Source organism: Mucilaginibacter straminoryzae, from assembly GCF_022953055.1.
Taxonomy (GTDB): Bacteria; Bacteroidota; Bacteroidia; order Sphingobacteriales; family Sphingobacteriaceae; genus Mucilaginibacter; species Mucilaginibacter straminoryzae.
Genome location: NZ_JALJEJ010000004.1, coordinates 443925 through 525854, shown reverse-complemented (window position 1 = coordinate 525854; position 81930 = coordinate 443925). Strand labels below are relative to the sequence as shown.

Here is an 81930-nt window from a genome sequence, read left to right as displayed (position 1 = left end):
CAAAAACACCCAAACCAACAAAAAAACTTAAAGTAAGCTGACACCATACAGCTTTCCTAATAAACCCGTCAAAATCTCTTTAAATAAAAAAACCGCCTCATAATTGACTTATGAGACGGCTTCGCAAGTATCACCAACATCTTTATGAACTTACAAAAACCATGTGGCGACAATACAAACAAGGCGCAAGGTAATAAAGGTTTGCTTTCCTGATTCTTGGCTCTTGACTCTTGATTCTCGGTTCTTAGTTCTACAGCGCCTCTACTTCTGCAATGTTATAGGAAGGATTTGCGCCGCGTTGTCCGGCTACGTAAGCGCCTACCCTGCAAGCCCGGTTCAGAATAGTATCCGGCGATTCGTTATTCAGTAAACCTGCAACCAGCGTGGCCAGGAAAGAGTCGCCCGCACCTACGGTATCCACCACATGCGCCGGGTAGCCATCGTGTTCGTAAAACTTACCGTCGTGCCATAATATGGCACCTTTATCGCCGCGGGTAACGCATATGGTTTGGCTATGATAAGTGCCATGAAATTCTTCAATCTTTTGCTTCAGGTCACCACCCTTACCAATTAGCAGTTCCGCCTCGTCTTCATTCATTTTCACCACATGCGCACGCGCCGCCAGGGTATGGATCGTATCACGGTCGTAATGGGGTGCCCGAAGGTTGACATCAAATACAGTCAGCGTATTGCTTTCAGACAGCAGTTCATGCAGCGTATCGCGGGTTTGGGTGCCACGGCAAGCCAGGCTGCCGAAAATAATAGCCGAAGCATTTCTGGCGGCATTGAGCAAAGTGTCTGTCACACGGATATTATCCCATGAAACCGGTTGTGGGATTATGTAGGTAGCATGGCCGTGCTCATCTAACTGAACGGTAACTTCGCAGGTAGGCAAAGTATCGTCCTGTTGTACCAGGTCTGAATATAATCCGCTTTGTTCTAAAAAATCTGCCAGCTCATCACCAGAGGCATCGCGGCCGACACTGCTGGCGAAGCTAACTGCTGCACCCTGTTGTTTCAGGTGCCAGGCAACGTTCATCGGGGCGCCGCCCGCTTTTTTTGTTTCCCCGAACGCATCCCATAAAACTTCGCCAAAGCATAAAACTGGTTTCATATTGTATCGATAAAAGCTGAAAGTTAAAGTTAGAAGCTTTTTGGATGTGAAAATGTTTATTTTAGGTCTTATGAAGAAATTTATTTTACCATTTCTGCTGCTGATCAGTTCAATTGCCTTTGGGCAGGACCGTGAACAGATCTTGAAAGTATTGCACACCCAGCAACAGGCATGGAATAAGGGCAATATCGATGAGTTTATGAAGGGTTACTGGAAATCAGATTCGCTGATGTTTATCGGCTCTGGCGGACCGAAGTACGGCTGGCAAACTACTGCTGATAATTATAAAAAGCATTATCCGGATAAATCGGCCATGGGCGAGCTGAGCTTCAATATTCTTCAGGTAAAGCTGCTGGATAAAACCAATGCTTTTGTTTTGGGTGGATGGAAGCTTAAACGCGAAAAGGATCAGCCGGGCGGTTATTTTACCCTATTGTTCCGCAAAATAAACGGGGAGTGGAAGATCGTGGTGGATCACACCTCCTAATTCGGAGTTCGGATTTTCGAATTCGGATTTTAGAATTTACCCTGGTAGAATTTTAAAAAGAAAAAGACGCGAAGTTTCGCGTCTCTACAAATAATTAAAGTCCTCCCTTCTGGGGAGGATATAGGAGGGGCCGTTACTTCGGTTCTCCCTGGGCTAACGCTTTATTAGCGCGTTTAATGGCCAGTTCTTCTTTCCAGTCCATGTACCGCTTTTTAAATTTCTTTTTCATATAGCTGTCCAGCTTACGCTGAATGGTCAGGTTGTAAAGGCTCTTTGCTTTTACTGCCCATGATTTATCCCAGGCGCGCAGCGAGATAGAGAAAGACCCATCGAGGTATTTCATCCAGTGCCAGTAGCCGGTAGGCATAAATAAGGTGTCGCCATGTTCAAGGATGGTTTCCTGGCCTTCAATGCCGTCTAAGGCAGGGAACTTGCTGAAGTCGGGATTTTCAATGTCGTAATCCTCAAGGGCGTAAGTAGCAAAAGGAATGCAATACAAGCGGTCGCGCCATTTATAATCGAACAGGATGATATGTTTGCGGCCGTTAAAATGTGTATGGAAAATATGGGCAAGGTCTATATCGTAATGCAGAAAGGTTACAGAACCCGCACCGCCGAAGAACATGCTTGGATATTTATCCAGAAAACCGCCCATCAGGTCTTTTGGCGCGCGGTAATCATCCAGTAGCTGCGAAGCGTGCTTTATAGGATCAAAAAAGAAAATGCGGAGATCGGTCGGCTCTTTTTGAATCAGGTCGATGTAGTCGCCAAATTTCATTTCAGCAGCAGAAGCGTTAATCGGTTTGGAAGGGTCGGCCTTTGAGCTGTCGTACAACGGCACCACCTGGTTGCCAACTACCTCCTTCAAATACTCGAAGGTCCATTTCTGTAAAGCCGGCCAGGTTTCAGTTGCTTTTCTGATCACCAATGGCTTACGCGGGATTAGGTAATTGTTAATAAAATCTTCCTTGCTGATGTGATCAACCCGATCTATCGGTGATAAAATCAAACCCATGTTCACAAAAAATTAACACGCAAATGTAGCTAAAATCGAAACAAGGGCGGTATACATATTTTTTATTACGCACAAATAACAAAAAGCCCGGCGCTGATGCAACCGGGCTTTCACTAGATATGTACTTGATCGCTATTTGCTTATTTAGGCATCAAAACGGTGTTCACCACATGTATCACGCCGTTCTTCTGGAACACGTCTGCGATGGTCACCCATGATTTACCGCCTTTTTCATCAACCAGGTACAACTTTTTACCTTGTTGCATCACCCAAAGTTTACCGCCCGATACGGTAGTCAGTTCGGTTTTACCTTTACCTTCTTTTACTTTTGCCATCAGGTCGGCAGCGCTTAAACGGCCTGCTACCACGTGGTAAGTCAACACTTTGGTTAGGGTAGCTTTGTTCTCTGGTTTTAAAAGGGTGGCTACAGTACCTTCGGGTAGTTTGTTAAAGGCTTCGTTGGTAGGTGCAAATACTGTGAAGGGGCCGTCGCCTTTTAAAGTTTCAACCAAGCCCGCTGCTTTAACCGCGGCAACCAGGGTGGTGTGGTCTTTAGAGTTAACGGCATTATCTACAATGTCTTTTGTAGGATACATCGGCGCACCGCCTACCATCTTTGTTTTTTGTGCAAATGCGTTTGGCGCAAGGGCAGTAGCTACTACTGCAAAGGCCATGATAAATAGTTTTTTCATTGTTTGTGATCGACTTATTTATCCCCATTTACGGCGCGGATTTATGGCTGGATTTCAAAAAAAATTAAATTTTTATTTAAAATCCGATGCGGAAAAAGGCTCGTATATCTAGGGTTTTGACCTTCTGAAAAAGAAGTCGGGCCTAGAAAAATAATTCAGAAGCAATATGGTCTGCATATAACTTGCCTTCTCGTGTCAGGCGGAAAATCCCTTCTTCGCGTATCAGCCAGCCTTTTTCTAAAAAGGGTTCCGATGTCTTGATCAGGTCGGTGGATGCCCCTGCTGCGATACCTTCAAGCGTAGATAAATCCAGTCCCCACATGGTACGGAGCGAGGTCATGACATATTCATTCAGGCGGTCCGTTTCCGTTAATATTTCAGTTTCGGCAGGGATACGGTTTTGTAAAATAGCCTCGATATATTTCGCATTATTAGCTACGTTCCATTGGCGGGCTTCACCGTTAAAGGAGTGTGCAGAAGGGCCTAATCCTAAATATTTTACGCCCTTCCAATAGTTGGTGTTATGGCGCGAGTAATGGTCTGGCTGGGCGTAATTAGATATTTCATAATGCTCGTAACCGGCTGCCTGCAAGGTGTCTGAAAGGTATAAAAACTGTTCGGCGCTTTGGTGGTCGTTCAATGGTGGTGATTTCTTTTTCCGGATAAATGCCGCAAGCGCTGTTCTGGGTTCTACAGTCATGCCATAAGCAGAGATATGCGGAACATCCAGATCTAATGCTGTTTGGATATTTTGTTTCCATTTGGCATCGCTAAGCAGGGGATAACCGAAAATCAGGTCGATGGTAATATTCTCAAAACCGGCATCCTGCGCGCGTTTTACTGACGATTCTGCTTCACCGGCATTATGCGCACGGTTCATCCATTTCAGGTCTTCGTCGAAAAAAGACTGGATGCCAATGCTAAAACGGTTCACGGCGGTAGATCGCAGGTCTTTTACCTTATCGGCGGTCAGGTCGTCAGGATTGGTTTCCAGTGTAAATTCTACATCTGCAGCTATGTGGAAGTGTTGCGCTATTTGTTCCGTCATGGTGTTGATCTCTTGTGCGGTTAGCAGGGAAGGCGTTCCGCCGCCAAAATAAATCGTGTTGATGTTTTCCTGGCCCAGGTAATCTTTTTGCAGCGCAATCTCCTGGCGGATAGCTTCCAGCATTTCCTGCTTATATTTTAAAGAGGTGCTGAAATGGAAATCGCAGTAATAGCAAGCCTGCTTGCAAAACGGAACATGTATATAAATACCGGCCATGGGTGGCAAAGGTAGGGAAATGTTTCTTGCGTCGTGTCGTTGCAGCGTGTGTAGTAAACATTATTGAAGATAAATCCTGTGGTAACGCGATGGATATAAAAGCCCAAAATTTCTGTAGGTTTATTGCTTAGAATAGGGTAGTAGGTGTTTGGGCGAAATTGTGGCCGATGTAGTTGCTATACCTTTTGCTCCCTGTTGTAAACTTTATTTATCCTGAACTTAATTGAGCAAAAACCAATGAGGTTAAAAAGTATAGATGCGTCATCACTAACATCTGCCGAAATGCAAAGTTATTTGCACTACGCTATTGCTCCCCGGCCAATCTGTTTTGCATCCACTGTTGATAAAAACGGCCAGGTTAATTTAAGCCCGTTTAGCTTCTTTAACATGTTTAGTGTAAACCCGCCGATATGCGTTTTTTCGCCAACAAGCAGGGCGCGTGATAATACCACCAAGCACACGCTCGAGAACGTGTTGGAAATACCTGAATGTGTGATCAATATTGTGAACTATGATATGGTTCAACAAACCTATTTAACCAGTATGGATTACCCAAAAGGGGTAAATGAGTTTTCGAAAGCAGGGTTTACCCAATTGGCTTCGGAGACCGTCAAACCTCCAAGGGTAGCGGAATCTACCGTTCAATTGGAGTGCGTAGTGAATGATGTAATATCATTAGGGAAAAGCGGTGGAGCGGGTAATTTGGTTATCGCAGAGGTAAAAAAGTTGCATATTAATGAAGATATCTTAGATGCCAACGGTAAAATAGATCCTTTAAAAATAGATCTGGTTGCCCGCTTAGGTGGTGACTGGTATTGCAGGATAACCGGGGATAACTTATTTAAAATTACCAAGCCGGCAGATTATGCGGGGATGGGTATCGGCATAGATGCCTTTCCTGAAGAGGTGAAAAACTCTAACGTATTAACCGGGAATAATTTAGGGGTATTGGGGCTGGTAAAGACGCTTCCTTCCAGTGAAGAGGTAGTGGCCTTTAGCCAAACCGATGAAATGAAGGAACTGCTCGGTGCTGCTAAAAACGGTCAGACCCGCATGCTACGCTTACATTTAAAAGCCAGGGATTTGTTAGATAACGGCCGCGTAATGGATGCGTGGAAAGTGTTGTTAATGTAGCTTTAAAACTTATACCTGCTACCGGAAAGATCAACAACTTAGATCACGTTAAATTTTACGCTTTTTGTATTACCGGCGTTAGTACCGGCTATGAAACCGATAAATCATTTTAACTTTGCGGCGTAAATTACTATGCGCGTATTTTGTTGGACGTTCCTGTTGATTGTTTTAGGCCTGAAGGGCTTTGCACAGGATTCTGCCCTAACCCCGCCTCCGGATACGGTTTACCACAGGCCGGTAATCCGCAGCGCCGCGCAGCTATTGCTGGATTCTGTTGCCCGCGCAGAGCAGCTGCGTATGAAGCGCCTGGGCGACTCGGTAGCCATGCAGTACTTCAATAAGCCAGATAGCCTGCGGCCCGATAAATTCTACGAACTGATGCTGCAAACGCAGACATACAAAGATTACGGCTTCCTGAGCATGCCCGAATCCAAGCGGAGCAAAAAAAGCGCAGGCCATTACCGCCCCACGCGCGACCCCTGGATCATCATCATCATATTCGGATTAGTGATCTATTCTGCATTGCTAAACCGTGCCGCAAGTAAAGATATCCTGAATGTTATGATGTCTTTTTACAGTAAACGGATTCTATCGCAGGTAAGTAAAGAGGATAGCTTGCTCGCATCCTGGTCTTTTGTGGGGCTGTTTCTGCTTTTCGGCTTAACCTTCGGATTGTTTTTGTACCAGGTTACATCCTATTATGAAATTTTCTATAGCATCAGCGGCGCCCAGTTATTTATATCGCTATCGGTACTTATTATTATCGTATTTGCAGTAAAATTACTGTTATTAAGATTTATTGGTTTTATTTTCGATGTAGGTAAGATTGTGAGCGAATACATTACCGTGTTGTATCTTACCTATTTCAACATTGCTTTTGTATTTCTTCCGGTGACGGTCTGTTTTAGTCTTTTAGCAGCGCAATACATTCCATATCTGCTATTTACGGCGCTCGGGCTGGTGGTAGTTATTTTCATCTGGCAATACCTCAGGAGCAGCTTAAATATTATTTCGAACTTTCGGTTTCCGAAATTTTATTTAATTATCTATCTTTGTGCCCTCGAAATTTGCCCCATTTTAATATTGATTAAGGCACTTAATATTAGGACTTAAGGTAGTAAGACGACATTGGAAGACAGAAAGAAACGGGTAAAAAGTATATTGGTTACTTTGCCCAAACCTGAGAACGATAAGAATCCCTATACCGAGCTTGCTAAAAAGTACGGTTTGAAAATCGATTTCAGATCCTTTATCCATGTGGAGGGGGTACCTGCGAAGGATTTTAGAAAAGAGAAGATCAATCTGGCAGATTTTACTGCCGTGATCTTTACCAGCAGGAACTCTGCTGATCATTTTTTCCGCATTTGCGAAGAGATGCGGTTTGAAGTGCCTGTTGATATGAAATATTTCTGTTTGTCTGAAACTATTGCCCTGTATCTTCAGAAATATATCCAATACCGTAAGCGTAAGATCTTTTTCGGGAAACAGACAGCAGCAGACCTGGCCGAGGTTTTGAAAAAGCACTCCGGCGAGAAATTTCTTTATCCTTGCTCTGATGTTGCTGCCGAAGAGACCCAGAAATTCCTGTTAGACAACGGTTACAACTTCACTCCTGCGGTTCTTTTCCGTACGGTATGCAGTGATCTGTCTGATCTGGCAGAGGTATTTTACGATATTATTGCTTTTTTCAGCCCTTCCAGTATTCAATCGCTTTATAAGAACTTCCCCGATTTTAAGCAGAATAACACCCGAATCGCCGCATTTGGCGCCACCACCCACAAGGCCGTTCTTGATGCCGGGCTGATCATAGATATCCCCGCACCTACTCCCAGCGCACCTTCCATGACAATGGCCATTGAGCAGTATGTAAAGCAGGTTAATAAGTAATTTTTTACTTTTTAAGTAACTTTTAGCGGTGATAAGCGTAAAAGTTGAAAGTTTTTGAACTAAAGTAAATCAATTATTCATTTTTAGTTGTTATGGCGGGTGAGTTGCTCGTCAAAACACCCCTGTATTTGGGGTCTAAATGCCGAATGATTAAACTCAAAAACTTTTTGTATTTTGGTTACCGAAATTATCATATAGAAAATAAGGTCAGAAGTAATTTATACACCGATAATTGACGATGAAAAAAGTATACTATTTATTTTCCTTACTGGGCATTGGAATTCTTAGCAGTTGTGGCCGTGGAGGAGACAGGGGAGAAGTTGTGGGCGTCCCGCAGCGGTCTTTCAGAGCGGAAGTGCCCTATGGTATGGTTTACATACCTGCAGGTTCTTTCCTGATGGGCCAGACTGACCAGGATGTTACTTTTTCTCAGATCGCTCAAAACAAACAGGTAACAATCCCTCCGTTTTTTATGGATCAAACCGAGCTGAGCAATAGCCAGTACAAGCAATTTGTAAACTGGGTTCGCGATTCAATTGCCATTACCAATTACCTGGGTGATGATAAATATTACGTAAAAACTAAGGGTGCCGCTACTACCAATTCTAACGGTAAAAAAACTATTGATTGGAATTATGTTCGCACCCACCCGGTATGGGCCAGGGGTAAAGGTAAATCTAACCCGAACCAGCAAAAGCTGAGCGGTATGTATTACCAGGGAGATGATCGTATTTTCGATCGTAATGAGATCGATGTACGCCTGTTGAAATACAATTATGCATTAGTTCAGATGCGCGAAGCGGCTGATCACCATAATGAAAAGAACAGAAAACGTTCTGATTTTATCCTGCGCGATACGGTAAACGTTTATCCGGACACCCTGGTATGGTTAACAGACTTTTCTTACGCGGCCAATGAGCCGATGGTAAACGGTTATTTCTCTCACCCCGCTTATAAAAACTATCCGGTAGTGGGTGTTAACTGGCGCCAGGCACGTGCATTTACCGTATGGCGTACCCGTTACAACGATTCTTACAAAGACGCACATAATCTGCCTCACCGCTTACCTTATATGCTACCAACCGAAGCTGAATTTGAATATGCAGCACGTGGCGGGCGGATCGGTACGGATTACCCATGGGGTGGCCCTTACATTAAAAACTCGAAAGGTTGCTTACTCGCTAACTTTAAACCAGGCCGTGGTAACTATACCGACGACGGTGGTGCCTATACTGTAAACGTGCGTTCTTACTTCCCTAACGATTACGGCTTATATAACATGGCTGGTAACGTAGCAGAATGGACAGAATCTGCTTATGACGAATCTGCGACTACCTTTGTGCATGATATGGCACCTACTTATACTTACGATGCGAAGGCTTCAGATCCTGAATCTGCCAAGCGTAAAGTAGTAAAAGGTGGTTCATGGAAAGACATTGGTTATTTCCTTCAAAACTCAACCCGTACTTACGAGTATCAGGATACTGCTAAATCCTACATCGGCTTCCGTTGTGTAAGCCATTTTATGGGCCGTGATATCCGCGACAAACGCTAATTATTGAACATTCAAATCATTTAATAAATCCTCAACTAAATTACCCCAAACCTATGGCGGGCAAGAAAACCAAATTTGGCATCGGCAATGTTATATCAATCGGTGCGACAGTCGTAATTATTGGTCTGTTATTTAAAATTCAACACTGGCCTTATGCAACCGTTTTTATTACAGTTGGTCTTGGTACAGAAGCTTTACTATTTTTCCTTTTAGGCTTACAGCCTGAAGTAAAGGAAGTAGATTGGACACGCGCTTATCCGGAACTTGCAGATGATTATGCAGGTGAACCTGTAAAACGTGTTGCTCCGGCTCCTGCTGCAACAGGCAACACTGCAGCATTAGATAAAATGTTATCAGATGCTAAGATCGGTCCGGAACTGATCAGTAGCCTTGGCGAAGGTTTAAGAACCTTTGGTGATAAAGTAGCTAACATTTCAAAAGTTTCTGACGCTGGCGCTGCTACCAATGAATTTACGGCTAAATTAAAAACAGCCTCTGCAAGTTATGATGCTTTAGGTCAGGCTTTTTCTAAAGCAACAGCTAACATTAACGAAATGGCTAACAGCAGCGTAGATTCTAAAGCTTACCATGAGCAGGTAAATAACCTGGCTAAAAATTTATCAGCGTTGAACGCCGTGTATGAGTTAGAACTTCAGGATTCAAGTGCGCATCTGAAAGCGATGAATAAATTCTACACCAGCCTTTCAGCTACGATGCAGAACTTTAATGAGTCGTTAGACGATAGTAAGCAGTTTAAAGAAGAAGTGGGCCGTTTGTCTAAAAACCTGGCTTCATTAAATGCGATCTATGGTAACATGCTTTCAGCAATGAACCAGCCACGCGCTTAATTAACTTAATTAAAAACATCTTACTTTAAATAGATAGATACGACACATGGCTGGAGGTAAAGAAACCCCAAGGCAGCGGATGATCGGCATACTCTATCTGGTACTGTTAGGCCTTGTTGCGCTTAACGTTCCTGATAGTTTGTTAAATGCCTTTAAAAACATCAGCGATAGCCTTACCGCGTCGAAGAATAACGTACAAACGGGTATTAACAATACTTTCGACGCATTTGAGAAAACAAAACTGAAGGAGCAGCCCGAAAGAGCAAAGCCTTTATATGATAAAGCAAAGCAAGCTGCAACAGCGACTGATGAGCTGAACGCTTACGTTGAAGAACTGAAGAAGCAGTTAATTGACGCTGCAGGCGGTTTCGACGAAAACATTAACGACTATAAAGGTCGCGATAACCTGGACATCTCTGCAGACCTGATGATCAACAAGAAGAAAGGTGAAGAGTTGCGTAAAAAGATTGACGAAACGCGCGAGAAGTTATTAAGCCTTTTAGACGAGAAAGACCGTGCAACCACTAAGCTTGCTTTGGAAGCTGTTGCCCCTGAAGCTAAAAAGGGTAACGCAAAACTGAACTGGGAAGAAGCTTATTTCGGCGATGGTATCCCGATGGGTGCTGCGATGACTTCTTTGAACAAGGTAGAGGCTGACGCTAAGAACTCTGAATCGGAAGTTATTAAAAAGATATTAGGTAAAGTAGATCAGGCGGTAGTTAACCTGGACAAATTCAATGCTGTAGCCGTGGCGCCAAGCAGCTACGTAATAGCAGGGCAGCCATATACTGCGCAAGTCTATTTGACTGCTTATGATTCTAGGTCTAACCCTAATATTACTGTTAACGGTTCAACTATCCCTGTTAAAGAAGGTATAGGTACATATACTACCAATACAAGTAGGGAAGGTGTTTATACTTGGGTCGGAAATATTACCGTGAAACAAAACGACGGTGCAACTAAAACTTATTCTGTTAGGCAAACTTACCAGGTGGCCAAGCCATCAGCAGTGGTATCGCCTGATAAGATGAACGTTCTTTATATCGGTGTAGAAAACCCTGTTTCAGTATCCGCACCCGGTATTCCAATGGAAAAGCTAAAAGTTAACATTAGTTCTGGTTCGTTAAGTGGTTCTAATGGACATTACACTGCAAAAGTAAGTTCTATTGGTACTGCTAAAGTAACCGTATCCGGCGAAGTTGCTCCTGGCAAAACACAAGTGTTAGGCACTACTGAGTTCCGTGTAAAACGTATCCCTGATCCTAAGGCACAATTCGCCGGGAAAAGTAGCGGTGCAGTTGGTACAGCTAACCTTAAAGCACAGGACCGTGTTTTTGCACGTCTGGAGAATTTCGACTTTGATGCGAAGTTTAACGTTACGCGCTTTACCCTTTGGGTAGCAAAACCACGTCAGGATCCTATTCAGTTGGTTGCATCCGGCCCAGACCTGACCAGTGCCATGAGAAGCGCCATGGCCACTATTACACCAGGTACACGTGTTTATTTTACCAATATTGTTGCTGTAGGCCCTGATGGTACGCAACGCGGCCTTGATGATATTGTATTACTTGCAAATTAAAAGCATATGAGAAAGATTATTGTAGTTGTTTTATGCCTTTTATCAATAGGTGGTCTGGCGCAAAAACGCAGTACTAAGAAACGCGCCCCGGCTCGTAAGTCTACTTCTATCGCCAGGAAAAAGGCTGCGCCGGCTGCAGTTCAGCAAAGCACTACTATGGGAACCGTTCCGGCTGCCGATACCACTAAAAAGGTTGCTGCCAAACCATTTGAACGTCCGCTGGATGGTTATTTCAAAAAGAATAACATTATCAACGCCAGGGTTACGCCTTATGCAAACCTTCGCGAAGCTGACGTTATGTTTGCGAAACGCGTTTGGCGCGAGATTGATACCAGGGAGAAAATGAACAATTACATATCTTCTCCAAAATCTGCACTGATCAATATTCTGGTAGATGCGATCAACAACGGCGAGCTGACTGCCTATGACCCAACTCCTGGCAGTGTGGAAGATCCGCAAGGCGATTCATTTGCACATCCGCTTACTCCTGCCCAGGCAAAAGGCCGTTTGGCAGATAGCACCATGGTTGATGATATCGACAAAAATACCGGTGAGAAAATAGGTTCGCATTTAGTTGCAGGTACCTTTAACCCCGACAGCGTGATTAAGTTCCGCATTAAGGAAGACTGGGTTTTTGATAAACAACGTTCTGTATTTGAACCACGCATTATTGGTATTGCACCGATGATGAAACCAAAGATAGCAGGTGCCACCGGCGGCGCTGAACTGGATTATATCCCAGTATTCTGGGTATACTTCCCCGAAGCGCGTCAAATTCTGGCGACTAAAGAGGTGATCAGCCGTAAGAATGATGCAACCGGTTTAAGCTATGATGATATCTTTATGAAGCGTTTATTCAGCAGTTACATTGTAAAAGTATCTAACGAGAAGGACGAACGTATTAAGGATTACGCGCAGGGTATTGATAAACTGTACGAATCTGAAAAAGTAAAGAAATCACTGCTTGACTGGGAACTGAACCTGTGGCAGTACTAAGAAAAGATATTCTGAATAAGAGGATACCCCGTAAGCTTTAGCTTACCGGGGTATTTTTTTGCTGAAAATAATCAAAAATGGCCTGTGCTTGCTTCAGGTTCACTACCTCTTGCAGCTCAATCGCACTGGCTTCCCTGATCTTCTTAACCGATTTAAAGTATTTTAATAGTTTCTCTGCAGAGGTTTTACCCACACCGGGGATCAGTTCTAGCTCTGTTGCTAAAGTACTTTTATCGCGTTTCTTTCTGTGTGCGGTAATACCAAAGCGGTGCGCCTCATCCCGCAACTGCTGTATGATCTTTAAAGTTTCCGATTTTTTGTCAAGGTATAAGGGGTATTGGTCGCCGGGGTAGTAGAGTTCTTCCAGGCGCTTGGCAATACCGATTACCGTTACCTGTTTTTCGATACCTAACAGCTTCAGACTTTTAAGTGCAGAAGATAATTGCCCTTTACCACCATCTATGATGATTAACTGCGGTAGTTCCTGCCCTTCATCCAGCATGCGGCGGTAGCGGCGGTGAACAGCTTCTTCCATGGTGGCAAAGTCATTAGGGCCTTCCACCGTTTTTACGTTAAAGAAACGATAATCCTTTTTAGATGGTTTGGCATCCCTGAAAACCACAATGGCCGACACCGGATATTTACCCTGGAAGTTGGAGTTATCAAAACACTCGATGTGTTTAGGCAGCTGGTTCATCCGCAGATCTTTCATCATCTGCGTGAGCAGTCGCTCCGTCTTCACATCCGGGTTTAATTTCTCGTACTGTTCGATCTTTTCCCTTTTAAAGAACGACACATTCTTGGCAGAAAGGTCTAACAGCTTCTTCTTTTCGCCCAATTTTGGCACGGTAAACTTTATAGCGGCGTCTTCCAGTTCAATGTCAAACGGAACAATGATTTCTTTGGACTGGCTGTTATACCGTTCCCTAAATTCGGTGATGGCCAGCGTCAACAACTCTTCGTCGCTTTCATCCAGCCGTTTTTTTAGCTCAATGGTCTGCGTCTGGATGATCGTCCCGTTCATTACCTTCAGATAGTTCACAAAGGCGTATTTCTCTTCAGAGGCGATGGTAAATACATCCACATCGGTGATAGAGGAGTTCACTACGGTCGATTTGCTCTGATATTTATTCAGCAGGTCAAATTTCCGTTTCAGTTTGTGTGCCAGCTCGAAATCGAGGTTCATGGCGGCCTGTTCCATCTCTGTCTTCAGGTTACGGATTACCTGCCCGGTCTTGCCGTTCAGGATGTCCATAATCTCTTCCAGGTTATGGTTATAATCTTCCTCGGTCTGGTAGTTTTGGCAAGGGCCCTTACAGTTGCCTAACTGGTATTCCAGGCAAACCTTAAACTTACCAGCATCTATATTTTGACGCGTAAGGGCAAGGTTACAGGTGCGCAGGGGATAGGTCTCGCGGATCAGGTCCAGAATGGTGTGCATCATACTGATAGAGCCATAAGGACCAAGATACTTGGAACCATCTTTTATAATGCGGCGTGTCCAGAAAATGCGGGGAAAGTTCTCATTTTTGATGATGATCCACGGGTAAGTCTTATCATCCTTCAGCATTACATTATACCGCGGCTGATGCTTCTTGATCATGCTGTTTTCCAGGAGCCAGGCATCCACCTCGGAATCAACAATAGTGAACGTGATCTTACGGATCTTGGAAACCAGGACCCTCGTCTTGGCATTTACATTATAATCTTTAACAAAGTAAGAACCCACACGATTGCGCAGGTCTTTAGCTTTGCCAATGTATATCAGCTCGTTATCGGCGTCGTAATACTGGTATACGCCGGGTTTGTGCGGTATCTTTTTTAACTCTTCGCGGTAATCAAACATTACACCCCCTAACCCCCTAAAGGGGGAATTTCCTTTGTTAGTTTACGCTTTTTGCGTACGTACTTAAAAGCCTAACTTTTTATCAACCTCGTCTGTACCTTGCTGCTGCTGGTCGTACGAATTACAATCTAAGGTAATGGTCAGCCCGTTTTTAGGCGGTGCGAAATCTACGTTTCGTTTGTAACCTAAAGACGAATTTCCATAAACCCTTTTCATATACAACGCAAAAATAGGTAGCGCGGTGTTAGAACCTTCGCCTAAATGCAACGTGCGGAAGTGGATATCGCGGTCTTCACAACCGGTCCATACGCCGGTAACCAATTGCGGTGTAATACCTATGAACCAACCGTCTGAATTATCATTGGTGGTACCTGTTTTACCGCCGATCGGGTTGTTCAATCCATATTTATAACGTAGGCGAACGCCCGTTCCTTGTTCTACCACACCTTTTAGCATGTAGGTCATTACGTAAGCAGTCTGTTCGTTCATCGCTTGAACTACGCGCGCTTTATTCTCATATAAAACGTTGCCGTTCTTATCTTCTACCCGTAACAGGTAGGTAGGCTCTGTCCATAAACCGCGGTTGGCGAACGCAGAGTAAGCGCCGGTCATGTCATATATAGACGCATCGAAGGTACCCAAGCAGATAGAAGGATATTCCGGCACCGGGCTGGTTATCCCCATTTTTTTAATCAGGGTGACAACCGGCGTAGGGGTCACTTCTTTCATCACGTGCGCCGTGATCCAGTTTTGCGAATAAGCCAAGGCTTCACGCAGTGTGAGCATACCTGGTTTGGTATCAGAAGAGCGCGGGCACCAATCAGCGCCATAACCTTTGATGGTATCCGGAACGTTATTGACACGCATACAAGGCGAATAACCGTTATCAACAGCAACAGCATAGGTAAAAGGCTTGGCGGTTGAACCCACCTGCCGCGTACCCATACGCACCTGGTCGTATTTATAACGCTTAAAATCTATCCCGCCAACCCAGGCTTTAATATAACCTGTGGTTGGGTCCATACTCATCATGGCGTTACGCAGGGTAAATTTGCTGTAGAGAATGGAATCGATGGGCTTCATGGTGGTATCAATATCACCATGCCAGGTAAATATTTCCATCTGTGCGGGTGTATTGAAATCCTCTTTTATTTCTTCGTCCGTTTTGCCGTGCTGTTTTAATGCACGGTAACGATCTGAACGGCGCATCCCCTGATCGATCAGCAGATCATAATTCTTGATGGCTTTACGCAAGTTGAAGCCCTTCCAGTGATCTTTAAATTGTGCCTGCAACTGCTTCATGTATTCGCGTTGTGCCTCTTCGGCATATTGCTGCATGTCGTAATTGATGGTAGTGTAGATCCGTAGACCGTCGCGGTCCAGATCCCAAGGTGTACCATCAGGCTTGGTGATTGATTTCTCCTGGAAGATGCGCTGAACATCCTTCTTTAACACCGCACGGAAATAGGTAGCCAAACCTTCGGTATGGTCGGTAGGGTGGAAGTTGATACCAAGCGGTTTTGCCTTAAATTCTTCGTACTGGCCTTCAGTCAGGTATTTCTCTTCCTTCATACGGTAAAGTACAAAGTTACGGCCGGTGGTTGCATTGTCCGGATGGCGGATAGGGTTGTAAAGCGAAGGCGCGTTAACCATTCTCACCAATAGCGCAGCCTGATCTGGCGTTAGTTTATCCGGCGTGGTATGAAAATAGGTAGCTGCGGCAGAACTGATCCCAAAGGTATTATAAGCGCCAAAGTCGACGGTATTTAAGTACATCGTCAGGATTTCTTCTTTGGTATAGTTACGTTCTATGCGAACGGCAATGATCCATTCCTGCAATTTCTGGATAATACGCTTTATTGGATTGTGTGAACGCTCCTGACCCGAGAAAAGGTTCAATGCCAGCTGTTGGGTAATGGTACTGCCACCTTGTTTATGCCCGAAAATGTTATAAAAGACAATGGTAATGGTGCGGCCGAAGTCGATACCAGAATGCTGAAAGAAGCGGTTATCTTCTGTGGCCACAAGGGCGTTGATCACGTTTGGCGAGATTTGCTTGTAGGTTACGTTTGAGCGGTTCTGCACAAAATATTTACCCAACACTTGCTTATCCTCGGTAAGGACTTCAGAAGCAAGATTGCTTTTAGGGTTTTCCAAATCGCGAAACGAAGGCAATGCGCCGAATAAACCAAAGTTTACGCAAAGCAACACCAGTACAAAAAAGCTGAAACAGCCTATAACAATACCCCATAGATTACGGTTGTAGCGTTTTATTTCCTGGGGTGTAAGTTTTACGAACATATCAATAGTTTTTTTGATAAAAGTCGATATAAAGATCGAGCATTTTTTTGTCGGCTAATTTATCCAGATTTTCCTGAGTGATGATAAAAAAGCTGTATTTGTCTGCCGGTACCTTCATTATCTGCGGCATAAGCGGGATAATGGCACGCGCATAGTCTTTTACCATAGACAGGCTATGAAACATACCTACGTAGATCAGTTGATTATCCGGCCCGGCATTGGTCAGTTGATGCTTGATGCCCGCTTCGGGTGCAAAGTTAGCGCGGTTGAATTGACCGATACCAAAACGCGAAGACGACAGATTTGTTGTTCCTGTTGCTACATTCACCACAAAGTAATAACGTGAACTGTCACGCATGGAGAAAAGAGCGGACGCAGTTTTAACAGGCGCTGTAGCAGCAGGCGCAGTTTGGTTAGGCTTAGCTACTTGTGGTTTTTGTTGTACCACCACTGCTTGTTGTGTTACCGGAGTTGGTAAGAACGGCGACAGGAAATTATCATTCTCCACCAGGGCGGTGGGTCGGGCTGCAAGTTCTGCCTGGTTGGCGTTGATAAAATCGATATGTTGCGAAACCAGCGGTGCGATTAACTGATCATTTGGATATTTAATCAGGATAGCTTGCAGATCGGCCAGGAAAGGTTGCAATTTTTCCTGGTGGCCTGCCGCTAATGCCTTCAGGTAAGCAATTTGCGCTGCAAACTTGTGATCTGCGTACTGAAGCAGCAATTGATCTGCCCGGGTCACCACATCTTTATATTGTTTCTTCACATACAGCTCATATAACTGGTTGTAAAACGCATTAAACTCTGCATCCAAATCGTTCAGGTGGCGTCCATATTCGGGATCTCTGATTACCCTGGCGAAAACACTTTCTGGGTATTTCTTCAATAGCAGGTCGCGGTACTCGTCGGACTTAGCCTGACTTTTCTCGCTATACAAACGGTACAGGTTGTAGTATACAGCCGGTGTTTCCGTGTTGTCAGGGAATTTGCTGAGCAATAATTCGTAAGTCCGTATAGCCTCAGGCGAGTCTTGCAGTACATCGCGATAAAAATTCGCAATCGTGTAATAAGCATTGAATACGCGTATGTTCGATTCGGCAAGCGCTTGTGGCGTTATCGGTACAGCGCTGGTGATCTCCTGCCGGTAATTATTAGCCAACACTTCGTCGGTAGATTTCTGCTGGGTCTGCGGCAGCACACCAGGCCCGGTTTGCTGACTGGTGTTTTGGGTATTAGTAGTGATATTACTGTTTGCACGGTTGCTTCTACGCCAGTTGTCTTCCAAAAGCCGGTTACCCCAGCGGCGCTTAAAATCTGCAAAACCCTGGCTAACGGCATTGGTATTATAAAAGTAAAAGGTAGCAGAACCTGCAATGGCGGCTGTAGTCAATGAGGTAGTAGGGGTGTTAGCGTTGGTGAAAGCCGTTGGTGCAGTTGTGGCAGGATTATATTGCTGCGCAGTTACCAGTTGGTCTACCATTTCATTGATCCTTACTTTGCGGTCGGCCTCGTTCATCTTGGCCAGTTGCTGCAGGGTATCCTCGTGGCTGATAATCTTTAGTTGCTGTGCTAAGGTTTGCAGATTATTTGCCTTTAGCTGTATGGTTCGGTAACCGGGGTAATTAGGCAGTAAAACAGTTAGCGTACTATCGTACCATTTCTTCGCTTCGATATAATCACCCTTATTTTTAAAGCTGATATCTGCCAGGCGAAGGTAGGAAAGACCTTTCTGATTTTGGTTTTTGGTGCTGTACTTAGTTGACAGGCGATAGTTTTTAATGGCTTCGTTAATTTTATTTTCAGCCATGTACAATTCACCGATCTGGTAATAGATCTGGTCGGTAAAGTCCAGGTTGTTCTGGTTGCGCAGTAAACTCTTCAGTCGGTCTATCCGGCTCAGATGCTTTCCGCTCTGGTCTTCCTCGATGCGGATACGGTTCAGCTGTGCGTTAAACGCCATCTCGAACGCGGCATTACTGCCCGCTATTTTATTATAATTGGTAATTGCTTCCCTTGGCTTATGATTTTGTTCCTGAACCTGGGCTAAAATAAAGGTTACCCTGCGGCGCAGCTGGGCGTTATCCGCGGTGCGGATCACCTCTTTTGCCATCTGTTCGGCTTCGTCATAATTGGCTACATCCAGATCATATTGTAACCGCGCGGCATACACCTCCACTTCGTTCTTTTTCTTTTTGGTCTGTTGCAGGATGATCAGGGCGGTGTCTGAAACAACTTTTGCTTCATCGCGCTTGTTCAGGTTTAACAATGTGCGTACCTGAAGCGCTCTTGCGTGCTGAACCAGTTGCGCGTTTTTCGGGAAACTATGCACCACATAATTGCAATATTCATTAGCGTTGAAATAGCTGCCGTATAAATAACTCGCGCGCGCAAGCAGAAGATAAGCGTCGCCGATATAATGGCTTTGTTCTTTGATGTTGATAATGGTATTAGCACGGCTGATGATGCCGTCTAACTCTTTATCGATGGTCTGTGCGCCCCTGGCTGTGGTATCCTGGTATACGCGTAGCATACTGTTATAGTTATCTATAAAGCCGGCTGCGTAGATCTCTTCCTTCTGTCTTAACAGATCATTCGCATTGAAGATGATGTTGTAATGGGCGGTAAGGTTCTGTAACTGCCTGTTCACAAAGCTTTTGTTCTCGAGCGAGCAGGCTGTTAACAAGCCGATCATGAGCAGTAATACTTGTATCTGATTTTGTAAAGTGGTGGAAGTACGCCTCAAAGCCAATGCGATGTTTATAAAAGACTTGCTAATTTACTAAATACTAAACAACAGGATGAATATTTTTGTGCATGGCCGAACCCAAAAAAGATAACGGAACCGATAACAAACCCGTCAACAATTATATTAAATATAGTGGCATCGCTTTCCAGATGTTTGCCATTATAGGGGTAATGACGTTTATTGGTTATAAGATAGACCAGTACCAGAAGCATGACACGGCCTGGGTAACAGCGATGCTTTCGCTTACCGGTGTTTTTATATCTTTGTACCTTGTCATCAAATCATTAAAAGATTGACCCGGTTTTTACTAACACTTTTCATCGCCAGCCTCCTTATCGCCGCTTTGCCTGCCATTGCTGCCTTTTACCGCCCCGACTTATTGATCGCCGGGTTCTGGCCGATATTTCTATTCTTCTTCGGGATCACTTTTATTGTTTGCATAAGCGTAATCATCGGTCAACAAAAAGACGCTAAATTAGGCGTGCAGGTGTTTATGGGTGCTACTACCATTAAGCTTTTAGCATGCATGACTTTTGCCCTTGTTTATATTAAAAAAATGCCCCTGAACGGCCCGCTTTTCATACTCAATTTTTTTTATCTGTATTTATGCTTTACAGCCTTTGAAATATATACACTATTGAGTAACTTGCGCGTCCAAAATAAAAAGTAAAAATCTTTTAATAGATGGATTTTAGCCACATTTTGAACTCAAAAAAACTTGCTTTCAGCGTTATTTTAAGCGTTTTTCTATCAGTATTTGCTTGTAAAAGTTTCGCTATACAAAGCGAGAAAGCGGGTGTAGAAGAAAAAAATGCCAAAGAAGAGGCTTTTAATCCAACCACTGCCATTCTGGAGCACATTGCTGACTCTCATTACTGGCATGTAGGCGGCGAAGTGTCTTTCCCGCTACCGGTAATCCTTTACACCGATAAGGGTATCGAGAACTTCTCGGGTGCCGCATTCGAGCACGGTGCGAAACCGTACCAGGGTAAGTATTATACTTACAAACTGGTGGATGACAAGATCCGCGTGGTGGGTGCCAATGGAGAAGTAGATAAAGAGACTTCGAAAAAGATCTACGACTTCTCTATTACCAAAAACGTAATCGCAATGTGGATTGCTGGGTTGCTGCTGCTGATCATCTTCCTCAGTGTAGCTTCTACCTACAAGAAACGTACAGGTAAAGCGCCTAAAGGTTTCCAATCTTTAATAGAACCGGTGATCCTTTTCGTTCGTGACGAAATTGCCCGCCCGAATATTGGTTACAAGTACAGCAAGTATATGCCCGTGCTGTTAACCATCTTCTTCTTTATCTGGATCAACAACCTGTTGGGCCTGATCCCGATCTTCCCGGGAGGTGCTAACGTAACCGGTAACATCCTGTTCACTTTTGTGCTGGCAACTATCGTTTTGTTGGTGGTAAACTTCAGCGCGAACAAATACTACTGGAAACACATCTTTTTACCAGACGTGCCGCTGTGGTTATACCCTATCATGATCCCTGTGGAGTTGATTGGTATTATCTCTCGTCCGTTCGCGTTGATGATTCGTTTGTATGCGAACATCTCTGCAGGCCACATCATCGTATTAAGCTTAATATCTTTAATATTCATATTTAAATCACTGCTGATTGCGCCGGTATCTGTTGCCTTCGTATTATTTATGGATGTGTTGGAGTTGCTGGTGGCGTTTCTGCAGGCGTTTATCTTTACTATGCTTACCGCTTTGTTTATCGGTACAGCGGTAGAAGAACACCATCATTAATTTGCAAATAATTATACACTATATTTAACTTTTAAAAATTACAAACATGACTGGAAGTATTGCTGCATTAGGTGCAGGTTTAGCGGTTATCGGTGCAGGTATCGGTATCGGTCAGGTAGGTGGCAAAGCCATGGAAGGTATTGCTCGTCAGCCTGAAGCTTCTTCAAAAATTCAAACTGCCATGATCATCGCTGCAGCGCTTGTAGAAGGTGTTGCTCTTTTCGGTGTGGTAGTAGCATTGTTAGGCAAGTAATTGCCGCTAAAAGCAGAGCTTGCAGCGGTTGGCGGCAGGCTTTGCTTTATTAAAAGTTATTTAAAGATTTTATAAGATAATGGGAGAGTTATTCGAAAACTTATTAAATGATCATTTAGGCTTTGTGGTTTGGGCGCTGGTTGCCTTTGTCATTTTGCTGGTTCTGCTTGGTAAATTTGCCTGGAAACCAATTATGGCTGCCATTACCGAGCGCGAGCGTTCTATCGAAGATGCTTTGCTGAAAGCAGAAGCAGCTAAAGAAGAAATGGCTCGTTTAACTAATGAGAATGAGCAGTTGCTGAAACAGGCACGTGCAGAGCGCGACCTGATCTTGAAAGAGGCACGCCAGATGAAAGACCAGATCATTAACGAGGCTAAAGAAGCTGCACAAGCAGAAGGCGCCCGTATGATCGAGAAAGCAAGCATCGAGATCAACAACCAGAAAGCAATTGCACTGGCAAGCGTAAAAGAGCAGGTTGCTAGCCTTTCAATCGAGATTGCAGAGAAAGTGCTGCAAAAGCAATTAGAAAATAAAACACAACAGGACGCACTTGTTGCCGACCTGCTGAAAGAAGTTAAAATAGGATAATACCGATTTCGAATGTCGGATTTGGGATTTCGAAATCAAGTCCCGCTTGAAATATTCGAAATTGAACATTCGAAATTCGAATTTTAAAAGAAGATATGTCTGAAACAACAGTTGCTGTCAGGTACGCTAAATCACTGATCGACCTTGCCCAGGAGCAAAATAACCTGGAAGGTGTGAAGGCTGATATGGCTTTTTTCGTACAAACACTTAGAGCAAATCCAGAGCTGCAGGCCGTATTACGTAACCCGATTATCGCTCATGATAAGAAGGTGAAAATACTGGAAGCTATCTTTGGTGGTAAGGTAACCCAGGCAACTATTGCGTTCTTTAAGATCATGGTGAACAAAAGCCGTGCTGAGATTTTGTATCCTACAGCATTGGAGTTTGTGAACCAGTACGATGTTAAAAAGAACATTACCAATGCCACTGTAGTATCTGCGTCGCCGCTTTCTGAAGCAAACCGCGCAGCTGTTATGGCAGAGGTGAAAAGAGTAAGCGGGGGCGAAGTTATCCTGAACGAAAAGGTAGATCCGGCGCTGATCGGCGGGTTTATTTTAACCGTTGGCGATAAACAGGTCGATACCAGTGTTTCCGGCAGCTTAAAGAAGTTGAAAAAAGATTTTGCCGCATAGGCAGTTTAATAATTAAAGTATAAGCAAACGCTAAAAAATAAATCAAATGGCAGAAGTTAGACCAGACGAAGTATCAGCGATTCTGCGCCAGCAGTTAGCCGGCTTCAAGTCTGAAACTGAATTAGAAGAAGTGGGTACCGTGCTGCAGGTAGGCGACGGTATTGCACGCGTTTACGGATTAACTCAGGTACAATCAGGCGAGCTGGTTGAGTTTGAAAACGGTCTGCAAGGTATCGTACTGAACCTTGAAGAAGACAACGTTGGTGTGGTATTGTTAGGCCCTTACGATGAAGTTAAGGAAGGTGATACGATTAAACGTACCAAGAAAATTGCCTCTATTAAAGTAGGTGATGGTATGCTTGGCCGTGTGGTAAACACTTTGGGCGAGCCTATTGATGGTAAAGGCCCTATTGCCGGTACTACTTACGAAATGCCAATCGAGCGTAAAGCTCCGGGTGTAATCTACCGTCAGCCGGTAAATGAGCCATTACAAACCGGTATCAAAGCGATCGACGCGATGATCCCAATCGGCCGTGGCCAGCGCGAGCTGGTGATCGGCGACCGTCAGGTTGGTAAAACTGCGGTTTGTATCGATACTATTATCAATCAAAAAGAATTCCACGAAGCCGGTAAATCGGTTATCTGTATATATGTTGCCTGCGGTCAGAAAGCTTCTACCGTAGCTAACATCGTTCGCACACTGGAAGAAAAAGGTGCTATGCCTTATTCTATCGTTGTTGCGGCAAACGCATCAGACCCTGCTCCAATGCAGTTCTTCGCACCATTTGCAGGTGCTGCTATTGGTGAGTACTTCCGCGATACCGGTCGCCCTGCACTGATTGTTTATGATGATTTATCTAAACAAGCTGTTGCTTACCGCGAAGTGTCATTGTTACTTCGTCGTCCACCGGGCCGCGAAGCTTACCCTGGTGACGTATTCTATCTGCACAGCCGTTTGTTAGAGCGTGCTGCTAAGGTTAACGCGAATGACGATATCGCAAGACAAATGAACGATCTTCCTGAATCAATCCGTCCGATTGTAAAAGGTGGTGGTTCATTAACTGCACTTCCGATCATCGAAACTCAGGCTGGTGACGTTTCTGCTTATATCCCTACCAACGTAATCTCGATTACAGACGGTCAGATCTTCCTGGAATCGAACCTGTTTAACGCGGGTATCCGTCCGGCGATCAACGTTGGTATCTCTGTATCACGTGTAGGTGGTAGCGCGCAGATCAAATCAATGAAGAAAGTTGCCGGTACCTTAAAGCTGGATCAGGCGCAATACCGCGAGTTAGAGGCTTTCTCTAAATTCGGTGGCGACCTTGACCCTGCTACCCGCAGCGTAATTGATAAAGGTGCACGTAACGTTGAGATCCTGAAACAAGGTCAGTATTCACCGGTAACTGTAGAGAAGCAAGTAGCGATCATCTACGCAGGTACTAAGAACCTGATGCGTAACGTACCTGTAAATAAAATTAAAGAGTTCGAAGCAGAGTACACCAGCCAACTGGAACTTCGTCATCCTGAAGTTTTAGCTGCCCTAAAAGCAGGTAAATTTGATGACGATATTACCAAAGTACTGGAAACTGTAGCTAAGGAACTGGCAGGAAAATATTAATCAGTTGCGTGTTTTGAGTTGCGAGTTGCGGGTAAATAAACTCGATACTCGTAACTCATCACTGGAAACTAAAAGATAAATGGCGAATTTAAAGGAAGTAAGAAATCGTATTGCATCTGTAAACTCTACACAGCAGATCACAAAAGCCATGAAAATGGTTTCTGCTGCTAAGTTGAAGCGTGCAACCAATGCTATTGTACAGCTGCGCCCGTATGCTACCAAGCTGAAGGAAATGCTGGCTAACCTTTCTGCAAGCCTTGAGGAGGGTTCATCTCCGTACTTGCAGGAACGCGAGCCCGTACGTGTACTAATCGTGGTGGTTACCTCTAACCGGGGCTTAGCGGGTGCATTTAATGCCAATGCTATAAAAGCTACTAACCTGTTAATTTCAGAAAAGTATGCTGCGCAGCACCGTGCCGGTAATGTTTCTATTGTAGCTATTGGTAAAAAAGCGCAGGAGTATTACGAGAAACGCCGCTTTAACGTAATCGGGAATAATAACGAGGTTTATAGCGATCTGAACTTTACGACTGTTTCTAAGGTTACCGAAAGCATTATGCAAGGTTTCGTGAATGGTGATTATGACCGCGTAGAGTTAGTATATAACCACTTCCGTAATGCCGCTGTTCAGATCCTGACCACCGAACAATTGCTTCCGGTTCCTAAAACTGAAACTAAAGAGCAGGTAAAAGCTGCTTCGCAGGTGGATTATATTCTGGAGCCTTCGCAGGAAGCCATTGTAGAGCAGCTGATTCCTAAGAATATCAAAATTCAGCTATACCGTGCCGTTCTGGATTCACATGCTTCTGAACATGGTGCACGTATGACGGCTATGGATAAAGCAACAGATAACGCAGGCGAGTTATTACGTAACCTGAAACTGTCTTACAACCAGGCACGCCAGGCTGCAATTACCACCGAGCTTACCGAGATTGTGAGCGGTGCTGCTGCCCTGTCCAACGGATAAATAAATCCCACCCCGTTGGGAGGATTCGAAAATATTGAAAGCCGCTTTAGTAATAAAGCGGCTTTTTCTGTAAATATGCCAACGACTTTGTTGTCATTCAGAGCGTAGCGAAGAATCTGTTAACTTTAATTTTAAATACTAAATGATTACTTCAAAAAGCAGTGATACCCCGAATTGATAATTGACGTGCAGATGCTTCGCTGCGCTCTGCATGACAAAATAGATTATTTATTATTTAGTCGAGTATCCCGTTGTCTATCTGGACGCGGCAATGCCAACTCTCTTTCCAAAGCCGTCACCCACTTGTAGCGGGTGCCCAACGTAAGTAACATTCTCATCACAATAGGTTACTTCTTTCCTTTCAGGCGGATTAATACTAAAACCATTAATCCTGATCATTATGAAAACCAGACAATTATTAGCCATTGCAGCAAGCCTATTGCTGCTGGGCGCTTGTAAAGGAAAGTACGAACCAATCAATAATGACAACGATCATCTCGCCAGTTCTGCGGACAGCGCAGCATCGTCCGCTACCGAACCTAAACTGGTCAAGACCGCGTCAATTAACTTTAAGGTGAGAAATGTGGAGCAAACCAGTATGCAGTTAACCGCGCTTACCACCTTGTACCAGGGGATGGTGATGCATCATCATGTAAGTTCAAGTATAGAGAACACCAGAGATACGCGTGTAAGCAACGATTCGGTGATGCGTGTCTCTGCTATCCGGACGGTCGCGGAATTGGAGGTTAAAGTTCCTTCAGTAAAACTAAACCAGTTTATGGATGAAGTGAGTAAGATGGGGTTATACGTCGCCGAACGAAAAATGGATATTGATGATAAATCGTTGGATTACTTGGCTGCCCAGATGAAGTTGAATAGCCGTAATCAGATCATTAGCCAGCAAAAGAAAGGGCGAATCGTGATTAGAGACCCTGGTGCAGTAGTGAATTTGAAAGATGATATGATCGATCAGCAGATCACCAATATGAAAATCGACGAAGCTGTAAAGTATAGTATTGTAGATTTAAGCTTTTACCAAAGCAATCATATTAATAAGGAAATCATCGCGAATGACGATCCTGCTAACTATACATCGCCATTTTTTACACGCCTTAAAGTTGCGTTTAGTAACGGTTTTATGATCTTTCAATCCGTTGTGCTAGCTATTGCTAATTTATGGCTGCTGATCGTCTGCGCTTTTGCGCTATACTTCGGTATCGCTTACTACCGGAAAAGAAAACGAACAGCTACACTTAACACGGCGAATATTTAAAATGAAATTGTGCTATTAGTTTCGGTAAACATTTTTATTTTTGTCACGAAATTTAATTTTTAAAAGAAATGAGTTCAATACAAGAGGCAAATTCAGAAAAGCATTACATTTTTTTAGCTGTAGCTATATTCTTAGGCTTGGTTGGTGTATATCTGCGTTTTGCCGGTGATGAGCCTTATTGGTCTTGGGCCGCAAACGTGATCCTGGTGATTGCCATTATCATTGCCCTGTACAAGTCAGTATTTAAGATGCTGCAATAATTTGCCTTCAACTTTTTATATAACAAGGCCATAGCGTAAGCTGTGGCTTTTGTGTTTAATGGGTTTAGCGTTTAGGGCCAAGCGCTTAGCGTGAGGTGGAAGAAAATATTTTGTACGCTTTTCGTTGGGTTATCTCACTAACCACAAGCTTTAAATATTCGAAATTGTAAATTCGAAATCCGAAATTCGATCACTCTTCCCCCTGCTTCGGGTGGTATTTAGAATCGTTCAGTATCTTCTGCGCATCCGTCATGCCCAATAACTGTGGCAGGGTTACATCCGGGTGTTTCTCCATGTATTGACGGACGATCTGCCATCCGGTCCAAACCCCCAATTTTGGTGCAGATTCGTTTTTCTCGCCCAGTCCAGGCGTAAAAGGTGCGTCGGTTAAGTACTGCTGTATTTTCTGATAGTCGGTTTCGTACAGTAAGTTTTCTTCAAGAAAGTAACCCCAAATCTGCGATTTAAAGGTTTTGCACCACTTCATCTGCGGCTCTGTGTAGCGGATCTTTACACTGTCCGGAACATCAGGCAATAGCAGGTCCATGGCGTACATAATCTTACCATTATAGATCATTTTTTGCAGCAGGCTTTTATCGGCATCGCGTTCGGGATACATGTCTTCGCGGAGCATGGCCTCTACCACGCGCGGGGTGATATTCTGCGGGGTAAAGTGGTGCGATATATAGCGCGGAAAGCTTTCGATCAGCGCCGGATAAAACTTTGATTTTGCTCCGAGGAACAGATCGAGCCCAATACCTACGTAACCATTCCCTATAGCCGTCTGGGTTTGAAACCCTGAAAAGTAGGCGTAAACCTTTGGTAGTTGCTTTTTGTGGAAGTAATATTCGATACGCCGGAAAGCATCTGTCAATTCCTCGTTTTGCTTATCCAGGTTAGGGTAAACCGAGTCTACCTCGTGTTTTAGATCAAGGTAGGCTTTATTGCCGAATACCTTACGTAGCGTAGCAAAGTAAGCGGTATCTCGCGTGCTGCCTGCCGGTAATATCCTTTCGATGAAATCCTGGTAAAACACGCCGTATTTCTTTTGTAATTCAATAGCAAGCACCGGCATGTTACCTGTCCGCATACGGTCGAAATCATGGTCGAAACGCTCGACTGTTACGGTTACCGGAATGTTGCTTACATCTACTTTTCCTTTACGATTACAGGCCGTTAAGATTATTAAACCTATGAAAATTAGGTAAATTTGCGTTGATTTGCTCAGGGTAGGTGTCATCATTATCCTTTGAACAAAATTAATGCTTTTGAGTTGCATTTATAAGGCAACGTTTTACATCAAACCACTTCTATGAAGATCGCACTGGCGCAGCTTAATTATCATATCGGCAACTTCGATGCTAATACAGAAAAGATCATCAAGGCTATTACCGAAGCAAAAGGTAAGGGAACTGATCTGATCGTATTCAGCGAGTTGTGTATTCCCGGCTATCCTTCCAGGGATTTCCTGGAGTTTAAAGAGTTTATAGACCTTTGCGAGCAATCAGCACAAAAAATAGCAGCAGTTTGCATAGATATTGCTTGTGTAGTTGGTATACCCACCTATAACCACAAACCAGAGGGCAAAGACCTGAACAACTCCGCCTATTTTATTGCAGACGGTAAGGTGCAGTCGGTAGTTAACAAAGCGCTTTTGCCGAACTATGATGTATTTGATGAGTATCGCTATTTCGAACCTGAGACCGAGTTTCATTGTATCGATTATAAAGGGCATCGCATTGCTTTAACCATTTGTGAAGATCTTTGGAATGATATTGAAAATCCGTTATATGTGACACGCCCGATGGATAAGCTGATAGAGCAAAATCCGGATGTGATGATCAACATTGCAGCTTCGCCATTTGCGTATAACCACGATGAAGAACGTATTGCGATATTAAAAGATAATGCAACCCGGTATCAGCTTCCATTATTTTATGTGAACACCATCGGCGCACATACTGAACTGATCTTCGATGGCGGTTCGCTGGTGTTTGACAAGAAGGGAGAACTGATAGACGAGCTACCTTATTTTGAAGAGACGATCGCTTACTATGAGCTGAAGGAAGATGATACCATCGTCGCCCAACAGCCAATCACGCTGAAGGCCGAACGCCAAAGCGATATTGAGCAGATCCACCTGGGGCTGCTTTTGGGTATCCGTGATTACTTCAGCAAATCTGGTTTCAGCAAAGCGATATTAGGTTTATCAGGCGGTATAGATTCGGCAGTGGTATGTGCGTTAGCTGCAGAAGCGTTAGGGCCGCAAAATGTAATGGCGGTGCTGCTGCCTTCGAAATTCTCGACTGATCATTCGCTGAAAGATGCCGAAGACCTCGTAGCTAACCTCGGCTGCCTTTCGCAAACCATTCCAATTAAAGATATCACGGATGCCTTTGAAAAAGCGCTGGAACCGCAGTTCAAAGGATTGCCATTTAACATTGCTGAAGAGAATATCCAGGCGCGTACACGTGCCGTGTTGTTAATGGCTATGAGCAACAAGTTTGGATACATCCTGCTTAATACCTCTAACAAAAGCGAAGCCGCTGTAGGTTATGGTACGCTTTATGGCGACATGTGCGGTGGTATTTCTGTACTGGGCGACGTGTTTAAAACGCAGGTTTTCCAACTGGCAAAATACCTGAACCGCGAGCGCGAGATCATTCCGATCAATACTATCGTGAAGCCGCCTTCTGCCGAGTTAAGGCCGGATCAGAAAGACAGCGATTCGCTGCCGGATTACGATATTCTGGATAAGATCCTGGCAGAGTATATCGAACATCGCTGCTCTTCCAAAGAAATTATCCAGATGGGTTATGATGAGCAACTGGTTCGCCGGGTGCTGCGCCTGGTAAATACTTCTGAACACAAACGTTACCAGACGCCGCCTATTTTAAGGGTATCACCGAAGGCATTTGGCATGGGCAGACGTATGCCGCTGGTTGGTAAATATTTATCTTAAAAAAACTCACTAAATTTTCATTTACATGTTAAACCTTTGTGATGTATTCAGTCTAAAAGTACATACAAATAAACTTATGAAAAGGGTGTTTTATTCGCTGATCGTAGTGGGCGTTATGCTCCTGTCAGCATGTTCAAGCTATAATTATTACAAAGCCGGTGCAAGCACCATCAGTACAACCAAGTACCGCACGTTTGCCTGGGTGAAGGACGAAAAGCAAAGTAACCCCAAGCCTGACTATAGAGGCAAGCAGTACGCGGGTAACATGTACTACAACAACTCTTTAGCCGCAGAGCGTATAAAAGAGGCTACTATTTTAACCCTGCAAAGTAAAGGACTGAAACTGGACAATGAGGAACCAGACCTGCTGGTACATTATTCTTCGGCAGTAGGCCGCGGCACCCGAATGGAATACTACAGCCCTTACTCTTATTACTGGGGTGGTGGTTTCTATCGCCCTTATTGGGGCGGCCGATGGGGTTGGGGCTGGGGTTGGCCTTATGGCGGCTATGCATGGGGACCAACTTATGCGGTGCCTGAAAACTACAAGGAAGGAACCATCATTATTGACCTGATTGACCGTAAGAGCAACAAGATTGTATGGCGTGGTTTCGGCGTGGGCGAGCTTAAAAATCCGGAAAAGGCACTGAATGATCTGCCGAAGGTGATCGACGGCATATTTAAACAGTTGCCTATTACCATGTAATTAGCCTGATTGAAAATTTTGATGGCCTGGGCATTTGTCCGGGCCATTTGTTTTTAAAATCTAATAAACCGCATTTACCCTTATGGTAAAGTTTTGATGCGTAGTACTTCCCGCGTTAATTTTTAAGGGGTTGAGTATTCCCTCGCCATCAGTTTCACCGGCAAAGTACCTATCCTGATAACCTAAAAAAGCGGAATACTGCCCGGTAGGCAGTGCAACTTTAAAATGTCCGCTGCTATCGGTTTTAACAGTTGCCACCAGTTTGGTATGCACCTGCTTAAAAACGGGCATATTTCCCGTTGTTGTTGCTGCCGTAGCCGGTTGATAGATGTATATGGTGGTAGGGTAGGCTTTTCCTTTGCTTGCGGGCTTATTTTTTGCCGGCATTTGGTTGCCGCGCTGTATATAGATAAAACCTTCTACCCCTTGTTGCTGCTGCGACGTTCTTGTTGCGGAGCAAGCCACTATAACTAAACCTGTAGCAGCGAAAAAATATAGCAGGCGAAGTATTTTCATCAACTTAATTTTAATACAATTTATACCTTTAACAATATATTCCTGAATATCGTATAATCTTTCATTTTAACTAACAGACGGCAGTATTGAAGCATATTTATATGAGCACAAAAAGTTGTGTAAAAAGTTTTGCGGGTATTTTAACCTTGATTTTTTTATTTAATACTGCATCTGCTCAAAAGCCTTTGGTTAGTGAAGCAAGAAAAGCTGAACTGCAAAGTCTTTCAAAACAATACGATAAATTATACCAGGCCGATAAATCTCAATTCAGTTCACTCGCTAAACGGCACAACTGGCAGTTAAAGCGTAAACGAAAGGACGGTGGCGTTGTAGCCCTTCACCGGATTAACAGTCTGGGTTTCCCGATGTTTATCCGTACGGATAACAATACCACTGCTGCTGCCACCACGCGCACCAATCTAGTGCAGCCCGGCGGAAGCCTGAACCTTAATCTTTCAGGTTCATCAACTACCTTAAATAATAAGCTGGCTATATGGGATGGCGGCGCTGTTTTGGCTAATCACCAGGAATTTGCAGGCAAAACCGTTACGCTGAAAAACAATGTGGCGGCCGATCCGCATAGTACGCACGTGGCCGGTACCATGATTGCAAAAGGCGTTTATGCCCCGGCTAAAGGCATGGCGCCCGGCGCGAATACCCTGCTTTCTTACGATTTCAATAATGATGTAACGGAGATGACCACTGCCGCATCCGGATTATTGCTTTCGAACCACTCTTACGGCGAAATTGCCGGATGGGACTATGACGATACCAATAGCCGCTGGCAGTGGTATGGCCTGCCGGGTGATACCGTAGATTATAACTTCGGGTTTTATGACCAGCAGGCGCAGGCGTGGGATAAGATCGCTTACACCGCGCCGTATTACCTCATCGTGGAGTCGTCTGGCAATAGCCGGGCTTACAGCGGACCAGAGGTAGGGCAGGACTATTGGGGATACAAAAGCCGCACCGACCAAACCTTTGTAGACAAAGGCGCGCGCCCGGCAAATATTAGCAGCAATAATGGATATGATATTATCAGCGATTACGCCAATGCAAAGAACATTCTAACGGTTGGTGCGGTAAATCCGCTGCCATTCGGCCCGTCCCGGCGAAGCGATATTTCTATTGCTTTTTTTAGCAGTTGGGGGCCGACGGATGACGGGCGTATCAAACCGGATATTTGCGGCATGGGTGTGAATGTACTCTCAACAGGCAGCACCAGTACCACCAGTTACATCACCCTTTCGGGAACTTCAATGGCTGCGCCGAATGTTACCGGTTCTTTGTACCTGCTACAAGAGTATTACAGCAAACTGAATAGCGGCGCCTTCATGAAGTCGGCCACGTTAAAAGGGCTGGCTTGTGCAACAGCGTTTGACGCAGGTAACATTGGGCCGGATTATATTTACGGATGGGGATTACTTGATATGCAGAAAGCCACCCAGGCGATAACTGATAACGGAACTAAAAGTCTGATTAAGGAAAATACGCTGGCGCAGGGCCAGACACAAACATTTAAAGTGGTTGCTTCGGGTAATGGGCCGTTAATTTCAACCATCTGCTGGACAGACCCGCAGGGTACACCCTCTGCAGATGGTGTTATTAACGATCGTAACCCTAAGCTGGTGAACGACCTGGACATCCGCGTGAGCGATGGTACAAACACGCTGATGCCATGGGTACTTAACCCGGATAAACCCGGTTTAGCCGCGACCAATGGCGACAATATTCGTGATAATATCGAGCAGGTATACATTGAAGGGGCAGTTCCGGGTAAAACTTACACCATTACCGTTACCCATAAGAAAACGCTGTCTGCCAGTCAGGATTATTCATTGATTGTTACGGGGGCGGGGGGAAATGCCTATTGCGCATCGGCACCGTTGTCTTCGGCTGATTCGCGCATTAATAATTTTACCCTTTCTAATATCAATAACACCCCCGGGCCTGGCTGCACTACCTATTCAGATTATACATCGCAGACCATCCAGTTAGAGCCAGGGAAAAGCTACCCGCTAAGCCTGACACTGGGCACATGCGGCAATAACTTTGACAAAATAGCTAAGGTATTTGCAGATTGGAATGGCGACGGCGATTTTGATGACGCCGGGGAGTTGATAGCCACCAGTGGAGCGATTGCGGCTACAGGTAGTTACAATGCCAACATTACCGTACCGGCAGGGGTTACTATCGGTAATTATACGTTACTAAGAGTCGTACTTAGCGAGACGAATGATGCTACTACAATTTTACCCTGCGGAACTTATGCTAAAGGCGAAACGCAGGATTACCGGGTGTTGTTTGTGCAACCTGCCATAGACGCTGGCATTACAGCGGTGAACGGTAGTACTGCTGCGGGCGCCTGCGCCGGGAAAACCAGCCTGACAGTTTCCATCCGTAACTATGGTACTTCGGCGCTGACCAGTGTGCCTTTGACCTTAACAGTGACAGATGCCGCCAACAATGTGACTACCTTTAATGAAACCTTTACAGGTAATATTGCCGCAGGTGCGCAGGCTGATTATACGCTTACAAATACCGTTATCACTGCTCCGGGTGGTAGTTATACCATTACGGCAATAGCAAATGTTGCCGGGGATTTAGTTACCACGAATAACCAGGCCAGTTCTACGCTCGTTGTAGGTGCATTGCCTGCCGCCACTAACCTGACGGCCTATTATTGCAGCGATACCCAAAGTTACCAGTTATCCGGCAATGGCAACGGCGGCCAGTTGTTGTGGTACCAGAACCAGGGTGATAAATTGCCGGTAGCTGTTGGTTCGCCTGCATCTACAACCACTGCGCCGGTTAATAATACCTATTATGCGGGTATAAATGATTTTTCGGGGAAGGTAGGGCCAAGTGCAAAGACGGCTTTTACCGGCGGGGGCTATAACCAGTTTACGCCTTCTGTGAAGGTTTATACCGCTATCCCCGTGGTATTGCAAAGCGCTAAATTATATATTGGTAATGCGGGTAAGATCACTTTCAGCGCGTCGGATTCTACCGGGCAGATTGTTTCGGCTGTTACCATCAATGCCACACTAACACGATCTACCGCTGTAGCGGGCGCTGCGGCGGATGATGCAGCCGACCAGGGAAAAGTGTTCGACCTGAACCTGGTATTGCCGCATGCGGGTAATTACACCATTGATATTAGCTTTGATGATAATGCAACCATTTACCGCAGTAATGCTGGGGTAACGGGCTATCCATTCAGCATCGGGAATATTTTTAAAATTACCGATAATACGGCCTCGCCCAATTCAACCAGTTACTATTATTACTTTTATGATCTGCAGGTAGTAAGCTATGGCTGCGCTTCAGCTACAAGGCAGGCGGTTACTATCAGTAAGCCTACCATCACCAGAAATGGTAATGTATTAACCTCGAGCGCTACCAGCGGCAACCAGTGGTATTATAACGGCGCGCCTATTACCGGCGAAACCGGGCAGACGCTTTCGCCAAAACAAAGCGGTAACTACCAGGTTGGGGTGGCGCAGAGTACTTCCTGTTTGGTGCTTTCTGATAATTTTTCATTTGCACTTACGGCCCTTCACCCGGATAACAGCACCGATATCGGGTTGACGATCTTCCCCGTGCCTGCCAAGAATGATCTAACCGTGATATTTACAGCTAAAGAGCAGGCTACAGTTACCATGGCATTTATTAACCCTGCCGGGCAGACCTTATATAAAGAAACCGGCACTGCAAGTGCCGGTCCATATAGTAAGGTGGTTAATACCAGTGCACTTCCTCCGGGCAGCTATGTGCTGAAATTAACCCTTGGAGATAAAGTGTATGCCAAACGGATGATTATCGTCCGGTAAGGTTAAAAGGTGTAGCGTAAATTCAATGCAGGGGCAATGCTGAAAACAGAGCCTGTTGCCACTTCAATCCGCGGATCCAGGTCGACACCGATCACAATCGGGCTTTGGGGAATAAGATATTCTGCACCGATGACACCGTCTAAACCTAATTTAAGGCGACGGTCGTAATAAATTTTATTGTCGTAGGTACCGGCCTCTATTCCGCCGATGTGGGCGCCTGCACCATAGTAGAACTTCAGTTTATCCACATCAAAAAGTGGTACGTGAAAAGTATACAACCCTGTTACTACAGCGCCACCTTTGCGAAAGCCGACAATACCTTCAATAGCCTGGTCCGGCATCAGAAAATATTTGATAGAAGGGCCGATCTCAAACGGACCGAATTTAAGGCCTGCTGCCAGTTTGTAATCCTGCGCTTTTGCCTTTGAAGCATTAATAAATGTGAAAGCTGCGATAGTAAAAAGGACGTAGATTGCTTTTTTCATAAAGGGATAAATTTTAACAGTTAACGCACGTTGCCGTTGTTTATGTTTCCGCAAATGCAAATAAAATACCATTAACGGTTGTTAAGACAACGGTTTTAGGCAAAGGTTTAGCCTTTTTGCGGCAATAAAAAATTAATGAAAGATCTTTTTGAAGAAAGATTTCAGATAGTCGATGCCTTCGAACAGTACAGCCAGAAGGCCGATAATGACGGTGAATTCCTCGAAAGCGTTCATTTTGTTGAGGTTTATAGACGGTACGTCCGCCTGATTATAAAGTTAGACAACTTTAATTTAAAAAGGTTACTTCTGCCCCCGAAGTTTTTATGCCGAATGCTGAATATCTGAAAGCCAGTTTTCGATATAGGCCGAATGGATGGCCTGATCGTAGTTCAGTTTAGACAGGTCGAAGTAGCGGTTCTCTTTAGGGTCGCTGCCTACACCGGCCACAAAGGCCCAGTTGCCCCAGTTGCTGGATGGTGAATAATCCAGCAGTTTTTCTTCAAAGTAAGCGGCGCCACGCGTCCAGTCTACCTTTAATTCTCTAATCAGGTAAGCAGCCAGCGATTGCCTGCTGTAGTTACTGATAAAGCCGGTTGTATTCAACTCGGTCATGCTGGCATCAATAAAAGGGACGCCGGTATGTGCATTCTTCCAATTTTCAAAAGCAACGTCTTGATCAGCGGCAACTTCCGGGGCCTCTTTTTTAAAGCCTTCTGGTTTATAGAATTTTCCGCCGTGTTTCTTAAACATAAAGCGGAAATAATCGCGCCAAAGCAACTCTAATACCAGCGGATGGTTGTTTTGGTTGGTGTTCGAAACGTGGTTGAAAACCTCCCAGTACACTTGCCTGGGTGAAAGGCAGCCTACTGCCAGCCAGGGCGATATCTTAGAGGCATAACCTGTGGTGCTGCGGCCGTTTTTACCTGTAATATCTTTCTGTTCGAAATAGTGATGTAATTGTGCTAACCCTGCTGTTTCGCCGCCGATAAAGGTATAGGAAGCGCGCTCGTCCGTTAGTGGTTCAGGCAAGCCCAGTTCTTCCAGCGAAGGGATTTCACCTGCAATGATATTTTCCGGTAGAGAGATTTGTTCAGGTGTCGGGAAGCAGGGACGAACTTCGCTGTCGCGTTCTACCTTCTTTTTAAAAACTGCAAAGCTGTCCGGGATATCTCTGATGGGGAACGGTAAGTCTTCTTTATTGTAAAGCGTGTGGCCGATGAAGTGCTTCAGGTTAAGTTTGATCTTCCATAAAGCCGTTTCCACCTGTTCGGAAATATTAGTTTCTTCTGAAGCTACTTCGCGATGATGGTAAACCTCGTTAACATTATGTTCGGTTGCCAGTTGAGGGATCAGCTCGGCAGGGTCGCCGGTTCTAACCAGTAGCTCGCCGCCGATAGCGCGAAGATCTGCACGGAGATTGGCAACAGATTCGATCAAGAATTTAGCCCTTGTATTGCCAGTTTTCTGTGTGCCGTTTGGGGTTAATTTGAAGTAATACGGATCGAAGATATAGACGGGCAATACCTTGTCGGCCTTGCGTGTAGCTTCCAATAATATTTCATTATCGTGTACACGTAAGTCATTTCTAAACCAAACAAGTATAGTTCTACCGCTCATTCTAAAACCCGGCCAGTTTCCCGATTGGTAAAATTTGCAAATTTTTATGGATTTTTCATATACCTGCAACAGATTTTACACCCGGTTAACAGATAACGACTATATCATCCGTCGCGTTAAAGCTCTTCCAGCCTGCCCAGGTAATCTTCGGCCTGTTCCAAAATCCGCTGTAATTCTTCTGGGTTCATGTTGTTTAAATTTTTGTAAACCATGCCCATGCGTGGGTTCTTGCCAAACTTATCGCGGTGTGCATCCAGAAAATTCCAGTACAAACTATTGAACGGACAGGCGCCTTCGCCGTATTTTTTCTTGTAGTCGTAGTGGCAGTGCTTGCAGTAATCGCTCATGCGGTTAATGTATGCAGCAGACGAAGCATACGGCTTCGAGCCAACGATCCCCCCGTCGGCAAATTGGCTCATGCCGCGGGTATTGGTAATTTCCACCCACTGAATGGCATCAATGTAAACACCCAGGTACCAGGCATCCACTTCGTCGGGGTGGGCACCCATTAGCATAGAAAAGTTGCCGATTACCATCAGTCGTTGGATGTGGTGCGCCCAGGCCAGGTCGAGCGATTGGTTAATGCACTTATTGAGGCAGTTCATTTTGGTTTCGCCTGTCCAGTACCACCCGGGGAGCTTGGTTTTATGGTTGAAATAATTCAGCTCTGCGTAGCCGGGCATCTGTGCCCAGTACACGCCGCGCATAAATTCGCGCCAGCCGATCACCTGCCTTACGTAGCCTTCAACCTGGGCAATACTGATGTGCTCGCGGTCTTGATCCCAGGCGGCCAGTACGGCGCTTACCACTTCGCGCGGCGAGATCATTTTGGTGTTCAGCGCAAAGGAAAGGCGCGAATGAAAAAGGCTGGCATGGTTTTGCAGCATGGCATCTTCATAGGTGCCAAAATGCGGTAGCAGGTTTTTACAGAAATACCGGAGCGATTCCAGCGCCTCTTTGCGCGATAGCGGCCATTCGAAATGTTTTTCACCTACCCTGCCAAAGTAACTAACGCCCATCTGATCAATCATTTGTTTCAGTTCGCTTAGGTTATGTTTGTGAACCAAAGGTCGCGGCAGCGGAACTTTACCATCGTATTTCTTGCGGTTCTCCGCATCGAAATTCCAGCGGTCGCCTATCGGGTCCTTATCATTCATCATGATGCCGTACTTTACCCGCATGTTGCGGTAGAAGCTTTCCATCAGGTAACTTTTACGGTCGCCGAAAAAGTTTTTCAGATCATCGCGCGAAGTATAAAAGTGCTCGGTATCTGCAGCGGCGGCTTCAATTTTTAAATCCAGGCAAAGGTTGCGCAACTGTTCATCCAGGCGGTATTCGTCTGGTAACTGGTATTCGAAACGTTCGAAGTGATATTCTTTAATCAGCCGTTTGATGTTCTTTTCGAAATCGTGCGTATTATGGTCGTCGTCCAGTTTAATGTAGATCACCTGGTGCCCGGCCTTTTCCAGTTGATGGGCAAAGTTGCGCATGGCAGCAAAAAAGGCCATTATCTTCTGAACGTGTTGATGCACGTATTCCTGCTCTTGCTTTACTTCAAGCAGGGTATAATAAACGTCTTTGTCTGCCCTGGCAAACCACCTATGCTGCAGGTTTAGCTGATCGCCAAGAATTAAGCGTAAAGTTTTAGCCATCATTTTTGAACAGGTACCTGCAAATATAGTTTACGGGCGATCAGAGCGGCGGGTTGTAGGTATAGGAGATTTGTATTTTATAATGATGTTTTGATATTGTTAATTTAAAAAGAAGTTGAATATTTGAATACTATGCATAAAATCAGCCGCTTATTCATTGCCAGTAGCCTTTTCATATCATTTTTACAATCGGGAACGCTGTGTGCCCAGCAAACCGAACCCAAAACGTTTAAAAACGGAATGGTAGTTTGTGCCTATCCGGATGCTGCACAGGTTGGGCTGGATATTCTGAAAAAGGGCGGTAACGCTGTAGACGCGGCTGTAGCAGTACAATTTGCTTTAGCAGTAACATTGCCCGAAGCGGGTAACATCGGTGGGGGAGGCTTTATGGTTTATCGCCCTGCGAAAGGTTTGCCCGCAACGCTTGATTACCGTGAAAAGGCACCGGCAACTGCTAACCGAGATATGTTTTTAGATGCGCAAGGCAATGTAGTGCCGGATATGAGCCTTATCACGCATTTTGCTTCGGGGGTACCGGGCTCGGTAGATGGCATGGTGCTGGCGCATCAGAAATATGGCAAGTTAAAATGGGCAGAATTGGTACAACCGGCTGTCGACCTGGCGCGGAACGGATTTAAGATTACCGCCCGGCTGGCGCGTGACCTGAACAGCGAGGCCGGAGATTTTAAAAGACTGAATCCCGGCAAGAACTATTTCCTGAAAGATACGCCATGGCAAGCCGGTGACCTGCTGGTACAGGAAGATCTGGCCCAAACGCTGGAGCGCATCCGTGATAAAGGAAGGGCCGGTTTCTACGAAGGCAAAACTGTACAATTACTGGTAGAGGAGATGAAGACTGGTAAGGGGCTGATCTCTGAAACTGATTTGAAGAATTATCGTGCCGCGTGGCGTAACCCTATTATTGGAAAGTACAAAAGCTACAGCGTAATTACCATGCCGCCACCATCCAGCGGGGGCATTGCCTTATTGCAATTGCTTCATGCCGTAGAAAAATATCCGCTGAGCCGTTGGGGGTATAACCAGGATTCGACGGTGCAGTTAATAACCGAGGCAGAACGCCGTGTTTATGCCGACCGCTCTAAGTACTTGGGCGACCCCGACTTTTTTAAGGTACCGGTAGATAGCCTGCTGCGCCCCGCTTACATAGATAGTCGCATGGCTGATTTTGACTGGAACAGGGCCACGCCAAGCAGCCAGATCAGCCCCGGTAAGATCGCAGGTTATGAAAGCGACCAGACTACGCATTTTTCAATTGTAGATAAAGAGGGCAACGCCGTTGCCATCACCACCACGCTTAACGGCAGCTTCGGGTCGAAAATAGTGGTTAAGGGGGCAGGTTTTTTACTGAATAACGAAATGGACGATTTTAGCGCAAAGCCGGGTGTACCGAATATGTTCGGTGTTACCGGGGGCACGGCAAACAGTATCCAGCCGGGTAAACGCATGCTATCTTCCATGACGCCGACCATACTTGAAAAAGATGGCAAGCTGTTTATGGTGGTGGGTACTCCTGGCGGTTCCACCATTATCACCTCTGTTTTTCAAACCATCATCAATGTGCTGGAATTCGGTGACGATATGCAAAGTGCCGTGAGTGCAAAAAGGTTCCACCACCAGTGGCTGCCAGACCAGATCGATATCGAAGAAGGCGCTTTCAGCGAGCCTGTTATCAATACCTTGAAAGCTAAAGGGTATACCATCCATTCACGGGGGCGGAGCGGCAGGGTAGATGCTATCCTGGTACTGAAAAACGGCAAGCTGCAAGGTGGAGCAGACCCGCGCGGGGACGATACTGCAATGGGTTGGTAAATTAAAACTTGCTTGGTACTGATTATCGTAGTATTTTTGGTATGCATGCATAGTAAAATAAAGAACCACCACGAAACCATCGATTATCTTTTTAAGATTGTTTGGCAATCCATGGCCAACCGTTATAACCAAATCGTAGCCGAATTTGGCATTACACAGTCTAACGGTTACGTGCTGATTAATATTGATGAACAGGAAGGTACCACGGTTTCGCAGGTAGCCGCCCTGATTGGTGCACGGTCTACCAGCCTTTCGCGCATGCTCAGCCAGTTAGAAAAACAGGGACTGATCTATCGCGAGTTGAATAAAGGCGACAAGCGATCTGTAAAAATATACCTCACAGAAGAAGGTAAAGAGAAGCGCCGCATGGCACGCCAGGTGGTAAAGCAGTTTAATAATTACCTGAATGCCCATTTAAGTGATAAAGAAAAAGACTTTCTGGCCGATACCTTAAAAAAGGTGAACAAGCTTACCCTGAATTACAAACCTGAAGTATAAATCCATCCTGATAATTTACGCCGCCTGTTTGCGTTATCGTAAGTGTTAAAATATGTTAACCTGCTGTTTTTGAATTTTAAAACGATAAATTTGCGGTTCGTAAAAAGCGTTATGTATAAGTGGCTTATTGTTATTGCAGTTTTTTTTGCCCTTGCCGGTTGCAAAAAGACAGATGACATTGCTACTACTATACAGAAACAGGCCGCCATTGACGATAAGATCATTGCAGATTATATCACGGCCAATAAACTTAATGCTGTTCACGTAGGCGCACCAAAAACAGATACTATTGGCGTATGGTATATTATTGAAGATGCGGGTACTAACCCGGCGCTTTATACCACCTCTACTTCTGTAACCGTAGGTTTCAAGGGAAGGTATCTGAAGAACGGCCAGCTTACCGAATTTACGAACACAGGTAATGCGCATCCCGCCTTTATCATCGGCAGCGTAATAAAAGGCTGGCAGTTGGGCTTGCTAAACGCTAAAATAAATACGGGCGGAACATTACGTATAATTATGGCTTCACGGTATGGGTACGGCCCTTACCCTCAAACACAGTACGGGTTGCCCGCTAATTCCATACTCGACTTTGAGTTGCAAATATTTGATGTAACAAATTAATAAATGAAAAAAACACTTACTTCGTTTCTGATTTTAGGTACTGCCGGGCTGATGTCTGCCGGGTTGATCTCTTGTAGAAAGGATAAAACAACGCAGACGATTACACAATACGATCAGGAACAGATACAGAATTATATCAAATCGCAAGGTTTAACGGGCTTTCAGCGCGACCTTTCCGGAGGTGATACCACCGGTATTTATTATAAAATTACCCGCCAGGGAACAGGCGCTGTAATAGATTATCCTTCAGATGTAGCCTATGTTTATACCATAAGAACTTTGGATGGCAGTTATACCGCTACAGATACTATTGCAAACCATGCTTACAGTTATGTAGGGCATATCGGGCCCAAAGGCTTGATGCTGTCTTTCATAAATATTTTGAAAAATGTCGGCACCCAGGCCCGGCTGTTGATCCCATCACGACTGGCCTATGGAACCAACGGATCAACGGCAACCAGTCCGCATATACCCGGTAACGCCAGTATGGATTTTTACATCAATACCATTGATATCACCAAAAACAGTGTGCTGGATACTTATGACGACCAAGTGATCCAGTCATATATGAAAACCAATGGTCTTACCGGCTACACCACTGTAACTGTTGATGGTGCTAAATTATATTACAAGGTTGCCCAGGTAGGTACAGGAACAGATCACGTAACCGACCATTCTGAAGTAGGTATCCAATATACCAGCACCATGCTGAACGGCACCCAGTTCAGTCAGGTGAATTATTCAGATACAACGGCGTATGCGCAAGATATACAGGCTGCACCACGTGGATGGCAGGAAGGTTTCAAATACGTAACCAAAGGCGCCAAGCTGTCTTTGATTATGCCTTCAAGATTAGCTTATGGTTTAAGCTCGCCTTTCACTACTTTACCTCAGTTCAGCTGCGTGCGTACCGAGTTTAACATCATGTACATTAAAAACTAAATTACCCTACGGCCTGCTTAAATACTTTTAAGCAGCGGTCTCGGGCTTCTTTATGTTCTACAATGGGTTTTGGATATTGGCTGCTGCCATACTCCGGAACCCATTTTTTTACGTACTCCAGCTTAGGGTCAAACTTTTCCATCTGGGTTTCGGGGTTGAAGATACGGAAGTAAGGCATGGTATCCGTACCAGAGCCTGCTACCCATTGCCACCCGCCTACGTTGCTGGCTGCTTCATAATCTAAAAGGTAACGGGCAAAATAATGCTCGCCCCATCGCCAGTCGATCAGTAAGTGTTTGATCAGGAAACTGGCTACCACCATCCGTACGCGGTTGTGCATAAAACCGGTAGCAATTAATTGCCTCATGCCGGCATCTACTAAGCCGTAACCTGTTTTTCCTTCGCACCAGGCTTTAAATTCTTGTTGATTATTGCGCCATTCAATTTGATCGAAGGCCGGGCGGTAAGCTTTATTAATGGTATGCGGGAAAAAGTCCAGCATCATCATATAAAATTCCCGCCAGATCAGTTCGCTTAACCACGTCTGTTCGTGTTTGGTAGCTTCGCTAACAAGTTCCCTGATGCTGACAGTGCCGAAACGTAGGTGTAAACCTATTCTCGACGTGCCTTTTTTTGCAGGGAAATCACGGTCACGGGCATAATCATCAATAATATCCTTATAAGTTTTGTCCGGGAAATCCTGCTCACTTTTGGTGAACCCCATTTCTTTTAACGTGATATTTCCCAGGTGCTTTGTCTGGTAGAAGTTTTTAAAATACTTACGGGTAGGATATGGTTTTATAAAGAAGGCGTTCAGCTTTTTAAGCCATGAATTTTTATACGGGGTAAAAACGGTGTAGGGTTCTTTGTTCTCTTTTACCACCTCTTCGCGTTCGAAGATCACCTGGTCTTTATACAGGCTGAACGGAATATCGTGCTTGCCGAGCAACTTGCTGATCGCCTCGTCCCGCTCTTTGGCATAAGGTTCGTAATCGCGGTTGGTGTAAGCAGCTTTTACATCATATTCCTCCAGTAGTTCTTCCCAGATTTTTAACGGTTTTCCGTATCTGATCAGTAAGCTGCTACCCAGTTCTTCCAGTTCTTGTTTTAGTTTTTCTATTTGCTGATAAATAAAGGTAACCCGGGCATCGTCGCGGTCTTCCAGTTTATCTAAAATATCCTTATCGAAAATGAATAGGGGAAGTACGGGGGAATCTCCTTTTAAAGCGTGGTATAAACCTGCATTATCCTTCAGGCGCAGGTCCCGTCTGAACCAGAAAATACTAACCGTTTTTTTACTCATATAAATCTTTTAGCGCATCTTCAATATTTACGTATTTGAACCGGAAGCCGGTTTGTTCAATCTTGGCAGCAGAAACACGGGTGCTTCCTAAAACTACCAGGCTCATTTCGCCGAGCAATAATTTTAACACAGCCGCCGGTACATTGGGTAACCATAGCGGGCGATGTAGCTGTTTGGCTATAGCTTTGGTTAGTTGCTTGTTGTTCACAGGGTTCGGGGCCACCATGTTGTAAACGCCCTGCAAATCGGTGTTCTCAATGGCATAGAAATACAAGTCAACCACGTCTTGCTCGTGTATCCAGGGCACCCATTGTTTCCCATTGCCCAACGGTGCGCCAAAGCCCAGTTTTACCGGCCGGGCCATTACAGGCAAAGCGCCGCCTTCTGTACTTAGCACAACCCCGGTGCGAAATTTTGTAATACTAAGCCCAAGTTCATGGCCTTTATCTACGGCCTGTTCCCAAAGGTGGCAGCAGCGCCCCAGGAAGTTGCGGGCCGGGGCCATCTCTTCCGTCAGCATCATGTCGCCGTGGCTGCTATAGTATCCGGTAGCCGAGGCAGAAATAATGCGCTTCACCTGGTGCGGCCTTTTGTGCATTAAATCGTAAATCAGCTCGATAGATTTCACCCGGCTATCGATTATTTCCTTTTTGCGCTTTTTCGTCCAACGCTTTTCGGCAACGCCTGCGCCTGCCAGGTGGACGATCAGATCAACGCCGTCCAGGCAACGTTCATCAATGGTGCCTTTATCCACATCCCATAAAAAAGTGGAAGCATCATTCCGGCTATTGCTCCGGCTCAGATAACTTACCTTATAGTTTTTCGATAACAGCAGGGCAGACAGTTTCCGGCCGATAAGGCCGCTGGCGCCGGTGATCAGAACGTGGGGCATAAATAGTTTATTAATTAGTTAGCCTGGTGAAGTGCTTCCTTAAAAGTAAGTCTTTTAAACGGCACAATATCTACGATGGCATCATCGCGGGAAATTAAATCGTACTTCAGGTTTTCAACCAAAGTTTTTGCATGCGAATAGCTGATTGGCGTCAGGAAGTTAAGCCAGTAGGAAGAGAGCGCGGAGGATACCTGCGGAACGGTCATGATCTTCACTTTTGCCCCCTTGCATTCTGCTCCATAAATGGTCAGCATCTGGCGGAAGGTCAGGATCTCCGGACCGCTGATGTGGAACTCGCTGTTATAGGCAGCGGCATTCAACAGGCATCCTTCCAGGTAATTTACCACATCGCATACGGCAATGGGTTGTTCCTGCGCTTTAGCCCACATGGATGCAATAATTACCGGCATTTTACGCGTCAGGCCATCCATTAGCTCGTTGGCAACGCTACCCGGACCGATCATCATGGTGGTCTTTAATATGGTGATAGCCGCATCTGCCTTGCTCAGAATTTCTTCTACGTGCTGGCGCGAACGTGAGTTTTCGAGATGGTCGTCAATTTCGCTGAGGGAAATAATCTGCCGGCAGTTGGTTTGGTCAATGGCATCCACAAAGTTTTGGGCAGCAAGGGCCTCGAGCCCGGCAAAGCCGGATGTTTGCACCATGGCATTTACCAGGTAATAGGCAGCATCAATATCAGCAGGCAGGGGTTCCATACTCCGGGTACGGAGCAGGTCGCCGTTGACCACAGTCACCTGGTCGGCATAAACACTTTGCTTACGGAATAAGTTCTTATCACGGACAAGGCAGATCACTTCATGACCCTTTGCCAGAAGCACCGGGATCAGCCGTGTACCAACATAACCGTTAGCACCTGTAAGCAGCACTTTCATATAGTTTAGTGCAACAATAAAAAAGCCGCGGGGTTTTTTTTAATCCCTTTAACTTTTAAACATGTTGATTTAACAGGCGAAAATAATGGTCTTTACGGAAGTTTAAAATAGCCTTTTATATCACATCTGCGGCAAAATGCGGCTTGTAAGTATCTGTTTTTACCTCGGCTTTAAGTTCATGCAAAATATTATATAAACCAAAGTTGGTACGGTTTACATAAATGAAATGCTTAACCCCGCGGGCCTGTTTAAATTCAGGCATTTTTGAAATGCGTTCGCCAAAACCATACAGTTCTTCGAAGTAAGAAGTCTGCCCAAAATCGAACGTACTGCTTAGGTAAGGTTTGGCAAATAACGTAATCATCTGGTGATACATGCGATAGAAAAAATCTATCTGCTGTTCATTGTCACCCGGCAAGATCATCTCCAGCTCGCGGAAGGCCTTGATGGTTTCTTCGCGGTCGTTCAGAATATCTGTAGAGGTAAGACCGAAGAAGGGTTCGTAAAAATCTTCCGGCATTTCTTTGATACACCCAAAGTCTATAATCCCCAGCTTGCCTTCCGGGGTAATGAGGAAGTTGCCCGGATGTGGGTCGGCATGCACAGCGCGCAGTTCGTGCTGTTGGAAGTTATAAAAATCCCACAACGCCTGGCCGATCTGGTTACGTAGTTCCTGCGAAGGATTGGTTTCTAAGAATTCGCGCAGGTGTTTGCCTTCAATCCAGCTCATGGTAATAATACGTTTGCTGGAAAGCTCGGGGTAGTATTCAGGGAATACAATGTTATTCAAAACTGAACAAGCGTTGGAAAATTCAACCGAGCGGCGCACCTCCAGTTCGTAATCTGTTTCCTCCAGTAAGCGCTCTTCTACCTCTTTCATGTATACATCCAGTTCCTTTTCGCTCATGCCCAGTAAGCGGAAGGCGAAAGGTTTTACCAGCTTCAGGTCGGACGAGATCGAGTCACCCACACCAGGGTATTGAATTTTAACTGCCAGCCTCTTGCCGTTCAGTTCTGCCTGGTGTACCTGGCCGATAGAGGCCGCATTGTTAGATTTCAGATTGAATTTATCGTAGATCTGCTCTGGCGATTTGCCGAAGTATTTTCTGAAAGTTTGCACAATAAGCGGGCCGGATAGCGGAGGGGCGTTGTACTGCGATTGCGCAAATTTATCCGTGTAAGCTTTTGGCAGCAGATTTTTATCCATGCTAAGCATCTGCGCCACTTTTAACGCACTGCCTTTTAATTCGCTCAATGAATCGTAGATATCGGTTGCGTTATCTTCGTTCAACTCCGTTTTATCTAAATCCGGGTTGAAAAGCTTCTTCGAATAATGCTTAATATAATTACCACCTATTTTGAAGCCCGTTTTTACAAATTTAGCCGAGCGTTCTACTTTAGAGGTAGGTATGCTGTTCTGTTCCTTGCGAATCTCACTCATATGTAATAAAATACTTTTAAAGTTCCCTCCCGCCGGGAGGGTTAGGGAGGGGTTAATATTATATCGTCAAGTATTCTGGGCTTAAATATATAAGCGTAGTTATTCTTACCCCATTCCGCCTCCTTCACCAAGGGAAGGGATCACACATTCCCTGAGCCCTTTTTATTAAAAAGTTTTAGAGAATAATAGGGAGGGGGCTATACTCCCATCTTTTGTTTGAAGTTGCCGTTCTTCGCCAAAAACTTACCGTATTCGAATAAGTTATCCAACGGCGAGCGTTCAAACAGATCAAACGTTACATTAACGCCCTTTTCAATCGCTTCGTCAGTTTTCTCAAAGCCGGTAGAATTATCGTCAATCCAGAAGTTTAGTATAAAACCAAATTGTGCCCAGAAGGCGTCTTTATACCTTTTTGCAAAAAACTTACGGTCTGCCAGTTCGCCAGACTCTAAACCCTGATTAATAATGTCATCGGCGAAGTTTTCGACAATCACTTTCAGGCTATCCAGCACCCTTGGATGCGATAGCATACGATGATGTTTGCGCAGGCTGTAAACGGCAAAGCTGCGGCTGCTCTTCAGCAGTTCAAAAAAGCTGTAAAAAAAGGAAAGGGCTTTTTCGCGCGAGGAGTATTGCGGCCAAACCTCCTGGGTTTTAATTTCAGTAACCGTTTTTTGAGCGACATCTGCCCAAATGTTTTGCTCTACAGCTTCAAAAGAACCGAAGAAGCGGTAAAATTCTTCTTCCGTCATTTCGTTCTCTTTAGCAAACAAATAAACAGACTTAGGCTCTTCGCCCTTAGTTAATACGTAATCGATATAAGCGGATTGAATACTTTCTATAGTAGCCATGTTTTTACGTTTATAAGATAAATGTACGTAGAATAAGCGGACACGATTGTCATGCTTATCTCTAATTTCATTCTAAAACTTTAACACAAAACGTGCCGTATGTTACTTTAGCATCAGCAATGGCTAAACGCATTTTAAAAGAAAACCTTCCGCAGAAAAATTGCCCGGTATGCAACCGCCCGTTCACCTGGCGCAAGAAATGGGAAAAGTGCTGGGACGAGGTAAAATACTGTAGCGATCGTTGCCGTAACGCAAAAACTTCATCCGCCGACAGATGAACGTTCTGACTGTTAGCGGGCTTTCCGCTTGTCGTTTGCGTGGAATATTAACTGAATATGAATTAATTTAAACGGAAATTCGATTGAATTGTCTTAGTTTTGTACCGTTTTACAGATTGGTTTCAAGATGGATCGTTTTACATACCTAAATAACGACAACAGCGCTTATATCGACTCTTTATATGACGCCTACCGGCAAGACCCCGCATCGGTAGATTATGGCTGGCAGAAATTTTTTGAAGGATTTGACTTTGGTCAGTCTTCAGGATCAGCTGCCGCAGCAACAGGGGGACAAACACCAGAGCACGTTTTAAAAGAGATCAACGTACTTAATTTTATTAACGGCTACCGCCAGCGCGGCCACTTGTTTGCAAAAACAAACCCTGTGCGCGAACGCCGCCACCACTCCCCAACTTTAGATCTGGAAAACTTTGGCTTAAGCCAGGCAGATCTGGATACCGTATTTAACGCGGGTGTAGAAGTTGGCCTTGGTCCCGCCAAACTGAGCGAGATCCGCCAGTTGCTGGAGGAAACCTACTGCCGTAGTATTGGTGTGGAATATAAATACGTACGCGAACCTAATAAGCTGAAATGGTTTGAAAGCCGCATGGAAAAAGTGCGTAATCAACCATCTTTTTCTATCGAGGAAAAACGCCGCATTCTGAATAAACTGAACCAGGCGGTTGTTTTCGAAAGCTTTCTGGGAACAAAATTCCTTGGTCAGAAACGTTTCTCGCTGGAAGGTGCAGAAGCATTGATCCCCGCGCTGGATTCTGTTATTGAAAAAGGTGCAGAACTGGGTATCCAGGAGTTTACCATTGGCATGGCACACCGCGGCCGTTTAAATGTACTGGCCAACATTATGGGTAAAACCTACAAAGAGATCTTCTCTGAGTTTGAAGGTAAAAACTATGATGCCAATACTGTTTTCGGCGGCGACGTTAAATATCACTTGGGATATTCAACAGACGTGCAAACTACCAATGGCAAAGCAGTTCACCTGAGTCTTTGCCCTAACCCTTCGCACCTGGAAGCGGTTGACCCGGTAGTTGAAGGCCAGACCCGTTCTAAAATTGATTTTAAATACGAAGGCGACTATAATAAAATTGCACCGATACTGATCCATGGTGATGCTTCTGTTGCAGGCCAGGGTATTGTGTATGAGGTTTTGCAGATGGAAACGCTGGATGGTTATAAAACAGGCGGTACCATTCACCTGGTAATTAATAACCAGATTGGTTTTACCACAAATTATAAAGACGCCCGTTCAAGTACTTATTGTACTGATATTGCTAAAACGGTTCTTTCTCCGGTGTTCCACGTTAATGGCGATGATGCTGAAGCTTTGGCTTACACCATCAACATGGCAATGGAATTCCGCCAGGAGTTTAAAGAAGACGTTTTCATCGATATCCTTTGTTACCGCCGTTACGGCCATAACGAGTCTGACGAGCCTAAGTTCACGCAGCCGGTATTGTACAAGGCGATTGAAGGCCACCAGAACCCGCGCGAAATCTATTTACAACAATTGCTTTCTCAGGGTAGCGTAGATGCCAACATGGCTAAGGAAATGGAAAAAAGTTTCCGCGACCTGCTACAGGAGAAATTGAACGAAAGTAAATCTGAAGACCGCTTCACCGAAAGCAAACCGATGTTTGCCGGTGCATGGGAAGGTCTGCATATCGCAACTGAAAAAGAAGTTGTTGGCCCCGCCGATACTTCTGTACCTGCTGAAACGCTGTTAGAGATCGGCCAGAAATTAACTACCCTTCCTTCAGATAAACAGTTCTTCAAGAAAATCGAGAAACTGTTTGAAGACCGTCGTAAGATGGTGAACGAAACCAAAACTTTCGACTGGGCAATGGGCGAGCTGATGGCTTATGGTTCATTGCTGAAAGAAGGACACCCGGTACGTTTAAGCGGTGAAGACGTTAAACGCGGTACTTTCTCGCACCGTCATGCTGTGGTTACGCTTTCAGATTCAGAAGAAGAATATACCCCGCTGGATACCTTAGGTGCCGAAGCGCCATTCTATATCTATAACTCTTTGTTGTCAGAATATGGTGTGCTTGGTTTCGAATACGGTTACGCACTGGCTAATCCGCATGCATTAACCATCTGGGAAGCGCAGTTCGGCGACTTCTTTAATGGTGCGCAAATCATTGTAGACCAGTACGTAGTTAGTTCTGAAACGAAGTGGCAGCGTGGCAACGGCCTGGTAATGTTACTGCCACACGGTTTTGAAGGCCAGGGCCCTGAACACTCTTCTGCACGGATAGAGCGTTTTATGGAGCTTTGTGCTGATAACAATATCCAGGTAGCAAACTGTACTACACCAGCAAACTTCTTCCACGTGCTGCGCCGCCAGTTACACCGCGATTTCCGTAAGCCGCTGATCGTGTTCACACCGAAAAGCTTACTGCGCCATCCGGCATGTGTATCGCCGATTGAAGACTTTACCAACGCCAGCTTCCAGGAACTGATTGACGATAACTACGCAGACGCTAAAAAAGTGAAACGCGTGTTATTTGTATCCGGTAAGCTGTACTACGAGTTGTTGGAAAAACAACAGGCAGACAAACGTAAAGATGTAGCGATAGTACGTGTAGAGCAACTATACCCAACACCTGCCGAGCAGATGGTGAAGCTGAAAGCTAAATATGCCAAAGCTGACGAATTCTTCTGGGTGCAGGAAGAGCCGGAAAACATGGGGGCATGGCCTTACATGCTGCGCAAGTTCCACAAGAGCGAACTGCCACTGGACGTAATCTCGCGTAAAGAGGCGGCTTCTACTGCAACAGGTTACGCTAAGCAACACGCATCGCAGCAGGCTTACATTATCTCCAAAGCGTTTGAAGCGCCGGTAAGCAAAAAACAAAAAGAGGAAATAAAAGGCACCTCTGAAAAAATGGCCGAAACCACTTCAAGCTGATAAAAAAGTTGGCGGTTGAGGTATGGTGATTATATTTGCCATACCTCAACTGCTTTTAGTATAATACAACCACAACTTAAGAACAACATAGTCCGTATGAGTTTAGAGATCAAAGTTCCGCCGGTGGGCGAGTCCATCACAGAAGTAACCCTGTCACGCTGGATCAAAAAAGACGGCGAGCAGGTAGCCATGGATGAAGTGATTGCCGAGTTAGAATCAGATAAAGCAACCTTTGAACTTACTGCCGAACAAGCAGGAACTTTAAAAACCATCGCTAACGAAGGCGATGTTTTACCTATCGGCGCTGTAGTAGCCGGCATTGATGCAGCCGGTGGCGCCGCAGCCCCTGCCGCAGATGCAAATAGTGCGCAGGCACAACCTGTAGCCGAAGCCAAACCGGTTGCGCAGCAACAAAGCACACCAGAACCAGCCCAGGGTAAAAGCACTTTAGAAATTGTGGTTCCGCCGGTAGGCGAGTCTATCACCGAGGTTACCCTTTCTCGCTGGTTAAAGAAAGACGGCGAGCAGGTAGCAATGGATGAGGCGATTGCCGAACTGGAATCAGACAAAGCAACATTTGAATTAACTGCCGAAAAACCAGGCTTATTAAAAACTATCGCTAACGAAGGCGATGTGTTAGCCATTGGTGCGGTAGTAGCAAGCATAGAAACAGGTGATACAGGCGCGCCGGTAGCTGCCGCTAAACCAGAAGCCGCTGCACAACCTGCTGCCGCAAGTGCACCTGCTGCACAAGGCGGATCAAGCTATGCTGAGGGAACGCCTTCACCGGCTGCTGGTAAAATACTGGCAGAAAAAGGGATCGACCCGGCAAGTGTAAACGGGAATGGCGTTGGTGGCCGCATCACTAAAGAAGATGCCCTTAATGCACAGAAGCCAGCACCGGCTCCGGCTGCCAAACCAGCTGCAGCGCCTTCAGCACCGGCTGCACCTGCGGGTGACAGGGCAGAGCGTCGCGAAAAAATGACTTCGTTACGTAAAACTATCGCTAAGCGTTTAGTGGCGGTTAAAAACGAAACGGCTATGCTGACTACCTTTAACGAGGTGGACATGTCGCCGATTATGGAGCTGCGTGGTAAATACAAAGATAAATTCAAAGAAAAGCATGGCGTAGGCTTAGGCTTCATGTCGTTCTTTACCAAAGCAGTTTGCGAGGCCCTGAAAGAATGGCCTGCTGTAGGTGCACGTATCGAGAACGATGAGGTAGTTTACAGTAACTTTGCTGATATCTCTATCGCAGTTTCTGCACCTAAAGGTCTGGTAGTTCCGGTAATCCGTAGTGCAGACCAGATGAGCCTGGCACAGATTGAAAAAGCTGTTGCCGGTTTAGCTGCTAAGGCTCGCGATAACAAATTGACGATAGAGGAAATGACCGGCGGTACCTTTACCATCACCAACGGAGGTGTGTTTGGTTCCATGATGTCAACCCCGATCATTAACTCGCCGCAGTCAGCAATTTTGGGTATGCACAACATTATTGAGCGCCCGGTAGCGGTTAACGGTCAGGTGGTGATCCGCCCGATGATGTACGTGGCGTTGTCTTATGATCACCGTATCATCGACGGCCGCGAATCGGTAAGCTTCCTGGTAAGGGTAAAACAATTACTGGAAGATCCGGCAAGATTGCTGTTAGGCGTGTAAGCGCTAAAGAAATACCGAGCCCTTCCTGCAAAGGAGGGGCTTTTTTAGTTAAAAATAAATAATTTGTCATCTCGATGAGTCAATAGAGGAAGAGAGATCTTCTGATTAATGTTGGCTAAGAAGATTTTTCTTCACGCATTTACGCGTTCATCGAAATGACAGTAAAGAATAGTTTATGAAAAAATCAAAACCAACCATATTAATCGTAAATGACGACGGCGTAACCGCACCTGGTATAAAGGCCTTGATGGAAACCATGGCCGAGATCGGGAAGGTGATTGTTGTCGCGCCTGATAGTCCGCAATCAGGTATGGGGCACGCCATCACTATTGGTAAACCGCTGCGGTTAGATAAAATAGAATTGTATGAAGGTTTTGAAACCTGGAGCTGTTCTGGTACACCGGTGGATTGTGTAAAGCTGGCGAAATACCATGTGCTGAAAGGCATTAAGCCGGATCTGTTAGTGTCTGGCATCAATCACGGGTTGAACAATTCAATCAATATCCTTTATTCGGGTACCATGTCTGCTGCGGTAGAAGGTGCTATAGAGGATATACCGTCCATCGGGTTTTCGCTGGATGATTTTACGCTTCAGGCAGATTTCAGCCATTGCTTAAAATATGTAAAAGAGCTTGCGTTATCGGTGCTTGAAAAAGGGCTGCCGCCCGCTACCTTGCTTAACGTAAATTTCCCGAATACACAGGATATAAAAGGTGTTAAAGTTTGCAGGCAAGCTATTGCAAAGTGGGCCGAAGAGTTTGACGAGCGGATGGATCCGCACCGCAGACCATACTACTGGATGACGGGTAAATTCCAGATGAACGACCATGGCGAAGATACCGACGTATGGGCGTTAGAACATCACTATGTATCGGTGGTACCCGTTCAGTTTGATATGACGGCACATCATGCCATACCTGCATTAACTAATTGGACATTTTAATCTTTTTATGATGATGTTCCGGTCGCTGCTACTATTTATCTTATTAATTACCGGGTTAAATGCCTTTGCTGATCCGCCTGTAGTGAAAACTAAAAAAGGCTTCATCAGGGGATTACAGGAGCAACGTTCGCTGGTATTTAAAGGAATCCCGTATGCAAAGCCACCGGTAGGGAAGTTACGTTTCAAAGCGCCTGAACCGGCAGAAAACTGGAAAGACACCCTCGCCTGCGATCATTTCGGGAACGTAGCATTGCAGGGTGCAGACGATGCTAAGGGTTACCGGGGAAGCGAGGATTGCCTTACCTTGAATGTGTATACCCCTGTTGCTGATAAAAAAGCCAAATTACCTGTTGTGGTATGGGTACATGGTGGCGCCATGACCAGTGGCAGCGGTATCGGAATGAACGGGCATGCCTTTGCAGATCGCGATAGTATCGTCACCGTTACCATCAATTACCGTTTAGGCGTGTTCGGTTTTATGTACCTGGGCGATGTGGACAAGCAATACGCAAAATCTGGAAACAATGGATTGCTGGATCTGATCATGGCCCTGAAATGGATTAAGCAAAATATAAAAGCATTCGGTGGCGACCCTTCTATGGTGACGGTAATGGGTGAATCGGCCGGGGCAAAATTAACCAGCACGTTGTTACTCGCACCACAGGCCAAAGACTTATTCCATCAGTTGGTATTGGAAAGCGGGGCCGTGCAATGCGTTCGCGACAGCACAACGGCGAAGGTGATCAGGCAAAGGTTGATGGATCAATTGCATATTACCAAAGCAGCCGACTTGCTAACGCTGCCCGAAGAACAACTGATCGCCGCGCAAAAAGTGATTTTGAAGGGTGCCGCTGGTACAAATTATTTCGGCCCGGTACAGGATGGCGAGGTAATTACCGGCGATCCTTACGCCGATGTCCGTAAGCAGAATTTTAAGAACAAGCGATTTCTGATTGGTTCTAATAAAAGCGAAAGTCGTTCGTTTATTAATGCAGATCCGCGTTTGAAAAGTCCGACGGATAAAGCGCTACAGGATTGGTACGGTTTGAATGATAAATATGTGAAAGTTGCCTATGAAAAGGAACGGCAAATGTCGGCAACCGATTCATTAGCGGCGGGCAAAGTGCTGACGCAATATATGTATCAAATGCATTCGTACCGGTTGGCTGCAGCTTTGTCTGAATCCGGCGATAAGGTTTGGATGTACCGGTTTGATTACAGCAAAAATAGTGATGGCGCAGCCCATGCAGAAGAATTGGCTTACGTATGGTACGTTCCGGGCGAGAAAAGAGCCGGGTTTAACGATAGCCTCGCCGTGAATATGCATCAGGCCTGGGTTAATTTTATTAAGGGTAGAAAACTGAGCTGGCCAATGTATCATCTTGCTGATAAGACGGTAATGGTTTATGATAACGTCAGCCGGCCTGTATCGCTTAAAGAGGTTTATGACGACAAGAATTATCCATCCGCAGGTTTTCTTTTAAAATAATCCATGTTCAAACAAAATCATATACTCGTTGGAATTTTAATCGGATCGATTCTGCCGACACTTGCCATAGTTATTTTTCATTACGCGCTGAAGGAATCAATAACGATGGTAAAACCTGCCGTGCCTTATTTTATCGCGATAGCGCTTAACCTGCTGTTGATCCGCTGGAGCCACCGCAGCAATGCCGATAAAATCAGCCGGGGTATTATGGTGAGTACTTTCCTGTTTATGATACTCCTTTTTTTAATCAAGGTGAAAATATGAAGTATTACCTGGTAGCAGGCGAGGCCTCCGGCGATTTGCATGGCGCCAACCTGATGAAGGCGTTAAAGAACCTGGACGCAAATGCTCAGTTCCGTTACTTTGGCGGCGACCTTATGAAGGCGGAAGGCGGGGAACTGGTAAAGCACTATGCAGATATGGCTTTTATGGGCTTTGTTGAAGTGGTGGCTAACCTGCGCACCATTTTCAAAAATATGGCAGCCTGTAAGAAGGACATCAGCGCGTGGAATCCGGATGTGTTGATCCTGATCGACTTTCCGGGCTTTAACCTGAAAATAGCTGAATATGCCAAAGCGCAGGGTTTTAAAACCTGCTATTACATTTCGCCAAAAGTGTGGGCCTGGAACCAGAAACGGGTGCTCAAGATCAAAAAGGTAGTCGATTACCTGTTCTGCATTCTGCCATTCGAAGTCGACTTTTACAAGAGCTGGGGGATGGATGTAGACTACGTAGGCAACCCTTTGCTGGATGCCGTTGCTGCTTTTAAACCTGACCCTGAATTTGTTTCAAAACATCAGCTGAAGCAGAAACCCATTGTCGCGTTATTGCCGGGAAGCCGTAAGCAGGAGATCAGCCGGTTATTGCCCGAGATGCTGGAAGCAGCAAAGCAATTTCCAGATCATCAATTCGTGATTGCCGGTGCGCCATCTTTCGAGCTAAATTATTACCAGCAGTTCTTAAACGGACAGGATGCCCCGGTTATCTTCAACGCTACCTACGATATCCTGAATGTTGCTAAAGCCGCTGTAGTAGCTTCGGGTACAGCCACGCTGGAAACTGCACTGCTCAACGTGCCGCAGGTTGTAGTTTACAAGGGTAATGCGCTTACCATTGGCATTGCACGTATGTTGGTTAAGATCCGGTTCATATCGCTGGTTAACCTGATTATGGATCGCCTGGTGGTTAAGGAACTCATCCAGGAGGATTGCAACCCAGTTAAGATCGGCGACGAACTGAATGCTATATTACATAACGGCAGCTACAGGCAAAAAATGCTAAGCGACTATGATGAACTGGATATAAAGATGGGAGAGGCGGGCGCTTCTGCAAAAACTGCCGGACTAATTGTAAAGTACACACAAAAAAATAGCGCTCTGTAATTTACAAAGCGCTATGGTTTCATAGGTGTAGATGATATATGTTGACTGCTATGCAGCAGATAATTGAGTGTTTGCTACGCTATTCGCGATTTTCTCCATCAGTTGATTTTTAGCAGATTTCACTGCTTTCAGATCTTCCATCAACAGGTTCATTAATTCGTTGTCGAAACGATTGATCAATTTGGTTACTGAGGTTTTGCTTGGAGTTTTCATAACTGTAATTCTTTTAGGTCAAAAACTTATTTACTTTCCTTTTTTGGGTGATCCAGGTGGTCTGTTTCTGTCAGATTCTCTTTACGGCGTTTTGCCTCCTGGTATTGTCTTTCAACTTGTTCTTTATCTCTGCTGTCTGCGGGCGCTTCGGGGTCAAGCGGGTTTTCCCACTCTTGCTCCTCGTTGTTTCCGTTTCCTTTTTCAGTTATCATAACAGCGTATTTGATTAGAGTTGTCCCAATACAATGCCAAACTTCAGTACAGTGTAAAAAAAGTCGATAATAGAAGACCTCAAAAAATAAAAAACCCGCTTCTTGGTGTTAAAAAGCGAGTTTTTAAGAGATGAAATATTTTTAAAAAATTCGATAATTGTCTGGATAAGGTAACTATTGCTGTACAGTTTTATTACTTACGGTCATGTTTTTATGATTAAGCAATTGTACAATCAGTACGATAACAGACAGAATTGTACCAATAGCGCACACCCCGTTCCAGCCGTAGCTGCCCCATAGCTGGGTGGCCACCAGTGTGCCCAGCGAGCCGCCGACAAAATAGGACACCATGTATACGGTATTGATCCGATTGCGGGCTGCCGGGTTTAATGAGAAGATAATCGTCTGGTTAGAGATGTGCGTAGCCTGTACGCCCATATCCATCAGGATAACCCCGATGACCAACCCAATGAAACTGCTTCCCGAGAAAAAGAAGACGATAAAAGAGATCACTAATAGTAAAATAGTAAAGGTAGAAAGTTTATAGGCGTCCATTTTATCGCTCAACCGGCCCATAAACCCTACAGCGATAGCGCCAAATGCGCCAACAAGGCCGAACAGCCCCGCTACATCGCTCCCCTCGTTAAATTGGGGCAGCCGTAGCAGAAAGATCAATGTAGACCAGAAGGCGCTGAAGGCCGCAAAGCATAGCGCCCCTCTAAAAGCCGCAAGCCTTAGCTTTGGTTCTTCTTTAAATATGTCTATCAATGATTTCATCAGGCTGCCGTATTTACCGTGGTACGATGGCTCTATCTCTGGCAGTAGCCTGTAGACTAAGAACCAGAGTACCACCATCAGGCCTGCGGCTATATAAAAGATAGAGCGCCAGCCAAAATGTGCACCGGCGAAGCCGCTAATCGTCCTTGACAGCAGTATGCCAATGAGCAGACCACTTTGTACAAATCCAATCTTTTTGCCCCGTTCGGACGGTTTAGCCAGATGTGCAACCATCGGGATCAATAATTGAGGGATTACCGAAGATAGCCCTACCAGAAAACTGGCGGCATAAAGTAAAATGATGTTTTTGGAAAAGCCGATGGCCAGCAGCGAGGCGATGATCAACGCAAAATCGATCAGCATCAGTTTTTTACGTTGCAGCATATCCGCCAAAGGGACAATAAATAATAATCCCGCGGCATAACCCATCTGCGTGTACATAGATACCTGGCCGGCTTTGGCCGTACTTACCTTAAAATCCTGCGCGATATCATTCAGCAAAGGCTGGTTGTAATAGATGTTTGCAACTACCAGGCAGGTGGTGATCGTCATTACCCAGAGGGTGAGCGGCGTAAGCTGCTGCTCATAGTTTCCCTGGTGATTGTTTTTCATGCTGCAATAATAAATGATAACCGTTGTATATGATTGGCAGAATGTTAAAGAATTGTTTTGTAACAGTTATTTTTACATGTAGTTGATACAATTATTGATAAACTAATAATATATTTGTCGTAGGTTTTCAATATTGATAAGGGAAATCGAGATTCTTTGATAAAAAAATTAAAAAAATTTGTTGGTGTAAAAAGTAAGTGTTAATTTTACACCATAATAATTGATAAAAAAGTCTTCTCATAATTTAGGTTTATAATTGGTTAGTAAAGGCCTCCTGCCCATCAGGAGGCTTTACTGTTTTTAGGGGTTTTCGTCCGATTGCAAAAAAAGCTGAATTTGAGGACTTAGCCAGAATATTTCCAGGAGATGAAAAGGGTGTTGTTCAGCGTTAAACCGCGCACTGCGAAATTGTACGATATCGCTTAAAGCCTGATGTTTATTCAATGCAAACCTTCGCGGGAAATAGAAGCGAGCTTAAAGATATCTTTTGAAAAACCTATTTCAGCAGTAGAGTATGGTTAAAGCGAGGACGGAGATTTAACGCAAATTTTAAAAACAGGCGAATACAGAATAAACCATTACCCTGTTTCCTTCAGAGAATAACAAGATAATGGTACTATTAGCTTAACTGCGGTACTAACCGTTATTTAGCTTTATCAACGATCAGCCCTTGTTCTGGTACCCACTTGTCATATTCCATGTAAGTGGTAACGTTTTTTGCAGCGGACATGCCTTTTATTTTGGCAACAAGATGGAGCGCACCGTCTATCCCGGCTGAGATACCCGCGGTGGTCATTATTTTGCCGTTGTCTACAAAACGTACGTCGGAGAGTACTTTGGTGTTAGGGCAGGCTTTGCGCAATGAACCAATGCTCATGTGAAAGGTAGTTGCAGTCAGGCCATCGAGAAGGCCGGCTTTGCCGAGGGCAAAGGCACCGGTACAAACAGAAAAATAATATTGCGGACGTTTATAGCCTTTTATCCACTGCATCACTTCGTTATCATCGGTAATGTTGTTAGAGCCACCCCCGAAAAAAGCCAGGATATCTGCTTCGGGGGCGTCCTTAATGTCATAGTCGGGGATAATTTTAAGCACTCCCTGCGACAATACCGGGTCTTTTGTTTTAGAAACCGTGAATACTTCAAAGCCAGCGGCAGTAAACACTTCCATCGGGCCGGCAAAATCAAGCACTTCTACCCCTTGCTGCAGGTAAAAGGCAACTTTAATCTGTTTTTGCTGATTGCGTTTTAGGTTTTCTATCTCCGGCTGCGTGTATAACTTCATGCCACAATGTGGGCAGGTGCCGGGCCCACTGTAGGCTATGGTGTCGCAGTCGTTACCGCAGGGCATGCAATAGTAGCCGGTTTTCTTCATCATCGCGTTAACCGATGTAGTCAGCAACAGCGCGAGAATGGTAGTAAAAAAAATAAAATTTTTCATATTGGATTAAATAATTAATCCAAAAATATCAAGGCTTTATCACCTGATCAGGACAATTACCTGCACTATCCGGACATTGCTGCGGTACTGCTTTTAGCGATCATCCTGCGTAGATGGGCCGTGCTTTTCAGTCCGCAACTATCAGCAGCGGCCTGCAGGGTGTAACCCTCATTCAGTAATTTTACGGCGTGGCTGATCCGTAATTGCGCGATATAACTGCCGATAGTAATTTGAGTGGTTTTCTTAAAAAGTCGCGTCAGATTTCTTGGGCTCATGCAAACCTTTTCTGCCAGCACCTCTATAGCCGTTTGGTCCGACAGGTTTTGTGCCAACATATCCTGTACCGCGTGTATGCGATGGTCAAGATGGTTACGGTAAAGCATAAATGCGTCTAACTGCGGATCTTTTTCAGAGCGGCGATGATAAACCACTACTTCCTTAGCTATTTTGGCAGCAAAGTAGGAGCCGAGTTTCTTTTCGAGGATATGCAGCGCAAGGTCGATACCCGAAGTAACACCTGCACTGGTATAGATATCGCTATCGGATACAAAAAGTCTGTTATCCAATACTTTCAGTTTCGGGTATCGTTTATGTATCTCGTCAAGGTATTTCCAGTGGCTGGTACATTGTTTGCCGTCTAACAGCCCGGCATCTGCCAGCAAAAAGGCGCCTGTACAAACCGAGCATAATACGGCGCCACGTTGATATTGTTCCCTTAGCCATTGCTGAAAGGGTTTGCAGGCATCCAAAAACTCCCGGCTTAATAGTAACGAAGATTCAATGCCGGGGATAAACACCAGGTCGCCTTTTCCAAGGTTGATCCCAGAGAAATCGACAAGCTTATAGAATGCCAGCATACTGCTGCTTTCGGCCTCATGCTGTCCTTTTATGATGTTACTAAAGATCAGTTCCAGCGGCGCGCCTTCGTCTTTTGCCTCATAGAATACGTGAGCCGGACCGGTAATATCCAGCAGATGCACTTTAGGGGGCACTATAAAGGCTACTTTTAAGGGCGCTTTATCCATTGCTCAAATTTACACCGATCTTTTAACACCATCAATTCACAGCTATTTATCATGACACCTTTCTAATGCTAAAACAAACAAAAGCTATCACAGACAATAATACTTGGATATAGCTGTTTTAACTTCTAAATTACTTCGTCATTTTTAAAACAACCTTCCTATCATGAAAACATTGTTTGCATTGCTTGCATATTGTTTTTTCGCCCTCAACACTTATTGCCAAATTATTAATCCAGGGTTTGAGCTAGGCAGAGACACACTTAAATTGATGCCGCAGGCGTGGAATAGTAAAGAAACAGAAGGCTATACTACCAGTTTAACTGCCGAACAAAAGCACTCGGGCGGTAAGTCATTTTACATTCGGGGAGCATCTACTTTACCGGCATCAGCGTATTTTTCTTTCTCTGAGATAACTAATATTCAGGCAGATCATCTTAAAGAAATAGCTGTTACCTGCTACGTGAAAACCAGTGACTTAAATGGGAATGTACAGTTGTGGTGCCAGGTATGGGATAAGAACAACAAAATCATCAGCTTCCAGAACTCGCAGATGCAAAATGCGGAACTAACGGGAAATAACGACTGGAAAAAGCTTACCCTTAAGTTAACAATAGCTGCTGATGCCAAACGCTTGTTATTAGGTGGTTTTTTAATGGGTAGCGGTTTTGCATGGTTTGACGATTTTGCCATAGAGGAGTTTTCGCCAGTAGCGAATGCCAGATCAAATGACCAGCTTTTAAAGTTTGGTAAAGAGGTTATCAACATTGTAAAGCAGAATGCTTTATACGCGGATTCCGTTGATTGGAGCAGTGTGGATAAGGAAATGGCGGAACTGTCTAAAAATGTATCATCACTTGATGATGCACCAATCATTGCTGACTATGTGATAGGTAAACTAAGAAAAGCAGGAGACAAGCATTCTTTCTTTCAAAGTAAGATAAATGCGCAAAAGTATGCCTCTGGTAATTCAGTTCAGCAACAGCCATACTCCAAATTGCTGGAGGGAGGAATAGCTTATCTGTCGGTGCCGGGCTTTGAATCAACCAGTAATAACGCCAGCGTTAGGTTTGCTGAACAAATCCAAGCACTTATCCGGGAACTTGATACAAAGCAGGATGTAAAAGGCTGGATCGTCGACTTGCGTAAAGATTCAGGCGGTAACATGTACCCGATGATAGCCGGTTTAGGGCCGCTCATTGGTGAGGGGACCTTGGGATATTTTATTGATCCTAAAACAAAGTCAGACGTGGGTTATCCATGGTTTTATAACAATGGCAGTTCTGGTGCTAACGGTATAAAAGGGGTAACAGTAAAAGAGCCATACCAGGTTAAAACGCCCGGGAACAAAATTGCAGTGCTGGCAGGAGCGGGAACAGCGAGCAGCGGCGAGATGACCACGGTATGTTTTATAGGTAAGCATAATGTAAGGCTTTTTGGGCAGCCTACTGCCGGATTCATTACAGCTAATCAGGGGTTTAAACTATCTACAGGTGCGTATTTGTACCTTGCAACCAGCTATGTAGCTGACCGTAACCACAAGAAATACTTAGTTAACATTCACCCGGATGTAGAGGTTTCTGACCATAAAGATCAAGTTGCTGATGCAACGTTAAATGCCGCAATAAATTGGTTGAAAAATTAACTTACCTAAATAGATTTGATCGTATCTCTGCCTCAATTTTATCTCCCTACATTTTCCTAACCAAGGCTTTATCAGGATTTAGTATTGATTGGTACAGATGAAGCTACTGTCACAATAATGGCGCTAATCCTGACATAAAAGTTATAAAACCTATGGCTGACCGGGTAAATGTGGCGAACGCGGCAGACGTGGCGAAGTGGTTTTCGCCAGCCACTTCATTTTCCAAACACTGTTCGTCGAAAGGACATTAAAATACGATCTGTACACATTAAGCGAAATAAAAAAGGTCCGCCTTTTTCAAAGCAGACCTTAAACTAAATTTATTAAAGTAAAAATGGAAAACGATTATTTGTAGTACACGTCGCTCCAGCGCAGTTCGTTACGTAACTGGTCGATGCGGGTATCTTTACCAATGCGAACGTATTCTATATTTGCCATTGAAGCGAAATCTTCCATGTGCGCAGAAGTTAAGTTTTGGCTATAAGCGGTGTGGTGCGCCCCACCTGCATAGATCCATGCAGCGCAGGCGGTTTTCATATCTGGCAGCGGTTTCCATAGTACGCGCGCTACCGGCAATTTAGGCAGATCGTTCTGCGGCTCTACCGCTTCTACTTCGTTAACCAGTAAACGGAAACGGTTACCCATGTCTACAATAGAAGCGTTTAAGGCTTGTCCGCCTGCTACGTTGAATACTAAGCGCGCAGGATCAGCTTTACCACCAATACCTAAAGGATGTACCTCAAGCGAAGCTTTACCGTTGGCCAGGGAAGCATCCACTTCCAGCATGTGCGAACCTAATACTAAAGAATTGTTCGGGTCGAAGTGGTAGGTATAATCTTCCATAAAGGCGTTACCACCCGGCAAGCCGGCACCCATTACTTTGCAGGCGCGTACCAGGGCAGCAGTTTTCCAGTCGCCTTCACCTGCAAAGCCGTAACCGGCCGCCATCAGGCGTTGTGCGGCGATGCCCGGTAATTGTACCATGCCGTGCAGGTCTTCAAACGTATCGCTGAAGCCCTTAAATCCGCCGTCTTTCAGGAATGCTTGTAAACCTAATTCTATACGCGCTGCATCATAAACAGACTGGTGTTTCTCGCCACCTTTGCGCAAGGCAGCATTCATGGTATAGCTGTCTTCATATTCAGTGAGCAATTGTTGTATTTCGCTGTCGCTGATACCATTGATGACCGCTACCAGGTCGCCGATGCCGTGGGTATTTACCGAAAAGCCAAATTTTAATTCGGCTTCCACCTTATCACCATCTGTTACGGCAACATAGCGCATGTTGTCGCCAAAGCGAACAAATTTTGCACCCTGCCAGTCGTGCCATGCAGCGGCGGCACGTACCCAGGTATCCACATCTGAAGCTACTTCGGTATCTTGCCAATGGCCTACTACTACCTTGCGCTCCATACGCATGCGTGATACCATAAAGCCGAATTCGCGGTCGCCATGGGCGCTTTGGTTCAGGTTCATGAAATCCATATCAATAGAACTCCACGGAATATCGCGGTTAAATTGGGTATGCAGGTGAAGCAATGGTTTTTGCAATGCGCTTAACCCCCTGATCCACATTTTAGCAGGGGAGAAGGTGTGCATCCAGGTAATGATACCTATACAATTAGGGGCTTGGTTAGCCGCCTGAATAGTGGAGTAGATTTCTTCGGTAGTTTTAACAACAGGTTTAAAAACCAACTGCGCCGCGATGCGGCCGGAAGCATTCAGTCCGTTCACAATTTCCTGCGAATGCTGGGCAACCTGTTTCAGGGTTTCCTCGCCATATAAATGCTGGCTACCGGTTAAAAACCATACTTCAAAGTTTTTTAGATCGATCATATCTGAGGTTTGTAATTTTAATTAATGAACTGGTGAAATGCGGATCAGTGCCGCGCCGTGCGAGCTTACCTGATGCTGGTAATCACCGCTGAAGGTGCCCGCATTTTGTTTTTTCCAAAGGTCTCTTACCGTCACTTTGCCTTCCAGCTTCAGCTCTTTTAAAGGGATACTTACCGGTTGGGCATGATCAGAAAGGTTAAAAAGCGCTACGTAAAGGTCTTTCGAACCGGGTATTTCGCTGTACCAAACCATGCTGTCATCTTTGCGGGAATATAATTGACGAGGGTTGCTGCCGCGCTGGTTTACGGCAAGTACTTCTGGATTAGAAAGCAGCGCCAGGTCTACCGGGCGGTTCTCCGGCATGTTTCCACCCATCATCAACGGCGATTTATAAATACACCAGAACGTCATATGGGTATACAGCTCGTCGTTAGTAAACTTGCTATAACGTTCAGGGCCGACAGGACCACGTTTAGAAAGCTTACCGATTTGCAGCATATCGCAATCCGGCCAGTAACCCGGTCCGCCTTTGCCTTCCCAGGTTTTGGCATATTCAAACATGTGCAGCAGTTCTTTCCAACTGTCCCAGAAATCATCTGCCATGCGCCACATATTGGCATATTGCTTTACGTGGTCGGCTTCTTTAACCGGTGTTTCACCTGGCGAAATGCTCAGCACAATAGGGCGTTTGCTATGCTGAATAGCTTTCTGATAGCCTTCGATCTCGGCTTTATGGTAAGGCCGGGAAATATCATCCACCTTAATGAAATCTACACCCCATGAGGCGTATAAGTCCAGGATAGAGTTCAGGTATTCCTGTGCGCCGGGCTTGCTCATGTCCAGGCCGTACATATGGTTCATCCATGGGCAGGTAGAGGCGGTATCTGCAATCATGTCGGCCGTGATGCCTTTTGTACCCAATACAGGGGATTTTGACCAAACCGCCTGGCGTGGAATGCCTCTCATGACGTGGATGCCGAATTTTAAGCCCAGGCCATGCACATAATCAGCAAGCGGTTTAAAGCTGTGTGTGTTGAATGCAGATGGAAATTTGGTAGGCTGCGGGGTTAACCGGCCCCATTTATCCATGGTTAGCCATGGCACATACGAACCATCCCATAGTTTCTGCTGAAACGGGTTACCGATATGGCTGCCCGGCGGGTTGTCGTATGACCATAGAAAGTCTACCACAATGTACTGCCAGCCATACGGTTTCAAATGTTTGGCCATGTAAGCAGCGTTTGCCTTTACTTCATCCTCGTGCACGGCCGAGCCAAAGCAGTTATAGCTATTCCAGCCCATGGGGGGCGTTTGGGCTACCTTTTGTGCATTGCTATTTGCGCCATAAAGTAGGGCAGCAAGCATTAAAGTAAGTTGGATAAGGTATCTTCTCATCGCTATGCGTTAGGATTGGCCGTAATAAGAATCCGGGCCGTGTTTTCTTAAATAATGCTTGTTGATCAGCGCATCCTTTAAGCGTGGCGCCTGCGGATTGATCTGCTCGGTTAACAACGCCATTTGCGCTACCGTTTCCAGCACGGCACTGTTATGCACAGCTTTGGCGGCGGTTTTGCCCCAGGTGAATGGTGCATGGTTCCCTACCAGCATCATTTCTACTTCTTTAGGGCTGATGCCTCTTTCCTGGAAACAGTTAAGGATTTGGAAACCGGTTTGATATTCATAATTACCTTCGATCATCTCGTCGCTCATGGGCGGTGCACACGGAATGTCTGTAGCGAGGTAATCAGCATGGGTGGTACCATAGATCGGGATATCTCGCTGCGACTGCGCCCAGGCAGTGGCATAAGTAGAGTGAGTATGTACGATGCCACCGATGTGTTCCCAGTGCTTGTACAATACAGCGTGTGTTTTGGTATCTGAAGAGGGGCGAAGGCTGCCTTCAACAATAGTTGATTCGAAGTCAACAATCACCATGTTATCCGGCGACAGGTCTTCGTAAGGCACACCACTGGGTTTAATGGCGAAAACGCCTTCCTGGCGGTCTACCGCGCTCACGTTGCCGAATGTAAATAGTACCAGCCCCAGTTTCGGTAACTGCATGTTGGCCTCATAGGCTGCTTGTCTTATCTCGTCGTACTTGCTCATGCGTTTACCTCCTGATGGTTTAATTTGGCTGATTGGGTTTGCGCATCAATGAATCCGCCCAAGGCTTTGTACTGCTGGTAGCGTTTTGCATATACGGCCTGTTTCTCGGGGTTGGGTTCGTATACGGCATCGAAACCACCGCCCATCACCTTCATGGCTTCGGCAACATCGGCATAAATGCCTGCTGCCACAGACGCAAACATAGCCGCACCTAATGCGCAGGTTTGGTTGAACTGGTGGATCTTGATCGGCATACCCATTACATCTGCCATCATTTGCATAATGAACTCAGATTTTTTAGCTACTCCGCCGATACCGATCAGTCCTTTAACGGGTATGCCTTCTTCCACAAAACGGTCTACAATGCTTTTTGCACCGAAGCAGGTTGCTTCAGCAAGTGCACGGAAGATGCGCGGCGCATCAGAACCAAGGCCAAGCCCGGCTATCGCACCTTTTAATTGCTGGTCTGCATCAGGCGTACGTCGGCCGTTAAACCAATCGATCGCCAGTTCGGTATGTTCATCCACTTCCAGCAAGGCAGCTTGTCTGCCCAGTTCCGGAAGCAGTTGTTCTGATAATTCGTTATAAAGGGCCTCGGCAGTTTCAGCGCTAACCACTTTTGAATGTTTTAACAATTCATTCAACGGCCATGAAAGTAGCTTTTTGAACCAGGCATAGGTATCGCCAAAGGCAGACTGACCTGCTTCCAGACCCACCATGCCCGGTACTACCGAACCATTTACCTGTCCGCAGATACCTTTAATCAGCTTGCCTTCCATTTCTTCGGTCGGGATCACCATCATATCGCAGGTAGAAGTACCCATTACCTTGCTCAGGTAATAAGGCTCTATCTGCCCGCCTACAGCCCCCATGTGCGCATCGAACGCGCCTATGCCGATCACTACATCTTTAGGCAGTCCTAATCTTTCTGCCCATTCTGCGCTGATGGTACCTGCGGCAACATCAGAAGTATAAGTATCTTTAAACAGACGATCCGTATAGCCTTTCAGCAGCGGGTCTAAAGACGAAAAGAATTCGTCGGGCGGAAGGCCGTCAAACTCTTCGGCCCATAATGCTTTATGCCCGGCGGCGCAACGGCTGCGTTTCATGGCTGAAGCATCGGTTCCGCCGGTAAGCAGGAAAGGCACCCAATCACAATGCTCTACCCATGAATAGCAGGCTTCGCGAACGGTTTCATCCACACGTAATATGCGCAGCAGTTTTGCCCAGAACCATTCTGACGAATAAATGCCGCCAACATATTTAAGGTAGTTAGGCTCGAATTTAGTCGCGTGTTCGTTGATCTGCGCTGCTTCTACTAACGAGGTGTGATCTTTCCACAAAACGAACATCGCGTTGGGGTTATTTTCGAAACCGGCGGTAAGGGCAAGCGGTGTCCCGGTACGGTCAACCGCAACGGGCGACGAACCAGTTGTATCAACCGATAAACCTTTGACCTGCGCGGCTACTTCCGGCCCGGCCTGTTTCAAACAATCTTTAATCGTGATCTCCAGTCCGTCGACATAATCCAGCGGGTGCTGACGGAATTGGTTGGCAGCTGCATTGCAATACAACCCCTTTTGCCAGCGAGGGTAATAAAACACGGACGCAGCTACTTCCTGCCCGTTGGTGGTATTAATTATAATTGCCCGAACGGAATCTGTACCGTAATCCAGGCCGATCACAAACGTATCTGGTGACATAATTGGTTAGAATAATTAGTGTCAAATTAACAATTATTTTTTGTTGCAAAAAAATATTTCGATAAATCATCAGATAATTATAACTTCATTGAAGATAAGGCTCGGAAAGTAGCAGGAAACAAGCCGTTGGCTGTAGTTCTTGTTTCAATCATTGCTTTAGCTAAAACACAATACAGCAACCATTAACCTTTTAATATTCCTTAATCACAAAAAAATCATGAGAAAGATAATCCTGTTCATGCTGGTTCCCGCCTTGCTGTTGGTGGGGCATCATGCTTTAGCTTTTACTGCCGACACGACCGTAAACACCAGCAACCCTGATCCGGCTTTGGTGAAGACGGACACTGCTTTTTCGAGTGGTACCGTGTTGGTAACGCCCGTTACTACAACAGCCACAAAAATTGCAGTTGCACCTGCAGCCCAGAACTGTACCGGTTGTGCATGGGCAGGCTGGTTAATTATTGCCCTTATCCTGGTGGTGTTTTTTATTGCGATTTTTCGCTCCAATATGCTCCGCGATGCGGTTACAGACCCCAACGCCTTCCTGTTGGCCGCCAAGGGCACTAAGTACGCTAACGTGACCGACCCCAACAAGATACCCCGTACGTTCAGTCTTTCGAGAACCCAATTGGGTTTGTGGACGGTCCTGATCGCTTGTTCTTACGTGTATATTGAACTTTGTAGAGGTTGTTGCATACAGCAGATGGCAATAGACCAGAACTTGCTGCTTTTGATGGGTATTAGTGCTGCAACAGCAGCTGGGGGTAATGTAATAGATGCTAACAACCAAAGTCAGGCCCACCATCAGGATGGCCCTTCGGACGGTTTCTTTTCTGATATTTTGTCCGATCAGAATGGAATCAGTGTACACCGCTTTCAGCATGTGGCCTGGACGTTGGTCGCCATGGTAATTTATATATGCCAGATTAATAAAGTACCGTGCGGCAGTCTACCTACGCTCGATTCTACCCTGGTGCTGCTTACCGGTATCAGCAGTGTGACCTATCTGGGTTTGAAGATCAACGAGAACAAACCGCCGCAGCCCCCGGTAGTACCACCTACCCCAGATCCGGCACCGCAACCAGCACCACAACCTGATGGAGCACCAGGAGTATCGCAATAGTATTTGTGAAGTGGTCTTATCTTACGAGCTGAATTGCAGGTAAAGCATGGCAACTGCGGCTGCGCTCATGAGTATGAAAGTGAGCCAGCCAAGTATGTTAGACCACCTTCCGTTAACTTCATCGCCCATCACCTTGCGGTTATTGCTGATATGCAGTACCACCAGTATAATTACCGGCGCGGTTAAACCATATAGAATGGCGGAGTAAATTAAACCCTGCACCGGGTTAATGCCGATAAGGTTCAGCAATACGCCGATGACGAGCGAAATGATGATGACCCCATAAAAGGGCTTGGCCTGGAAGAATTTCTTGTCGAGCCCTTGTTTCCAGTTAAAGGTTTCTGCAAACATATATGAAAGCGAACCGCTAAGCACAGGTATTGCCAGGAAACCTGTGCCAATAATACCGATGGCAAACAGCCAGTAGGCCATGTCGCCAGCTATCGGCCTAAGCGCTACGGCAGCCTGTTCTACGGTTTGTATCTGCCGGATGCCATGCGGGTACAATACGCTGCCGCAGGTGAGGATAATAAAGAACATCACCACGTTTGAGAAAAGCATACCCGTATCTACATCTTGCCTCATTTTGCTGATCATTCTTTTATCCACCATCAGGGTTTGTCCTTTTTGCTGGATATCTTCTGCTTCCATGGTAGCCTGCCAGAAAAATAAATATGGCGAAATAGTGGTGCCCAGGATAGCGACAAGCGCGTTAAGAAAATCTTTGCTCCAGCTGATGTGGGGGATGAAGGTCGACTTTAATACTACCATCCAGTTTACATCGGTAAAAAACGGAACCGCCAGGTAAACCAGCAGCGTAATGCAGAACCACTTTAAAATGCCCGCTACTTTCTGGTACGGAAAAATAATAATGGCTGCCAATATCAGTATCGTGAACAAAACGCTGAAAGCGAATGCGGGCACACGCGGCGTAATCAGGTTGGCGGCCGCTCCCATACCGGCAATATCTGCACCAATGTTCAGCACAATGGCCGGGAAAGAAAAAAGTATCATCAGCCAGAGTATCCACTTAGGATAATGGTTTCTTAGCGTAGAAGTTAGCCCCTTAGTAGTGACCAGGCCGATACGGGCGCACATCTCCTGGATGGCTGCCATCAACGGAAAAGTAACCAGGGCTGTCCATAGGGCGGCAAAGCCAAATTGCGCGCCAACCTGCGAATAAGTTGCAATACCGGAAGGGTCGTCATCGCTGGAGCCGGTAACCAGCCCCGGGCCGAGTGATTTAAGTCCGGCAACTAATTTGCGGAGGTACTTATTACGCTTGTTCATTATTCAGTTTGGGCTAAAGATAGACGAAGGTAAGTTTTCGGACAATAACGGTGTAAGGTGTGTATTAATTATCCGGGCTAAAGAAGATTCGCTTAACTCTGGGCGGCCGCTTCTTCAATATCTTCTTTAATGAAAACCCATTCTTTGTTTTTTAGGCAGATAGGATCAAAGTCTTCGTCTGCATATTTAAAGTTTATGAAGTTCTTACGAACCAATGCTTTGTCATGTGTCCACTGATAGGCTTTGGCGTGTATTGCTATCATTTCCGGAATACTAAAACGGGGAAGTAGCTCGTGCAGATCCCAAAAGTCTTTTTTCCGGCCGCCGCGTCTTATAACATCAACTTTCATCGCAATAATATCTTGTATTGAAGCAAGGCGGATATTGTCGATGATTTGGGCATCGTCCACAAAAGATTCTGAAGCATAATAAATATCCAGTTTTACAACATTATCGGGATTTTCACCTATCAGGTAAGACTTACCAAAAGCCGGATCACCGCCAAAGTCGCCGCTTACAAATGGGAAGGTATCTTTTAAATAAACTTCAATGGCGGCGTAATCTATTGTACCGTATTTTTCAGCATCGGCAAAAAGATCAATATCTACAGACATCCTATGTCCTAAATAAAGGCTTAGTGCCGTGCCGCCAACAAGCCGGTAGTCTTTCAGTTGCTCGGCCTTCATCAAAGTGATCAATGAAGCCTTTAACTGTTCAGAAATTGTTTCCCAATGCAGCATTAGAGCGATGTGTTTTTGGCTAAATGCCGCCGTTGCGAATGGTTGGTAATGATTGTTTCTATAACCGCATTAATGCTTTCTACACCATAGTAGCGCTTTATTTCCTGTTTTTCCTCTTCGTTGCCACGTTCTAAAACCCTTCTGATTACTGCGTTCTTCTGTTGCTGCCAGTTGATCTTGTCAAAATCGGTATCCCAGAAAAGGATTTTTCTGATCCTTGAAAAATCCGGATGTGCTGTTGATTCCAGTTTTCTTTTAACCAGTGTTGATTCATAGATAGCCTGCAAAACAGCCATCGTACTTTCCGGCAATCCAAGGGCGTGGTCTATTTTAAGGGAAACCTCGGGTGTCATTTTTCTGACTCCTTTAATAATCGCGTTGATGGTTTGTGCAGGGACGTGTATTTCGCGGGCAAAAGTTTTCTGTTTGATCTTCCTCTTTTTTAGCTGACGATCAAGAATAGCACCCGGATTGATGCCACGATACTTTTCTATCCAATCCTTCATATCCAAAAGTAAACAAAATTGTTTATTTTTTTAACAAGTTGTCAGTCAGCCTTTATAGTCAGTTTATTAGGGATTAGAGGAAGTATATCGTGCTCATCCATTCTTCATACAGCATCTTTTACTTTGACAACAAAAAATAGAAACATGGCTCAGATCTTATTAGTGGAAGACGAACCCAAGGTATCGGCTTTTATAGTAAAAGGTTTGGAAGAGTACGGACATAAAGCCGAACTTGCAGATGACGGCGCCAAGGCGCTGAACCGGGTCTGCCAGAAAGGCTCGGAACTGATTATTATGGACCTGATGCTGCCGGATATCAGCGGCGTAGACCTTTGCCGGATGATCCGCAGGGAGAACACCAATGTGCCGATATTGATCTTATCAGCACTCAATTCTGTCGATTATAAGGTAAACGGTTTGCAGGCCGGTGCAGACGATTATATGGTGAAGCCTTTTCATTTTAGCGAATTGCTTGCCCGCGTAGATGCTTTATTGAGACGCTCTGGTAAAGCTGCCGCCCCTGAAAATGTATTAAAATTTCAGGACCTCACGCTTGACCCCGGCAGTAAAACGGCTTATCGCGGCAATACAGAAATTGCGCTTACAGCGAAAGAGTATGCCCTGCTGGAACTGTTTATGCAGCATCCTAACCGCTTGCTGAGCAGGGAGTTTATTGCAGAGAAGGTCTGGAATATAGAGTTTGACACCGGTACCAATTTTATAGATGTATACATTACCTACCTGCGGAAAAAAGTAGACAAAGGTTTTCAGCAACGGCTGATCCATACCGTTATCGGGATGGGTTATATTATGAAGGTAAAAAAGGATGAAGATTAAAGACAGGCTCGCCCTGCATTTTTCCATCATTAGCGCTGTTACACTTTTACTGATACTTGGCGTAATTTACTTTTTATTTTACGGTTATCTCAAAAGCGATTTCTTCGAGCACCTGCACGATCGTGCAAATGTAGTGGCCCAGCTTTATCTCGAAGCGGACGAAATAGCGCCCGATTCTTTAAACCAGGTGAAAGACCGCTACCTGGTGAAACTTCCTGATGAACAGATCGGGATCTATGATCTGCATAACCGTTCTTTCCTCAATTCTGATGCCCGCTTATGGTCGGCAGCGGTGATTAACAAGGTACGTAAGAAAGGCTATCTGGAACTTGCTAACGGCGACAGGCAAACGCTAGGTCTTTATTACAAAGACAACCAGGGGAACTTTGTCATCCTGGTTTCGGCGGTAGCGAAACATAACTTAAAACGACTGGCCGATCTGCGCCGGGCTATGGTCATCCTCTTTTTAGTGATCGCCTCCGGCTTCTTTTTAATCGGGCGTCTTTTTGCCGAAAGGGCGCTGGCACCATTACATAAATTGATGCGGCAATTGCAGCTCATCAGGGTAAACAATCTGCACCTGCGTGTAGATGAAGGTAACGGGAAGGACGAGGTTGCTTCGCTGGCCAGGTATTTCAACGAACTGCTTTCGCATTTGCAGAATGCTTTTGAATTGCAGCAAACCTTTGTGGTGAATGCCTCGCATGAGTTACGCACGCCTGTAACCAGTATGATAGGCGAAGCCGAATTGGGACTGAGTAAACCCCGCACGCCTGAATACTACCGGCAGATATTAGAGGAGGTACTGAAAGACAGTTTGCGACTGAACGAAACCATCAGCAGTTTGGTTGAACTGGCCCAGACGGATATGGAATACACCCGTGCGTCCCTTGCACCCGTTGCTGTGGACGATCTTATCTGGGAACTGCAGGATTACTGGAATGTAAATTCGGGCGGAAAGTTTATGGTGAATATCGAACAGCTGCCGGACGAAAAGGAAAAATTGCAGATAAAGGCAAATAAATCGCTGTTGCTGATTGCATTAAATAATATTATCTTAAATGCATATAAGTTTTCGGATGGTAAGCCGGTTAAATGTACGCTCTATGGTGATGGTACCACCATCAGGATAGGCATTCAGGACGAGGGGATAGGCATACCCGCCGCAGAGCTGGATAAGGTGTTTTTGCCTTTTTACAGAAGTTCAAACGCCAGAAGTTTGCCAGGTAGTGGCATTGGCTTGTACATGACTAAAAAGATTATTCAATTATATAAAGGCGAAGTATCGCTGGAGCGTGGCCCCGGGCAAGGTACATTAGTTACCGTTGTTTTTACGCCGGTTTTTTTCTAATACTATTCTAATTCCGGTATAACGGGCCTCTAACATCCTGTAGATAACTTTGCATAAACAAATAGTTATGCACCGAAAATTTGTTCGCGTTCTTTTCCCTATTCAATTGTGGTGTATAGTTGCCGGGGCCTGCGTTAAAGCGCAAGGCCTCAGCAACGATACACTCAGTATAGGTATTAAAGAAGCAGAAACGCAATTTTTAACAAAGAACCTTACCCTGCTTGCGCAGCACTATAATATTGATAATGCCAGCGCGCAAGTAATAACAGCGCGGTTATTCCCTAACCCCGACTTTAATTTCGAAAACGGTATTTATAATAATACCCATAATGCTTACAGAAACCAGTCGGCAGGCTTATCGCAGCTTTTTACCACTGCCGGCAAACGCAACAAAAACATCCAGTTAGCCAACTTAGGGGTAGAACAGGCCAAATACCAGTTTTTTGACCTGTTGCGGACGTTGCGGTTTACCCTTCGGAATGATTTTTACAACATCTATTTCCAGCAGCAGTCTGCTAAGGTATATAACGAGGAAATAGACGCCCTTACCAAAACAGTTACCGCTTACCGCGAGCAATACAGCAAGGGTAATATTTCGCAGAAAGAGTTGCTTCGGGTGCAATCACAATTGTATGCGCTTCGCAACGAATACAACGGCCTGCAACAAGGTATTGATACGCTGCAGAGCGAATTTAAAATGCTAATCCGCGCTGCTCCGGGTGTTACCGTAGTGCCGCGCCTGGATTGGAAAGAGGCGATCAACCAAAGTGTAGCAGCTGTACCGTATGCCAGTTACCTCGATTCGGCCTATACCAACCGTAACGATTTAAAGTATGCCCGGTCTGTGGTGGATTATAACAACCTTAACCTTCAGCTTCAGAAAGCAATTGCCAAACCGGATGTCAGCTTCTCTTTAAGTTATGACAAGTTTGGATCGTTCAACCAGAATTACCTTGGCGGGGGCGTCGAATTCAATCTGCCTTTTTTCAACCGTAACCAGGGAAACATCAAGCAAGCACAGATTGCCATAGAACAGGGTAAACTTGGTTTGCAAAACCAGCAGGACCAAATTGCCAATGATCTTTTTACCGGATATAAGAGCGCGCTGCGGGCAGAACAATTATACAAAGACCTTGATCCATCTTTTAACCAGGATTTTGGTCACCTGGTTCACGAGGTGCTGAAGAATTATCAGCGTAAAAATATCAGCTTGCTCGAGTTCCTTGATTTTTATGAGGCCTATAAAAACAATGTGCTGCAATTCAATGGCTTGCTGTTTAACCGGCTGTCGTCGTTAGAGCAGATCAACTACATCACTGCCAGTTCTTTTTTTAACCGTTAATCAATTCCCCTTATGATATTTACACATAACACCAGATCACGCTATGCGGTAGTAGCGTATGTTGTTATTCTTTCCGGACTTTTCTCTTGCAGCAGCCACAAGCCCGCAGAGCCGGAACGTAACCCTAATATCCTGCCTGATTCGCTGATGCGAACGCTTTCGGTTGATACCGTACGTAGTTCTAACGTAGCTTATGCCATTAAATTCAGCGGCGCGGTAGACTTTAACGCAGATAAAGTATTGAATATGTATCCGCTTGTTTCGGGTACGCTGCAGGGCATTAACGTAATGCCTGGCGACTATGTAAAGCAAGGCCAGGTGCTGGGGTATATCCGCAGCGGGGAAATGGCCAACTACTCCAGCAGCCTTTCTTCGGCAGAGGCTGGGGCAGACCAGGCAAAAAGACAACTGCAGCAGCAGGAAGACTTTTTTAAAAGCGGCCTGGCATCAGAGGTTGACGTAACAAACGCGAAAGCGGCTTACAAACAAGCCCTGGCAGCGCTTATTGCAGCAAAGCGTGTATTAAAGATCAACGGGAATAACACGGATGGAACTTTTGTGATCAAGGCGCCGATATCGGGCTTTGTGGTGCAGAAGAATATCAATAACGGCATGTCTATCCGTACGGATAATAATGCGCCGATGTTTACCATATCCGATCTGAAACAGGTGTGGGTGCAGGCAAATGTGTACGAAGAGAACATCGGCAAGGTACATGAGGGTGATAAGGCCGACGTGACCACCGTTTCTTACCCGGACAAGATCTTCCACGGGCGTGTGGATAAATTGATGAACGTGCTTGATCCTAATACCAAAGTAATGAAGATGCGTGTGGTTTTGGATAACCCGGGTTACGTGCTGAAGCCGCAGATGTTTGCAACAGTTACGGTAGCTAATACCGAAGATACCAAGGCGCTTTCTGTTTCTTTAGGTGCTTTGGTTTTCGATCATAGCCAGTACTACGTTATTGTATTGACCGGGCACAACCACGTAGAATTACGACCGGTAGAGGTGCTCAATAAAAACGGAACGACTGCTTACATCAGCTCGGGTCTGAAACTGGGCGAAAGGGTGATCTCGTCTAAAGCAATTTTAATTTACGGGTCGCTCAACAGCTAAAAGCTTACTGGAATGGTTAAGATACTTAAAGGCATAATCGGATTTTCGCTGAAGAACCGGATTTTCATCCTGTTCATGGCAGCGGCCCTGGTAATAGGGGGCATCATTACTTTTATTCAAATGCCGATAGAGGCATTTCCCGATGTTACCAATACAGAAATTGATATTATCACCCAATGGCCTGGCCAAAGTGCAGAGGAGGTAGAGAAATTAGTTACCATCCCTATTGAGATTGCGCTGAACCCGGTACAGAAAAAAGTAAGTCTGCGGTCCACTACGATCTTTGGCCTTAGCTACGTAAAAGTGATCTTTGAAGATGGCGTGAAAGACCCGGAAGCGCGCCAGCAGGTGATGTATTTGCTCAACAACGCCACGCTGCCGAATGGGGTGAACCCTTCGGTACAGCCGCCGGTAGGCCCCACGGGCGAAATTTACCGCTACACCCTGCGTAGCAAGGTGAGGGATGTAAGGGAATTGAAAACCATGCAGGACTGGCTGATTGACCGTAGGTTGCGGGCTATCCCCGGCATCGGTGACATCAACGCCTTCGGCGGAAAAACCAAGACGTATGAGATAACGGTAAATCCGCAAAAGCTGGCCAGTTTGGGTATTACTCCGCTTGATGTGTATACGGCTGTTCAGAAAACGAATATCAACGTCGGCGGTGATATGATCATTCAGAACAACCAGGCTTACGCTGTAAGAGGTATTGGTTTGCTGAATGATATTAACGAGATCAGGAACATCATCGTAAGTGATAATAATGGTGTACCGGTTACAGTAAAAGATGTGGCTACGGTGCAGATCTCTAACCTGCCCCGTTTGGGTTGGGTGGGCCGAAGCGATGCCATTGTAGACGAACATGGCCATCGCCGGGTAACCGATGATACAGATGCGGTGGAAGCGATCATCGTGATGCGTAAAGGCGAGAACCCAACCAAGGTGGTAACTGCCTTGAAAGCTGAAATTGAGAAATTGAACCGGGATGTACTACCGCCGGATACCAAGATTGTGCCTTATTATGACCGTACCGATCTGATTTCGTACGCTACCCATACGGTATTGCATAACCTGATAGAGGGTATACTGCTGGTGACCTTACTGGTTTCGGTATTTATGTTTAACTGGCGTACCACGCTTATTGTCTCCATCATTATCCCGCTGGCGCTGCTCTTTGCCTTTATTTGCTTGCACATGATGGGCATGTCTGCCAACCTGCTATCGCTGGGCGCGGTGGATTTCGGGATTATTATAGATGGTGCGGTAGTAATGGTAGAGGGGATGTTCGTCTTCCTGGATCATAAGGCCGTCGAGATGGGGATGGACCGGTTTAACAAAGTGGCCAAACTGGGCATGATCCGTAACAATGGCGCAATGCTGGGTAAAGCCATCTTTTTTGCCAAGCTGATCATCATTACCGGTTTGCTGCCGGTGTTCTCTTTCGAAAAGGTGGAAGGTAAGCTGTTTTCGCCTCTGGCCTATACCCTTGGTTTTGCCCTGTTAGGTGCGCTGATTACTACGCTTACCCTTGTGCCCGTGCTGATTAGCATGCTGCTGAAGAAGAACGTGCATGAAAAGCATAACCCTTTTGTGCATGCACTTACCGGTTTTATGCTGAATGGCTTCGTTGGCGCTTTTAAGAAAAAGGAAATCGTGGTAACCGTGTCGTTGATTGCCATGGTGATTGGTCTTTTCTCCTTTAAGTTCCTGGGAAGCGAGTTCTTACCCGAACTGGATGAAGGAGCCATCTGGCTGCGGGTGCAGTTACCTTACAGCGTTTCGCTGGACCAGTCGATCAGTACGGCCAAACAGGTGCGGCAATTGGTCATGACTTTTCCGCAGGTGAAATATGTGGCCTCGCAAACGGGCCGGCCGGATAACGGTACAGACGTAGCGGGTTTCTATAACAACGAGTTCGACGTGTTATTATACCCCGAAGAGGATTGGAACCCGAAAGTAACTAAAGAGGAACTGATAGACCAGATGAATAAAAAGCTCTCCGTACTTCCGGGCGCAAGCCTCAACTTCTCGCAACCGATTAGTGATAACGTCGAGGAAGCGGTTTCCGGGGTAAAGGGTTCCATCGTAGTGAAGGTTTACGGCGATTCGTTAAACTACATGGAGAACCGCGCTGATGAGATCTACAAGGTATTGAAGAAGGTGCGGGGTATCGAAGATTTAGGTGTGTTAAGAAGCATCGGCCTTCCTGAACTGGATATTAACCTGAATCAGCAAAAGATGGCGCAGTATGGTGTCACCACTGCAGACGCCAACTCGGTGATTTCGATGGCGATTGGTGGCGAAGCAGCCTCGACGCTTTATGAAGGCGTACGCACGTTCGACATCCGGATACGCTTCCCCGAAAACTTCCGCAGGACACCTACCGACATAGGTAACCTGCTGGTGCCTACGCAAAGCGGCTCTAAAGTAGCGATTAAGCAGATTGCGAACATCAGCGAGAAAACAGGACCGTGTCTGATCTTCCGCGATGGCAACGAACGCTACTCGACGGTTAAGTTCTCCGTTCGCGGGCGCGATATGGGCAGTACCATTGCCGAAGCGCAACGCAAAGTGAATGCCGTGGTAAAGGTAAAACGTGGTTACCGGATGGAATGGCAGGGCGACTTTGAAAACCAGCAGCGCGCGCAAAAGCGACTGACGCAGGTGGTGCCGATCAGCCTGGCGCTTATTTTCCTGCTGCTGTTTAGTATGTTCGGTAACATCAAAGATGCGGCGCTGGTGTTCCTTAACGTTCCGTTTGCCATTGTGGGCGGTATCCTGGCCCTGTTTATTACCGGTACCAATTTCAGTATCTCTGCAGGTATAGGTTTTATTGCATTGTTTGGTATTTGTATACAAGACGGCGTTCTGCTCATAACAGTATTCAAACAAAACCTGGAGCAATTGACGGGCGACCATCATACACTGTATTCCTCCATTAAGCTTGGCGTGAACTCGCGGATACGGCCGGTGATGATGACGGCCCTGATGGCGGCAATCGGGTTACTGCCCGCGGCCATCTCGCACGGTATCGGCTCAGAAAGTTCACGACCATTGGCACGTGTGGTTATCGGCGGTATCCTCTGCGCCATGATCTTCAGTTTGTGGGTATTCCCGCTCATCTTCGGCTGGGCTTACCGTAAGGTAGATCCGTCCTCGGCAAAGGTTAAATAAAGAAAAACCGACCATAAAAGAGTAAAGGGCTATTCCGAAAAGGGATGGCCCTTTTCGGATTTTGGGAAAACTAGTAGTAGCGTGAAGTAGAGATTTATAATCTTTATTTACAGCTAAAAACAAGGCTTGTCAACAGGAAGGGTGCAGTTTTTAATTTAAATAGCCGTCTAATCACTATCTTGTAGTTTCAGTTATTGCTATTTTACCTATGAACACTATTACAGAAAGCTTTAGCGCTATTCTAAAAAAGCAGAAAGAACTCAATTATTATTTCCCAAGCATACTTAGGCCGCCTGCAGCTCCTACAGATATAACTAAAACTGAAGATAAGCTAGGCTTGAACTTTAACGACGAACTTAAAGAACTATATTTATTTGCTGATGGAACTAGCATTGATAATATAACGCCCTGTGGTAAAACAGGACTAATACCTATCCATAACTTCCTTTCTTTAAAAGACGCGATCAATTACCACGAACAAAGTATGAAATTTGACGACAGTTTTTACAATTGGGCTAAAGATTTTAAGCCATGTAAACAACTATTTCCATTTCTGGAGGACGGTGCAGGTAATTGCTATTGGGTTGATCTAAACGAAGGAACAGCAAAGTATGGTAATATATTTTGGACAAACACATTTGGTGCCGATCCTGATTACATCTACAGCTCCCTAACGAGCATGTTTGGGGTTATTGCAGATGCTTACGAAACAAGAATTATGTTTGTTGATAAAGACGGTTACTTAGATTGTGATTTTGACGCTTTTGATGAACTATCAAAGGGCAAGTAGCGCCTAATTTTCTGGAAAATTCTTCAATCTTATTACCTATAAAGGACGTTACAGAATCTTTAAAAAAATTGGAAAGTTCAATTCTATGTTATATTAGCCTCCTAGAACCAGCTCTTCAGCTTTTCAGAATCGGAATCATGCTTTTTATCTATGTTACTTACCTCATCTTTAAAACCTATTAATCTATCGATGTTACTTACAATCTGAAAACCGAAATCCTCGTGCATAAACCAACTTATCATCGCGTTTCCACAAGAGATAAAAATAAAGGCAACTAAGCTAAATAACCATGATTGTGAAAAGCCAGTTGTACATAAAGTACCCATCGCGAAGATAGTTGCAAGAATTATACTTAAGATAGAGTTCCGACGCATTACAACTTTATAATATAAGGTCGTACCCCGGTCTATTGTAACTAATGAAAACATACCACCATCCACCATGCCAAATAATGACCCTCTCACAGCACCTGTAGTACCGCCATAACTGACTGTGTTATCTTGAATTAAAACGTTGTCTCCTTTGTTTTCCACTATTGTCTTTTGAATATAATCCAACACCTGTTGCAGATTATCATCAGTGATAACAGCTTTCAAGCGTTTAGTATAACTTACAGAGAAGGGAAAAGGCATGATACAAGATAGGAATCGTTGAAGTTTATTTCAAGAGATTTTTAGAAGGTCTATTTATGATCAATGTTAAAATAACTTTAAAATATTGAAAAGTGAGTGGCTATTTTAGTAACTACTAAAAATAGTTCTTAAGCTTATCCAAATCCTCCGTTTGTCCAATGCAGTATTTCTCCAAAGTTTCGGAATAGATGATATATAACTTATACGGCATAAAAAAAGCCGCTGGTTAAGCGGCTGTTTAAATCAGTGTGGAGGATAACGGATTCGAACCGATGACCTCTTTCCCGAAAGCATTCGGGACAAGCAAGCGCTCTACTTTGAGATCAGCCTGCTTAAAATTAGTGTGGAGGATAACGGATTCGAACCGATGACCTCTTTCCCGAAAGCATTCGGGACAAGCAAGTGCTCTACTTTGAGATCAGCCATTCTATATACTTCCTGCTTTTCTTTCGCTTAATCTCTTGCTCTCGCCTGAAGGCGGCCTCCCTGCTGTCGAAGCTTTCGGTGTACTTCAGCGTCCAGTCTTTTGCTTTTGATGTGTAAGTCGAAATGCCTGCCAAATGCTCGGATAGACGCCTGTCTAAATCTTCCGTTTGTCCAACGTAGTATTTATCCAAAGTTTCAGAATAGATAATGTATAAGTAATACGGCATAAAAAAAGCCGCTGGTTAAGCGGCTGTTTAAATCAGTGTGGAGGATAACGGATTCGAACCGATGACCTCTTTCCCGAAAGCATTCGGGACAAGCAAGCGCTCTACTTTGAGATCAGCCTGCTTAAAATTAGTGTGGAGGATAACGGATTCGAACCGATGACCTCTTTCCCGAAAGCATTCGGGACAAGCAAGCGCTCTACTTTGAGATCAGCCTGCTTAAAATTAGTGTGGAGGATAACGGATTCGAACCGA

Annotated in this window: 70 protein-coding genes; 39 read left to right on the top strand and 31 right to left on the bottom strand. The window is 45.3% G+C overall.

What is annotated here, in order from left to right:
- Positions 1-250 precede the first annotated feature (250 nt).
- Entirely contained in the window at positions 251-1114 is an 864-nt protein-coding gene (locus MUY27_RS11860) for a carbohydrate kinase family protein (protein ID WP_245130239.1), read from the bottom strand.
- Between the two features lie 70 nt (positions 1115-1184).
- Between MUY27_RS11860 and MUY27_RS11855 the strand changes: the two genes are divergently transcribed.
- Entirely contained in the window at positions 1185-1601 is a 417-nt protein-coding gene (locus tag MUY27_RS11855; protein WP_245130238.1) for a YybH family protein, read from the top strand.
- A 133-nt stretch (positions 1602-1734) separates the two neighbouring features.
- Here the strand turns inward: MUY27_RS11855 and MUY27_RS11850 are convergent, their stop codons facing one another.
- From MUY27_RS11850 to hemW, 3 genes are all read right to left on the bottom strand, one after another.
- Positions 1735-2616, bottom strand: a complete 882-nt coding sequence (locus MUY27_RS11850; RefSeq protein ID WP_245130237.1) for a cupin-like domain-containing protein — start codon at positions 2614-2616, stop codon at positions 1735-1737.
- A gap of 140 nt (positions 2617-2756) precedes the next feature.
- Complete coding sequence (locus MUY27_RS11845; RefSeq protein ID WP_245130236.1) at positions 2757-3308, bottom strand: fasciclin domain-containing protein; 552 nt, start codon at positions 3306-3308, stop codon at positions 2757-2759.
- Positions 3309-3450: 142 nt separating this feature from the next.
- Positions 3451-4572, bottom strand: coding sequence for a radical SAM family heme chaperone HemW (gene hemW, locus MUY27_RS11840; protein WP_245130235.1), 1122 nt, complete (start codon positions 4570-4572; stop codon positions 3451-3453).
- Between the two features lie 237 nt (positions 4573-4809).
- Here hemW and MUY27_RS11835 point away from each other — a divergent pair, with 237 nt between their 5' ends.
- The 7 genes from MUY27_RS11835 (at position 4810) to porN (ending at position 12571) form a co-directional block, all read left to right on the top strand.
- Positions 4810-5706, top strand: coding sequence for a flavin reductase family protein (locus tag MUY27_RS11835; RefSeq protein ID WP_245130234.1), 897 nt, complete (start codon positions 4810-4812; stop codon positions 5704-5706).
- Positions 5707-5838: 132 nt separating this feature from the next.
- Complete coding sequence (locus MUY27_RS11830) at positions 5839-6819, top strand: DUF4271 domain-containing protein (protein WP_245130233.1); 981 nt, start codon at positions 5839-5841, stop codon at positions 6817-6819.
- Positions 6820-6834: 15 nt separating this feature from the next.
- Entirely contained in the window at positions 6835-7593 is a 759-nt protein-coding gene (locus tag MUY27_RS11825; protein WP_245130232.1) for a uroporphyrinogen-III synthase, read from the top strand.
- Between the two features lie 238 nt (positions 7594-7831).
- A complete protein-coding gene (porK, locus tag MUY27_RS11820) occupies positions 7832-9148 on the top strand; it encodes a T9SS ring complex lipoprotein PorK/GldK (RefSeq protein ID WP_245130231.1) in 1317 nt (438 codons plus the stop codon).
- Positions 9149-9201: 53 nt separating this feature from the next.
- Complete coding sequence (gene porL, locus MUY27_RS11815; protein WP_245130230.1) at positions 9202-9996, top strand: type IX secretion system motor protein PorL/GldL; 795 nt, start codon at positions 9202-9204, stop codon at positions 9994-9996.
- Positions 9997-10042: 46 nt separating this feature from the next.
- On the top strand, positions 10043-11575 hold the full coding sequence (gene porM / locus MUY27_RS11810) for a type IX secretion system motor protein PorM/GldM (RefSeq protein WP_245130229.1): 1533 nt from the start codon (positions 10043-10045) through the stop codon (positions 11573-11575).
- Between the two features lie 6 nt (positions 11576-11581).
- Entirely contained in the window at positions 11582-12571 is a 990-nt protein-coding gene (gene porN / locus MUY27_RS11805; protein WP_245130228.1) for a type IX secretion system ring subunit PorN/GldN, read from the top strand.
- A gap of 37 nt (positions 12572-12608) precedes the next feature.
- Here porN and uvrC read toward each other — a convergent pair whose 3' ends face one another.
- The 3 genes from uvrC to porW all read right to left on the bottom strand — a co-directional run bounded on the left by uvrC (position 12609) and on the right by porW (position 19413).
- Positions 12609-14417 (bottom strand): excinuclease ABC subunit UvrC, encoded by a 1809-nt coding sequence (gene uvrC, locus MUY27_RS11800; protein WP_245130227.1) that lies wholly within the window; start codon positions 14415-14417, stop codon positions 12609-12611.
- A 63-nt stretch (positions 14418-14480) separates the two neighbouring features.
- Positions 14481-16718: a penicillin-binding protein 1A gene (locus MUY27_RS11795; protein WP_245130226.1), complete on the bottom strand. Its 2238-nt coding sequence runs from the start codon at positions 16716-16718 to the stop codon at positions 14481-14483.
- Position 16719: 1 nt separating this feature from the next.
- The gene (gene porW / locus MUY27_RS11790; RefSeq protein ID WP_245130225.1) at positions 16720-19413 is read right to left on the bottom strand and encodes a type IX secretion system periplasmic lipoprotein PorW/SprE; all 2694 of its coding nucleotides are present in this window, start codon (positions 19411-19413) and stop codon (positions 16720-16722) included.
- A gap of 122 nt (positions 19414-19535) precedes the next feature.
- Between porW and MUY27_RS11785 the strand changes: the two genes are divergently transcribed.
- The 9 genes from MUY27_RS11785 (at position 19536) to MUY27_RS11745 (ending at position 26826) form a co-directional block, all read left to right on the top strand.
- On the top strand, positions 19536-19763 hold the full coding sequence (locus MUY27_RS11785; protein WP_245130224.1) for an AtpZ/AtpI family protein: 228 nt from the start codon (positions 19536-19538) through the stop codon (positions 19761-19763).
- Between the two features lie 388 nt (positions 19764-20151).
- Positions 20152-21231, top strand: coding sequence for a F0F1 ATP synthase subunit A (atpB, locus tag MUY27_RS11780; RefSeq protein WP_245130223.1), 1080 nt, complete (start codon positions 20152-20154; stop codon positions 21229-21231).
- A 46-nt stretch (positions 21232-21277) separates the two neighbouring features.
- A complete protein-coding gene (gene atpE / locus MUY27_RS11775; protein ID WP_245130222.1) occupies positions 21278-21484 on the top strand; it encodes an ATP synthase F0 subunit C in 207 nt (68 codons plus the stop codon).
- Positions 21485-21563: 79 nt separating this feature from the next.
- Positions 21564-22073 (top strand): F0F1 ATP synthase subunit B, encoded by a 510-nt coding sequence (gene atpF, locus MUY27_RS11770; RefSeq protein ID WP_245130221.1) that lies wholly within the window; start codon positions 21564-21566, stop codon positions 22071-22073.
- 95 nt (positions 22074-22168) lie between these two features.
- On the top strand, positions 22169-22705 hold the full coding sequence (gene atpH / locus MUY27_RS11765) for an ATP synthase F1 subunit delta (RefSeq protein WP_245130220.1): 537 nt from the start codon (positions 22169-22171) through the stop codon (positions 22703-22705).
- A gap of 46 nt (positions 22706-22751) precedes the next feature.
- Entirely contained in the window at positions 22752-24326 is a 1575-nt protein-coding gene (gene atpA / locus MUY27_RS11760; RefSeq protein ID WP_245130219.1) for a F0F1 ATP synthase subunit alpha, read from the top strand.
- 79 nt (positions 24327-24405) lie between these two features.
- A complete protein-coding gene (gene atpG, locus MUY27_RS11755) occupies positions 24406-25293 on the top strand; it encodes an ATP synthase F1 subunit gamma (protein ID WP_245130218.1) in 888 nt (295 codons plus the stop codon).
- Between the two features lie 400 nt (positions 25294-25693).
- Positions 25694-26566, top strand: a complete 873-nt coding sequence (locus tag MUY27_RS11750) for a DUF4349 domain-containing protein (protein ID WP_245130217.1) — start codon at positions 25694-25696, stop codon at positions 26564-26566.
- A gap of 68 nt (positions 26567-26634) precedes the next feature.
- A complete protein-coding gene (locus tag MUY27_RS11745; RefSeq protein ID WP_245130216.1) occupies positions 26635-26826 on the top strand; it encodes a hypothetical protein in 192 nt (63 codons plus the stop codon).
- A gap of 190 nt (positions 26827-27016) precedes the next feature.
- Here MUY27_RS11745 and gldB read toward each other — a convergent pair whose 3' ends face one another.
- Complete coding sequence (gene gldB / locus MUY27_RS11740; RefSeq protein ID WP_245130246.1) at positions 27017-28066, bottom strand: gliding motility lipoprotein GldB; 1050 nt, start codon at positions 28064-28066, stop codon at positions 27017-27019.
- A gap of 72 nt (positions 28067-28138) precedes the next feature.
- On the opposite strand from gldB, the gene MUY27_RS11735 reads away from it, so the two are divergent.
- Both MUY27_RS11735 and MUY27_RS11730 read left to right on the top strand, forming a co-directional pair.
- Positions 28139-29788 (top strand): NAD+ synthase, encoded by a 1650-nt coding sequence (locus MUY27_RS11735; protein ID WP_245130215.1) that lies wholly within the window; start codon positions 28139-28141, stop codon positions 29786-29788.
- A gap of 76 nt (positions 29789-29864) precedes the next feature.
- Entirely contained in the window at positions 29865-30494 is a 630-nt protein-coding gene (locus MUY27_RS11730; protein WP_245130214.1) for a DUF4136 domain-containing protein, read from the top strand.
- Positions 30495-30554: 60 nt separating this feature from the next.
- On the opposite strand, the gene MUY27_RS11725 is transcribed toward MUY27_RS11730, so the two are convergent.
- Positions 30555-31010, bottom strand: coding sequence for a hypothetical protein (locus MUY27_RS11725; RefSeq protein ID WP_245130213.1), 456 nt, complete (start codon positions 31008-31010; stop codon positions 30555-30557).
- Positions 31011-31156: 146 nt separating this feature from the next.
- Here MUY27_RS11725 and MUY27_RS11720 point away from each other — a divergent pair, with 146 nt between their 5' ends.
- Positions 31157-34843, top strand: a complete 3687-nt coding sequence (locus MUY27_RS11720; RefSeq protein ID WP_245130212.1) for a S8 family serine peptidase — start codon at positions 31157-31159, stop codon at positions 34841-34843.
- Between the two features lie 2 nt (positions 34844-34845).
- Here the strand turns inward: MUY27_RS11720 and MUY27_RS11715 are convergent, their stop codons facing one another.
- The 3 genes from MUY27_RS11715 to MUY27_RS11705 form a co-directional block, all read right to left on the bottom strand.
- The gene (locus tag MUY27_RS11715) at positions 34846-35328 is read right to left on the bottom strand and encodes a hypothetical protein (protein WP_245130211.1); all 483 of its coding nucleotides are present in this window, start codon (positions 35326-35328) and stop codon (positions 34846-34848) included.
- A gap of 321 nt (positions 35329-35649) precedes the next feature.
- Positions 35650-36945, bottom strand: a complete 1296-nt coding sequence (locus MUY27_RS11710; protein WP_245130210.1) for a DASH family cryptochrome — start codon at positions 36943-36945, stop codon at positions 35650-35652.
- 116 nt (positions 36946-37061) lie between these two features.
- On the bottom strand, positions 37062-38600 hold the full coding sequence (locus MUY27_RS11705) for a cryptochrome/photolyase family protein (RefSeq protein WP_245130209.1): 1539 nt from the start codon (positions 38598-38600) through the stop codon (positions 37062-37064).
- Between the two features lie 129 nt (positions 38601-38729).
- Between MUY27_RS11705 and ggt the strand changes: the two genes are divergently transcribed.
- The 4 genes from ggt (at position 38730) to MUY27_RS11685 (ending at position 42491) form a co-directional block, all read left to right on the top strand.
- Positions 38730-40427 (top strand): gamma-glutamyltransferase, encoded by a 1698-nt coding sequence (gene ggt / locus MUY27_RS11700; protein WP_245130208.1) that lies wholly within the window; start codon positions 38730-38732, stop codon positions 40425-40427.
- Between the two features lie 45 nt (positions 40428-40472).
- Positions 40473-40925 carry a MarR family winged helix-turn-helix transcriptional regulator gene (locus MUY27_RS11695; protein ID WP_245130207.1) on the top strand — a complete coding sequence of 151 codons (453 nt, stop codon included), beginning with the start codon at positions 40473-40475 and terminating at the stop codon, positions 40923-40925.
- A 111-nt stretch (positions 40926-41036) separates the two neighbouring features.
- Positions 41037-41549 carry an FKBP-type peptidyl-prolyl cis-trans isomerase gene (locus MUY27_RS11690; protein ID WP_245130206.1) on the top strand — a complete coding sequence of 171 codons (513 nt, stop codon included), beginning with the start codon at positions 41037-41039 and terminating at the stop codon, positions 41547-41549.
- 3 nt (positions 41550-41552) lie between these two features.
- Complete coding sequence (locus MUY27_RS11685) at positions 41553-42491, top strand: FKBP-type peptidyl-prolyl cis-trans isomerase (protein ID WP_245130205.1); 939 nt, start codon at positions 41553-41555, stop codon at positions 42489-42491.
- A 1-nt stretch (position 42492) separates the two neighbouring features.
- On the opposite strand, the gene MUY27_RS11680 is transcribed toward MUY27_RS11685, so the two are convergent.
- The 5 genes from MUY27_RS11680 to MUY27_RS11660 form a co-directional block, all read right to left on the bottom strand.
- Complete coding sequence (locus tag MUY27_RS11680) at positions 42493-43794, bottom strand: cryptochrome/photolyase family protein (protein WP_245130204.1); 1302 nt, start codon at positions 43792-43794, stop codon at positions 42493-42495.
- Complete coding sequence (locus MUY27_RS11675; RefSeq protein ID WP_245130203.1) at positions 43787-44686, bottom strand: TIGR01777 family oxidoreductase; 900 nt, start codon at positions 44684-44686, stop codon at positions 43787-43789. Before MUY27_RS11675 ends, MUY27_RS11680 begins: the two co-directional genes overlap by 8 nt.
- Before the next feature lie 14 nt (positions 44687-44700).
- Positions 44701-45579, bottom strand: a complete 879-nt coding sequence (locus MUY27_RS11670; RefSeq protein WP_245130202.1) for an NAD(P)H-binding protein — start codon at positions 45577-45579, stop codon at positions 44701-44703.
- Positions 45580-45694: 115 nt separating this feature from the next.
- Entirely contained in the window at positions 45695-47020 is a 1326-nt protein-coding gene (locus MUY27_RS11665; protein ID WP_245130201.1) for an ABC1 kinase family protein, read from the bottom strand.
- A gap of 197 nt (positions 47021-47217) precedes the next feature.
- Positions 47218-47871 (bottom strand): TetR family transcriptional regulator C-terminal domain-containing protein, encoded by a 654-nt coding sequence (locus MUY27_RS11660; protein ID WP_245130200.1) that lies wholly within the window; start codon positions 47869-47871, stop codon positions 47218-47220.
- A 119-nt stretch (positions 47872-47990) separates the two neighbouring features.
- Here MUY27_RS11660 and MUY27_RS11655 point away from each other — a divergent pair, with 119 nt between their 5' ends.
- The 7 genes from MUY27_RS11655 to lpxB all read left to right on the top strand — a co-directional run bounded on the left by MUY27_RS11655 (position 47991) and on the right by lpxB (position 56554).
- Complete coding sequence (locus MUY27_RS11655) at positions 47991-48149, top strand: DUF2256 domain-containing protein (protein ID WP_245130199.1); 159 nt, start codon at positions 47991-47993, stop codon at positions 48147-48149.
- Between the two features lie 127 nt (positions 48150-48276).
- The gene (locus tag MUY27_RS11650) at positions 48277-51081 is read left to right on the top strand and encodes a 2-oxoglutarate dehydrogenase E1 component (RefSeq protein WP_245130198.1); all 2805 of its coding nucleotides are present in this window, start codon (positions 48277-48279) and stop codon (positions 51079-51081) included.
- Between the two features lie 96 nt (positions 51082-51177).
- The gene (odhB, locus tag MUY27_RS11645) at positions 51178-52740 is read left to right on the top strand and encodes a 2-oxoglutarate dehydrogenase complex dihydrolipoyllysine-residue succinyltransferase (RefSeq protein ID WP_245130197.1); all 1563 of its coding nucleotides are present in this window, start codon (positions 51178-51180) and stop codon (positions 52738-52740) included.
- Positions 52741-52915: 175 nt separating this feature from the next.
- Positions 52916-53683, top strand: coding sequence for a 5'/3'-nucleotidase SurE (surE, locus tag MUY27_RS11640; protein ID WP_245130196.1), 768 nt, complete (start codon positions 52916-52918; stop codon positions 53681-53683).
- A gap of 7 nt (positions 53684-53690) precedes the next feature.
- Positions 53691-55172, top strand: a complete 1482-nt coding sequence (locus MUY27_RS11635; RefSeq protein WP_245130195.1) for a carboxylesterase/lipase family protein — start codon at positions 53691-53693, stop codon at positions 55170-55172.
- A gap of 105 nt (positions 55173-55277) precedes the next feature.
- Positions 55278-55436, top strand: coding sequence for a hypothetical protein (locus tag MUY27_RS11630; RefSeq protein WP_245130194.1), 159 nt, complete (start codon positions 55278-55280; stop codon positions 55434-55436).
- Positions 55433-56554 (top strand): lipid-A-disaccharide synthase, encoded by a 1122-nt coding sequence (gene lpxB, locus MUY27_RS11625; protein WP_245130193.1) that lies wholly within the window; start codon positions 55433-55435, stop codon positions 56552-56554. Before MUY27_RS11630 ends, lpxB begins: the two co-directional genes overlap by 4 nt.
- A gap of 48 nt (positions 56555-56602) precedes the next feature.
- Here the strand turns inward: lpxB and MUY27_RS11620 are convergent, their stop codons facing one another.
- The 5 genes from MUY27_RS11620 to MUY27_RS11600 form a co-directional block, all read right to left on the bottom strand.
- Positions 56603-56767 (bottom strand): hypothetical protein, encoded by a 165-nt coding sequence (locus tag MUY27_RS11620; protein WP_245130192.1) that lies wholly within the window; start codon positions 56765-56767, stop codon positions 56603-56605.
- Between the two features lie 26 nt (positions 56768-56793).
- Positions 56794-56979: a hypothetical protein gene (locus MUY27_RS11615; protein ID WP_245130191.1), complete on the bottom strand. Its 186-nt coding sequence runs from the start codon at positions 56977-56979 to the stop codon at positions 56794-56796.
- Positions 56980-57153: 174 nt separating this feature from the next.
- Complete coding sequence (locus tag MUY27_RS11610) at positions 57154-58368, bottom strand: MFS transporter (RefSeq protein ID WP_245130190.1); 1215 nt, start codon at positions 58366-58368, stop codon at positions 57154-57156.
- Positions 58369-59011: 643 nt separating this feature from the next.
- Positions 59012-59809, bottom strand: coding sequence for a DJ-1/PfpI family protein (locus MUY27_RS11605; protein WP_245130189.1), 798 nt, complete (start codon positions 59807-59809; stop codon positions 59012-59014).
- Between the two features lie 65 nt (positions 59810-59874).
- Positions 59875-60834, bottom strand: a complete 960-nt coding sequence (locus tag MUY27_RS11600) for a GlxA family transcriptional regulator (RefSeq protein ID WP_245130188.1) — start codon at positions 60832-60834, stop codon at positions 59875-59877.
- A gap of 268 nt (positions 60835-61102) precedes the next feature.
- Between MUY27_RS11600 and MUY27_RS11595 the strand changes: the two genes are divergently transcribed.
- A complete protein-coding gene (locus MUY27_RS11595) occupies positions 61103-62476 on the top strand; it encodes a S41 family peptidase (RefSeq protein WP_245130187.1) in 1374 nt (457 codons plus the stop codon).
- Positions 62477-62821: 345 nt separating this feature from the next.
- Here the strand turns inward: MUY27_RS11595 and araA are convergent, their stop codons facing one another.
- The 4 genes from araA to MUY27_RS11575 are packed head-to-tail and all read right to left on the bottom strand — an operon-like array spanning position 62822 to position 68121.
- Entirely contained in the window at positions 62822-64312 is a 1491-nt protein-coding gene (araA, locus tag MUY27_RS11590) for an L-arabinose isomerase (protein ID WP_245130186.1), read from the bottom strand.
- A gap of 21 nt (positions 64313-64333) precedes the next feature.
- The gene (locus tag MUY27_RS11585) at positions 64334-65707 is read right to left on the bottom strand and encodes a glycoside hydrolase family 27 protein (protein WP_245130185.1); all 1374 of its coding nucleotides are present in this window, start codon (positions 65705-65707) and stop codon (positions 64334-64336) included.
- Between the two features lie 9 nt (positions 65708-65716).
- The gene (locus MUY27_RS11580) at positions 65717-66418 is read right to left on the bottom strand and encodes an L-ribulose-5-phosphate 4-epimerase (RefSeq protein WP_245130184.1); all 702 of its coding nucleotides are present in this window, start codon (positions 66416-66418) and stop codon (positions 65717-65719) included.
- Entirely contained in the window at positions 66415-68121 is a 1707-nt protein-coding gene (locus tag MUY27_RS11575) for a ribulokinase (RefSeq protein WP_245130183.1), read from the bottom strand. Before MUY27_RS11575 ends, MUY27_RS11580 begins: the two co-directional genes overlap by 4 nt.
- Before the next feature lie 217 nt (positions 68122-68338).
- Here MUY27_RS11575 and MUY27_RS11570 point away from each other — a divergent pair, with 217 nt between their 5' ends.
- Positions 68339-69244: a hypothetical protein gene (locus MUY27_RS11570; RefSeq protein WP_245130182.1), complete on the top strand. Its 906-nt coding sequence runs from the start codon at positions 68339-68341 to the stop codon at positions 69242-69244.
- Positions 69245-69265: 21 nt separating this feature from the next.
- Here the strand turns inward: MUY27_RS11570 and MUY27_RS11565 are convergent, their stop codons facing one another.
- The 3 genes from MUY27_RS11565 to MUY27_RS11555 form a co-directional block, all read right to left on the bottom strand.
- A complete protein-coding gene (locus tag MUY27_RS11565) occupies positions 69266-70534 on the bottom strand; it encodes an NRAMP family divalent metal transporter (RefSeq protein ID WP_245130181.1) in 1269 nt (422 codons plus the stop codon).
- 92 nt (positions 70535-70626) lie between these two features.
- The gene (locus MUY27_RS11560) at positions 70627-71274 is read right to left on the bottom strand and encodes a nucleotidyl transferase AbiEii/AbiGii toxin family protein (protein WP_245130180.1); all 648 of its coding nucleotides are present in this window, start codon (positions 71272-71274) and stop codon (positions 70627-70629) included.
- Positions 71274-71780 carry a helix-turn-helix transcriptional regulator gene (locus tag MUY27_RS11555; protein WP_245130179.1) on the bottom strand — a complete coding sequence of 169 codons (507 nt, stop codon included), beginning with the start codon at positions 71778-71780 and terminating at the stop codon, positions 71274-71276. The genes MUY27_RS11560 and MUY27_RS11555 overlap by 1 nt, the downstream gene beginning before the upstream one ends.
- A gap of 144 nt (positions 71781-71924) precedes the next feature.
- Here MUY27_RS11555 and MUY27_RS11550 point away from each other — a divergent pair, with 144 nt between their 5' ends.
- The 6 genes from MUY27_RS11550 (at position 71925) to MUY27_RS11525 (ending at position 80393) form a co-directional block, all read left to right on the top strand.
- Positions 71925-72617, top strand: coding sequence for a response regulator transcription factor (locus MUY27_RS11550; protein WP_245130178.1), 693 nt, complete (start codon positions 71925-71927; stop codon positions 72615-72617).
- Positions 72607-73968 (top strand): sensor histidine kinase, encoded by a 1362-nt coding sequence (locus tag MUY27_RS11545; RefSeq protein WP_245130177.1) that lies wholly within the window; start codon positions 72607-72609, stop codon positions 73966-73968. The genes MUY27_RS11550 and MUY27_RS11545 overlap by 11 nt, the downstream gene beginning before the upstream one ends.
- Positions 73969-74035: 67 nt before the next feature.
- The gene (locus MUY27_RS11540) at positions 74036-75310 is read left to right on the top strand and encodes a TolC family protein (RefSeq protein ID WP_245130176.1); all 1275 of its coding nucleotides are present in this window, start codon (positions 74036-74038) and stop codon (positions 75308-75310) included.
- 12 nt (positions 75311-75322) lie between these two features.
- Positions 75323-76429 (top strand): efflux RND transporter periplasmic adaptor subunit, encoded by a 1107-nt coding sequence (locus tag MUY27_RS11535; protein WP_245130175.1) that lies wholly within the window; start codon positions 75323-75325, stop codon positions 76427-76429.
- 12 nt (positions 76430-76441) lie between these two features.
- Positions 76442-79603, top strand: a complete 3162-nt coding sequence (locus MUY27_RS11530) for an efflux RND transporter permease subunit (protein WP_245130174.1) — start codon at positions 76442-76444, stop codon at positions 79601-79603.
- Positions 79604-79811: 208 nt separating this feature from the next.
- Positions 79812-80393 (top strand): SMI1/KNR4 family protein, encoded by a 582-nt coding sequence (locus tag MUY27_RS11525; protein WP_245130173.1) that lies wholly within the window; start codon positions 79812-79814, stop codon positions 80391-80393.
- Positions 80394-80494: 101 nt separating this feature from the next.
- On the opposite strand, the gene MUY27_RS11520 is transcribed toward MUY27_RS11525, so the two are convergent.
- Together MUY27_RS11520 and MUY27_RS11515 are read right to left on the bottom strand one after the other, a co-directional pair.
- Positions 80495-81025, bottom strand: coding sequence for a hypothetical protein (locus MUY27_RS11520; RefSeq protein ID WP_245130172.1), 531 nt, complete (start codon positions 81023-81025; stop codon positions 80495-80497).
- 407 nt (positions 81026-81432) lie between these two features.
- Positions 81433-81678 (bottom strand): GIY-YIG nuclease family protein, encoded by a 246-nt coding sequence (locus tag MUY27_RS11515; RefSeq protein ID WP_245130171.1) that lies wholly within the window; start codon positions 81676-81678, stop codon positions 81433-81435.
- Positions 81679-81930: the final 252 nt, after the last annotated feature.

Excerpts from the sequence above, each read along its gene's own strand:
- MUY27_RS11860 (WP_245130239.1), bottom strand. The coding sequence starts at position 1,114 with ATGAAACCAGTTTTATGCTTTGGCGAAGTTTTATGGGATGCGTTCGGG.
- MUY27_RS11855 (WP_245130238.1), top strand. The coding sequence starts at position 1,185 with ATGAAGAAATTTATTTTACCATTTCTGCTGCTGATCAGTTCAATTGCC.
- MUY27_RS11850 (WP_245130237.1), bottom strand. The coding sequence starts at position 2,616 with ATGGGTTTGATTTTATCACCGATAGATCGGGTTGATCACATCAGCAAG.
- MUY27_RS11845 (WP_245130236.1), bottom strand. The coding sequence starts at position 3,308 with ATGAAAAAACTATTTATCATGGCCTTTGCAGTAGTAGCTACTGCCCTT.
- hemW (WP_245130235.1), bottom strand. The coding sequence starts at position 4,572 with ATGGCCGGTATTTATATACATGTTCCGTTTTGCAAGCAGGCTTGCTAT.
- MUY27_RS11835 (WP_245130234.1), top strand. The coding sequence starts at position 4,810 with ATGAGGTTAAAAAGTATAGATGCGTCATCACTAACATCTGCCGAAATG.
- MUY27_RS11830 (WP_245130233.1), top strand. The coding sequence starts at position 5,839 with ATGCGCGTATTTTGTTGGACGTTCCTGTTGATTGTTTTAGGCCTGAAG.
- porK (WP_245130231.1), top strand. The coding sequence starts at position 7,832 with ATGAAAAAAGTATACTATTTATTTTCCTTACTGGGCATTGGAATTCTT.
- porL (WP_245130230.1), top strand. The coding sequence starts at position 9,202 with ATGGCGGGCAAGAAAACCAAATTTGGCATCGGCAATGTTATATCAATC.
- porM (WP_245130229.1), top strand. The coding sequence starts at position 10,043 with ATGGCTGGAGGTAAAGAAACCCCAAGGCAGCGGATGATCGGCATACTC.
- porN (WP_245130228.1), top strand. The coding sequence starts at position 11,582 with ATGAGAAAGATTATTGTAGTTGTTTTATGCCTTTTATCAATAGGTGGT.
- uvrC (WP_245130227.1), bottom strand. The coding sequence starts at position 14,417 with ATGTTTGATTACCGCGAAGAGTTAAAAAAGATACCGCACAAACCCGGC.
- MUY27_RS11795 (WP_245130226.1), bottom strand. The coding sequence starts at position 16,718 with ATGTTCGTAAAACTTACACCCCAGGAAATAAAACGCTACAACCGTAAT.
- porW (WP_245130225.1), bottom strand. The coding sequence starts at position 19,413 with ATGATCGGCTTGTTAACAGCCTGCTCGCTCGAGAACAAAAGCTTTGTG.
- MUY27_RS11785 (WP_245130224.1), top strand. The coding sequence starts at position 19,536 with ATGGCCGAACCCAAAAAAGATAACGGAACCGATAACAAACCCGTCAAC.
- atpB (WP_245130223.1), top strand. The coding sequence starts at position 20,152 with ATGGATTTTAGCCACATTTTGAACTCAAAAAAACTTGCTTTCAGCGTT.
- atpE (WP_245130222.1), top strand. The coding sequence starts at position 21,278 with ATGACTGGAAGTATTGCTGCATTAGGTGCAGGTTTAGCGGTTATCGGT.
- atpF (WP_245130221.1), top strand. The coding sequence starts at position 21,564 with ATGGGAGAGTTATTCGAAAACTTATTAAATGATCATTTAGGCTTTGTG.
- atpH (WP_245130220.1), top strand. The coding sequence starts at position 22,169 with ATGTCTGAAACAACAGTTGCTGTCAGGTACGCTAAATCACTGATCGAC.
- atpA (WP_245130219.1), top strand. The coding sequence starts at position 22,752 with ATGGCAGAAGTTAGACCAGACGAAGTATCAGCGATTCTGCGCCAGCAG.
- atpG (WP_245130218.1), top strand. The coding sequence starts at position 24,406 with ATGGCGAATTTAAAGGAAGTAAGAAATCGTATTGCATCTGTAAACTCT.
- MUY27_RS11750 (WP_245130217.1), top strand. The coding sequence starts at position 25,694 with ATGAAAACCAGACAATTATTAGCCATTGCAGCAAGCCTATTGCTGCTG.
- MUY27_RS11745 (WP_245130216.1), top strand. The coding sequence starts at position 26,635 with ATGAGTTCAATACAAGAGGCAAATTCAGAAAAGCATTACATTTTTTTA.
- gldB (WP_245130246.1), bottom strand. The coding sequence starts at position 28,066 with ATGACACCTACCCTGAGCAAATCAACGCAAATTTACCTAATTTTCATA.
- MUY27_RS11735 (WP_245130215.1), top strand. The coding sequence starts at position 28,139 with ATGAAGATCGCACTGGCGCAGCTTAATTATCATATCGGCAACTTCGAT.
- MUY27_RS11730 (WP_245130214.1), top strand. The coding sequence starts at position 29,865 with ATGAAAAGGGTGTTTTATTCGCTGATCGTAGTGGGCGTTATGCTCCTG.
- MUY27_RS11725 (WP_245130213.1), bottom strand. The coding sequence starts at position 31,010 with ATGAAAATACTTCGCCTGCTATATTTTTTCGCTGCTACAGGTTTAGTT.
- MUY27_RS11715 (WP_245130211.1), bottom strand. The coding sequence starts at position 35,328 with ATGAAAAAAGCAATCTACGTCCTTTTTACTATCGCAGCTTTCACATTT.
- MUY27_RS11710 (WP_245130210.1), bottom strand. The coding sequence starts at position 36,945 with ATGAGCGGTAGAACTATACTTGTTTGGTTTAGAAATGACTTACGTGTA.
- MUY27_RS11705 (WP_245130209.1), bottom strand. The coding sequence starts at position 38,600 with ATGATGGCTAAAACTTTACGCTTAATTCTTGGCGATCAGCTAAACCTG.
- ggt (WP_245130208.1), top strand. The coding sequence starts at position 38,730 with ATGCATAAAATCAGCCGCTTATTCATTGCCAGTAGCCTTTTCATATCA.
- MUY27_RS11695 (WP_245130207.1), top strand. The coding sequence starts at position 40,473 with ATGCATAGTAAAATAAAGAACCACCACGAAACCATCGATTATCTTTTT.
- MUY27_RS11690 (WP_245130206.1), top strand. The coding sequence starts at position 41,037 with ATGTATAAGTGGCTTATTGTTATTGCAGTTTTTTTTGCCCTTGCCGGT.
- MUY27_RS11685 (WP_245130205.1), top strand. The coding sequence starts at position 41,553 with ATGAAAAAAACACTTACTTCGTTTCTGATTTTAGGTACTGCCGGGCTG.
- MUY27_RS11680 (WP_245130204.1), bottom strand. The coding sequence starts at position 43,794 with ATGAGTAAAAAAACGGTTAGTATTTTCTGGTTCAGACGGGACCTGCGC.
- MUY27_RS11675 (WP_245130203.1), bottom strand. The coding sequence starts at position 44,686 with ATGCCCCACGTTCTGATCACCGGCGCCAGCGGCCTTATCGGCCGGAAA.
- MUY27_RS11670 (WP_245130202.1), bottom strand. The coding sequence starts at position 45,579 with ATGAAAGTGCTGCTTACAGGTGCTAACGGTTATGTTGGTACACGGCTG.
- MUY27_RS11665 (WP_245130201.1), bottom strand. The coding sequence starts at position 47,020 with ATGAGTGAGATTCGCAAGGAACAGAACAGCATACCTACCTCTAAAGTA.
- MUY27_RS11660 (WP_245130200.1), bottom strand. The coding sequence starts at position 47,871 with ATGGCTACTATAGAAAGTATTCAATCCGCTTATATCGATTACGTATTA.
- MUY27_RS11655 (WP_245130199.1), top strand. The coding sequence starts at position 47,991 with ATGGCTAAACGCATTTTAAAAGAAAACCTTCCGCAGAAAAATTGCCCG.
- MUY27_RS11650 (WP_245130198.1), top strand. The coding sequence starts at position 48,277 with ATGGATCGTTTTACATACCTAAATAACGACAACAGCGCTTATATCGAC.
- odhB (WP_245130197.1), top strand. The coding sequence starts at position 51,178 with ATGAGTTTAGAGATCAAAGTTCCGCCGGTGGGCGAGTCCATCACAGAA.
- surE (WP_245130196.1), top strand. The coding sequence starts at position 52,916 with ATGAAAAAATCAAAACCAACCATATTAATCGTAAATGACGACGGCGTA.
- MUY27_RS11635 (WP_245130195.1), top strand. The coding sequence starts at position 53,691 with ATGATGATGTTCCGGTCGCTGCTACTATTTATCTTATTAATTACCGGG.
- MUY27_RS11630 (WP_245130194.1), top strand. The coding sequence starts at position 55,278 with ATGGTAAAACCTGCCGTGCCTTATTTTATCGCGATAGCGCTTAACCTG.
- lpxB (WP_245130193.1), top strand. The coding sequence starts at position 55,433 with ATGAAGTATTACCTGGTAGCAGGCGAGGCCTCCGGCGATTTGCATGGC.
- MUY27_RS11620 (WP_245130192.1), bottom strand. The coding sequence starts at position 56,767 with ATGAAAACTCCAAGCAAAACCTCAGTAACCAAATTGATCAATCGTTTC.
- MUY27_RS11615 (WP_245130191.1), bottom strand. The coding sequence starts at position 56,979 with ATGATAACTGAAAAAGGAAACGGAAACAACGAGGAGCAAGAGTGGGAA.
- MUY27_RS11610 (WP_245130190.1), bottom strand. The coding sequence starts at position 58,368 with ATGAAAAACAATCACCAGGGAAACTATGAGCAGCAGCTTACGCCGCTC.
- MUY27_RS11605 (WP_245130189.1), bottom strand. The coding sequence starts at position 59,809 with ATGAAAAATTTTATTTTTTTTACTACCATTCTCGCGCTGTTGCTGACT.
- MUY27_RS11600 (WP_245130188.1), bottom strand. The coding sequence starts at position 60,834 with ATGGATAAAGCGCCCTTAAAAGTAGCCTTTATAGTGCCCCCTAAAGTG.
- MUY27_RS11595 (WP_245130187.1), top strand. The coding sequence starts at position 61,103 with ATGCCGCAGGCGTGGAATAGTAAAGAAACAGAAGGCTATACTACCAGT.
- araA (WP_245130186.1), bottom strand. The coding sequence starts at position 64,312 with ATGATCGATCTAAAAAACTTTGAAGTATGGTTTTTAACCGGTAGCCAG.
- MUY27_RS11585 (WP_245130185.1), bottom strand. The coding sequence starts at position 65,707 with ATGAGAAGATACCTTATCCAACTTACTTTAATGCTTGCTGCCCTACTT.
- MUY27_RS11580 (WP_245130184.1), bottom strand. The coding sequence starts at position 66,418 with ATGAGCAAGTACGACGAGATAAGACAAGCAGCCTATGAGGCCAACATG.
- MUY27_RS11575 (WP_245130183.1), bottom strand. The coding sequence starts at position 68,121 with ATGTCACCAGATACGTTTGTGATCGGCCTGGATTACGGTACAGATTCC.
- MUY27_RS11570 (WP_245130182.1), top strand. The coding sequence starts at position 68,339 with ATGAGAAAGATAATCCTGTTCATGCTGGTTCCCGCCTTGCTGTTGGTG.
- MUY27_RS11565 (WP_245130181.1), bottom strand. The coding sequence starts at position 70,534 with ATGAACAAGCGTAATAAGTACCTCCGCAAATTAGTTGCCGGACTTAAA.
- MUY27_RS11560 (WP_245130180.1), bottom strand. The coding sequence starts at position 71,274 with ATGCTGCATTGGGAAACAATTTCTGAACAGTTAAAGGCTTCATTGATC.
- MUY27_RS11555 (WP_245130179.1), bottom strand. The coding sequence starts at position 71,780 with ATGAAGGATTGGATAGAAAAGTATCGTGGCATCAATCCGGGTGCTATT.
- MUY27_RS11550 (WP_245130178.1), top strand. The coding sequence starts at position 71,925 with ATGGCTCAGATCTTATTAGTGGAAGACGAACCCAAGGTATCGGCTTTT.
- MUY27_RS11545 (WP_245130177.1), top strand. The coding sequence starts at position 72,607 with ATGAAGATTAAAGACAGGCTCGCCCTGCATTTTTCCATCATTAGCGCT.
- MUY27_RS11540 (WP_245130176.1), top strand. The coding sequence starts at position 74,036 with ATGCACCGAAAATTTGTTCGCGTTCTTTTCCCTATTCAATTGTGGTGT.
- MUY27_RS11535 (WP_245130175.1), top strand. The coding sequence starts at position 75,323 with ATGATATTTACACATAACACCAGATCACGCTATGCGGTAGTAGCGTAT.
- MUY27_RS11530 (WP_245130174.1), top strand. The coding sequence starts at position 76,442 with ATGGTTAAGATACTTAAAGGCATAATCGGATTTTCGCTGAAGAACCGG.
- MUY27_RS11525 (WP_245130173.1), top strand. The coding sequence starts at position 79,812 with ATGAACACTATTACAGAAAGCTTTAGCGCTATTCTAAAAAAGCAGAAA.
- MUY27_RS11520 (WP_245130172.1), bottom strand. The coding sequence starts at position 81,025 with ATGCCTTTTCCCTTCTCTGTAAGTTATACTAAACGCTTGAAAGCTGTT.
- MUY27_RS11515 (WP_245130171.1), bottom strand. The coding sequence starts at position 81,678 with ATGCCGTATTACTTATACATTATCTATTCTGAAACTTTGGATAAATAC.